This window comes from Erwinia sp. TECH1 (genome assembly GCF_054057575.1).
In genome coordinates this window covers 2,454,058-2,569,400 of the sequence record NZ_JBSRZK010000001.1, presented here as the reverse complement: position 1 = coordinate 2,569,400, position 115,343 = coordinate 2,454,058, and the positions used below count along the sequence as shown (strand labels likewise).

The 115,343-nt window shown below is 55.7% G+C and carries 92 protein-coding genes and 2 pseudogenes (2 of these 94 only partly in view); 49 read left to right on the top strand and 45 right to left on the bottom strand.

The features are described from left to right. The 3 genes from ACVWZ0_RS11955 to bglF form a co-directional block, all read right to left on the bottom strand. On the bottom strand, positions 1 to 133 hold the start of the coding sequence (locus ACVWZ0_RS11955; RefSeq protein WP_253460961.1) for a carbohydrate porin. 1,181 nt of this gene lie to the left of the window's left edge; only the first 133 of its 1,314 coding nucleotides appear in the window; it begins with the start codon at positions 131 to 133; its stop codon lies off the left edge, out of view. 158 nt (positions 134 to 291) lie between these two features. Continuing rightward, on the bottom strand, positions 292 to 1,686 hold the full coding sequence (gene ascB / locus ACVWZ0_RS11950) for a 6-phospho-beta-glucosidase (protein WP_253453925.1): 1,395 nt from the start codon (positions 1,684 to 1,686) through the stop codon (positions 292 to 294). Between the two features lie 17 nt (positions 1,687 to 1,703). Further along, positions 1,704 to 3,581, bottom strand: a complete 1,878-nt coding sequence (bglF, locus tag ACVWZ0_RS11945; RefSeq protein ID WP_253453927.1) for a PTS beta-glucoside transporter subunit IIABC — start codon at positions 3,579 to 3,581, stop codon at positions 1,704 to 1,706. A 320-nt stretch (positions 3,582 to 3,901) separates the two neighbouring features. On the opposite strand from bglF, the gene zntB reads away from it, so the two are divergent. The 4 genes from zntB (at position 3,902) to dbpA (ending at position 7,944) form a co-directional block, all read left to right on the top strand. Further along, entirely contained in the window at positions 3,902 to 4,885 is a 984-nt protein-coding gene (gene zntB / locus ACVWZ0_RS11940) for a zinc transporter ZntB (protein WP_253453929.1), read from the top strand. A gap of 278 nt (positions 4,886 to 5,163) precedes the next feature. Further along, a complete protein-coding gene (gene ynaL / locus ACVWZ0_RS11935) occupies positions 5,164 to 5,319 on the top strand; it encodes a proline-rich small protein YnaL (protein ID WP_253453930.1) in 156 nt (51 codons plus the stop codon). A gap of 156 nt (positions 5,320 to 5,475) precedes the next feature. Next, on the top strand, positions 5,476 to 6,369 hold the full coding sequence (gene ttcA / locus ACVWZ0_RS11930; protein WP_253453932.1) for a tRNA 2-thiocytidine(32) synthetase TtcA: 894 nt from the start codon (positions 5,476 to 5,478) through the stop codon (positions 6,367 to 6,369). Between the two features lie 195 nt (positions 6,370 to 6,564). Continuing rightward, the gene (dbpA, locus tag ACVWZ0_RS11925) at positions 6,565 to 7,944 is read left to right on the top strand and encodes an ATP-dependent RNA helicase DbpA (RefSeq protein ID WP_253453935.1); all 1,380 of its coding nucleotides are present in this window, start codon (positions 6,565 to 6,567) and stop codon (positions 7,942 to 7,944) included. A 44-nt stretch (positions 7,945 to 7,988) separates the two neighbouring features. Here dbpA and ACVWZ0_RS11920 read toward each other — a convergent pair whose 3' ends face one another. After that, positions 7,989 to 8,276, bottom strand: a complete 288-nt coding sequence (locus ACVWZ0_RS11920; protein WP_253453937.1) for a putative quinol monooxygenase — start codon at positions 8,274 to 8,276, stop codon at positions 7,989 to 7,991. A 395-nt stretch (positions 8,277 to 8,671) separates the two neighbouring features. Here ACVWZ0_RS11920 and ACVWZ0_RS11915 point away from each other — a divergent pair, with 395 nt between their 5' ends. Next, positions 8,672 to 8,935 (top strand): putative hemolysin, encoded by a 264-nt coding sequence (locus ACVWZ0_RS11915; RefSeq protein ID WP_125287660.1) that lies wholly within the window; start codon positions 8,672 to 8,674, stop codon positions 8,933 to 8,935. Between the two features lie 9 nt (positions 8,936 to 8,944). On the opposite strand, the gene ACVWZ0_RS11910 is transcribed toward ACVWZ0_RS11915, so the two are convergent. Next, on the bottom strand, positions 8,945 to 9,937 hold the full coding sequence (locus tag ACVWZ0_RS11910; RefSeq protein ID WP_253453939.1) for a 2-hydroxyacid dehydrogenase: 993 nt from the start codon (positions 9,935 to 9,937) through the stop codon (positions 8,945 to 8,947). Positions 9,938 to 10,114: 177 nt separating this feature from the next. On the opposite strand from ACVWZ0_RS11910, the gene ACVWZ0_RS11905 reads away from it, so the two are divergent. Together ACVWZ0_RS11905 and ACVWZ0_RS11900 are read left to right on the top strand one after the other, a co-directional pair. Next, complete coding sequence (locus tag ACVWZ0_RS11905) at positions 10,115 to 12,733, top strand: YdbH family protein (protein ID WP_253453941.1); 2,619 nt, start codon at positions 10,115 to 10,117, stop codon at positions 12,731 to 12,733. After that, the gene (locus tag ACVWZ0_RS11900; protein ID WP_253453943.1) at positions 12,730 to 12,921 is read left to right on the top strand and encodes a YnbE family lipoprotein; all 192 of its coding nucleotides are present in this window, start codon (positions 12,730 to 12,732) and stop codon (positions 12,919 to 12,921) included. Before ACVWZ0_RS11905 ends, ACVWZ0_RS11900 begins: the two co-directional genes overlap by 4 nt. A gap of 47 nt (positions 12,922 to 12,968) precedes the next feature. On the opposite strand, the gene ACVWZ0_RS11895 is transcribed toward ACVWZ0_RS11900, so the two are convergent. Next, positions 12,969 to 13,574, bottom strand: a complete 606-nt coding sequence (locus ACVWZ0_RS11895; RefSeq protein WP_253453945.1) for an FMN-dependent NADH-azoreductase — start codon at positions 13,572 to 13,574, stop codon at positions 12,969 to 12,971. 223 nt (positions 13,575 to 13,797) lie between these two features. On the opposite strand from ACVWZ0_RS11895, the gene hrpA reads away from it, so the two are divergent. Then, a complete protein-coding gene (gene hrpA, locus ACVWZ0_RS11890) occupies positions 13,798 to 17,694 on the top strand; it encodes an ATP-dependent RNA helicase HrpA (RefSeq protein WP_253453947.1) in 3,897 nt (1,298 codons plus the stop codon). Positions 17,695 to 17,902: 208 nt separating this feature from the next. On the opposite strand, the gene ACVWZ0_RS11885 is transcribed toward hrpA, so the two are convergent. From ACVWZ0_RS11885 to rstB, 5 genes are all read right to left on the bottom strand, one after another. Then, positions 17,903 to 18,703, bottom strand: a complete 801-nt coding sequence (locus ACVWZ0_RS11885) for a trypsin-like serine peptidase (RefSeq protein WP_253453949.1) — start codon at positions 18,701 to 18,703, stop codon at positions 17,903 to 17,905. Positions 18,704 to 18,803: 100 nt separating this feature from the next. Further along, positions 18,804 to 18,884 (bottom strand): small membrane protein YdgU, encoded by an 81-nt coding sequence (gene ydgU, locus ACVWZ0_RS11880; protein ID WP_456784750.1) that lies wholly within the window; start codon positions 18,882 to 18,884, stop codon positions 18,804 to 18,806. Between the two features lie 81 nt (positions 18,885 to 18,965). Continuing rightward, the gene (gene asr, locus ACVWZ0_RS11875; protein WP_253453951.1) at positions 18,966 to 19,481 is read right to left on the bottom strand and encodes an acid resistance repetitive basic protein Asr; all 516 of its coding nucleotides are present in this window, start codon (positions 19,479 to 19,481) and stop codon (positions 18,966 to 18,968) included. A 153-nt stretch (positions 19,482 to 19,634) separates the two neighbouring features. Further along, positions 19,635 to 21,116, bottom strand: coding sequence for a carboxypeptidase M32 (locus tag ACVWZ0_RS11870; RefSeq protein WP_253453953.1), 1,482 nt, complete (start codon positions 21,114 to 21,116; stop codon positions 19,635 to 19,637). A gap of 25 nt (positions 21,117 to 21,141) precedes the next feature. Further along, complete coding sequence (gene rstB / locus ACVWZ0_RS11865) at positions 21,142 to 22,443, bottom strand: two-component system sensor histidine kinase RstB (RefSeq protein WP_253453955.1); 1,302 nt, start codon at positions 22,441 to 22,443, stop codon at positions 21,142 to 21,144. 624 nt (positions 22,444 to 23,067) lie between these two features. Here rstB and ACVWZ0_RS11860 point away from each other — a divergent pair. Further along, positions 23,068 to 23,385 carry a hypothetical protein gene (locus tag ACVWZ0_RS11860; RefSeq protein ID WP_253453957.1) on the top strand — a complete coding sequence of 106 codons (318 nt, stop codon included), beginning with the start codon at positions 23,068 to 23,070 and terminating at the stop codon, positions 23,383 to 23,385. On the opposite strand, the gene ACVWZ0_RS11855 is transcribed toward ACVWZ0_RS11860, so the two are convergent. Continuing rightward, positions 23,382 to 24,176: a DUF4225 domain-containing protein gene (locus tag ACVWZ0_RS11855; protein ID WP_253453959.1), complete on the bottom strand. Its 795-nt coding sequence runs from the start codon at positions 24,174 to 24,176 to the stop codon at positions 23,382 to 23,384. The two genes, ACVWZ0_RS11860 and ACVWZ0_RS11855, sit on opposite strands and share 4 nt — an antisense overlap. Positions 24,177 to 25,200: 1,024 nt before the next feature. After that, positions 25,201 to 25,932, bottom strand: a complete 732-nt coding sequence (gene rstA / locus ACVWZ0_RS11850) for a two-component system response regulator RstA (RefSeq protein WP_253453961.1) — start codon at positions 25,930 to 25,932, stop codon at positions 25,201 to 25,203. A gap of 178 nt (positions 25,933 to 26,110) precedes the next feature. On the opposite strand from rstA, the gene ACVWZ0_RS11845 reads away from it, so the two are divergent. After that, complete coding sequence (locus ACVWZ0_RS11845; protein WP_125287647.1) at positions 26,111 to 26,524, top strand: hypothetical protein; 414 nt, start codon at positions 26,111 to 26,113, stop codon at positions 26,522 to 26,524. Here the strand turns inward: ACVWZ0_RS11845 and ACVWZ0_RS11840 are convergent. Both ACVWZ0_RS11840 and ydgH read right to left on the bottom strand, forming a co-directional pair. Next, entirely contained in the window at positions 26,521 to 27,912 is a 1,392-nt protein-coding gene (locus ACVWZ0_RS11840; protein WP_253453963.1) for an amino acid permease, read from the bottom strand. The two genes, ACVWZ0_RS11845 and ACVWZ0_RS11840, sit on opposite strands and share 4 nt — an antisense overlap. A gap of 265 nt (positions 27,913 to 28,177) precedes the next feature. Continuing rightward, positions 28,178 to 29,128, bottom strand: a complete 951-nt coding sequence (gene ydgH / locus ACVWZ0_RS11835; protein WP_253453965.1) for a DUF1471 family protein YdgH — start codon at positions 29,126 to 29,128, stop codon at positions 28,178 to 28,180. A gap of 516 nt (positions 29,129 to 29,644) precedes the next feature. Here ydgH and pntA point away from each other — a divergent pair. Next, positions 29,645 to 31,177, top strand: coding sequence for a Re/Si-specific NAD(P)(+) transhydrogenase subunit alpha (gene pntA / locus ACVWZ0_RS11830; RefSeq protein ID WP_253453967.1), 1,533 nt, complete (start codon positions 29,645 to 29,647; stop codon positions 31,175 to 31,177). Positions 31,178 to 31,187: 10 nt separating this feature from the next. Then, complete coding sequence (gene pntB / locus ACVWZ0_RS11825; RefSeq protein WP_253453969.1) at positions 31,188 to 32,576, top strand: Re/Si-specific NAD(P)(+) transhydrogenase subunit beta; 1,389 nt, start codon at positions 31,188 to 31,190, stop codon at positions 32,574 to 32,576. A 55-nt stretch (positions 32,577 to 32,631) separates the two neighbouring features. Here pntB and uspE read toward each other — a convergent pair whose 3' ends face one another. Next, a complete protein-coding gene (gene uspE / locus ACVWZ0_RS11820; protein ID WP_253453971.1) occupies positions 32,632 to 33,582 on the bottom strand; it encodes a universal stress protein UspE in 951 nt (316 codons plus the stop codon). Between the two features lie 237 nt (positions 33,583 to 33,819). Continuing rightward, positions 33,820 to 35,084: pseudogene (locus ACVWZ0_RS11815) on the bottom strand (Tn3 family transposase); the annotation flags it as partial. Positions 35,085 to 35,108: 24 nt separating this feature from the next. Here ACVWZ0_RS11815 and ACVWZ0_RS11810 point away from each other — a divergent pair. The 3 genes and pseudogenes from ACVWZ0_RS11810 to ACVWZ0_RS11800 form a co-directional block, all read left to right on the top strand. After that, a pseudogene (locus tag ACVWZ0_RS11810) lies at positions 35,109 to 35,351 on the top strand (helix-turn-helix domain-containing protein); the annotation flags it as partial. Positions 35,352 to 35,447: 96 nt separating this feature from the next. Further along, positions 35,448 to 37,688, top strand: coding sequence for a M23 family metallopeptidase (locus ACVWZ0_RS11805; RefSeq protein WP_253453973.1), 2,241 nt, complete (start codon positions 35,448 to 35,450; stop codon positions 37,686 to 37,688). Beyond that, positions 37,688 to 38,335 (top strand): hypothetical protein, encoded by a 648-nt coding sequence (locus tag ACVWZ0_RS11800; RefSeq protein WP_253453975.1) that lies wholly within the window; start codon positions 37,688 to 37,690, stop codon positions 38,333 to 38,335. Before ACVWZ0_RS11805 ends, ACVWZ0_RS11800 begins: the two co-directional genes overlap by 1 nt. Positions 38,336 to 38,779: 444 nt before the next feature. Here the strand turns inward: ACVWZ0_RS11800 and ACVWZ0_RS11795 are convergent, their stop codons facing one another. The 4 genes from ACVWZ0_RS11795 to dalD all read right to left on the bottom strand — a co-directional run bounded on the left by ACVWZ0_RS11795 (position 38,780) and on the right by dalD (position 43,905). Further along, entirely contained in the window at positions 38,780 to 39,535 is a 756-nt protein-coding gene (locus ACVWZ0_RS11795) for an FNR family transcription factor (protein ID WP_125287641.1), read from the bottom strand. Between the two features lie 147 nt (positions 39,536 to 39,682). Further along, entirely contained in the window at positions 39,683 to 40,975 is a 1,293-nt protein-coding gene (locus tag ACVWZ0_RS11790; protein WP_253453976.1) for an MFS transporter, read from the bottom strand. 55 nt (positions 40,976 to 41,030) lie between these two features. Further along, positions 41,031 to 42,500 (bottom strand): xylulokinase, encoded by a 1,470-nt coding sequence (gene xylB, locus ACVWZ0_RS11785; RefSeq protein ID WP_253453978.1) that lies wholly within the window; start codon positions 42,498 to 42,500, stop codon positions 41,031 to 41,033. Positions 42,501 to 42,510: 10 nt separating this feature from the next. Continuing rightward, positions 42,511 to 43,905 (bottom strand): D-arabinitol 4-dehydrogenase, encoded by a 1,395-nt coding sequence (gene dalD, locus ACVWZ0_RS11780; RefSeq protein WP_253453980.1) that lies wholly within the window; start codon positions 43,903 to 43,905, stop codon positions 42,511 to 42,513. A 166-nt stretch (positions 43,906 to 44,071) separates the two neighbouring features. Between dalD and ACVWZ0_RS11775 the strand changes: the two genes are divergently transcribed. Together ACVWZ0_RS11775 and smrA are read left to right on the top strand one after the other, a co-directional pair. Continuing rightward, entirely contained in the window at positions 44,072 to 45,025 is a 954-nt protein-coding gene (locus ACVWZ0_RS11775) for a sugar-binding transcriptional regulator (protein ID WP_253453982.1), read from the top strand. 72 nt (positions 45,026 to 45,097) lie between these two features. After that, positions 45,098 to 45,664, top strand: coding sequence for a DNA endonuclease SmrA (gene smrA / locus ACVWZ0_RS11770; RefSeq protein ID WP_253453983.1), 567 nt, complete (start codon positions 45,098 to 45,100; stop codon positions 45,662 to 45,664). On the opposite strand, the gene ACVWZ0_RS11765 is transcribed toward smrA, so the two are convergent. Then, positions 45,661 to 46,584 (bottom strand): LysR substrate-binding domain-containing protein, encoded by a 924-nt coding sequence (locus tag ACVWZ0_RS11765; protein WP_253453985.1) that lies wholly within the window; start codon positions 46,582 to 46,584, stop codon positions 45,661 to 45,663. The two genes, smrA and ACVWZ0_RS11765, sit on opposite strands and share 4 nt — an antisense overlap. Positions 46,585 to 46,893: 309 nt before the next feature. Here ACVWZ0_RS11765 and ACVWZ0_RS11760 point away from each other — a divergent pair, with 309 nt between their 5' ends. The 3 genes from ACVWZ0_RS11760 (at position 46,894) to ACVWZ0_RS11750 (ending at position 52,058) form a co-directional block, all read left to right on the top strand. Continuing rightward, positions 46,894 to 48,222 (top strand): MFS transporter, encoded by a 1,329-nt coding sequence (locus ACVWZ0_RS11760; protein WP_253453987.1) that lies wholly within the window; start codon positions 46,894 to 46,896, stop codon positions 48,220 to 48,222. A 440-nt stretch (positions 48,223 to 48,662) separates the two neighbouring features. Further along, positions 48,663 to 50,192 (top strand): carboxylesterase/lipase family protein, encoded by a 1,530-nt coding sequence (locus tag ACVWZ0_RS11755; RefSeq protein WP_253453989.1) that lies wholly within the window; start codon positions 48,663 to 48,665, stop codon positions 50,190 to 50,192. A gap of 207 nt (positions 50,193 to 50,399) precedes the next feature. Then, positions 50,400 to 52,058 carry a methyl-accepting chemotaxis protein gene (locus tag ACVWZ0_RS11750; RefSeq protein WP_253453991.1) on the top strand — a complete coding sequence of 553 codons (1,659 nt, stop codon included), beginning with the start codon at positions 50,400 to 50,402 and terminating at the stop codon, positions 52,056 to 52,058. A gap of 45 nt (positions 52,059 to 52,103) precedes the next feature. On the opposite strand, the gene pepT is transcribed toward ACVWZ0_RS11750, so the two are convergent. Beyond that, the gene (gene pepT, locus ACVWZ0_RS11745; protein WP_253453993.1) at positions 52,104 to 53,342 is read right to left on the bottom strand and encodes a peptidase T; all 1,239 of its coding nucleotides are present in this window, start codon (positions 53,340 to 53,342) and stop codon (positions 52,104 to 52,106) included. 48 nt (positions 53,343 to 53,390) lie between these two features. Then, complete coding sequence (locus ACVWZ0_RS11740; RefSeq protein WP_125287631.1) at positions 53,391 to 53,570, bottom strand: DUF2158 domain-containing protein; 180 nt, start codon at positions 53,568 to 53,570, stop codon at positions 53,391 to 53,393. A gap of 124 nt (positions 53,571 to 53,694) precedes the next feature. Here ACVWZ0_RS11740 and ACVWZ0_RS11735 point away from each other — a divergent pair, with 124 nt between their 5' ends. Then, positions 53,695 to 54,123, top strand: a complete 429-nt coding sequence (locus ACVWZ0_RS11735; RefSeq protein WP_125287630.1) for an OsmC family protein — start codon at positions 53,695 to 53,697, stop codon at positions 54,121 to 54,123. A gap of 418 nt (positions 54,124 to 54,541) precedes the next feature. Then, on the top strand, positions 54,542 to 56,098 hold the full coding sequence (locus tag ACVWZ0_RS11730) for an ABC transporter substrate-binding protein (RefSeq protein WP_437177807.1): 1,557 nt from the start codon (positions 54,542 to 54,544) through the stop codon (positions 56,096 to 56,098). A 31-nt stretch (positions 56,099 to 56,129) separates the two neighbouring features. Here the strand turns inward: ACVWZ0_RS11730 and ACVWZ0_RS11725 are convergent, their stop codons facing one another. After that, positions 56,130 to 57,038 (bottom strand): LysR family transcriptional regulator, encoded by a 909-nt coding sequence (locus ACVWZ0_RS11725; protein WP_253453997.1) that lies wholly within the window; start codon positions 57,036 to 57,038, stop codon positions 56,130 to 56,132. A gap of 151 nt (positions 57,039 to 57,189) precedes the next feature. On the opposite strand from ACVWZ0_RS11725, the gene ACVWZ0_RS11720 reads away from it, so the two are divergent. After that, entirely contained in the window at positions 57,190 to 58,620 is a 1,431-nt protein-coding gene (locus ACVWZ0_RS11720; protein WP_253453999.1) for a M20 family metallopeptidase, read from the top strand. Further along, positions 58,617 to 60,053: an MFS transporter gene (locus ACVWZ0_RS11715; RefSeq protein ID WP_456784093.1), complete on the top strand. Its 1,437-nt coding sequence runs from the start codon at positions 58,617 to 58,619 to the stop codon at positions 60,051 to 60,053. The genes ACVWZ0_RS11720 and ACVWZ0_RS11715 overlap by 4 nt, the downstream gene beginning before the upstream one ends. 140 nt (positions 60,054 to 60,193) lie before the next feature. On the opposite strand, the gene ACVWZ0_RS11710 is transcribed toward ACVWZ0_RS11715, so the two are convergent. The 3 genes from ACVWZ0_RS11710 to aldA form a co-directional block, all read right to left on the bottom strand. Further along, positions 60,194 to 61,561: an L-serine ammonia-lyase gene (locus ACVWZ0_RS11710; RefSeq protein ID WP_253454003.1), complete on the bottom strand. Its 1,368-nt coding sequence runs from the start codon at positions 61,559 to 61,561 to the stop codon at positions 60,194 to 60,196. Positions 61,562 to 61,595: 34 nt separating this feature from the next. Next, positions 61,596 to 62,873 carry an HAAAP family serine/threonine permease gene (locus tag ACVWZ0_RS11705; protein WP_253454005.1) on the bottom strand — a complete coding sequence of 426 codons (1,278 nt, stop codon included), beginning with the start codon at positions 62,871 to 62,873 and terminating at the stop codon, positions 61,596 to 61,598. 366 nt (positions 62,874 to 63,239) lie between these two features. After that, positions 63,240 to 64,676 (bottom strand): aldehyde dehydrogenase, encoded by a 1,437-nt coding sequence (aldA, locus tag ACVWZ0_RS11700; RefSeq protein WP_253454007.1) that lies wholly within the window; start codon positions 64,674 to 64,676, stop codon positions 63,240 to 63,242. A gap of 351 nt (positions 64,677 to 65,027) precedes the next feature. Between aldA and rhaT the strand changes: the two genes are divergently transcribed. After that, positions 65,028 to 66,062, top strand: coding sequence for an L-rhamnose/proton symporter RhaT (rhaT, locus tag ACVWZ0_RS11695; RefSeq protein WP_253454009.1), 1,035 nt, complete (start codon positions 65,028 to 65,030; stop codon positions 66,060 to 66,062). 25 nt (positions 66,063 to 66,087) lie between these two features. Here the strand turns inward: rhaT and rhaR are convergent, their stop codons facing one another. Together rhaR and rhaS are read right to left on the bottom strand one after the other, a co-directional pair. Beyond that, on the bottom strand, positions 66,088 to 66,939 hold the full coding sequence (gene rhaR, locus ACVWZ0_RS11690) for an HTH-type transcriptional activator RhaR (protein ID WP_253454011.1): 852 nt from the start codon (positions 66,937 to 66,939) through the stop codon (positions 66,088 to 66,090). Between the two features lie 8 nt (positions 66,940 to 66,947). Beyond that, on the bottom strand, positions 66,948 to 67,775 hold the full coding sequence (gene rhaS, locus ACVWZ0_RS11685) for an HTH-type transcriptional activator RhaS (protein WP_253454013.1): 828 nt from the start codon (positions 67,773 to 67,775) through the stop codon (positions 66,948 to 66,950). 300 nt (positions 67,776 to 68,075) lie between these two features. On the opposite strand from rhaS, the gene rhaB reads away from it, so the two are divergent. The 5 genes from rhaB to ACVWZ0_RS11660 all read left to right on the top strand — a co-directional run bounded on the left by rhaB (position 68,076) and on the right by ACVWZ0_RS11660 (position 73,753). Continuing rightward, a complete protein-coding gene (gene rhaB, locus ACVWZ0_RS11680) occupies positions 68,076 to 69,548 on the top strand; it encodes a rhamnulokinase (RefSeq protein WP_253454014.1) in 1,473 nt (490 codons plus the stop codon). After that, the gene (locus tag ACVWZ0_RS11675; protein ID WP_253454016.1) at positions 69,545 to 70,801 is read left to right on the top strand and encodes an L-rhamnose isomerase; all 1,257 of its coding nucleotides are present in this window, start codon (positions 69,545 to 69,547) and stop codon (positions 70,799 to 70,801) included. The genes rhaB and ACVWZ0_RS11675 overlap by 4 nt, the downstream gene beginning before the upstream one ends. A 9-nt stretch (positions 70,802 to 70,810) precedes the next feature. Beyond that, positions 70,811 to 71,653 (top strand): rhamnulose-1-phosphate aldolase, encoded by an 843-nt coding sequence (rhaD, locus tag ACVWZ0_RS11670; protein WP_125287617.1) that lies wholly within the window; start codon positions 70,811 to 70,813, stop codon positions 71,651 to 71,653. Further along, on the top strand, positions 71,643 to 71,957 hold the full coding sequence (gene rhaM / locus ACVWZ0_RS11665) for an L-rhamnose mutarotase (protein WP_253454018.1): 315 nt from the start codon (positions 71,643 to 71,645) through the stop codon (positions 71,955 to 71,957). The genes rhaD and rhaM overlap by 11 nt, the downstream gene beginning before the upstream one ends. Before the next feature lie 296 nt (positions 71,958 to 72,253). Continuing rightward, entirely contained in the window at positions 72,254 to 73,753 is a 1,500-nt protein-coding gene (locus ACVWZ0_RS11660; RefSeq protein WP_253454020.1) for a hypothetical protein, read from the top strand. 118 nt (positions 73,754 to 73,871) lie between these two features. On the opposite strand, the gene ACVWZ0_RS11655 is transcribed toward ACVWZ0_RS11660, so the two are convergent. Beyond that, positions 73,872 to 75,056: a sugar transporter gene (locus ACVWZ0_RS11655; protein ID WP_253454022.1), complete on the bottom strand. Its 1,185-nt coding sequence runs from the start codon at positions 75,054 to 75,056 to the stop codon at positions 73,872 to 73,874. A gap of 342 nt (positions 75,057 to 75,398) precedes the next feature. On the opposite strand from ACVWZ0_RS11655, the gene ACVWZ0_RS11650 reads away from it, so the two are divergent. The 6 genes from ACVWZ0_RS11650 (at position 75,399) to ACVWZ0_RS11625 (ending at position 83,310) form a co-directional block, all read left to right on the top strand. Further along, a complete protein-coding gene (locus tag ACVWZ0_RS11650; protein WP_253454023.1) occupies positions 75,399 to 76,268 on the top strand; it encodes an NAD(P)-dependent oxidoreductase in 870 nt (289 codons plus the stop codon). A gap of 203 nt (positions 76,269 to 76,471) precedes the next feature. Further along, entirely contained in the window at positions 76,472 to 76,954 is a 483-nt protein-coding gene (locus tag ACVWZ0_RS11645; RefSeq protein ID WP_253454025.1) for an RrF2 family transcriptional regulator, read from the top strand. A gap of 284 nt (positions 76,955 to 77,238) precedes the next feature. Next, a complete protein-coding gene (locus tag ACVWZ0_RS11640) occupies positions 77,239 to 77,574 on the top strand; it encodes a helix-turn-helix domain-containing protein (RefSeq protein WP_125287612.1) in 336 nt (111 codons plus the stop codon). A gap of 252 nt (positions 77,575 to 77,826) precedes the next feature. Then, entirely contained in the window at positions 77,827 to 78,846 is a 1,020-nt protein-coding gene (locus ACVWZ0_RS11635; protein ID WP_253454027.1) for an AI-2E family transporter, read from the top strand. Positions 78,847 to 78,964: 118 nt separating this feature from the next. Continuing rightward, positions 78,965 to 80,545: a methyl-accepting chemotaxis protein gene (locus tag ACVWZ0_RS11630; RefSeq protein ID WP_253454029.1), complete on the top strand. Its 1,581-nt coding sequence runs from the start codon at positions 78,965 to 78,967 to the stop codon at positions 80,543 to 80,545. Between the two features lie 425 nt (positions 80,546 to 80,970). Continuing rightward, positions 80,971 to 83,310: a putative mucin/carbohydrate-binding domain-containing protein gene (locus ACVWZ0_RS11625; RefSeq protein ID WP_253454031.1), complete on the top strand. Its 2,340-nt coding sequence runs from the start codon at positions 80,971 to 80,973 to the stop codon at positions 83,308 to 83,310. A 164-nt stretch (positions 83,311 to 83,474) separates the two neighbouring features. Here the strand turns inward: ACVWZ0_RS11625 and ACVWZ0_RS11620 are convergent, their stop codons facing one another. The 3 genes from ACVWZ0_RS11620 to ACVWZ0_RS11610 are packed head-to-tail and all read right to left on the bottom strand — an operon-like array spanning position 83,475 to position 90,339. After that, positions 83,475 to 85,856 (bottom strand): virulence factor SrfC family protein, encoded by a 2,382-nt coding sequence (locus tag ACVWZ0_RS11620; RefSeq protein WP_253454033.1) that lies wholly within the window; start codon positions 85,854 to 85,856, stop codon positions 83,475 to 83,477. Next, on the bottom strand, positions 85,853 to 88,834 hold the full coding sequence (locus ACVWZ0_RS11615) for a virulence factor SrfB (protein WP_253460964.1): 2,982 nt from the start codon (positions 88,832 to 88,834) through the stop codon (positions 85,853 to 85,855). The genes ACVWZ0_RS11620 and ACVWZ0_RS11615 overlap by 4 nt, the downstream gene beginning before the upstream one ends. 2 nt (positions 88,835 to 88,836) lie before the next feature. Next, a complete protein-coding gene (locus ACVWZ0_RS11610) occupies positions 88,837 to 90,339 on the bottom strand; it encodes an SrfA family protein (protein ID WP_253454036.1) in 1,503 nt (500 codons plus the stop codon). Positions 90,340 to 90,617: 278 nt separating this feature from the next. Here ACVWZ0_RS11610 and ACVWZ0_RS11605 point away from each other — a divergent pair, with 278 nt between their 5' ends. Together ACVWZ0_RS11605 and ahr are read left to right on the top strand one after the other, a co-directional pair. Further along, on the top strand, positions 90,618 to 91,934 hold the full coding sequence (locus ACVWZ0_RS11605; protein ID WP_253460967.1) for a methyl-accepting chemotaxis protein: 1,317 nt from the start codon (positions 90,618 to 90,620) through the stop codon (positions 91,932 to 91,934). Positions 91,935 to 92,099: 165 nt separating this feature from the next. Continuing rightward, entirely contained in the window at positions 92,100 to 93,116 is a 1,017-nt protein-coding gene (gene ahr / locus ACVWZ0_RS11600; protein WP_253454038.1) for an NADPH-dependent aldehyde reductase Ahr, read from the top strand. A gap of 92 nt (positions 93,117 to 93,208) precedes the next feature. Here ahr and ACVWZ0_RS11595 read toward each other — a convergent pair whose 3' ends face one another. Then, the gene (locus ACVWZ0_RS11595; RefSeq protein ID WP_253454040.1) at positions 93,209 to 93,664 is read right to left on the bottom strand and encodes a hypothetical protein; all 456 of its coding nucleotides are present in this window, start codon (positions 93,662 to 93,664) and stop codon (positions 93,209 to 93,211) included. 375 nt (positions 93,665 to 94,039) lie between these two features. After that, positions 94,040 to 95,227, bottom strand: a complete 1,188-nt coding sequence (locus ACVWZ0_RS11590; RefSeq protein WP_253454042.1) for a CynX/NimT family MFS transporter — start codon at positions 95,225 to 95,227, stop codon at positions 94,040 to 94,042. A 360-nt stretch (positions 95,228 to 95,587) separates the two neighbouring features. On the opposite strand from ACVWZ0_RS11590, the gene fhuE (ACVWZ0_RS11585) reads away from it, so the two are divergent. Both fhuE (ACVWZ0_RS11585) and ACVWZ0_RS11580 read left to right on the top strand, forming a co-directional pair. Then, positions 95,588 to 97,780: a ferric-rhodotorulic acid/ferric-coprogen receptor FhuE gene (gene fhuE / locus ACVWZ0_RS11585; protein WP_301289701.1), complete on the top strand. Its 2,193-nt coding sequence runs from the start codon at positions 95,588 to 95,590 to the stop codon at positions 97,778 to 97,780. A gap of 244 nt (positions 97,781 to 98,024) precedes the next feature. After that, complete coding sequence (locus tag ACVWZ0_RS11580; RefSeq protein WP_253454044.1) at positions 98,025 to 98,381, top strand: cyclophilin-like fold protein; 357 nt, start codon at positions 98,025 to 98,027, stop codon at positions 98,379 to 98,381. 72 nt (positions 98,382 to 98,453) lie between these two features. Here ACVWZ0_RS11580 and fhuE (ACVWZ0_RS11575) read toward each other — a convergent pair whose 3' ends face one another. Then, positions 98,454 to 100,595, bottom strand: coding sequence for a ferric-rhodotorulic acid/ferric-coprogen receptor FhuE (fhuE, locus tag ACVWZ0_RS11575; RefSeq protein ID WP_253454046.1), 2,142 nt, complete (start codon positions 100,593 to 100,595; stop codon positions 98,454 to 98,456). A gap of 306 nt (positions 100,596 to 100,901) precedes the next feature. Between fhuE (ACVWZ0_RS11575) and ACVWZ0_RS11570 the strand changes: the two genes are divergently transcribed. After that, positions 100,902 to 101,978 carry a YncE family protein gene (locus ACVWZ0_RS11570; RefSeq protein WP_253454048.1) on the top strand — a complete coding sequence of 359 codons (1,077 nt, stop codon included), beginning with the start codon at positions 100,902 to 100,904 and terminating at the stop codon, positions 101,976 to 101,978. A 30-nt stretch (positions 101,979 to 102,008) separates the two neighbouring features. On the opposite strand, the gene ACVWZ0_RS11565 is transcribed toward ACVWZ0_RS11570, so the two are convergent. Then, complete coding sequence (locus ACVWZ0_RS11565) at positions 102,009 to 102,755, bottom strand: SDR family oxidoreductase (RefSeq protein WP_253454050.1); 747 nt, start codon at positions 102,753 to 102,755, stop codon at positions 102,009 to 102,011. 134 nt (positions 102,756 to 102,889) lie between these two features. Between ACVWZ0_RS11565 and ACVWZ0_RS11560 the strand changes: the two genes are divergently transcribed. Further along, the gene (locus ACVWZ0_RS11560; RefSeq protein ID WP_253454052.1) at positions 102,890 to 103,804 is read left to right on the top strand and encodes a LysR family transcriptional regulator; all 915 of its coding nucleotides are present in this window, start codon (positions 102,890 to 102,892) and stop codon (positions 103,802 to 103,804) included. Between the two features lie 158 nt (positions 103,805 to 103,962). Here the strand turns inward: ACVWZ0_RS11560 and ACVWZ0_RS11555 are convergent, their stop codons facing one another. Then, complete coding sequence (locus ACVWZ0_RS11555; RefSeq protein ID WP_253454054.1) at positions 103,963 to 104,754, bottom strand: SDR family NAD(P)-dependent oxidoreductase; 792 nt, start codon at positions 104,752 to 104,754, stop codon at positions 103,963 to 103,965. A gap of 155 nt (positions 104,755 to 104,909) precedes the next feature. After that, the gene (locus ACVWZ0_RS11550) at positions 104,910 to 105,164 is read right to left on the bottom strand and encodes a DUF2534 family protein (RefSeq protein ID WP_253454056.1); all 255 of its coding nucleotides are present in this window, start codon (positions 105,162 to 105,164) and stop codon (positions 104,910 to 104,912) included. Positions 105,165 to 105,358: 194 nt separating this feature from the next. On the opposite strand from ACVWZ0_RS11550, the gene ACVWZ0_RS11545 reads away from it, so the two are divergent. Beyond that, positions 105,359 to 106,606, top strand: a complete 1,248-nt coding sequence (locus ACVWZ0_RS11545) for an aromatic amino acid transporter (protein WP_253454058.1) — start codon at positions 105,359 to 105,361, stop codon at positions 106,604 to 106,606. A gap of 36 nt (positions 106,607 to 106,642) precedes the next feature. On the opposite strand, the gene zinT is transcribed toward ACVWZ0_RS11545, so the two are convergent. The 5 genes from zinT to ACVWZ0_RS11520 form a co-directional block, all read right to left on the bottom strand. Next, entirely contained in the window at positions 106,643 to 107,296 is a 654-nt protein-coding gene (gene zinT / locus ACVWZ0_RS11540; RefSeq protein WP_370734059.1) for a metal-binding protein ZinT, read from the bottom strand. A gap of 97 nt (positions 107,297 to 107,393) precedes the next feature. Next, entirely contained in the window at positions 107,394 to 107,609 is a 216-nt protein-coding gene (locus ACVWZ0_RS11535; RefSeq protein ID WP_253454060.1) for a YdgH/BhsA/McbA family protein, read from the bottom strand. Positions 107,610 to 107,765: 156 nt separating this feature from the next. Next, positions 107,766 to 108,179, bottom strand: a complete 414-nt coding sequence (locus ACVWZ0_RS11530) for an MmyB family transcriptional regulator (protein WP_253454062.1) — start codon at positions 108,177 to 108,179, stop codon at positions 107,766 to 107,768. 283 nt (positions 108,180 to 108,462) lie between these two features. Then, the gene (locus ACVWZ0_RS11525) at positions 108,463 to 109,560 is read right to left on the bottom strand and encodes a hypothetical protein (RefSeq protein WP_253454064.1); all 1,098 of its coding nucleotides are present in this window, start codon (positions 109,558 to 109,560) and stop codon (positions 108,463 to 108,465) included. Then, complete coding sequence (locus tag ACVWZ0_RS11520; RefSeq protein ID WP_253454066.1) at positions 109,560 to 111,770, bottom strand: M23 family metallopeptidase; 2,211 nt, start codon at positions 111,768 to 111,770, stop codon at positions 109,560 to 109,562. The genes ACVWZ0_RS11525 and ACVWZ0_RS11520 overlap by 1 nt, the downstream gene beginning before the upstream one ends. 68 nt (positions 111,771 to 111,838) lie before the next feature. Here ACVWZ0_RS11520 and ACVWZ0_RS11515 point away from each other — a divergent pair, with 68 nt between their 5' ends. The 6 genes from ACVWZ0_RS11515 to ACVWZ0_RS11490 all read left to right on the top strand — a co-directional run. Beyond that, complete coding sequence (locus ACVWZ0_RS11515) at positions 111,839 to 112,663, top strand: YbfB/YjiJ family MFS transporter (protein WP_301289466.1); 825 nt, start codon at positions 111,839 to 111,841, stop codon at positions 112,661 to 112,663. 109 nt (positions 112,664 to 112,772) lie between these two features. After that, on the top strand, positions 112,773 to 113,141 hold the full coding sequence (locus ACVWZ0_RS11510) for an MmcQ/YjbR family DNA-binding protein (RefSeq protein WP_253454070.1): 369 nt from the start codon (positions 112,773 to 112,775) through the stop codon (positions 113,139 to 113,141). A 2-nt stretch (positions 113,142 to 113,143) separates the two neighbouring features. Then, a complete protein-coding gene (locus ACVWZ0_RS11505; protein WP_253454072.1) occupies positions 113,144 to 113,590 on the top strand; it encodes an NUDIX hydrolase in 447 nt (148 codons plus the stop codon). 54 nt (positions 113,591 to 113,644) lie between these two features. After that, positions 113,645 to 113,941, top strand: coding sequence for a hypothetical protein (locus ACVWZ0_RS11500; protein WP_253454074.1), 297 nt, complete (start codon positions 113,645 to 113,647; stop codon positions 113,939 to 113,941). 125 nt (positions 113,942 to 114,066) lie between these two features. Then, entirely contained in the window at positions 114,067 to 114,597 is a 531-nt protein-coding gene (locus ACVWZ0_RS11495; protein ID WP_253454075.1) for an SRPBCC family protein, read from the top strand. Further along, positions 114,598 to 115,343: the 5' portion of a zinc-dependent alcohol dehydrogenase gene (locus tag ACVWZ0_RS11490; protein WP_253454077.1), read on the top strand. It continues 421 nt past the right edge of the window; the window shows 746 of its 1,167 coding nt (coding positions 1-746); the start codon lies at positions 114,598 to 114,600; its stop codon lies off the right edge, out of view.

Genomic DNA, 115,343 nt, shown 5'->3' with positions numbered 1-115,343 from the left:
AATGGAAACCATCCGCCTCCAGAACCGGCCTTACCCCACCCATGTCGCCGAGCAGCCCTGGCGTGGAAGGAACAAAGCCCAGGGCCTCTCCCTGCCAGGCTTCGCTGGCGTAAGCGGGCGGGCCTGAAACCATCAGGCCAAAAACGATTGGCGTAATGAGCGTTCTGACTTTAAAGGTGTAAGCGATCTTTCTCATCCGTTATTCCTTTAACCGATTCAGGCAGGCTATTAACGACATTGCCGGAAGGCGTTAACTGCCCTCCGGATTGAGCATGTCCGGCCTGGATTTATTCACCGCTGGCTCAGAGAGGCACCCTGGGTTTTTATAACCTCGCGATACCACCAAAAACTCTTTTTGGGCCTGCGCGCCAGCGTACCGTTTCCCTGGTCGTCGCGATCGACATAGATAAAACCGTAGCGTTTGGAAAACTCGGCTTTCGAGGCGCTCACTAAATCAATTGGCCCCCAGCTGGTATAGCCCCAGACCTCCACGCCGTCTTTAATGGCTTCACGCACCTGCACCAGATGATCGTTCAGATAAGCGATGCGATAATCGTCGTTGATTGCGCCATCCGCTTCTGCCTTATCCCTGGCGCCCAGGCCGTTCTCCACGATAAACAGCGGCTTTTGATAGCGATCGGCAAGCATATTCAGCAGCAGCCGCAGTCCCTGCGGGTCGATCTGCCATCCCCATTCAGAGGCGGGAAGATGTGGGTTCGGCACCATATCCAGCACGTTGCCACGCGCCAGGGCCGCTGTTTTATCCGCCGTGGCGCAGCCGCTCATGTAATAACTGAAGGAGATAAAATCAACGGGTTCGCGCAGATCGATGTTGTCCTGCTCGCTGATAGCTATTTCGATACCTTGCTGTTTAAAAAAGCGTGCCATATAGGGTGGGTAAGCGCCGCGCGCCTGTACATCGCCAAAGAACAGCCATTCACGATTTTTTTGTAGCGCTTCGAGCATATCTTCAGGACGGCAGGTCAGAGGATAAAGCAGGCCGCCCAGCAGCATATTGCCGATTTTGCCTTCAGGCACAATTTGATGGCAGGCTTTTACTGCCCGTGCGCTTGCCACCAGCTGATGGTGAATGGCCTGGTATATCGCCTGTCTGCTGCTGTTTTCCGGCAGGCCTACGCCGGTGAAAGGCGCATGCAGTGACATATTGATCTCATTAAAGGTGAGCCAGTATTTTACTTTGTGCCTGTAGCGCTCAAATACCGTGCGGGCATAGCGTTCAAAAAAAACAATTGTTTGACGGTTGCCCCAGCCGCCGTAATTGCTGACCAGGCCGTAGGGCATTTCGTAATGCGAAAGCGTCACCATCGGCGCAATATTATATTTAGCCATCTCGTCAAACAGGCGATCGTAAAAAGCCAGTCCGGCCTCGCAGGGTTGCTCCTCGTCGCCCTGTGGGAAAATGCGTGTCCAGGCGATGGAGATGCGTAACACCGTGAAGCCCATTTCGGCGAACAGCCGGATATCTTCCGGATAGCGATGATAAAAATCGATGGCAATATCCTTGATGTTAAAATCGCCCGGCTGGCGCGCAACGCGTTCGCCAAAAATGCCGTGCGGTTGCAGATCGGAGGTCGACAGGCCTTTACCACCTTCCCGCCATGCTCCCTCAACCTGATTAGCGGCCATCGCGCCGCCCCAAAGAAAGTTTTGTGGAAATGTATGCATAATTGCTCCTTAAGCAGTTACATAATCAGCTTCAGCAACGCGCCGTTTTCCGCTACCTGTTCCCGATCGCTGGCGGGAAGCACGTCAAGATAGTCGTCGCTGTTGCTGATGATGACGGGCGTGGTCAGGTCATAACCGGCTTCACGCAGGGCCGGAAGATCGAACTCAATGAGCAGCTCCCCACGGCGCACTGGCTGATCCTGCGCCACGTGAACGGTGAAATAGTTGCCGTTCAGCTGTACCGTATCCAGCCCGACGTGGATCAGCAGCTCCACGCCGTTTTCGGCGATCAGGCCAATCGCGTGTCCGGTGCGAAACAGCGAAGCCACGCGACCGTCCAGTGGGGAAACGACACGACCGCAGTCGGGCACAATCCCTACGCCTTTCCCCAGCAGGCCGCTGGCAAAGGTTTCGTCGGCGATCTGTTCCAGCGGCACTACTTTGCCGCTTAGCGGGCTGGTCAGGGTAAAGGTGTGCGTCAGCTTTTCCGGGGGAGGCTCCGGCGTCGCATCGACGAGGGTTTCGGTTTCCTGCTGTGGAGCAAGACCGAAAAAGTAAGTGGCGACGGCCGCAAAAATCAGCGACAGCAGGGCCCCTGCCAGTACGGCATAAACGGTGATATCAATGCCCGTTTTAGGCACGCTCTGAAAAATCGTAAAGATGCTGGCCAGTCCAAACGAATAAACGCTGGCATGGTAAAAACCGATCAGCGCCGCGCCCAGCGCGCCGCCGATACAGCCAAAGATAAAGGGACGGCGGTTAGGCAGAGTGACGCCATAAACCGCCGGCTCGGTAATGCCAAAAATGGTGGCGCTGAAGGCGGAAGCGGCAATGCCTTTCAGCCTGCGATCGCGGGTTCGCAGCAGCACGCCCAGCGTCGCGCCGCTCTGGCCCATTACGGCGGCGAACAGCAGCGGCATCATAAAGTCCTGGCTATGCATGCTGAGGTTATTAATCATCAGCGGCACCAGCCCCCAGTGCAGGCCAAAAATAACCAGCACCTGCCAGAAACCGCCGAGGAAAAGCCCGGCGATCAGCGGACTCAGGGCGTAAATCCACAGATAGCCGTCAGCCAGCTGGTTACTGAGCCAGGTGGCGACCGGACCGATAACTAAAAAGCTCAGCGGTACCACCACCCCCAGACAAAGCAGCGGCGTAATAAAATTCCGGATGGCATCCGGCAGGCGCGAATTAACCATTTTCTCCAGCAGGCTGGCGACCCAGGCGGCGAGTAAAATGGGGATCACCGACGAGGCGTAATTGATAAGGATCAGAGGAACGCCGAAAAAGGAGAGCGGCGCTTCGCCGCTTTGCGCCTGATTAAAGGCTTCCAGCATTAAGGGATGCACCAGCGCAGCCCCAATCGCCATCGACGTAAAAGGGTTGCCGCCGAATTTTTTACCGGCACAGTAGCCGAGCACGAGGGGGAAAAAATAAAACAGCGCATCGCTGGCGACGAAAAGAACCCGATAGCTGCCGCTCTGCTCCTGCAGCAGCCCGATCGCCAGCGCCAGCGCCAGCAGGCCTTTCAGCACGCCGGAAGCGGCCATTACGCCAAGGAACGGGGTGAAAATGCCCGAAACGATATCGATAAAACGATTAAAGAGAGACAGTTTTACGGGCGCAGCGGCAGCCTGTTCGCCTTCACTTAAGCCGCCTTCGCTCAACAGCGCCTGATAGACGTCGCCGACATGATTGCCTATCACCACCTGATACTGACCGCCGCTCTCGACGATCGTAATAATTCCCGGATTGTTTTTTAGCGAGGCCGTATCGGCCAGCGCTACGGATTTAAGCCTGAAGCGCAGTCGGGTCGCGCAGTGTACCAGTGACGCTATGTTTTCCCGGCCGCCCACGCCTTGCAGAATTTGTTGGGCCAGCTGCTGATAGTTCATAAAACGCTCCCTGCACCTTCGCCTTAACTGAAAAAAACCAAAAAAAACCTGAACCGCTTATTTTCGTCACGGGCATGAAAATAAGCGGTTCAGGTTTTGCCTGCGTAGACAGTGACAACCCTGATTAGCATTCAGGATAGTTTCTTAAAGGCGAACAAATAACAAGCATCGGCGATGGGTTGATGACTGAATCGTGAGGCGGATCGAGTTTTATTTGCACACTGACACGCTTTTTAACCTGTGTGCTCAGAAAGGAGGTTTTGCATTGGCATTCGCGCAGGCTAGACTGTATCGCATTGATTATGCTGCGAGGAAAGGTTGTGGAAAGCATAGCAGGCAAGGCCTTACAGGTATCGGACGCCATTATTTCCTGCCAGCTGGACGGAAAGGGCGGACTGATCCCGATTGATGATAAAGACGTAATTCACTGTGACAAGCCCTGCTGGCTGCACCTGAATTACACCCACCGGGAAAGCGCAGAATGGCTGATGTCCACGCCGCTGCTCCCGGACGCCGTGCGGGACGCCCTGGGCGGCGACAGTATGCGCCCAAGAGTCAATCGACTGGGCGACGGAACGATGATTACGCTACGCAGCGTCAACCTGAACACCGAATCGCGTCCCGATCAGCTGGTGGTTGTGCGGGTATTTATTAATGACCGGCTCATTGTTTCTACCCGCCAGCGTAAGGTGTTCGCTATTGATGAAGTGCTGACCGATCTGCAAAACGGCAACGGCCCCACCAACGGCGGCGGCTGGCTGGTGGACGTTTGCGACGCCTTAACCGATCACACCAGCGAGTTTATTGAGGACCTACACGATAAAATTATCGAACTGGAAGATGCGGTAGTCGATCAGCAGGTGCCGCCCAGAGGCGAGCTGGCGCTGATCCGTAAACAGCTGATTATTATGCGGCGCTATATGGCGCCTCAGCGCGACGTATTTTCGCGTATCGCCAGTGAAAGGCTGCCGTGGATGAGCGATGACGATCGACGACGCATGCAGGATATCGCCGACAGGCTGGGTCGTGGGCTGGACGACCTGGATGCCAGCGTGGCGCGCACGGCAGTCTTGTCGGATGAAATCAGCACGGTGATGGCGGAAGCAATGAACCGTCGCACCTATACCATGTCGCTGCTGGCGATGGTCTTTTTACCGACAACCTTTCTCACCGGCCTGTTTGGCGTCAACCTTGGCGGCATCCCGGGCGGCGAGTGGCGCTTCGGCTTTGCCACCTTCTGCTTTTTGTTAGTGGCGCTGGTGCTTGGCGTTGCCTGGTGGTTACGTCGCCGTAAATGGCTGTAATTTACCGCCACTCTGCCGCGATAAAGCGCAAAAAGGGGCAATAAAGCTGATCGATATCAATAAAAGGAGCAGACGGCTGGGGCAAACTCTTTCTCGCAGGTGAATGCAACGTCAAGCGATGGGCGTTGCGCTCCATATTGTCTTACTTCCTTTTTTGAATTACTGCATAGCATTTTTAATTCATACAGGCCGGCGTAAGCCGGCTTTTTTTTGCCCGTTTGCCAGCGCTGGCGGTGGTGCCTATGCTTACAGTTCACCTTATGTTCGAGGAGGAAGATATGCTGTCCGACTACGTAATGGATACACCAAGAGCTTCCGATCCGGTGCCGACCGATCCCGTACCGATTCCCGATCCTATTCCAACACCGCAGCCGATGCCCGATCCGCCGCCTGATATGCCGGATCCCATCACCGATCCGCCGCCGCATATGTAGCACGGCCAGGCCGGTTAACATCGCCGGCCTTTTTTGCAGCTGACGGCCGCTTCCCGAATATTTCCACCTCTGTTAAAAACCCGTATAATCCGCGACAGTCCAACGCTCAACCAGGAAACCCGCCGCCGGTTTGTCCGCTCGGCGTAATAAGTATTTATGAATCAGACTGATACAAGAAAAGAGACGCTCGAATTCAACAAGTTGCAAAAGCGCCTCAGAAGAAACGTCGGCAACGCCATCATTGATTACAACATGATTGAAGAGAATGACGTGGTGATGGCCTGCATGAGCGGCGGTAAAGATTCCTTTGCCATGCTGGATATTTTGCTGGGTCTGCAAAAGGTTGCGCCCGTGAAGTTTGAGGTGGTCGCCGTGAATCTCGACCAGAAGCAGCCTGGTTTTCCCGAGCATATTTTGCCAGAGTACTTCGAGAGCCTGAATATCCCTTACTATATCGTGGATAAAGACACTTACTCTGTTGTAAAAGAGAAAATTCCCGAAGGCAAAACCACCTGTGGGCTTTGTTCAAGACTGCGCCGCGGCACGCTCTATTCTTTTGCAGAACGCATCGGCGCCACCAAAATCGCGCTGGGCCACCATCTTGATGATATTGTGGAAACCCTGTTTCTGAATATTTTTCACGGCGCGCGCATGAAGGCAATGCCGCCCAAGCTGCGTTCCGACGATGGCCGCAATGTGGTTATCCGGCCGCTGGCCTACTGCCGCGAAAAAGATCTGATCGCCTATGCTGAGCAGAAAGACTTCCCGATTATTCCCTGCAACCTTTGCGGATCGCAGGAAAACCTACAGCGTCAGGCGATTAAAGCAATGCTTGCCGAGTGGGATAAAAAAGAGCCTGGACGCGTGGAAAGCGTATTCAAATCGCTGCAAAACGTCAGTCCAAGCCAGCTGGCGGATCGCAATCTGTTCGATTTCGTCAATCTGCCGTTGGATCGCGAAGGCGAAAGAGAGGAGTACGCTTTTACCGAAGCGACGGTTTCCTCTACCAACATTGATAAAGCGATGTTTATCGACGTCACCAATATCTGAGTAAGCCGGGGAGGCCGCTCCCCGTCGTTAACCGTGCAGCGGAAGCCGCGCCTGCTTTTTTCAGCCGCTGCTTTTGCTGCCCGTGCATCCCTTCGTCGGCCCGGCACACAATTCCCTCCGCGGCAGTAACGTCCGCCAGCGCTTTTCTGCTACACTCAGCGGCAATTTCCCCTCCGGTTTTTCAGAGAGTAATTTGTGAGCGCTTTTTCAACCCTGACTTCCCTGCCAGCCAGCCAGATCGCCAATCTGAACGAGCTGGGCTACCACACCATGACCCCCATTCAGGCCGCATCGTTACCGGCGATCCTGGAAGGTCGCGACGTCCGCGCGCAGGCAAAAACGGGCAGCGGCAAAACGGCCGCTTTCGGCCTTGGCGTGATGCAGCGCATCGACGCCACGCAGTTTGTTACCCAATCGCTGGTGCTTTGCCCGACGCGCGAGCTGGCCGATCAGGTCACCAAAGAGCTGCGTCGCCTGGCGCGTTTTACCGCCAATATCAAAATCCTGACCCTGTGCGGCGGCCAGCCGATGGGCGCCCAGCGTGATTCGCTGGTGCATGCGCCGCATATTGTCGTCGGCACGCCGGGGCGTATTCTGGATCATCTGAAGCGTGAAACCTTGCAGCTGGGCCAGCTAAGTACGCTGGTGCTGGACGAAGCCGACCGCATGTTAGAGATGGGCTTCCGCGATGATATCGACGCCATTATCAGCCACACGCCGCCCGCGCGTCAGACGCTGCTGTTCTCCGCGACCTGGCCGCAGGATATCGCAAAGATTAGCCAGCGTGTTCAGCGCGATCCGCTGAGCGTGGAAACAGATGTGGTCAGCGATTTGCCAGCGGTTGAGCAAACTTTTTATGAAGCCGGCTCGCGAGAGAAACTGCCCGCGTTAATCGGCCTGCTTAGCGATAAGCAGCCGTCTTCCTGCGTGGTGTTCTGCAACACCCGACGCGAATGCGACGATATCGCCGCCGCGCTGGAAGGGCAGCAAATCAGCGCGCTGGCGCTGCATGGCGATTTGGAACAGCGCGACCGCGACCAGGTGCTGATCCGTTTTGCCAACGGCAGCTGTCGCGTGCTGGTGGCTACGGATGTCGCCGCGCGCGGACTGGATATTAAAGCGCTGGCAATGGTGGTCAACTATCAGCTTTCGTACGATCCGGAAGTGCACGTGCACCGCATTGGCCGTACGGCCCGCGCGGGTGCGGAAGGGTTGGCGATCAGTCTGGTTGCGCCGGACGAGATGATCCGCGCCCACGCGCTGGAAGACTTTTTACAGCAGAAGCTGAGCTGGCGCAGCGTGTCGGAGCTGAAAAGCGTGGCGCCTCGTCCGCTACCTGCGGAAATGGCGACGCTGAGCCTGGACGGCGGGCGTAAGGCAAAAATCCGCCCTGGCGATATTCTGGGCGCGTTAACCGGTGAGGCAGGGCTGAGCGGCGACGCTATCGGTAAAATCGATATTGGCCCAACGCAGGCGTATGTCGCTATCCGTCAGAGCAGCGCGCGCCAGGTGATGAAGCAGTTGCAGCAGGTGAAAATCAAAGGGAAAACCTGCCGCGCCCGACTTTTGAAGTAGCGGCGCCGGCAGGCCCGGAACACCCTGAACAGGGTGTTCTTGCTTCAGAACTTCAGCACTTCCGGCGGCTGCGCCACCAGAGGTTCGGCATCGGCCATCAGCGTTTTAAAGTGCGGCTGATTGCCATGCGTCTCTACAGCCTGCGCGTCCTGCCAGGTTTCGTGAAAAAGGAACACGTTGCCGTCTTCTACGCTGCGGTACAGGTCATAATGAATACAGCCTTCTTCCGCGCGTGCCGGCTTAACGCCCGCGTTTAGCACTTTCTTCAGTTCGTCTGCTTTACCTGCTCTGGCGGTAAACTTCGCCACGATACGCACATGTTTGTCGCTCATTTTATTCTCCTTAGATAAAACCCGGTGTAAGGCCGTTTCCGTTCGACAGGATTAGCTGCCGAAGAGAGAAAGCTATCATGCCATAAATTGCTTAAGCCTTCAGGTCGTTACGCTATTTATTCAGCCAGGCTTTAGTGTCAACGCACGTAATGCCAACAGCTAAAAGTCGACGAAGGTGACAACGTCACGCTTATGCTCAGCTTCAGGCGGGCGCCAGGTTCATCCTGGTGACACTGTCACTACTGTCTGCGTTGATGACCTTATTGGTAAAATCAGACCAGCGGCTATTGCCATTCATTATTTTTAATTTAGTAAATATTCGTGACTGCGCTCGACCCTGACGGCATCCTGACATATGCTGACCCACGCCCAAGTCCTTCTTCCGGAGTTTTCTGATGAGAGCAGCGATATTTCTGCTTGCTGGTTGCGTCCTGCTTACCGGCTGTAGCCACGATAACGAGCCGCCGCAGCAGGCTACCAGCGCCCACGTGCCGCCTAAAGTCGTGATGTCCGATCTGGCCGCCAGCGCCTGTTCAGACGCCGGGGGAACGCTGGCGCTTTCGCGCCAGCTGGATGGAAGTGCTGTAGGCATGTGCCAGCTGGCCAACGGGCGTCGCTGCGGCGAAAGCGCGCTGGCCAGCGGCAGCTGCGCCCGCTAAAAACCGGCGTTAGCCCGTCAGCTCATTATCGCAGAGATCGCCTTTTTCCAGCTGCTGCAGATTTTGCAAGGTGGTCTCGGCAATGCTGGTCAGGGCTTCTGCCGTCAGGAAAGCCTGATGGCCGGTAAACAGAACATTATGGCAGGCGGACAGGCGACGGAAGATATCGTCCTGAATAACGTCATTAGATTTATCTTCGAAAAAGAGATCGCGTTCGTTTTCGTAAACGTCCATACCCAGCGAGCCGATCTTCTGCATTTTTAGCGCGTCAATCGCCGCCTGAGAATCAATCAGGCCGCCACGGCTGGTATTAATAATCATCACGCCATCTTTCATCTGCTGGAAAGCCGCCATATTCAGCAGATGATTATTCTCGGGTGTTAGCGGACAGTGGAGCGAAATCACATCCGATTCCCTGAACAGCGTTTTGATATCGACGTAGGTGGCACCCAGTTCCAGCGCCTGGGGATTGGGATAAGGATCGAAAGCCAGCAGCCGCATACCAAATCCTTTCAAGATACGCAGCGTGGCAAGGCCGATTTTGCCCGTACCGATAATACCGGCGGTACGACCGTGCATATTGAAGCCGATCAGGCCTTCCAGCGAGAAGTTGGCGTCGCGGGTTCGCTGATAAGCCCGGTGAATACGGCGGTTCAGCGTCATCATCATACCAACGGCGTGTTCCGCTACGGCTTCAGGCGAATAGGCCGGCACGCGCACCACTTTCAATCCCAACGTTTTTGCCGCCTCCAGATCCACGTTATTGAATCCGGCGCAGCGCAGCGCGATATATTTGACGCCCAGCGACGCCAGCTCCTCCAGCACCTCGCGGCCGCCATCGTCGTTAACGAAAATGCAGACGCCGTCGCAGCCAGCCGCCGTCTTCGCGGTGCGCGCGGTCAGCAGAAAATCAAAATATTCCAGCTCAAATCCATAGCTTTCGTTAACCTGCTCAAGATATTTCCGGTCGTACTGTTTGGTACTGTATACCGCAAGTTTCATGCATGATCTCCTGTATCCGTCAGACAGCTCTCCCTTAACAATACTTCGCATTGGACGGCTAGTCAGCCAATGGCAGGCAATATTTGTTCGGCAGGTGAATAATTACCCGCTAAAATCTTCTCGCGGCGCGCAGGACGTGCCATGATTTACGCCTTAACATAAGGAATGGATTGAAGTATGGGCCGGGGCTGGAAGCTATTTATTATTGCCATCGCGGCCGCTGCGGTTTTAAGCGGCGCCGGACTGCTGACGCTGAGCTGGTGGCTGCCGCGGCTGGCGGGCTTCTGGCTGCCCGCTGCCACCACGGTCAGGCTGGATGGCAACCCCCGCTGGCGTTCAGGCGCCTTGTGGCTGCCCGGCCTTCGCTATCGCACAGGCGACTGCGAGCTGGCGAGGGCGAGCAATGTGACGCTGGGAAGCGCCGAAGGCCGCTGGAAGCTGGGTGCGACGCTACTTGAAGTCAACAGCGCCTGTTTCAGCAAGCTGTCGACAAGCAGCGATCAGCCTGCCGCGCCGCGTTCGCTGGCGGAGTGGCAGTCAATGCTGCCAAAAGCAGACGTTGCCATTGAGCGCGTCAGCCTGCTTCCCTGGCAAAGCTGGGCGGGAGCGCTACGGCTCAACCTCGATCCACAACGGCAGCTTATTCACTGGCAGGGCGAAAACCTTTCGTTACGGGCCGTGCTGGCGGGCCAACAGCTGGATGTACAGTCGCTGGCGCTTAGCGTAGCGGGCACGACCGATCCCATCACCATGAACGGTTTGCTGACGCTGCCGAAAATACCTGACCGGCTGCCGGATAGCGGCGAGCTGGCGGCCACGCTGAAAACGGCCAGCGTTCCACAGCCGCTGCGGGCCAGCCTCAACTGGCAGCAGAACAGCGGCACGCTGACCCTCAGGGCGCAGGATCTGGAGGAGCCGCTGCTGCTGCTGCCGTGGCGGGTTTCCGCGCAGCAAATTGCGATTAGCCAGGGCAAATGGCGCTGGCCCTGGGCCGCACAACCGGTGTCCGGCGGCGTGGCCCTGACGCTAAAAGACTGGCGGCAAGGGCTGCCGGGGATGGAAGTCACAGGGAGACTCAATGTGCTGACGCAGGGACGCGGCGGCAAAGGCAACGTCGTGCTGTCAGTCGGGCCGGGCCATCTGGACTGGACGCAGAGCGAGCTGCCGTTTCGCCTGACGGGCGAGAGCAAACTGGCGCAGCTGCTTTTTTTCGCCGGCATTCCCGGCAAGCTACAGGGCCCGCTGCTTGATCCCGTGCTGCGCCTTCAGCCCGGCGCGCTGTTGCGGATGCGCGGGCGTCTGCTCTCTACGCTGGAGGTGGACGAAGCGCGCTGGCCGCTTTCCGGCGTGGCGGTCTCTTCAGCGGGCATCGAGGGGCGGCTACAGGCCATTCTTAGCGCGCACGATAACCAGATGGGACGGTTCCGCCTGCATCTGGACGGTCGCGCCACGGGATTCTGGCCGGACAAAGGCCGCTGGCTGTGGCGCTATTGGGGCGACGGGCTGATGGCGCCGCTGGCGGCCAAATGGGATGTAAAAGGGCGTGGAAGCTGGCAGGATCGGCAGATTGAACTCGCTTCTTTGTCCACCGGATTCGATCAAATTCGCTACGGCGGGGTAACAATGGCCGCGCCCAGGCTAACGCTGGCCAGGCCGGTTCGCTGGCTACGCGACGAGAAAACCCCTGCTTTTAGCGCAAGCTTGCGGCTCAACGCGCAGCGCACCAGCCTCGACAGCGGCGGCTATCTGCCGCCCGCAGAGTTAATGCTTGACCTCAACGGTAGCGATCCCGCTCGTTTCCTCTATAAGGGCAAACTGACCGCCGATCCGGTCGGCCCGGTACGGATACAGGGCCGCTGGGACGGTACGCGGCTGCGTGGCCAGGCCTGGTGGCCGCAGCAGTCGCTAAGGGTTTTCCAGTCACTGTTGAACGACGATCTGAAAATGTCTGTTCGCGGCGGCACGCTGAAAGCTCAGGTCGCTTTTTCAGCGGCGGCGGATCAGGGTTTTGCCGCAGGCGGCCACTGGGTGGTCAGCGACGGCAGCGTGCGCACGCCGGATAACCAGTTTACCGGCATCGATTTCTCTTTGCCGTTCAGGCTGCAAGCGGGCCAGTGGTACTTTGGCGCCAAAGGCCCGGTTTCGCTGCGCATCAAGGCAATTAAAAACCAGTTTGCGCTAAAAAATATTCGCGCCGATCTTCAGGGCTGGTATCCGTGGAGCGCCGCCCGGCCGCTGCGCCTGAGCAACGTCGGGGTGGAGGTGCTGGGCGGCGAGCTGAGTTTGCTTAGCCTTCAGCTACCGCAAACCGAAGCGGCCACGCTACGGCTGAAAGCTATCAGCATGAGCGAGCTGGTAACGGCCATTCAGCCGAAAAAAATCGCCATGTCCGGCCGCGTTGACGGCGCGCTGCCGCTGTGGCTGCAAAACTCTGCCTGGCTGGTCAAAGAGGGCTGGATCACCAACAGCGGCCCGCTGACGCTGCGGCTGGATAAAGATTTCGCCGACGCGCTGGCTTCCGGTAATATTGCCACCGGCGCGGCGATGGACTGGCTACGCTATATGGAAATTTCCCGCAGTCGGGCCACGCTGAATATTGATAATAAAGGCGAGATGACCATGACGGCGCAGGTCAACGGCACCAGCCGCTTCAGCGATAAAAATCAGCACGTCTCGCTGCACTACACGCAGCAGGAAAATATTTTTCAGCTGTGGCGTAGCCTGCGCTTTGGTGACAATTTGCAATCCTGGACAGAGCAGCACGCCACGCTGTCAGCACAAGGAAAAACCGAATGAAAACAGCTCTGCCGATCCTCGCGGGGATGCTGCTCAGCGGCTGCGTGCCCCGTATTGAGGTCGCTGCCCCAAAAGAGCCGATTACCATCAATATGAACGTGAAAATCGAGCATGAAATCGTGATTAAAGCGGACAAAGACGTGCAGACGCTGCTGAAAAACGGCGAGGATGCGCCGCTGCGGCAATAAAAAAGCAGCCGGGCGGCTGCTTTTTCAGGCGAGATCTGAGGAAAAGATCAGGCGTTAACCAGCTGGTTCAGCGTGGCTTTCGCTTCTTCGCTGGCTTTGGTGGCCGCTTCCGGGCCGTATGCCATGCCTTCAGCGTAAACGAACTGTACGTCGCTCAGACCCAGGAAGCCCAGGAACAGCTTCAGGTAAGGCGTTTGCAGATCGGCTGGCGTATCTTTATGGATGCCGCCGCGGCTGGTGATCACAATCACTTTTTTACCGACGATCAGACCTTCCGGGCCTTTCTCGGTGTAGCGGAAAGTTACGCCGGCGCGGGCAATCAGGTCAAAGTAGTTTTTTAATTGCGTCGGGATGTTGAAATTGTACATCGGCGCCGTAATAACAACGGTATCCACAGACTGAATTTCAGCAATCAGCTCGTCGGAAAGCGCCAGGGCTTCCTGCTGACGCGGCGTCAGAGCAGCATCGGAAGGACGCAGCGCGCCGACCAGTTCGCCGTCCAGTACCGGAATCGGATTTGCAGCCAGATCGCGGATCACGATCTCATCGCCGCTGTGCGCCGCTTTCCACTCTGCAACAAAGTGATCGGCCAGCTGGTTGGACTGTGAGTAGCCTGCGAGAATGCTCGATTTCAGTACTAAAACTTTGCTCATAATGAATTTCCTTTGTTATGCGGATGTGTCCGCTCAATGACTTACACTCTATTGGCAAATCAGCCGTAGGGATAGTGCAATATTCTGAAGCCCGTGTTCGAATTTACTGAACAAGGTTAGCGCGCCGCAGCCGTAGCTAAGTGGTTGTCTGTGCTACAATACGCAAAATTTTTTATTCATACTTTATTGTTTGCCAGCCTGCTGGCGATTAGCGAGCTTTTTTATGTCTGATACTCCCCGTACGCCTTTAACGACGCTGGCGCCGCGCCTGGACGCGCTGATGCTCAGAGATCGTCAGCGGCTGCAAAAGCGCCTGCACGGCGCAAAAAAAGTGAAGAACCCTGCGGCTCAGCAGGCGATAGCCGATGAGCTGAGCGGCGAAATCGCCGCGGCGGAACAGCGCGTGGCGCTGCGGAAAGCGGCCACGCCGACCATCCGCTACCCGGAAAACCTGCCGGTCAGCCAGAAGAAACAGGAAATCGCCGAGGCTATTCGCGATCACCAGGTGGTGATTGTGGCAGGCGAAACCGGCTCGGGGAAAACCACCCAGCTGCCGAAGATTTGCATGGAGCTGGGCCGGGGCATCACGGGGCTGATTGGTCACACCCAGCCGCGTCGTCTGGCGGCGAGAACCGTGGCCGATCGCATTGCGGCCGAGCTGGAAACCTCGCTCGGCGGCTGCGTGGGCTACAAGGTGCGCTTCAACGATCAGGTCAGCGAAACGACCCAGATCAAGCTGATGACCGACGGTATCCTGCTGGCGGAAATCCAGCAGGATCGCCTGCTGATGCAGTACGACACCATCATTATTGATGAGGCGCACGAGCGCAGCCTGAATATCGACTTCCTGCTGGGCTATCTGCGCGAGCTGCTGCCGCGCCGTCCTGATTTAAAGATTATCATTACCTCGGCCACTATCGATCCACAGCGCTTTTCCCGGCACTTTCACCATGCGCCGGTGATTGAAGTCTCCGGCCGCACTTATCCGGTCGAAGTGCGTTACCGGCCGATTGTGGAAGAGGCGGACGACACCGAACGCGATCAGCTACAGGCGATTTTTGACGCGGTGGACGAGCTGGGTCAGGAAAGCCGTGGCGATATCCTGATCTTTATGAGCGGCGAAAGGGAAATTCGCGACACCGCCGATGCGCTGAACCGGCGCGATCTGCCGCATACGGAGATCCTGCCGCTCTATGCGCGCCTTTCCAACGCCGAGCAGAACCGCGTCTTCCAGTCGCACAGCGGCAGGCGCATCGTGCTGGCGACCAACGTGGCGGAAACGTCGCTGACCGTGCCCGGTATTAAGTACGTTATCGATCCCGGCACGGCGCGTATCAGCCGCTACAGCTTCCGCACCAAGGTTCAGCGTTTGCCGATTGAGCCGATTTCCCAGGCGTCGGCAAACCAGCGTAAAGGACGCTGCGGCCGCGTTTCCGAGGGCATCTGTATCCGCCTTTATTCGGAAGAGGATTTTTTAAGCCGTCCGGCCTTTACCGATCCGGAAATTTTGCGCACCAATCTGGCCTCGGTCATCTTGCAAATGACCGCGCTGGGGCTGGGCGATATCGGCGCGTTTCCTTTTGTGGAAGCGCCGGACAAACGCAATATTCAGGATGGCGTCAAGCTGCTGGAAGAGCTGGGCGCGATAACCCTGGACGACCAGCACTATAAGCTGACGCCTTCCGGCCGTTCGCTGGCGCAGCTGCCGGTCGATCCGCGCCTGGCGAAAATGGTGCTGGAGGCGCAAAAATACGCCTGTACCCGCGAAGTGATGATTATCACTGCCGCGCTTTCAATTCAGGATCCGCGCGAGCGCCCGGTAGAGAAACAGCAGGCATCCGACGAGAAACATCGCCGTTTTGCCGACAAAGAGTCCGATTTCCTCTCCTTCGTCAATCTGTGGAACTACCTTCAGGAGCAGCAGAAAGCGCTGTCGTCCAGCCAGTTCCGACGCCTGTGCAAAACGGACTACCTGAACTATCTGCGCGTGCGCGAATGGCAGGATATCTACACCCAGCTGCGGCAGGTGGTGCGCGAGCTGGGTATTCTGCTGAACAGCGAACCGGCGGATTTCCGGGGCGTGCATACTGCGCTGCTGACCGGGCTGCTTTCCCATATTGGTCAGAAAGACGTCGAGAAGCAGGAGTACTCCGGCGCGCGCAACGCCCGCTTCTCGATTTTCCCCGGCTCCGGCCTGTTTAAAAAGCCGCCGAAGTGGACGATGGTCGCTGAACTGGTGGAAACCAGCCGTCTCTGGGGCCGTATTGCCGCCCGTATCGAGCCGGAATGGATCGAGCCGCTGGCGCAGCATCTGATTAAACGCAGCTACAGCGAGCCGCACTGGGAGAAAGGCCAGGGCGCCGTGATGGCCAGTGAAAAAGTCACGCTGTACGGCCTGCCGATCGTAGCGGCGCGCAAGGTCAACTACGGCCCGATCGATCCGGTGCTGTCGCGCGAGCTGTTTATCCGCCACGCGCTGGTGGAAGGCGACTGGCAGACGCGTCACGCCTTCTTCCGCGCTAATCTTAAGCTGCGCGAAGAGGTGGAAGAGCTGGAGCATAAATCGCGCCGCCGCGATATCCTGGTGGATGACGAGACGCTGTTTACCTTTTATGACCAGCGTATTCCGCACGAGGTGATTTCCGCCCGCCATTTCGACAGCTGGTGGAAAAAGGCGAGCCGCGAGCAGCCCGAGCTGCTTAATTTTGCTAAAGAGATGCTGATCCGCGAAGGCGCTGAGAACATCAGCAAGCTGGATTACCCTAACTTTTGGCAGCAGGGCAACCTGAAGCTGAAGCTGAGCTACCAGTTCGAGCCGGGAACCGATGCGGATGGCGTTACGGTGCATATCCCGCTGCCGCTGCTGAATCAGGTTGAGGAAAAAGGCTTCGAGTGGCAGATCCCCGGCGTGCGGCGGGAGCTGGTTATCGCGCTGATTAAGTCGTTGCCAAAACCGTTACGCCGTAACTTTGTGCCCGCGCCGAATTACGCCGACGCTTTTCTGGCGCGCGCCACGCCGCTGGAGCTGCCGCTGGTGGACGCGCTGGAGCGCGAATTCCGTCGGATGAGCGGCGTCACTATCGACCGTGAGGCCTGGCAATGGGATCAGGTGCCCGATCATCTTAAAATGACTTTCCGCGTGGTGGACGAACATAACCGCAAGCTGGCGGAAGGACGCGATCTCGCCGCGCTGAAAGAGCAGCTGAAGGCCAAAGTGCAGGAAACGCTGTCGCTGGTGGCGGATGACGGGCTGGAGCAGAGCGGCCTGCATATCTGGAGCTTCGGCGATCTGCCAGACCATTTCGAGCAGAAGCGCGGCAGCTACAGCGTGAAGGCCTGGCCCGCGCTGGTGGATGAAAAAGAGAGCGTGGCGATCCGGCTGTTTGATTCCGAGCACGAGCAGAAAAAAGCGATGTGGCGCGGTCAGCGCAGGCTGCTGCTGCTCAATATCCCTTCGCCGATTAAATATCTGCATGAAAAGCTGCCGAACAAAGCCAAGCTGGGGCTTTACTTTAACCCTTATGGCAAAGTGCTGGATTTGATAGATGACTGCATCGCCTGCGGCGTGGACAAGCTGATTGCTGAATATGGCGGCCCGACCTGGCAGGAAGAGGGCTTCCGCCAGCTGCATGAAAAAGTGCGAGCGGAGCTGAACGAAACCGTGGTGGAAATAGCCAAAAAGGTCGAGCAGATCCTGACGGCGGTGTTTGCTATCAACAAGCGGCTGAAAGGGCGCGTGGATATGACGATGGCGCTGGCGCTTTCCGATATCAAAGCGCAGATGAACGGCCTGGTATATCGCGGTTTCGTTACCGGCAACGGCTGGAACAAGTTTGCCGACACCCTTCGCTATTTGCAGGCTATCGAGCGCCGTCTGGAAAAGCTGCCGGTCGATCCGCACAGCGACCGCGCCAGAATGGTCAAGATAGAGAAAGTTCAGCAGGCCTGGCAGGGGTGGTTTAACAAGCTGCCGCCGGTTTGCCGCGATGATGAGGATGTAAAAGAGATCCGCTGGATGATTGAAGAGCTGCGCGTCAGCTATTTCGCTCAGCAGCTGGGCACGCCTTATCCGGTTTCGGAAAAGCGTATTCAGCAGGCAATGGATGAGATAGTGCTCTGAGATTAACTCGTCCGCTGGCAATACAGGCCAGCGGACGCTCTTAAACTTAAATAGCTGTTGCTAAAAGAATTAGCAGTAAAAGCGCGTTAAGGATTGGTGAGCGGCTTTGCCTGCTGCATCCGGCTGGAGAAAAGGCAAAAAGGATATTCACTAGTACAGCTTAAAAACCTGCCTGAATGCCGCAAACCGACGGCATTCATTTATCCCTTTATTCCTGCGCCAGCGTTTCCAGGCCGTCCCGGAAGGCGGTGACGGCAATGGCGCGGTTATCCGCTTCGTAACGATCTTTTGCCGCCGGTGCAGAGCTTTGTACCGCAATCAGCTGCCAGCCGCTGTCGCTTTTTAGCAGGAGCGGCGAACCGCTGTCGCCAGGCAGGGTGTCGCACTGATGCGACAGCACATTTTTCTGCGCCCAGCCGGTAATCAGACAGTTGCTGTGTGAATAGAGCGTATCAAGATGATCTTCCGGGTAGCCCGCCTGAGTTACCCGACGCTGTTGCGTTTTCAGCGCGGCGGTCAGATCGCTGCGGCTGCCGTCAAACAGCGGCACGGGCGTTATGCCGGAAGGCGGGTTATGCAGTACGACCAGCCCGTAATCGTAAGGTGCGGCCGATGAAGGCACGATCCAGCCGTCGCCGTCGGCCTTAAGCTTTCTGCCTAAAGCGGGATCGACCCGGGTATCCACATCGTGAATTTCGTAGCGCCAGTCGCCATCATGCCCGATAAAACGCAGCGCAACGACTTTATCGATTTTGCCCGGCGGCGCCAGCAGACAGTGGCCGGCAGTCAGGGCTAAATGAGGCGAAATCAGGGTGGCGCTACACAGGTTGCCGCTGGCGGTTTCCAGCTGGCCTATTGCTTCCCACGGCTGGCTGGCGGTATCGCTGACAGGGTGGCGATCGTCTTTGCCGAAAAACAGCGTTCTGACATCCTGTGCGTCGTCGTCACCGGCGTGGCTACAAAATGAAAGGGCTAAACATCCCATTAAAAAAAAAGCTTTCAGGCGCATGTCTCTCTCTGAATGGAGATTAAAAACCGCAGGTGGTAATAACTATAGTCGGCTGGCGGTAAAAAGGAAGTTTAATTTATAAATCAGCAGGCTACGGGTATTAAAGATAGAAGCTAAAGGCGATAGCGCCGCAGATAATCATACAGGCCAGGATAATTTCGAATAAATAGCGGCGCACCATCATCCGATACTCCAGGAAAAAAACACCCGGCTGAACCGGGTGTTTAAGTGAACAGACTAAGTTGAAGGCTTGCTTCGGCAATTACGCTTTAGGCGCGGCGGCTTTCTTAGCGGTTTTCTTGTGGTGTACTTTCTTGGCGGCCTGAGCTTTCTGCGCTACTGGCTTAGCGGCTTTCTTGTGGTGTACTTTCTTGGCGGCCTGAGCTTTCTGCGCTACTGGCTTGGTTGCTTTTTTATGGTGCACTTTCTTGGCGGCCTGCGCTTTCTGCGCTACTGGTTTAGCCGCTTTTTTGTGGTGTACTTTCTTGGCAGCCTGCGCTTTCTGTGCAGCTGGCTTAACGGCTTTCTTGTGGGCCTTCTTGGCTGCCTGAGCTTTCTGGGCTACCGGCTGTTTAACGGCTTTCTTGTGTTTTTTAGCTGCCTGCGCTTTCTGCACGGCTTTCTTGTGCGCTTTGTGATGCTTAGCGGCATGAGCTGGCGCGGCGGTAGTAGAAGCAGCCGGTGCGGTAGTGGCTGGCGCGGCGGTGGTTTCAGCAGCAAAAGCAACTGAAGAGATACCCATAGCAGCGGCTACAACCAGAGCGAATAATTTTTTCATTGCACAACCCTCAAAGTGTTATTTCATTTTTCAGCCCACTGCGGGGCCGGTGAAGAGACTATAAGGGAAGGGCGGCGGGCTTTCCGTGAGTGATTGGTATCGGCGTGTTACCGATTGTACAAAGCCCGCCGGCGCGACGGGCTTGCGAACTGGTTACAGGTAGCGGTTTTCCAGATGCTGCCGGAAAAAGCGCGGATTAAGATCTTCGCCGGTGGCGTTTTCAATCAGCTGACGGGTGGTGAAACGACTGCCGTGCTGCCAGATATTCTGCTGTAGCCAGTCAAAGATCGGTTGCAGATTTCCTTCGCGGATATCGCTGTGCACCTGCGGCAGCGCCTTTTTCACGCTGTTGAAAAGCTGTGCCGCGTACATGGCACCCAGCGTGTAGGTAGGGAAATAGCCGAACGAGCCGTCCGTCCAGTGAATGTCCTGCATACAGCCGTCGCGATAGTTGCCGGTCGTGTCCAGCCCCAGCAGCGCCTGCATCTTCTCCTGCCACAGCGTCGGGATGTCGTCCACTTCAATCTCGCTTTCGATCAGCGCACGCTCGATCTCATAACGCAGAATGATATGCGCGGGATAGCTCACTTCATCCGCATCCACGCGGATCAAACCAGGCTTAACGCGCTGGTTAAGGGCGATAAAGTTAGCTTCTTCCAGCTCAGGACGGTCGCCCATCAGCGTTTTAACCTGCGGCAGCAGCAGGCTCAAAAACTCCGTGCTGCGGCCCAGCTGCTTTTCAAAGAAAAGGCTTTGCGACTCGTGAATCGCGGTGGAGCGGGCCAGTGCAACGGGCTGACCGGCCCACTGCTTCGGCAGATTCTGCTCGTAGCAGGCGTGGCCAGTTTCGTGGATCACGCCCATCATCGCGCTGATAAATTCGTTAGCGTTGTAGCGGGTAGTAATGCGTACATCTTCCGGAACGCCGCCGCAAAACGGATGCGCGCTGACGTCCAGTCGCCCGGCGTTAAAGTCAAAATTAAGCAGCTTCATCAGCGCGTTGCCCAGCAGCTGCTGCGACTCCACCGCGAAAGGGCCAACCGGTACGGCAACCGGCTGGCGTGACTGCTTCTCGACAATACGCGCCAGCAGCGAAGGCAGCCACTGCTTCAGCTCGCCGAAGGTGCTGTCCAGCTTGGCGGCGGTCATGCCAGGCTCATAAAGATCCAGTAACGCATCGTAACGGGAGCGGCCGTTCGCCTGCGCGCGCAGCTCGGCTTCCGCCCGGCTCAGCTTTACTACTTCCTTCAGATTAGCGGCAAAACCCTGCCAGTCATTGGCGGGGCGCTGCTGACGCCAGGCGTGTTCGCAGCGGGCGCCGACGAGAGATTTTTCCTCGACCAGCGCGGCAGGCAGCAGGGCGGCCTGATCGTAAGCGCGGCGCATCTCACGCAGGTTAGCGCGCTCCACGTCATTCAGGGTTTCATTGGCAGCCTGATCCAGCCATTGCGCCACGGCTTTATCGGTCAGGATTTCATGACGCAGCACGCTCAGTTCGGCCAGCGCCGCGCCGCGTGCGCTACTGCCGCCGGGCGGCATCATGGTCATCATATCCCAGCCGGCGATGGCTGACAGATGGCCGAAGCGGGAAAGACGGGTAAAGGTTCGGGTCAGATTTGCATAGGCGGATGACATAGATATCCTTTTAGTCATGGCGCTGTCAGACAGCGCGAGGAGGCGTTAAGGGTAAATCAACCGGCCAGCAAAAGCGAACGCTTGCGCCGCCAAGCGGGCTGGCGTCGATAGTCACGGTGCCGCCAAAGGCCTGCGCTACCGAGTGCACAATCGCCAGCCCAAGCCCGCAGCCGCCGGTCGCGCGGTCGCGGCTGGGGTCAAGACGCACGAAAGGCTCGAATACCCGTTCGCGCTCGGCCAGTGGAATGCCCGGCCCGTCATCCTCTACCTGCAAGCAGGCGGTATCGCCGTCGAACCACAGCCCGACGCGCAGGCGCTGCCGGGCATAGCGCAACGCGTTATTGACCAGGTTATCCAGCACTCGCTCCATCAGCCGCGTGTCCGCCACGCCCAGGTTCTGACGCTGCGGCGTATCCAGCTCCAGGGTAAATTCGGGATGCACCATGCGGATATCGTCCAGCCGTTCGCTCAGCCAGGCAGCCAGATCGAGCGACTGAAGATGCAGATCGACCTTTGGCCTGTCCAGGCGGGCGTAGGTCAGCAATTCTTCAATCAGCGACTCCAGCTGGCCGATATCGCGATTCAGCGCGGCGGCTTCGCTGGCGCTAAGATTATCGCTCATCTCCAGCCGGTAGCGCAGGCGCACCAGCGGCGTGCGTAGCTCATGGGCGATGCCGTCAATCAGCTGCTTTTTACTGACCACCAGCGTATTGATATTGTCCGCCATCTGATTAAAGGCCACGCCGAGCCGCAACAGGCTGGAGGCGTTATCAAAATGGATCCGCTCGTCCAGATGGCCCTGGCCGAAGCGCTGCGCCGCCGACTCCAGCCGCAGCATGTCTTTCCAGTGCGGCCGCATCCAGATAAACACCGGCAGCGCCAGCGAAATGCCGATAAAGGCCAGCAGCACGATATCCAGGATGCGCATTTCGTGCAGGAAAAAGAGGTAAGGGATCGGCCCCACGGCCAGCACATAATGGCTGCGCGGAATGTGCTGTAAAAAAGTGTATTCGTCATCAAGGGCGACGATCCCGCCCGCGCGCAGGCGGCGCATGGTAGGCGCATCCAGCTGATACTTGTTCATCGGCTCGATATGCAGCTTAAAAGAGAGGTTAAGATCCAGATTATCGATGGTTTTATTCCAGTCGCGGGGCGGGATTTCCCGCAGCTCGCTGCGCATCAGGTAGAGCGAGCTTTTCATCAGGTCATCCATTGACTCTCGCCCGGCACGCTCGGCGGTAAATTTATACACCAGCCCCACCAGCATCGCCATGACCAGAAAACAGACAAACAGCAGCAGATAAAACTGAATAAACAGCTTCTTCATTTTTTTTACCTAAAAAACATAAATTTAGCTATATCGCGATGGCTGAAAGGGCACTGTGGGGGCAGGACGTAATCCCCCTGTGCGCTGGTTCAACAGTTCGGCCCAGTGCATTTATTCACGGTGAGCAGACGGTGTAAACCATTTCTGCATCCTCCGATTAGCAATGAAAGCCGGGCCTGCGTCGGCAGATAGCCTCCAGCAGGTAAAATGTATGCCTTGACTGATATGGGCGGCGATAAAACCCTGCTCGCCTCACGGCTCTGTCCCGGATAGATGTTCCAGAGTCCCGATAGTGAGAGGCCTGGCTACCACGCTTCGATCCGGAGACGAACACAAAATAAAGCTTGTGTATCCTTGTGGTGCAAAATCCGCGCCGCTGAAGAGTCACGGAAATTTTTGGAAAATATCCCGTAAGCTTTTTCTGCTCCCTTAACGTATAAAACTCGGGGGGAGGTAATTTTATAGTATGAATACCGCCGCTATACATTCGGCGAACCCCTGTTTCAGCATGGACAGCTTATTGATAGTACAGTTATAGCCCCGGAAAAAATGGGGTTTTGTGTTGCCCTTTGCATCGAGCGCGTTATTATAACTGATGGGGATAACGTCAAGTAAGGATGACAGATGACAAATATTAAAATGGAAGAAAAACTTTCAGAGCAGGGGTTTAGTGCCAGGGAAATTGCTTTGCTCAAACATCGGGTTGAACAAGATACAACAACGTATCAGGCGCTGCTGATTGACTTAAGGAAAAGGTTTATTGGATGTGTAATATTTCTTTTAGTTGTGCTTTTTTATTTTGGAGGGGCTTATTTTATCAGAGGACAGTCCGATTTTTTATCAACCTTTTTAACATTAATTTTTACTTTGATTGTTTTCTGGTTTCTGGCACCGTTAAAGTTGGGTGCCAAGGCATATCTGTTTATCAGGAATAACAGCTAGTTATGATGTTCACCATGAATTGATTTAATTGTCATGGCATCACTTCCAATTTCAATCAGAAGGTCGGTTCGTGACATGTTCTTAATGTTCCGCACATAATCCGATCTCAGGTAGTGAAACAGCCTCCATGCTTCTGGTTTCATAATCAGTCGCGACATACCATAAGCTGATAAGAATAAATCCATATAGCTATATGCAAGCCTGCCGGTTCTGCTATCGAAGCCAGGGAGTTTCACCGCGTAGATATAACCTTGTTTTAAATCACCAATACGATCGTTTTTACCATCAAAAAAGTCAGAAATGCTTTCCTGAAATGCGTTAAGACCGTGTAAGGCGAGCATACCACCAAATGCAACTCCAATAATGTTGCCCGATCCAATCGAAGCCGCTAATATCCCACCACCCGCAACAATCTGAAACCCACTCAGTACTACGCCAACACCATTAATTACATAACCCCATATTCCATTTTCCTGCCTTAACTGAGCGGTCGCAACGATTTTAGCATTACCCATGCTTAGCTGGCGATCCTGACTTTCCAGAAACGCTCTTTCCTGCTTCAGATTATTGAGAGATTGCTGGCAGAGACGATCCTGCCGGGCGGTTCGGATAGTTTGTAACTGATGAACGATAAAATTTTGTATATTGTCTCTGAAATCCATTCTTACAGCTGTATTTCTGAGGTGGCGATCCGCCAGTTGGGCAGCAAGTCTTGAAAGTTGCCGTGCCTCAAGGTCTGCCATTGTAAGGAAGTAACGGGTGAAGGGGGCTCTCGCTAAGTAGTTATCCATAACTCATCCTTTTATCCATTGAAATAGCTTACCGGTAAGATAGTTAAAATAAGGCCGTTTCTGAAGGGGAATTAGATGAAAATACTATGTGTTTTTCTCTGGTGATTGTAAAGAGACATTCTTTAAAATCCCAACGAATTTCTCTCCAAAAACAGATTTACTTAATTATTAATATTGGAACTTATAGCTATTTTTATAGCGGTTATTTGATTTTTATTTTCAAAAAAGTTATTTAATTGGAATGTGTTAATGTGTCTTTGCATAAATCCTCTTTCACCCTATGGAGAAGTTGAAAAGGCTTATCTGTTTTCACGGTATCATCAACTTATAACGTCTGGTTTCAGAACAGGAAAGGAAGGATTTTGGCGCTAAAAAGTGATGCATGTCCTTGGGTGTTCGCTTTTGTGTCATGTTTTCTCATGCCAGAAAAAATTTTCTGTATTAAATTGATCCTGGGCATTAAATTTGAAGAATGCTGTAAAACTCCCTTTGCATTTAACGTTGGTATAAAATCCCAGCCATATTCTGAGCGGGTGCTACTTAACCGGAAAAGATTATGTTTGTAAAAAAAGTAATATCAGGTTTGCTCATAGTATTGGGAAGCGCAGCCCTGGCTGGCTGCGTAGTGGCTGACGGCACGCATCATCATTCCAGCCCATCATCAGACCGGCATCATCATGCTGGTGCGCCAGGGACAGCAGGCAGCGGCAGTCAACATATAGGGCCACCGCCGCTTCCACGGAGCGCGGCTCAGCATTTTGGCCCTCCGGGCCATACCGGATTTTACCACTGAAAATGCAAAGGCCCACTTCGGTGGGCCTTGTCACAGGTTTATTCGGTTTTATTAAAGTGCTGAGCCGCTGTTTCGGTTACATGTCCCGGCTGGTAATGTCGGAAACAGGACTACCTGCTGCGCGATTGTCCTTGAACGAATCGGCAGAACAAAAAGGCTGCCTGCTGCACAATCGTCCTGACACGGATCGGCAGAACAAAATTTTACCGACATCCGCCAGACGAACGATTTTTATTGCGTATCCCAGGCGTGTGGCGCAAACAGATAGCCTTTATTACGGATGGTTTTAATGCGATAAGGCTCGGTTGCGCTGTCCAGCAGCTTTTTACGCAGGCGTGAGATCGCCACGTCGATGCTGCGGTCCATGCCGTCGTAACTCACGCCGCGCAGCGTTTTCAACAGGGCATCGCGGTTAAGAATCGATCCGGCATGCGTCGCCAGCTCCCACAGCAGATCGAAGTCAGCGGTGGAAAGAGCGATGATTTCGCCGCCCAGCGTGACCTGGCGGTTAACGGCATCCACGGTCAACGTGCCGAAACGCAGGGTTTTCTGTGCGCTCATGGCCGGAGCAATCACCGCCTCGTCGCCGCTGTGCGTCGCGGCCTGACGCAGATGCAGCCGCAGGCGCGCCAGCAGCACCGCAGGCGGCGTGGTTTTAAGGATATAGTCGTTGGCGCCCATCTCCAACGATAAAATATGATTCATATCGCTGTCCAGCGAGGTCAGCAGCACAATCGGGCCGGACCATGTTTGGCTGGCGCGCAGATCGCGGCACAGCGTCATGCCGTCCTTGCCGGGCAGCATAATATCCAGCATCACCAGATCCGGCATGGCGGCCTCAATGGTGGCTTCGGCGCGGTCGCCACGGCTTTCTACGATCACTTCAATATCATGACGCTTCAGGTAGGCGGCGATAAGTTCGCCCACATCCCGATCGTCCTCAACGAATACTATTTTATTCATAGCGACATTTTTTTACCTGGGAGTAACAACATTACCCAATGTTTACGCTGACTACTATAAGTCAGGGCTAAATAACTCTCGATGTATAGTATAAATGGCGTAAAATATGTCATTATATTCGACAGGGTTGTTGCCTGACGACGCGGTGCGTTGATTAACGGAGAAAGGGGAGAAAAGGGTGTCTGATAAAGAGCTGGCTTCAACGGGACGGGATTGCCATATCTGCCTGAACTATATCGATTTTCTCGCGGCTTCCTGTAAAAAACGCTGGAGCTTTGTCGACGCTATTTACGGCGTCATGCCTATTTTCGGCATGGTGACCAAAAACTCGCCCGACCAGTCCTGTCCGCCATCGGAAAGGCTGAAAGCGCTGGCGCTGCAAATCATTTCTACCCAGGTAAGCGATGAGATAAATATCGCCCGATTGATAACCCTGGCTGAACAACAGCACATTGAACGCTTTGAAATCCTGCTGCCTTATCCGCTTTCTGAACAGCAGCTTGAGGCTATCCGCGAAGAGTACGTCAAGCCACTTTCGCTGGAACAGCATGACGATCGGTTAACGATCGCCATGCCCGCTTTTTCTCACTAACGCAGCAGCATCCACGTTGCCGGTGCAGCACCGGCAATCAGCACGCCCATCGCTATTTTTTCCAGTTTATTCAGATAGCCATTTCCCCGGCCGTTGCGGCGCGCCCAGATAAACAGCAGCATCCCGGGCGCATAAAGCACCACGGAAAGCAGCAGGTGCAGCGGCCCGGAGGCGTACAGTAGCCACAAACCGTAGGCGCTGGCACCCAACGCGACGATCAGCGCCGCCGTTTTCTGCTGCGCGCGAGCGACTTTAAACAGGTAGGCACCGACCAGAAGATAGGGCACCAGCACCATTTCGGAAGCGATGGTCAGCAGCGTGTTGTAATCGGAACCGGTCAGCCAAATCAGGATCAGGCAGCCCTGAACGCTCAGATTGGTCAGCCAAAGCGAGGCAGAGGGCGCGCCGCGCGCGTTCTGCTTCGCCAGCGAGCGCGGGAAGGTGCCGTTTCCGGCCGCCAGCATCGGCACTTCCGCCGCCATAATCGTCCAGCTGAGATAGGCGCCGCTAACCGAGACGATCAGCCCCAGCGCGATAACCATATCGCCCCATGAGCCAATCAGGCGGTTCAGCAGGCCCGCCATCGAAGGATTACGCATCTGGGCCAGTTCCGCTCGCGGCACAATGCCAAGAGAAAGCAGCGTAACCAACAGATAGACCACCAGCGCGGCAATTACCGCCAGCAGCGTGGCGCGTCCTACGTCTTTTTTGTTCCTCGCCCGTGCGGAAACCACTACCGCGCCTTCCACGCCGATAAACACCCACAGCGTGATCAGCATGGTGTTTTTGACCTGCTCCCAAACCGGCACGCCCAGCTCGATACCTGAAAAATCAAAGCGGAAACGATCGAGATTGAAGGCCGCTATCGCCAGCACCACAAACAGCCCCAGCGGCACCAGTTTGCCCAGGGTGGCGACAAGGTTAATACTCGCTGCCGTCTGCACGCCGCGCAGCACCAGCCAGTGCACCAGCCAGAGCAGCACCGAAGCGCCCAGCATGGCCTGCCAGGTATTGCCATCGCCAAACACCACGTGGCCCGGCGAGTCGGTAAAGAAGCTCAGGGCGGAGAACACAATCACCAGATATGAGACGTTAGCGATAACCGCGCACAGCCAGTAGCCCCAGGCCGAGCAGAAGCCGACCAGCTCGCCAAAACCGGCACGGGCATAGGTATAGATGCCGCCGTCCAGCTCGGGTTTAAGGCGGGTCAGCAGCAGCAGCGCCAGCGACAGCATAATAATGCCGACGCCGGTGATCGCCCAGCCCGTCAGCAGCGCCGCCGGGCCGGCCACTAACGCCATATTTTGCGGCAGACTAAAAACGCCGGCGCCCAGCATGGAACTCAGTACCAGCGCCGTCAGCGCGGTAAGACCTAATTTTTTGTCCAAAAAAGCATCCCAAAACCAGAATAAAAAACCATAACAGGATGAATGGCTCGCAATTTATACGCTTTGCACGGCTAAACCCGAAGAGATCCCCTGAAACCGGCGGCGATTTTACGGAGTGGCCCAGCGAGATGCAATGCGAAAGAGGGCGAAAAGTGATTGAGTATGCAAATTATGGCGGGAAGTTATGCAGCGGGGCGGCGGTGAGCGCTGTAGCGTTTTGCCTGAGAGAGGCGCGCCAGACGTACAGGCGCGCCTTTGCTGATGCTTACTTAAACAGGTCGGCAGAAACGGTCAGGTTGCCGCCGCTCTGGTTAGACCACTGGCGAGTAATATGATAATACTTGGCGCCTTTCTCAATCGCGGCCCGGCCCACGGCGTCGGAGATCTCCGTAGGCGTACCGAAGTGGCCGGTAAAGGTTACGCTGTCGAACGGCTGCATCTGCGCTGCGGTAATGGCGTTGACTTCCTGCACGCTTTTGCCCTGCGGCGTTCTCACGGTATAGCGTTCGCCGGTAGAGGACTGCGTTTCAAAGAAGCGGCCAACTTTATTGCTTGGCGTTTCGGAAGAGGCGACGCCGGGGATCTGCACAGCCTTCGCGGCAGTACCGCCTGCGGCGATGGCAGCTTTACCTGCCTGAGAATCGGCCGGGATCAGATCCGGAGACTGCACCTGGCGCGCTTTCGCATCGGCTTTGTAAACATAGGCGGTAATATACTGATTGCCGCCGCTGTTGGCGTCGATCTGACGGATAATAAAGAACGAAGCCGCGCCTTTCTCTTTCGCTTTTCGGGTAATAGCGTCGTTAACGTCCGGCTGGCTGTGGTAGAAGCCGCTGACGGAAACCGTATCAAAGGGTTCCAGCTTATAGGCTTCCGACTTGGTCAGCTCGCGCACGCCATTGATCACGCGATCCTGCGATTTCGGCGCCGGCTGCGCATCGTCGCGATAGATATCCGCCACCACGCGCCAGTTGCCGCCATTGTTGTTGCTGTCGTTAATACTTTGTACGTAAAAAGCTTTCGCGCCCAGCTCGTCGGCACGTTTTGAAATCGCCTCGTTGGCTTCGTTAATGGCATTAAAACGGCCGGTAATACTGATGCGATCGAAAGGCTTCAGCGCCGCCGCTTTTTCCGGCGTCAGTTCCTGGGCCGCATAAGCGGAAAGTGAGGTGAGCGACAACAGGGCTGATGCCAGAATAGTAATCTTCAGCTTCATAAAAATAATCCTTCGCCTTGCGCAAAAAAAATGAGTACGAAAACGTGCTGGACTCTTGATGTGTAACAGATTAGCTCTCGATTATTGCATGTAATAATGCGTCCTGTCTCAGCCATTTTGAGTCAGGCGGCACCGCGATAAGCGCAGCGGCGGCAGGTCATATTAAAAAAATGTTAAATAATACCTTTGCCAACGGCTTTACCACTTAAGCCACTAAATACTATCGTTATTACAGTTAATTGGCTGTTAAATATTACCTTTTGTCGCCGCTTCTTTACCGTTTTGTTACTTTTCCTTAGCAGATTATGCGAGGAATATCGCGAAATAAGCGCTGAAAATCGCGTTTTTGCCGCCTGCGCCGAATTTTTCAGATATAAAAAGGGCAAACGGTACGGCAACGGCTGGTATGACCGTGCCGTTTTCAGTAGTTTATAAGGTGTTCGCAGTAAAACAGGTGGCGCTTAAGCCGCGCCGCCGCAGTAAGAAATCGTCTTACCTCTGATGAAAGGGAATACTATGCTGATTGGAATTACCAAAGAGCGGTTGCCCAATGAAACGCGAGTCGCCGCCACGCCCAAAACGGTTGAGCAGCTGCTGGCGCTGGGCTTCAGCGTGGCGGTGGAGCGGGGCGCAGGCAGGTTAGCCAGCTTTGACGACGACGCTTATGCCGCAGCGGGCGCTACGCTGGTCGATACCGACGCCGTCTGGCAGGCGGATATCGTGCTCAAAGTCAACGCGCCCGGGGATGAAGAAATTACGCAAACCCGTGAGGGCAGTACGCTGGTCAGCTTTATCTGGCCCGCGCAAAATCCGGCGCTGCTGGAGAAGCTGGCGGCGCGCAACGTCACCGTGATGTCGATGGATGCGGTGCCGCGTATTTCCCGCGCGCAGTCGCTGGATGCGCTCAGCTCGATGGCTAACATCGCCGGCTATCGTGCGATCATCGAGGCCGCGCATGAGTTTGGCCGCTTCTTTACGGGCCAGATCACCGCCGCAGGCAAAGTGCCACCGGCTAAGGTGATGGTTATCGGCGCAGGCGTCGCCGGGCTGGCGGCCATCGGTGCGGCAGGCAGCCTTGGCGCTATCGTGCGTGCTTTTGATACCCGCCCGGAAGTGAAAGAGCAGGTGCAGAGCATGGGCGCGGAATTCCTTGAACTCGATTTCGAGGAAGAGGCGGGCAGCGGCGACGGCTATGCGAAAGTGATGTCAGAGGCCTTTATTAAAGCGGAAATGGCGCTGTTCGCCGCGCAGGCGAAGGAAGTGGATATCATTGTCACCACTGCGCTAATCCCCGGCAAACCTGCACCGAAACTGATCACCGCCGACATGGTGGCTGCCATGAAGCCAGGCAGCGTTATTGTCGATCTTGCGGCACAAACCGGCGGCAACTGTGAGCTGACCGTAGCGGACCAGGTCACCACAACTGAAAACGGCGTGAAAATTATCGGCTATACCGATCTGCCGGGCCGCCTGCCTGGTCAATCCTCACAGCTTTACGGCACCAACCTCGTCAACCTGCTTAAACTGCTTTGCAAGGAGAAGAATGGCGAGATTACTGTCGACTTCGACGATGTGGTCATCCGGGGCGTAACCGTGGTGCGCCAGGGCGAAATCACCTGGCCTGCGCCGCCGATTCAGGTTTCCGCCGCGCCGAAAGCGGCGCCTGCGGCCGCCAAAGCGCCAGAGAAACCAGAAGCGAAACCCGCTTCACCCTTCCGAAAATATGCGCTGTTTGCGCTGGCTATCGTGCTGTTCGGCTGGCTCGCTAACGTTGCGCCGCCCGCCTTCCTGACCCATTTTACCGTGTTCGCGCTCGCCTGCGTGGTGGGTTACTACGTGGTGTGGAACGTCAGCCACGCGCTGCATACGCCGCTGATGTCGGTCACTAACGCTATCTCCGGCATCATCGTGGTCGGCGCGGTACTGCAAATGGGGCACGGCGGCTGGGTCAGCTTCTTCTCCTTTATTGCCGTGCTGATTGCCAGCATCAATATCTTCGGTGGCTTCACCGTGACTCAGCGCATGCTGAAAATGTTTCGTAAGAACTAAGGGGTAATCAATGTCTGGCGGATTAGTGACTGCAGCATACATTGTTGCCGCAATTCTTTTTATTTGCAGCCTGGCCGGGCTGTCGAAGCATGAAACCGCTAAGCAGGGCAACCTGTTTGGCATCAGCGGCATGGCGATTGCGCTGCTGGCGACGCTGCTTGGCCCCGACAGCAGCAGCGTCGGCTGGGTGCTGTTGGCGATGGTGATCGGCGGCGCGATTGGCGTGCGGCTGGCAAAAAAGGTCGAAATGACCGAAATGCCGGAGCTGGTGGCGGTGCTGCACAGCTTCGTTGGCCTGGCTGCGGTGCTGGTGGGCTTTAACAGCTATCTCGATCACGCGCCCGGAATGGATGCGGTGATAGAGAACATTCATCTCACTGAGGTCTTTATCGGTATCTTTATCGGCGCGGTGACCTTCACCGGTTCGCTGGTCGCCTGGGGCAAGCTGTGCGGGAAACTCTCTTCCCGGCCGCTGGCGCTGCCGCACCGGCACCGGCTTAACCTGCTGGCGCTGGTGGTATCGCTTTGCCTGCTGATTATCTTTGTGCGCACCGACAGCACGGGATGGCAGGGCTTTGCGCTATTGCTGATGACCATCATTGCGCTGGCGTTCGGCTGGCATCTGGTGGCTTCCATCGGCGGCGCGGATATGCCGGTCGTGGTATCTATGCTCAACTCCTATTCGGGCTGGGCGGCGGCGGCGGCGGGCTTTATGCTCAGCAACGACCTGCTGATCGTGACCGGCGCGCTGGTCGGTTCAAGCGGCGCCATTCTCTCTTACATTATGTGTAAGGCGATGAACCGCTCCTTTATCAGCGTTATCGCAGGCGGTTTCGGCACCGACAGCAGCTCGACCGGCGAAGGCGAGGAAGCGGGCGAGTACCGCGAAATCGACGTGCAGGGAACGGCGGAACTGCTGAAGAACTCGCGCAGCGTGATCATTACCCCGGGCTACGGGATGGCGGTAGCGCAGGCGCAGTATCCCGTAGCGGAAATCACCGAGAAGCTGCGTGCGCAGGGCATTAAGGTGCGCTTTGGCATTCATCCGGTCGCCGGACGTCTGCCGGGCCATATGAACGTGCTGCTGGCCGAGGCGCGGGTGCCTTACGATATCGTGCTGGAAATGGATGAAATCAACGACGACTTCAGCGAAACGGATACCGTGCTGGTGATTGGCGCCAACGATACCGTCAACCCGGCGGCGCAGGAAGATCCGCGTAGCCCAATCGCGGGGATGCCGGTGCTGGAAGTGTGGAAAGCGCAGAACGTGGTGGTCTTTAAGCGTTCCATGAACACCGGCTATGCCGGCGTGCAGAACCCGCTGTTCTTTCGTGACAACACCCAGATGCTGTTTGGTGATGCGAAAGCCACGGTGGATGCCATTCTGAAAGCGCTGTAACAGGCGCTGAAGGTAAGAGGCCGGGGAGTTCCCCGGCCTTTTTTTTGACTAACGATCAGTCGTCTTCGTCATCATCCAGTTCGATCGGCGATACGAAGCCTTCCGGCTTGATCGCCAGCAGATCGCAACGCAGATGATCGATAACCTGCTCCGCCGTATTGCCCAGGAAAGCCGCTGACAGTCCGGTGCGGCCAATAGTGCCAAGCACCACCACGCCAGCGTCCAGCCGATCCGCCAGGTCCGGGATCACTTCTTCCGGCAGGCCTTTTGCTACATGAGTAAACTTTTCGTCGATGCTGAAGCTTTGCCGTAATGCCTTCATCGCCAGCAGGTGCTGACCACGGATCGCATCGTTGTAAACGCTGGGATCGAAGTCGGGCAGCTCAATGGCGATATTTACCGGGGTAACAGGATAGGCGCCAACCAGATGGACTTCGGTATGGTTGACCTGTTTCGCCAGCTCCAGCGTCTCTTTGACCAGTTGAGTATTCAACGGGTCGTGATGTGGCTCTTCGCTGGCGAGATTTACCGCCACTACCGCCTTGCCGCCTTCCGGCCAGGGCTGGTCTTTTACCATCCATACCGGGCAGGGACACTTGCGCAGCAGGTGCCAGTCGGTAGGCGTAAACACCACCGACTGAAGTCGGTCGTGCTGATGTGCCATCTTCAGCAGCAGATCGTAGCCGCCGTCCAGCACTTCCTGAATAATCGCCTCGTAGGGGCGGTTATGCCAGACCACCTTGATATCAATGTTCACGCCCGCGGCCAGATAGGCTTTTGCCTGCTCGCGGATCCATTCGGTGCGCTGGCTAATCACCCCTTTGCGCATGGTGACGCGCTCGTCGGGCGACAGCAGCGTCGTCATTTCGTAAGAAAAATCATAGATAGGCAGAAAAGCCGTGATCTGACCACCGAGGCGCTGATTAAGATAGACAGCACGGCGCAGCGCTGGCTGGTCGTCCTGTTGCGCGTCGATCGCCACGAGAATGTTTTGGTACTTAGCCATAACGGGTCCTCCATACGCTGGTTAGCTTAAAAGATAGCCCAATCAACGTCGGGAAAGAAAGAAAAAGTTATAGCCAGATCAATATTATAACAAAAGAATCGCTAAAAGCGGCTGGTACGGTCGTCTGCCTGCTTTTCCACTGCGCGAAAACGGCTAAACGGGGGCTATGACAGCATAGTGAAAGGCAAGAGGTAAGCCGGAAAATGGGTCTGACGCTCAGTGGAACGAAAACTCACATTAAACAATATTGTCTTCCTCTGACGCCTCTTTTAATGGCCGCAGATGCCCTTTTGTCACCAGTTTTGCCATAATGGCCGGGCATATTGATATGTCCGTGGCAAAGCAAAGCGGTGAGAGGCGTGCAATATCTTTATCATTCAGGGTTTTCCCCTGTGCCCGGAGATGATCCAGGGCTGCCTGCATATAAATAGTATTCCATAACACGACGGCGTTAGTGACTAGCCCCATGCTCCCAGTTGATCTTCCTGACCGTCGGTATATCACTTTCTTATCTCACCTTTCTGACCGTGACAGATAGCTCTGGCAACGGCATGGCGGCTTTCTCCACGGTTAAGTTGAGTCAGGATGCGCCTGCGATAATCTTCATCATCAATATAATTAAGCAGATACAGCGTTTTGTTAATGCGTCCCACTTCAATGATTGCCCGAGTTAGTCCGAAGGGGCGTCCACTTTTCAGTAATGAACGGACCAGCACCGAAGCCTGTACCTTGCCCAGTTTCAGAGAGCCTGCGGCCCGGATCATTTCGTCCCACTGAAGGACTATTTTTTAGGGATCTGACTGCCCTCTGGCAATATCATTCAGTACGCCATAATCGGCGTCATTGTCCATGCGCCAGAAAACCGAAGCACCGGCATCAGCCAGGCGCGGGGAAAACGGGTATCCCAGCAGCCAGAAAAGACCAAAGACGAGATCGCTGGCCCCTGCGGTATCGGTCATAATTTCGGTGGGATTCAGCCCTGTTTCCTGTTCCAGAAGGCCTTCCAGCACAAAGATCGAGTCCCTCAGCGTCCCCGGTATAACGATGCCATGAAAGCCGGAATACTGATCGGACATAAAGTTGTATCAGGTGATCCTCCTGTTATGGCCAAAGTATTTGCGGTTCGGTCCGGCATTGATTGTTTTGACCGGCGTAACAAAGTGCATTCCGCCTGCAGAGGCCACTTCGCCACCACCCCAGACCTGCGCCAGTGTTGCCTGAAAATCAACCAGCCTGGCATTCGCACTGGTGATAGTTTCAGCCCGAAGGTAGTTTGCTTTTTTCCAGTTCAGTCGGTGTTGGGTCAGGGCAGGATCATATGATCATATCAGGGGTTCCAGGAGGATATTGAAGGCCTCGGCCATTAGTACGGCGCTGTTGCTGACGGAGAGATCGTCAACTCTGACGCTGGCTTCACTGGCGTGGAAAAACTCATCAGCAAATCCGGTATGGGCGTTGATTTCGAGCAACAGCTCTGTCAAATCCACAGTCGGGAGTAGATCACTGACCTGTTTGCTCATTCGTTTCTGGGAAACATGGTAGTCACTATTCTGTCGGCTGTAGCCCAAGCCGAAAGGCAGAGAATTCTGGAACGTACAAACGAAGGCAGACAGGCGGCAAAGCTGAAAGCCATACGCTTTGGCCGCAAGCGAACACTCAACCCGGAACAGGTGCTGGCTCTACGGCAGGAAGGCTTGGATGCATCAGAAATAGCCCGCCGACTGAATATTGCCCGCTCAACAGTCTATAAAATTCTGAGCGAAGCATAATGATTTGCCGCTTTCCCTGTCCGTCATCAACGTTTGTATAAATAAAAGTGCGTTACCCTGCGACCTCTTAAATTTCAGACCCGACAGGGAGTCAGCATGATAATCAGTCCACCGTTTGTTCGCCCCCGGAACGCCGGAGAAAGCGATCCGTCATGGGTCAACAGAATGATGCCCGTGGATATAAACCGGGATTTCCCGCTCAACCGGCATGCGTCATGGCACGGTGGTGTGCATGTTCTCCACACCGACCGCCGCGAGGAAGGCTACGACCGCATTGAGTTCGTCCGCGCCATTGCGGACGGGGAGGTTGTTTCTTTTCGTTCTCCGTCTTCCACAGACAAACGCGATGCATTCCCGCTGAATTATGATGGCAGAACCAATGACGGGTACGTGCTGCTGAAGCATCAGACCGATATCGGTGAAAACTGTAGCGTCGTGTATTACTCCCTGTACATGCATCTCATGGACCGGCTGGACCCGTCAATCAGGGCCGGCGCAAGAGTCTGGCGCAAGGACCGCATCGGGCAGAGCGGTACGGTGGATAACGTGAATGCTTTTCACTTTGAGGTGTTCTGTGACAACGAAAACATGCTGAAGCTGACCGGGCGCACCACGCCCGAACTCGATATCACCCGTGACGGCAGAACCGACACGGTTTACGGCGATATCCATTTTTATTTACCGTCAGGCACACAGTTTTATGACCATGTGCCTGACGCAAGCTCACCGGTCACAGACCACCTTAATTTTGTCCATACCAGCACAGAACCGTTGTACGTCAGCATGACCTTCGAAAAAGGCGACTGTACGATGGTCACCCGCAGACAGAGCGCTACTGCGGCGGCACTTTTCGACTCTGTGGGGGAGCCATTGGTCAACACCGATGCCGTAGCTGATGATGAAATTCCGTATGAATACAGTCTGTACCGGACAGCCCGTAGACTGTACCCGCAGAATCCGTCTGCCGGGTTCGAACTGCTCCGTTTCGGGCGGGTCATCAGTACCGGACATGAAACCCTGACGCCCGCTGATGCCACGCTGTGGCGTACCGTCAGCTTCCCCGGCGGAACGGGCATGGTCAATCTGGCCTCCCCTGACATCAAAAAATTCAGCGATGCCGACTTCCCGCACTGGACGGGGTGGGGGATAGTGGACGATGACACGGACAACAACAGCCAGTGTAATTCCCCTCTTATCGCCGCATTACAGGAAAGCGGGCGCCTCAGCGACCCGAGCAGCCGTCTGGTCTGCCATTTTCCGGTGGAGTGGAATGCCGCCACCTTTGACCCGCGCTATGCCTGGCTCAGAACCGGCTCTGACGATGTTCCTGCCATGTCTGATGAGGACTATGCCCGGCTGAAAAGTCATGCCTCAGCGCTGTGCTTTGACACAGGAGAACTCGGTACTGGTCGGATGTGGCATTTTCATCCGACGGCTTTTATTGCCCATTTCCGCAAGTGCTGCTGGCTCAGCAAGTCAGAGCTGAAGCAGCTTGTTCCCCGGAACCTGTTAAGAATGGCCGGCCGGAATGATTATCGCTGGGAGGCCATCACCTACCGGGACGGCGCCGGCAGCGTCGCGGACAACATCCGCACGCACATAAACAGGGCAATGCAGAAATACCTGATAACCACCCCGCTGCGCATCGCCTGTTTCCTGGGAAACGGCATTCAGGAAACGGGCTGGCTGGGGTCGATGGAGGAAGGGTATCGCTATACGGAAACAGACCCGCGCACGCGTCAGGTCATTCGACGCTACAACATCTGGTACTACCCGTGGTACGGGCGCGGCCTGTTACAGCTGACTAATCCTGAAAACTACTTTAATTATTTCAGCTTCAGGGGGCGAACCTGCCCGGAAAATATCAGGAACACCCTGATAAATGAATACCGTCGTCTGTATGCCCACCGCCCACTTCGCTACACCGACAATCACCTGTCTGATACCGAAAACCACGTCCCGGAGAACATTATCCGGTGGCGGAATAACGTCAGCAGCGACCTCTATGAGGCGGCCAGCAGCGCCGGATTTTACTGGGTTTCAATGAGTATGGCCCCCTACGCTGATGCCGAACATGTGCTGGAGCGGTGCAGCGTCACTCCCCGGCGGAGCGGGATAAAGATTTACTATCGCAGCCAGGCCTTCTGGCAGGCCAGCGCCGCCGTTAACCTGCCGGGTCAGATCGATAACGAACACTATCAGGGGCTGAATGGCTTTGATACCCGCTGCTGCGTCTACGGCAGCGCGATAGCCGTCCTCACCGAGCAGAAATTTCCGGACAGCCATAACAACCCGGTCAACGAAAAACCCGAATCAGACCAGCTAAGGAAAGGCTGATGAAAAAATTATTACTGCTGATGGCAATCCCGTTTTTTTCCTCAGGAGAAATAACCCCCGAGATTACTACTCCAGACAAATTCAGTGCTCTGCCTTTTTACCAAAAAACATTACATCGATATGACTACCTGGCGGATACAGGCTGTGGAATTGTTTCATTAAAATTATTCTACCCAGCTGAGCATAATAAATATCCACCATCAGGTCCCAGCCCATGGCTTTGTCTGTATGCTGTAGATGTCATCAGCAACGGATACGGACCGGGACAGGTCCTGCCTGAAAGGATCTACCTTGATAAAAAAACAGGACAGTGGAAAAAGAAAAAGTACGCCCTGAGCAGGGAAAGTACACAACGTTCCCTTGAAGTTTATGGCATTAAAAGCCTGAGTGAGCTGCAGCCTCTGGATCTGTATAATATCCGGTCCGTCAATGCCCGTGGCTATGCGATAGTAAACCGCAATATTCCCCTGGAGGAAAAAAAGAAAGGGGTGAAGAAAAAAATGTCATTCTGCCTGATACAAAACCAGAGCTATTCTGCTTTCTGCGGTTCAAGATCGATGCTCAAACTCGTCGACGGGAAAGAAGTAGATTTCACCCCCTATATGCTTAAATCTCTTGAAACGGTCGAAATGGGTTTGTCGGAATAATAAAATAATTGACTGCGATTGAAATTCGTCATAAGCCCAATTCAGAGCCATATAAACAGCTAAGGTTCTCACAAGCAAAAGGATCTAATAAGGATCTTTTTGCTTATCCTGGCTTACCATAATCTCCTGGCTTGAGTTTTCGTTCCACGGAGCGTCAGACCCCGAAAGAAAGCGGCAGGATGGACAAAACTGCCAGGTCAGCGCACCGGGCCAGACAATGGAAAAACAGGCGGATTAACGCACCGGGCCAGAGAATGGAAAAACAGGCGGATTAACGTACCGGGCCAGAGAATGGAAAAACAGATGGATTAACGCACCAGGCCAGAGAATGAAAAACCGGCCGGATTAACGTACCGGGCCAGAGAATGGAAAAACAGATGGATTAACGCACCGGGTCACCAGGCGAAAAAAACAGCCGGACTGGCGAACCAGTCCGGCATAGCATCAGGCAATCGCGCGGCTTTGACCAGCCAGCTGCGACAGCACCTCATGATTTTCGATAGTGATGTATTTGCCTTTCACCGCCAGCATACCGCTTTTCTGAAAGCGGCCCAGCAGGCGGCTGATGGTTTCAACCGTCAGGCCGAGGTAGTTGCCGATATCGCCACGGGTCATGGTCAGACGGAATTCGCGCTGGGAGAAGCCGCGCTCGCCGAAGCGGCGGGAAAGGCCATAGATAAAGGCGGCAAGACGCTCTTCCGCATTTTTCTTCGACAGTAGCAGGATCATCTCCTGATCGCCCTTAATCTCGCCGCTCATCAGCCGCATCATCTGCTGACGCAGGCTGGGCATTTTGCCAGACAGATCGTCCAGGGTTTCAAAAGGAATTTCGCAGACCATAGCGGTTTCCAGCGCCTGAGAAAAGCTGGGGTGCTGACCGCCGCTGATGGCGTCGAAGCCTACCAGATCGCCCGCCAGGTGAAAGCCGGTGATCTGCTCGTCGCCCTGTTCGGTAATGGTATAGCTTTTGATGGTCCCGGAACGAATGGCGTACAGCGACTTCAGTTCGTCACCGGCTTTGAACAGCGTTTGCCCTTTCTGAATAGGCTTTTTGCGCTCGATGATGTTATCCAGCTGGTCGAGTTCGTGCTCGTTCAGCGTGAAAGGAATACAGAGCTGGCTGATGCTGCAATCCTGACAGTGAATCGCACAACCGCCAGACTGGATACGTCTGTTGATAACACGTTTTTCCGGGATCATAGTGTTGGCTCGAGTGATTATTGATTGAGGTCAATTTTAACATTTTTTGCTCAGCAAAGGGAACTCATCCAGGCCTTTTTAGCCACATAAAAAACAGGGACGTCACTTTTGGTGACGTCCCGTTTAAAAAAGTGCCAAAAGCCAAACCTACGTTTTATCGGGCGTCGCGGCCGTTGAACCGTAGTTATTAAGGTTGTTTTTAGCGCTTTTTCTGGAGGGTTGTTCTACCTGAATAATCAACGTCAGCACCCCGGCTAACAGGTAAAGCGCGGTGTAGGTCCAGACCACGCCCTTGATATCAAAAAAGGGCAGTACCAGCGAGGCGATGGCGGGCGCAAGAAAATTGCTTAGGCCAGCGGAGAGGTTGTAGATGGAGATCGCCGCACCTTTATGCTTCGGCTCCAGCACGGGAAATACCGCCGTCATCGGCACAAACGCCGCGACGGTAATGCCCAGCATGACGGCGGGCACCAGCGCCATCCAGAAGTTATGACCAAAGGTCACTGGCAGGTAATAGAAGGCCAGGCTGGAAATCGCGCAGCCCAGGCAGCCAAACCAGCGCACCTGACGGATCCAGCCGATATATTCGCCCAGCACACCCCACATAATATTGGTGAAGATGGTAACGAAAAAGAATACCGCCCAGATTTGCAGCCATTCCGACATGGTAAAGCCCAGGCGCCCGACGAACAGCATCGGCATAATCACTGCAAAGCCAAACAGCGACAGCGTATTGATAATGCGGATCAGGCAGGCCAGGAAGATGTTGCGGTTAGTGAAGAGAATGGTCACGGCCCGCGACAGCTCGGTCAGTTTTTCACGTGGGGAAAGATTGGCTTTCTCGCTCTCGCCGCCGACCTTGCGCAGCAGAGTCATCGCCATCAGCCCGCCAGCCGCTACCCAGGCTATAGCAAACCACAGGGTGCCGGTTTCACCGAGCCAGGGAATGGTAAAGCTGGGCAGATAGCTGCCGACGCAGCCGATGCCGATGGAATACATCGCCCAAAACCAGCCCATGGCGGAAGAGAGCTGGTGTTTAGGCACGTTCTGCACAATCAGCATCACAAACGAATAAATGAACAGCGGATAGGCAAGACCGCGAATGCCGTAGAACAGCAGCATCAGCGGATAGTTGCGCAGCCCCAGGCCCAGCGTCATAAACAGAATATGCATCACTACCCACAGCAGAAAACCGATACGCATTGCGCGCTGCGGCGTAATGATCTCCGCGACTACGCCGGAGCTCCAGGCCGCCAGCGCCGCTGCGCCGCCGTAAACCGTGAACACCAGCGCAGACTGCGCGGGCGAAAAGCCGAGATCGGTAATGTGCTTCGACAGGAAAGCCATTTCAAAGCCGTCCCCGCTCATAAAGACGGCGATGGCGATATAACCCCATATTAACGACAAGGGGAGGCCGAACCAGTTATTGGCTGATTTCATCATATTTCCTCTCAGGCGTGCAGGTGACGGACGCCTGAGGCGTCCGCATCAGTGTTCAGAAACCGGATGCGCGAGCATCGCGCTGCTGTTGGTAGAGCAGGCGGAAGTGGTCGAGCCGCCTTTGCAAATGATGATGACGAAGCGCATTGGGCAGATAGCGCCGCAGCACGGCAGGTTTACGGCAGACCTCGGCCGGATCGCCGCCGTCGGCCAGCCAGCCCAGACGCGCCGCGCCCAATGCGCCGCCCGCTTCGCCGCCCTGATGGGTAACTATCGGCAGATCCAGCGTATCCGCAATCAGCTGCGCCCAGAACCCGCTTCGCGCGCCGCCGCCGGTCAACGAACAGCTTTCCAGCTCGGTGCCCGCCGCCCGCAACGCCTGTAGGCCGTCGGCAATGCCGAAGGCGACGCCCTCCAGCACGCTATAGGCCAGCGCTGCACGGTTAGTGGCATGGGTCAGACCATGAAAAGCGCCGGTGGCCTGCGGATCGTTATGCGGCGTGCGTTCACCGGAAAGGTAGGGCAAAAAGAGCGGGGCGCTGCGCTGAACCGTCTCGCTTAGCGCCGCCACCTCGGCCAGCAGATCGGTTTCGGTGGCGTTCAGCAGATCGCACAGCCAGCGCAGGCTGGAGGCCGCCGTCAGCATGACGCTCATCTGGTGCCAGCGATCGGGCAAGGCATGGCAAAAAGCGTGTACGGCCGAGGCGGGCGCGGGACGAAAACGATCGTTGACCGCAAACAGCACGCCGGAGGTGCCAAGGGAAATAAAAGCGTCGCCGGGTTCGATCGCCCCCAGCCCGACCGCGCTGGCCGCGTTATCGCCACCGCCGCCCGCAATCACTATACCTTCCTGCAAGCCCCAGCGCCGCGCGACATCAGCCTGTAGCCTGCCGCCGGGCTGCGATCCCTCCGTCAGCCGCGGCATCTGGTCGCGGTTCAGCCCGCAGGCCGCCAGCAGGGCATCCGACCAGTCGCGCCTGGCGATATCCAGCCACAGCGTACCGGCGGCATCGGACATATCGCTGATCTTTTCACCGCACATCTGCCAGCGCAGATAGTCCTTAGGCAGCAGAACGCTGGCGATGCGAGAAAAAATCTCGGGTTCATGGCGGGCGACCCACAGCAGCTTCGGCGCGGTAAAACCGGGCATCGCTAAATTGCCCGCCACGCTGTGCAGGTCGGCAGCCCGTTGCGTCAGCTCCTCGCACTCGGCTGCGCTACGCGTGTCGTTCCATAATATGCACGGGCGCAATACCTGATTTTCCCTGTCCAGCAGCACCGCGCCATGCATCTGGCCGGAAAGCCCGATGGCGCGGATTTGCTGCCAGCGAGCACCAGCCTGCTGGCGCAGCTCGTCAATGGCCTGCTCCAGCGCCAGCCACCAGCTGTGCGGATCCTGCTCCGCGTAGTGGGGCTGCGGCCGCTGTACGTCCAGTTTTACACCGCTGGCGGCCACGATTTCGCCTGCGGCATCGATAACCAGCGTTTTGATTTCAGAGGTGCCAAGATCGATCCCGAGATACATTACCGACTCCTTACTCGTTCACCGGTTGAGGGACTTTGGCCCATTCATCGAGCGTGGCAACCGTCTCCGCCAGCAGCGTGGCAAAGGCGGTATCGTGGGCAAGCGGGCCAAACAGCGCCTCGTCGGCGGCAAAACGTGCGAGCGCGTCCGGGCTTGCCATGATGCGGTGCCAGCTTTCTGCTTCCAGCGCGCCATCCTGATAGACATAAGGAAGCTCGCCGCGATGCCAGCGCTGTAAAAACAGGAAGAAGAGCGCGGGCAGCACCGCCGTCGCGCGAGGCGTCTCGCCACGGGCGTAGCATTCCGTCAGGGTCGGCGTAATAAATCCCGGGATTTTTGACAGGCCGTCCGCCGCGACCCGCTGGTTGGTATCGCGGATATAAGGATTGGCAAAGCGGGCCAACACTACGTCGCGGTATGCTTCCAGCTCAAGCGGGCTGGGCGACAGCGAGGGAATAACGTCCTGGGTCACATACTCCCAGGCCATCTCTTTGATCGCCTGGGTCTGCGTGCTCTGGTGAATAAAGTCCTGTCCGACCAGCGTCCCTGCCCAGGCGATGCAGCTGTGGCTGGCGTTAAGAATGCGGATTTTTGCCTCTTCCCACGGCAGAACGGAGTCGACCAGGGTCACGCCGACCTTCTCCAGTGCAGGTCGTCCGGCGGCAAAGTTATCTTCAATCACCCATTGAATAAAGGCTTCGCCCATAACCGGTGCGCTGTCGGCAAAACCGGTCGCTTCCAGCACGCGCGGGGCGATATCCGCCGTCGGGCGCGGAGTGATGCGATCCACCATCGTATTGGGCGAGGTCGTCTGCTCCGTTACCCACGCCAGCAGCGCATCGTCGTGACATAAACGCAGAAAAGCGAGAAAGCCCTCACGGAAACGCTCGCCGTTATGCCGCAGATTATCGCAGTTTAACAGCGTAACCGGCTGACCGTGCGCCTGCATTCGCGCCTGCAAAACGCGGCGTAACGCGCCATAAAGCGTGCGCGCTTCGCCCTGCAAATCTGCGGTAATATCAGGGTGACGCGGATCGAGACGGTGGTCGCTGTCCAGGTAGTAGCCGCTCTCGGTGACGGTAAAGGCGATCACTTTCGTGGCGGCGTCTGCGCCTCGCGCAACCATAGCCGTTAGCCCGGCGTCCCACGGGACGATATGTTTGATTGAGGTAATTTTCTCATACTGACGTTCGCCTGTTGGGGTGACCGTTTCCAGCACGTATTCGCCGTTTTGCTGCGTCAGGGCATTCAGCAAGGGCACGGCATCATCGCGAATATTGCTGAGCGCGATTTCCCAGCGCGGGCCGTCCTGCTGCAACAGACGATGCAGATACCAGGCCTGATGGGCGCGATGAAAAGAACCGGCGCCGATATGTAACCAGACAGAGGGGGAAGCAGCGGTCATCATTCTCTCCTGTAAATGGGCTTTTGCTCTTGTGTTGAGCTTTTGCTTAGTTGCGTTACAGCCTGATGAATTTTTTACCAACGGTCTGCGGGAGCGATCACAAAATTTGCTTTTGCCCTTCAATCGGGCAATTATTCGGACTGGGCTTAAGGAGTGGGATATCACAATGAGCAAGCACGACAAAAAGCTGGATCTGGCGGCCAGAGCAGCCTGGATGTATTACGTGGCGGGAGAAACCCAGCAGGATATCGCTGAAAAACTTGGCGTATCGCGTCAGGTAGCGCAGCGGCTGGTGGCGCTGGCGTCAGAACAGGGGCTGGTGAGCGTCAGCGTCAATCATGCCGTGGCCGACTGCATGACGCTGGCGCAGCAGCTACAGGAAAAATTCAGCCTGGCGTTTTGTCAGGTAGTGCCGTCTGGCAATGTGGAAGGCGGCGGCTTACAGCAGATGATTGCCGTAGCGGGTGCGGAAGTGATGGCGCAAACGCTGAAAAGCGAGCGCCCGCAAATTGTCGCGGTAGGATCCGGAAGAACCCTGCGGGCCACTATCAACGAGCTGCCAGAGCTGGACAGGCCGCAGCACAGCTGCGTTTCGTTGATCGGCGCTATCGCCAGTGACGGCTCCTGCACCCGTTATGATGTGCCGCTGTGGATGGCGGAAAAAACGCAGGGACGCTATTTTATCCTGCCCGCGCCGCTGTATGCCGACAGCGTCGACGATCGCGATTTGTGGTGCAATCATCGCATCTACCGCACCGTTACGGAGAAGGCCGCCCAGGCGGATATTATGTTTGTCGGCATTGGTCAGGTTTCGCCGGGCTGCCCGCTGAACGCGGATGGCTTTATCAGCGACGATGAAGTGACCACGCTGTTGGCGGATCGGGTGGCCGCAGAGATGCTTGGCCATTTTATCGGTGAGGAAGGCGAAAGAGCGGCAACCGCTCTGGACAGCCGTTTGACCAGCGTGCGGCTGACGGCCCATACCCAACGCAATATCGTCGCCTTTGCGGGAGGCAGCGAAAAGCATCGGGCGATAGCCGCCGTGCTAAAGGGCGGTTGGATCAGCGGGCTGGTCACCGACGAGGCGAGCGCACGTTATGCGCTGGCGGCGTCCGCCTGAAGTTTTGCCAGAGCGGCCCGGTGAGGATACCATTACACTATCCTTAATCGTGGCCACCGGGGAACCTGTATCATGAGCTTTAATGATGAAGACCTGTTTAAAGACGCGATGGAAGACGTTACGCCGCTCAAGGATTGCAGCAACATTCTTTGGTTAAAATCCCCTTCGACGAAATCGCCTCGCCAGCGCCAGGAAGAGCAGCAGCTGGATAATCCGCTGACCAGCGGCTTTTTGACCGTTATCCCCCGGGAAACGCCGTTGGAATACAAAGCGGAGGGGATCCAGCAGGGCGTGCTGGATAAGCTGCGGTTGGGCAAATATCAGATCGATGCCAGTCTTAATCTGCTGCGTCAGCCGGTGGAAATCTGCCGTCAGTCACTTTACAGCTTTATGCTGCAGGCGGAGCGCGAAAATTACCGCAATCTGCTGATCGTGCATGGTAAAGGCAAAGAGGACGAATCGCACGCCAATATCGTCCGCAGCTATCTGGCGCGCTGGCTACAGCAGTTTGATCAGGTGCAGACGTTTTGCAGCGCTCAGCCGCAGCACGGCGGCAACGGCGCCTGCTATGTGGGGCTACGTAAAAGCGAGCAGGCGCGCCTGGACAACCGCGAACGGCACGCCAAGCGCAGCCGCTAGCCGGAGTGGGATTTACGAATGGTCGCCATCAGTACTTCGGCGCTGCGGCTAAGGGGCGCGCCGGTACGGGTAATAATGCCGACCGGTTCGCCCGGCCCATGTGAGGCGACGGGCAGCGCGGCCAGCGCATTATGCAGCAGGTCGTCCTTGATCGCGCCGGAAGGCACGAACCAGACATAGTTATAGCGAAGCGCCAGCTGACGGGCGAGCGAGGTCGCAGAGGTTTCCACTACCGCGTCCGGCAGGCGGCAGCCGTGATCTTTCAGCATCGCATCGGCGATACGGCGCGGCGCGGTGCCCTCCGGTGAAATCACTACGGGCCAGTTAAGCGCCCGCGACAGCGTGACGTTGTCACTTAATAGCGGGTGTTCGGGCCTTACCACCAGCCGCAAAGACTCCAGAAACAACAGCTCGTAGGTCAGCCCGGTCATCATCTCCGTTTCGGCCATGCGGCCAATACCAACTTCAAATTCGCCCGCTCTCAGTCCGGCAAGCAGCACGTTGTTGTGCAGCGTAGCGACCTGAACCAGCGTTCTGGGCTGCTGCTGGTGAAAGCGTTCCAGAATTGAAGGCAGCATCCCCAGCGCTACCGTGGTTAACACGCCGATGCGCAGCACGGCCGGATCGCGCGCGGCCACGGGGCTGAGCGACTGACCGGCATGGTTAAGCGCATCCAGAATCCGCACCGCATGGGTCAGAAACTGCTCGCCCGCCGTGGTCAGCTGCGCGCCAAGACGGCCTCGCTCAAACAGTCTGGCCCCGGCCATCTCTTCCAGCTCGTTCAGTGTCTTTGACAGCGCAGGCTGGCTAAGCGACAGCACCTCGGCGGCGCGCCCCAGCGTGCCTTGCTGCGCCACGGCGACAAAAGTATGCAGATGGCGCAGACGAATGCGCTGATTAAACAGGTAATTTTTTTCCATAACTGCAGCGTAGTCAGCAAGGTGGCGGGCAGGCAAGCGGCGCGTTGGAATACTGTTAACCTTATTGCAAAATTTCATTAACATAAGGGCGTTTTTCCATCACTTTTCGCCGCCCGGAGGCAATAGCCTCATCACCTTTACTGATAAAAGCCCTTTTTTTCCTTGCAGGTGCTTGCTTTTTCCGGGGAAATTGCTACGCAAACGGGTAATTCACCGGGTGAAATCGATAACAATCCGTTATGATAGCCAACACTTTTTTTCGGAACCGACGCCAGCCGCTTTGCACACCGCTGGCCATGGAGCGCTAACGTGGAGAGTATTGTTGCGACAGATGTCCGCACCCTGATCAACGAAGGCAGCGTCAGTCGCTATCAGCAGCGTATTATCGCTCTCTGTTTTGCGGTGGTGGCGATGGACGGCATGGATATCGCCCTGATGGGCTTTATCGCGCCGGCGCTTAAGGTTTCCTGGGGCGTCACCACGCAGCAGCTGGGCGCTATCATCAGCGCCGCGCTGATCGGTCTGGCGCTGGGCGCCCTGTTTGCCGGCCCGCTAGCCGATCGCTTTGGCCGTCGCGTCATCATCATCAGCAGCGTTTTTTTCTTTGGCCTGTGGACGCTGGCGACCGCCTTTTCGCATAACGCCGATCAGATGATGCTGTTCCGCTTTCTTACCGGCCTTGGGCTGGGCGCGGCCATGCCCAACGTGGGCACGCTGGTGGCGGAATACTCTCCCGAGCGCAAGCGCGCTTTCATTATTACCGTGGTGTTCTGCGGCTTTACCTTCGGCGCGGCGGGCGGCGGCTTTGCTGCGTCCTGGCTAATCCCTCATTACGGCTGGCACGCCGTGCTGATTCTGGGCGGGCTGCTGCCGCTGCTGATCGTGCCGCTGTTGCTGAAATGGTTACCGGAATCGGTGCGCTTTTTGCTGTCGCGGCAGGCGCCCGTAGAGCGCATCCGGCAGATAGTTGAAAAAATGGCGCCGGGCCAGGTACAGCAGGGAAGCCAGTTCGCCATGGCGGAAAAAGCGCAGCGCGAGGGCGCGGTGAAGCTGGTGCTGACGCGACCTTATCTCTCCGGCAGCGTGCTGCTGTGGGGCAGCTACTTTATGGGGCTGTTTCTGGTCTATCTGATCGGCAGCTGGCTACCTTCGCTGGTGAAAGATATGGGCATGACGGTTACGCAGGCCGCGCTGGTGACCGCCATGTATCAGGCCGGCGGCACCGTTGGCTCGCTGTTTGCCGGCTGGATGATGGATCGCTTTAACGCCAACCTGGCGCTGGCCGCCATCTACTTTACCGGCGCTATCGCGACGGTAGCGATTGGCTACGCGCCGGCAAATACGCTAATCCTGAGCCTGGTCGCTTTTTGCAGCGGTTTCTGCCTTAACGGGGCTAATACCGGCATGAACGCGCTGTCGGCCAGCTATTATCCTACCCACGCCCGCGCGACCGGCTCCAGCTGGATGCACGGCGTAGGGCGCATGGGCGCTATTCTCAGCGCCTTTGCCGGCGCGCAGATGCTGGCGATGGGCTGGCATATTACGGAAGTTTTCTCCAGCCTGGCTATTCCGGCTGTGCTGACCTCGCTGATGCTGCTGGCGAAATACCGCTTCGGCCACCAGCGTAGCGAAGAATAGTTTCCGGCCAGCAGTCGTCATTTCGTCGTCAAACGCATGCCTGAAACGGCGCGGTAATAGCTTTCAGCCAGCCAGCGTCATTTCGTTATCAAACCGTGTCGGAAACGATGCGGTAATAGCTTTCAGCCCGCCGTCGCCATTTCGTTATCAAAGCCGTGTCGGAAACGATGCGGCTTGAGCTGACTTTGGCTGTAAATATCCCCTTACGCCTTGCAAAAGAACGACGTTGATTTCCCGGTTCTGTTGATTAGCAGACTGCAAATTACAGCATGAACTGAACGGTTCGATAAATAATAATCATTTGATTAATAATCAGAAAAACTGGAAGAGCATGATGCAAATGTTAAGGAACCGTAAGCATTTTCTGTAAATGAGGTCACCTGTTGGACTTTGCCGTGGCGCTTGCAAATAATAGTCAGCAGATTACTCAGGACGCAGCAATGAAAAACGAACGCTTGATAAGGATAAGGACGGCAGAAGGGACCCTGTGCGGCAGTCTGGATAAGGACGTTTTTGTTTTCAGGGGCATACCTTATGCCGCGCCGCCTGTCGGCGAGTATCGCTGGCGATCGCCGAAGCCGGTAACGCCATGGCAGGGAGAGCGTGACGCCACGGCATGGGGGGCGGCCAGCTGGCAGAACCGGCAATATTGCACGGCGGTGGGCGGCGGCGATCCGGGCGCGTTCAGTGAGGATTGTCTCTATCTGAACGTCTGGACGCCGGAAACGGAGCCGGCGGGCCCAATGCCGGTCATGGTCTGGATCCACGGCGGCGGTTTTACCATTGGCGCGGCGGGCCTGGCGCCCTATATCGGCCAGCCGCTGGCCTCGCAGGGCGTGGTGGTGGTTACCCTTAACTATCGGCTGGGTCATCTGGGATTTTTTGCGCATCCGGCGCTGGATAAAGAGTATGCGCCGGGCGAAGTCGTCAATAATTTTGCGCTGCTGGATCAAATCGCTGCTTTGCAATGGATACAGCGTAATATCGCTGCCTTCGGCGGCAATCCGCATAACGTAACGATCTTCGGAGAATCATCCGGCGCGCGCAGCGTGCTTTCGCTTTTTTCCTCGCCGCTTTCGGTTGGATTGTTCCATAAAGGCATCGCGCAAAGCCCCTATGCGCTGCCCGATCTACCGCGCGAAAAGGCGTTGGCAAACGGCGAAAAGCTGGCCCGCCATTTTGATTTGCCGCACGCCACGGCGGAGCAGCTGCGCGCGCTGCCTGCCGACGCCTTCTGGCCGCTGGAGAGTTCGCTGGCTAACGGCCCGGTGGCGATAGCGGGCGATCGGGTTTTACCCGTACCCATGCTGAAAGTCTTTAACAACGCCGCCCAGCACAAACTGCCGTTAATGATCGGCAGCAACAGCGATGAGGCCAGCGTCCTCAGCTATTTTGGGGTCGATCCCGCGCTGATTATCCGGCAGCTGCGCGCCACGCAGCGCCTGGGATTGCGTATGAAAATGATCCGCCTGCTGTACGACGGCCTGTATGATGACGACAAGCTCGGCAGGCAGGTGGCGCGTGATATGACTTTTACCGCCATGGGCTATATCGCCGCGCTCTCCCACGCCCGCAAAGGTATCCCTGTCTGGCGCTACTACTTCGATTACGTATCAGAAAATTCGCGTGACCTTTATCCTGACGGAACCTGGCACGGCAATGAGATCCCCTATACGCTCAATACCCTCGACGAGCTGACCACGCAAATGGGCGATCGCCCCTTTACCGCAGGCGATCGCGAGTTTGCTAAAAAGGTTAGCGGTTACTGGCTGAATTTTGCCCGCCACGCCAGCCTCTTTTCTCACCGGCTCGAAGGCGAACCCAACTGGCCGGTTTGGCAGCCTGGCACAGACGTAATGATGCGCTTCGGCGAAACGGGCCCGACGCTCAGGCTGGAGAAAAACTTTATGCGCAGACGGATGCAGCTGTTTCGCCTGCTGATGAAAAATATTGTTAAACTCCGGGAATAATTTTTTAACATCGTCCCGCTGGATTTATAACGGATTAAAAAAACAAATAACAGGCGCAGCAAGGACTTAACGCTGCGTTATGGTCAGTAACGCCCTGAATAAGAAAGAAATAATTACTCATGATTTTGTTGGCGATGCCGATAACTCCTGTCAAGCGTCCACCACGCAGGACGAGCACTCGGGTTTTAACATCGTTACGGAGTAGTTATGAATTTGCTAAAAGATTTTACCATCCGCAGCGTAATGCTGTCGATCCTCGGGCTTTTCTGCCTGCTATGGACGGCGGTGGGCATTTACAGCGTCTGCGCGCTGAATTCGCTGGGCCAGGGCAACGAGGTTGACCGTGAGCTGGTGAACCAGATGACCACCCTGAGCAAGGGCAACGATCAATATTTTCGCTTTATTACTCGTCTGACGCGCGCAGTGGAATCCCGCCAGGCGGGAAGCCCAACGGCGGCTGCGGATATGGCCTCGGTACAAAAAGCGCTGGATAACATGACCACGCTGCTGGCCGATTTCAAAGCCGAAGCGCCAGGCCCACTGGCACCAGGCTACGCTGCTGCCGTCATCGCCAGCTGGCAGAAACTGCTGGACGAAGGGGTTCTGCCGCAGATGCAGCTGGCGCAGCAGGCGTCGCTGGACGATTTCCGTCGTCATGCCGCCAGCGTGACGCCGCCGCTGAGCCGCGCTTTTGGCGCCAGCGTGGATAAATTCAACCTTGCCGCTGGCGAAAAGCTGGACGTAACGCGGGTCACCGTCGATCACCTGACCGATATGACTAAAATGATCATTGTTATGGCGGTGATTGCCGGCCTGCTGATCCTGCTTTTTACCGACCGCTACCTGGTAAAAATGCTGGTGCGCCCGCTGGATGGAATGCGCGAGCACTTCCGCCGCATCGCCGAGGGCGATTTGAGCCATCCGCTGGAAGATATTGGCCGCAACTGCGTTGGCCGACTGATGCCGCTGCTGCGCGCCATGCAGGATAGCCTGCGTGAAGCCGTCAGCGCCATCCGCAGCGGCACGGATAATATCTACCGTGGCGCGGCGGAAATCTCTTCCGGTAACAACGATCTTTCCTCTCGCACCGAACAGCAGGCCGCCGCGCTGGAAGAAACCGCCGCGAGCATGGAGCAATTAACGGCCACCGTGAAATTCAACGCCGATAACGCGCGTCAGGCCAGCGAACTGGCGCAGAGCGCCTCAACCACCGCCAGCAAGGGCGGCAAGCTGGTAAAAGACGTGGTGGATACCATGCAGGGCATTTCCGGCAGTTCTCGCAAGATTGCGGAAATCACCAGCGTGATTAACAGCATCGCTTTCCAGACCAACATTCTGGCGCTGAACGCAGCGGTAGAGGCGGCGCGGGCAGGCGAGCAGGGCCGTGGTTTCGCCGTGGTAGCCAGCGAAGTGCGCAACCTTGCCCAGCGCAGCGCCGGGGCGGCTAAAGAGATTGAAACGCTGATTGCGGATTCCGTTACTCGCGTGAATCAGGGATCCCGACTGGTTGGCGAAGCCGGTAGCACGATGGACGACATGCTACAGGCGGTAGCGGAAGTTGTGGAGATCATGAAGCAGATCGCCTCCGCTTCGGAAGAGCAAAGCAAGGGCATTTCGCAGATTGGCACCGCCATTACCGAAATGGACAGCGTGACGCAGCAAAATGCCTCGCTGGTGGAAGAGGTTTCTACAGCGGCCAGCGCGCTGGAGCGCCAGACCGAAGAGCTGACGCTCTCCGTTTCTAAGTTCCGTCTTTCACCGGCTACAGCCGCCAGGCCGTCACCGACGCCTTACGTCAAGGCCGCGCCGATTAGCGCACGGCCAGCCGTGGCGAAAGCCAGCGCCGATGACTGGGTCTCTTTCTGATCCTCGTTATGCCTTAGCCTGAAGCGCCGTAACCCGGCGCTTTTTTTATGCCTGCCGCGCGGCCAGCAGGCAAAGCTGCTCTGCCACCTGATAAGACTTCACAAAGGAGGAGACCGGCAGGAATTCAAAGCGGGAATGGAAGTTGTGCGCGCCGGTAAAAAAGTTTGGCGTCAGCAGGCCCTTCGCCGACAGCGCCGCGCCGTCGGTTCCGCCGCGCATCGGCGTAACCTTCGCGGTAATGTTCAGCGTCTCCAGCGCGGCAAACAGCAGATCTATCGCTCGTCGATCTTCGCCGATAGCGTTGCTGATATTGCTGTAGATCTCGCTGATGCTGACCTCCACCTTGCCGGTCGGATACTGTCCGGCAATCAAGGCGGCGACCTCGTTGATTTGCTGCTTGCGTTGCGCAAAGCCCGTCAGCCCGAAATCACGGATAGAGGCTTTTAGTCTTGCCTCGCTCGCGTTTGCCGTCATCTCGTTAAACCAGATATAGCCTTCGCGTCCGGCCGTGTGCTCCGGCGTCTGGCGGCGGTCAAAATGGCTGATAAAATCCCAGGCCATCAGCAGGGGATTCACCAGTACGCCTTTGCCTGACATCGGATGCGCCGGCACGCCGGTGAAGCGGATATCCGCCGACGCCGCGTTGAAATTTTCATAGACCACTTCGCCCAGCTCGCAGCAGTCAATGGTATAAGCGAAATCGACGTTAAAGCGTTTCTCCAGATCCAGCGCTTTGGCACCGCGCAGGCCGATCTCTTCATCAGGCACAAAGGCGACCACGATATCGCCGTGCGTCGCTGCGTCGCGGAGGTTTTCCAGGAGCGTCATCACGACCGTAACGGCCGCCTTATTATCGGCGCCCAGCACGCTGGTGCCGTCGCTAAAGATAATTTCCTCATGCTGATAAGGGACGATCTCCGGGTGTTCAGCCACCCGCAGCCAGATCTCCTGTTCACTGTTGAGGCAGAGATCCTGGCCTTCAAAGCGCAAAATCTGCGGGTGAATATGGGGCGAGAGGCCGACATCGACGGTGTCGATATGGGTGATAAAACCGATACGCGGCGCGCCCGGCGCCTTGCCGGGCAGGACAGCGGTAACGGTCGCGCATTCATCGACCTGCACATTTTCCAGCCGCAGGGCGCGCAGCTCTTCCGCCAGCAGGTTAGCCAGCGTCTGCTGACCGGGCGTGCTGGGCAGGCTGGTCGCGGCGGCATCGCTCTGGCTGGTGACGGCAAGATAGCGGAAAAAACGGCTGGTTAACTGGCTGGCCAGTTGCTGAGACATAGACAATCCTGTGCTTAAGAGAAGAAAAGGGCCGGGCGGCCCTGCTTATCAGCAAACGCCAAAGTCGCCGTCTTCATGGTAAAGATTGACCGAGCTGGCAGGCACCTCGATCTCTTTTTTGTCGGCATCATCCACTCTGGCACAATAAAGCGTCTCGCCTTTAACCTGCAATACCACCATCTTTGGGCCGCCGGTTTTACTTTGCACAATATCATCAGTTTTAAACATGGTATTTCTCCTGTGGTCTCCTTCTATTAACGGTTAGTAAATGAGCATTTGCAAGTGCTTCGTCAGCAAACTGCTGAAAAGTCACTATACTTACCCTTCATGCAAAGCAAACGGGAGGATATTGATGACTATTCATAAGAAAGGTCAGGCACACTGGGAAGGCGATATCAAGAAAGGTAAGGGCACTATCAGCACCGAAAGCGGCGCGCTGAAAGAACAGCCTTACGGTTTCAACACCCGCTTTGAAGGCAAGCCGGGCACTAACCCGGAAGAGCTGATCGGCGCGGCACACGCTGCCTGCTTCTCGATGGCGCTCTCGCTGATGCTGGGTAACGAAGGTCTGGTGCCGGACAGCATTGACACCACGGCGGACGTCTCGCTGGATAAAGTTGGCGAAGGCTTTAAGATCACCAAAATCGCGCTGCAGAGCCAGATCGCTCTGCCGGGCGTCGACAGCGCTAAGTTTGATGAAATCATCAATCAGGCCAAAGCGGGCTGTCCGGTTTCCCAGTTGATGAATGCGGAAATTACGCTGGATTATAAGCTGAACTAATCGGGCCCCGATACCCTGCCGCCCGGCAGGGTATTATCTCTTCTTTCTACTGAAAATCTCTTTATAGCGCGCTGGCAATGTGTTGCTAATTACCCGTTAATTAAATCTCCTCGGTAAACATCCTCTAAATACCTGGCCGATCTTAACAGCAGGTCTGTTTAATCAGCGTTATCTCCAACGCGCTATTTTATTTCGCTTCTGCCGGGGCGCGCATTCAGGATTAACCGTAACATCAGTAAGTTGTATGGATAAATATCAAACCGAATTCCCTTTGCTATTTGGATAAAACAAGGTTAATAGTGGTTTGCGGCTTGATTCCGACTCAGGCTTCACGGCATTGATATCCGGCACTGACTTAATCTTTTAATCAGGGGAGAAGGGGATGAAGCAATCGGTATTGAAAGGAGTAACAGCCGCTATGCTACTGGCAGCGGCAACGGGCGCGGCGGCCAATACGCTGGTATTCTGCTCGGAGGGATCGCCAGAAAATTTTAATCCGCAGCTTTATACGTCAGGCACCAGCGTAGATGCCAGCGCCGCGACCGTTTATAACCGGCTGGTGGACTTTAAACCCGGCACCACTGAACTTATGCCAAGCCTGGCAGAAAGCTGGGATCTCAGTGCTGACGGCACCGTTTACACCTTTCATTTACGCAAAGGCGTAAAATTTCAAAGCAACCGCTATTTTCATCCCACGCGCGATTTTGGCGCAGACGACGTAATTTTTTCTTTTATGCGGCAGAAAGATCCGCAGCACCCTTATCACAACGTTTCCGGCGGCACCTACGCCAACTTTGAAAGCCTGGAGTTCGGCTCGCTGATTAAAAATATCGAGAAACTGGACGAGCACACCGTGCGCTTTACGCTGGCCCATGCCGAAGCGCCGTTTCTGGCCGATCTGGCCTGGTATTTTGCTTCTATTCTTTCGGCTGACTATGCCGATGCCATGCTGAAAGCGGGCACGCCGGAGAAGGTCGACAGCGATCCGCTCGGCACCGGGCCTTTTGTGCTCGCGCAGTATCAGAAAGATTCGCGCATTCTTTACCGCGCTTTCCCTGAATACTGGCAGGGGAAAGCGAAGCTGGACAGGCTGGTTTTCTCTATTACCCCGGATGCCTCGGTACGTCTCGCCAAGCTGACCAAAAATGAATGCCAGGTGATGCCGTTTCCCAACCCGGCCGATTTGCCCAAAATACGGGCGGACAGCAATCTGGTGGTGATGCAAAAACCCGGACTCAACACGGGCTTTCTGGCGTTTAACACGCAAAAAGCCCCGACGGATAACGTCCGGGTGCGCCAGGCGCTGGCGATGGCGATCAACAAACCTGCGATTATCGACGCTATTTTTCAGGGTACGGGCACGACGGCAAAAAATTTGCTGCCGCCTGACGTCTGGAGCGCCGCCAGCGATTTACAGGATTATCCTTACGATCCGCAGCGCGCTAAAGCGCTGTTAAAAGAGGCGGGCGTGGCGCCGGGCACCGCCATAGAGCTGTGGGCGATGCCGGTTCAGCGGCCTTACAACCCCAACGCGCGCCGTATGGCGGAGATGATCCAGGCCGACTGGCAAAAAGTGGGCATCAACGCCCATATCGTCACCTTTGAATGGGGCGAGTATCTGCAGCGCGTTAAAAACGGCGAGCATCAGGCGGCGCTGATGGGCTGGACCACCGCAACAGGCGATCCGGATAATTTCTTCGGGCCGCTGTTCAGCTGTACCGCGACGAAAGGCGGATCGAATTCGGCTAAGTGGTGTTACAAGCCGTTTGATGCGCTGATTACTGAGGCGCGCTCGGAACAGGATCATCAGAAGCGCGTGGTCCTTTACCGCCAGGCGCAGCAGATGATGCACGATCAAATGCCGGCGGTGATGATTGCCCATTCCACCATTTTTGAACCGGTACGCAAAGAGGTGACGGGCTATCAGGTTGATCCTTTTGGCAAACACCTTTTCTGGCAGGTCGATCTTAAATAGCCGCGGCTATTCGGCGCGGGAGCGGGCTGTTTCAGCGCCCGTTCCCGCTGTGCTTGCCTAATTCTTCGCAGGCATAGGCAAGGAACAGATTCAGCGCCGCTGAACGCTGACGGCCGGTCACGGTCTGAACCTGCAATGTACGCTGGGTCAGCTGATCGATCCCGAGAGAACGCAACGCCAGATCCAGTCCTGCGTGCTGGAATAGCACCGTGAATGGGCTGCATAGCGTGATCGCCAGCGGGTTTTGCTGTAAAAATGCATAGAGCGTACTGAAATTATTGCAGGTGAGTACCGGCTCGATAAAGGTGCCGTTCATCTGACAGGAGAGATCAAACAGCTGGCGCACCGTGGTGGCGCGATCGGGCAGCGCCATCGGCCAGGCGGATAAATCCTGCAGTCGGATCGACTTTTCCGCCAGCGGATGGTCTTTACGCATCACCATCAGCACCGGCGCGGGCCAGGAGCCCAGCACCTCGACGCCGCGCTCCGGATGCAGGCTGAACTGAAAAGCCACATCGCATTCGCCCTGGCGCAAAATATCCGCCACCTCCTCAACGCTTCCTACGGTCAGGTTAAAGCTGACCGCCGGATTGAGCTGACGGAACCGCGAACACAGCCCCGGCAGCAGGCTGAACGCCATGCCGTCGGTACAGGCGACGCGCAGCGCCGTGCGCCGTACCGCCTTCAGGCCTTTGATTTCCGCTTTTGCCTGCTCCATGCCCAGCAGGCTTCGCCTGACGTGACCCTCAAAAATTCTGCCCGCATCGTTAAGGATCATACCGCGCGCATGGCGCTCAAACAGCGGCGCGCCAATATCCGCCTCCAGACGCTGGATCTGACGACTGATAGCCGAAACGGCCACAAACAGCTGCTGGCTGGCGGCGCTAAGCGAACCTGTACTGGCGACGGCCAGAAAATAGCGGACTTCAGGACTAAGCATAAACCTGCCTCTTTATGGTGCATGCTGCCTGGTAGTGCAGCGAACCTTTGCTTTTGCAGCAAAGCTTGTTTGATATTTTTATAATTGTGGCAAAGCCAGATTTTAGCTTAGATGGAAGCCATAACACTATAAAAGCAAACACAGGTGACTTATGACCCTTGAGCAGCTTCTGACGCAGGCCATGGCATGGTTTGACCGCGGTGAGTTTAAACAGGTGCTGGCCAGACGCATCGCCATTCGTTCCGAAAGCCAGCGGGAGAACCGCGAGGCGGAGATCCAGCGCTACCTGCAGCAGGAAATCGCCCCGGCCATGCAGGCAATGGGCTTTGAGCTAATCGCAATCGATAATCCTCAGGCGCCGCGCTACCCGTTTCTGCTGGCCTCGCGTATTGAAGACGCCGCGCTGCCGACGCTGCTCTGCTACGGACACGGCGACGTAGTGTTCGGCGACGACGAAAACTGGCGCGAAGGGCTGGCTCCGTGGCGGCTGACGGAAGAGGGCGACCGCTGGTACGGGCGGGGCAGCGCGGACAACAAAGGCCAGCACTCGGTCAATATCGCCGCGCTCGAACAGATCTACGCGGCTCGCGGCGGCAGGCTGGGGTTTAACTGCAAATTTTTGTTCGAAATGGGCGAAGAGATCAGCTCGCCCGGCCTGGCGCAAATCTGTCGCGAAAACCCGGAACTGCTCGGCGCAGATATTTTTATCGCCTCTGACGGCCCCAGGCTGAGCGCCGAAAGGCCCACGCTGTTTCTTGGCTCGCGCGGGGCGGTAAACGTTCGGCTGAGCATCAACGCCCGCGATCGCGACTACCATTCCGGCAACTGGGGCGGCCTGCTCAGCAATCCTGGCACCCAGCTGGCGAACGCTTTTTCCTCTCTGGTGAACCAGCACGGCCAGCTTCAGGTTGCGTCGCTGAAGCCGCCGGCGCTGACGGAAGAGATCCGCGCGATCCTGAGCGACATTACCCTGCAACAGGATGTCAACGGCCCGCAGATCGATGCGCAATGGGGCGAAGCGGGGCTGACGCCCACTGAACGGCTCTATGGCTGGAACACTCTGGAGATGCTGTCCTTTCTGACGGGCAATCCGGCGCGGCCGATGAACGCTATTCCCGGCAGCGCAACGGCGGTCTGCCAGCTGCGTTTTGTGCCGGGCACCGACTGGGAAAACATTGAGCGTCACCTGCGTGAGCACCTGGCCGCAGCAGGATTCAGCCAGGTAGAAGTGAAGATGCTGCGCGGCTCGCCAGCAACCCGGCTCGATCCGCGCAATCCGCTGGTGGGCTGGGCGCTGGAGGCAATCCAGCAGGTCAGCGGCAAAAAGCCCGCGCTGCTGCCAAACCTGGGCGGTTCACTGCCGAATGACGTCTTCGCGCATATTCTGAACCTGCCCACGCTCTGGATCCCGCACTCCTATCCGGCCTGCGGCCAACACGCCGTGGATGAACACATGCTGCAATCTGTTGCGCGTGAGGGTTTGCAGATAATGACCCGGCTGCTGTGGGATCTGGGCGAGAAGGGCAGCGAACTGATTGCCAGCCACCAGCGGTTCAGGCAGCAGCAAGGAGGCGCGCAATGAGTACCTTAATCGACCAGCAGCGTTCTGTAGCGGCCACGCCCAACCTGTATAAAACGCTGTTCGCCACCTGTATCGGCAACGCGCTGGAGTGGTTCGATATTGCGATTTATGGCTTCTTCGCCAGCTATATCGCGCAGGCTTTTTTCCCCACGGCGGATCCGGCGGTGTCGCTGCTGCTGACCTTCGGCAGTTTTGGCGTTTCTTTTCTGATCCGCCCGCTTGGCGCGGTGGTGCTGGGCGCCTATGCCGATCGCGTCGGGCGCAAAAAAGCGCTGCTGATGTCCATTTCCCTGATGATGCTGGGCGGCGCTATCATTGTTCTTATGCCCGCTTACGCCACTATCGGCCTGGCCGCGCCGGTGTTGGTGCTGCTGGCTCGCCTGATCCAGGGTTTTTCCGCCGGCGGCGAATTCGGCAGCTCGACGGCTTTCCTGGTTGAGCACTTCCCGCAGCGCCGCGCTTTTATCGCCAGCTGGCAGTTCGCCACTCAGGGAGCCAGCACGCTGATGGCTTCGGCGTTTGGTCTTGGGCTGGCACACTCTCTGAGCGAGGCGCAGATGGAAAGCTGGGGCTGGCGCCTTCCTTTTGCCTTCGGCCTGCTGATTGGCCCGGTCGGGCTGTACATTCGTCGTCATTTGCACGAGCCGGAAAGCTTCAGCCGCCGCGAGAAAATTCGCTCGCCGCTTCGGCTGTTGGCAGGGCAGCAGAAAAGCCTGATGCTGCTGGCGATCGGCCTGATGATTATTTCAACCGGCATCAACTATATGCTTAACTACGTGCCGACCTACGCCACCAAAAGCCTGCATCTTTCTGCGACCACGGCCTTCAGCGCCACGCTGCTTGCGGGCATAATCCTGACGGTGGTCACGCCGCTGATGGGGCTGTGGGCGGAAAAAATCGGGCGCAGGCCGCTGATGTGGGGCTCGCTGTCGCTGCTGCTGGTAACTATTTATCCGGCTTTCGCACTGGTGGTGAACCAGCCGACGGCGGGCAGGCTGCTGTTGCTGGTCGGCTGGTTGGCGCTGCTGAAATCGGTCTACTTCTCAGTGGTGCCGTCAATGATGGCCGATCTCTTCCCGGTGACCACGCGCGCCAGCGGTATGGCGATTAGTTACAACGTTGCTGTGACCTTGTTCGGTGGTTTTGCGCCGCTGATCTGTACGTTACTGATTAGCGCGACCGGCACCAGCCTGGCACCGGGCTATTATCTGATGGCACTGACGCTGCTCAGCGGCTGGGCGCTACTGAAAAGTCAAACCAGGCCAGGAGAAGAACAAACGGGCGAGCGGGGTGGAAGCGCTGTAGAAGCAGCCCGAAACGAAAGGTTCATGCCTTTAGTAAAAACTCTGGCAACCGGCCAGGAACGAGCCTTTGTTAAAAACTCTGGCAACTGGCCAGGAACAAAAGATGCGTGCCTTATAAAACCAGCCTGAAACAACGGATATGCGCCTTTCAGGCTATGTGCAGCAACCAAACGCGACAGGCGCGCGCCTTTCTAAAGCGATAAAAAGCCCGCGTGGTTATGACGCGGGCCAAACAGGGCAACGATCGATACGGCTAAGCCAACCCTGGCTTAACTGGCGGTGACCACTTTAATTGCCAGGCCGCCACGAGAAGTCTCACGATATTTAGCATTCATATCTTTTCCCGTTTCATACATGGTTTCAATCACCTTATCCAGACAGACCCGAGGCTCGCTGACGCGATAAAGCGCCATCCGTGCCGCGTTAACCGCTTTGACGGCCGCGATGGCGTTGCGCTCAATGCAGGGTACCTGCACCTGGCCCGCCACCGGATCGCAGGTCAGCCCAAGGTTATGCTCCATGGCAATCTCCGCCGCGATGCAAACCTGGGCTGGGCTGCCGCCCAGCAGTTCGGCCAGCCCGGCGGCGGCCATGGAGCAGGCGACGCCCACTTCTCCCTGGCAGCCTACTTCCGCGCCCGAAATCGAGGCGTTCATCTTATACAGCGAGCCAATAGCGCTGGCGGCCAGGATAAAGCGAGCCAGCGAACCGGCGTTGACTTCACGAATAAACTTATCGTAATAGGCAAGCACCGCCGGGATAATACCGCAGGCGCCGTTGGTCGGTGCGGTTACCACGCGGCCGCCCGTGGCGTTTTCCTCGCTGACCGCCAACGCAAACATATTGATCCAGTCAACTACCGCCAGGGGATCGCTGGTGGTTTTATCGCTGCTGACCAGCGTGCGGCGCAGGGCTGCCGCACGACGCGGCACCCGCAAACGGCCTGGCATAATGCCTTCCGTAGTCATGCCGCGAGCAATGCCGTTGCTCATGACTTCCCACAACCGCAACAGGTAAGCATCCAACTCCTGCGGAGAATGTAAAGCCCGCTCGTTTTGCATCATCAGCCCGGAAAGCGACAGCCCGGTTTCGGCGCAGTGCTGGCGCAGGTCGGCGGAATTTTTATAGGGCCAGGGCACCGCAACGGCGCTTTGCCGTGGCTGATGAAAATGCGCTTCATCAACGATAAAGCCGCCGCCCACGGAATAGTAGACTCTGGTCAACAGGCGCCGGGAACCGGCAAAGGCGGTAATACGCATCCCGTTTTCATGAAGCGGCAAATTCACGCTGTGAAAAACCATGCACTGCTCAAGCGGAAAGGCGACTTCGTGTTTGCTTTCAGCCAGGGAAAGACGACCCGTAGCGGCCAGCTGCTGCATAAAAGGCGCAATGGCATCAATATTGACGCTTTCCGGCAGCCAGCCGGCCAGCCCCATAATAATAGCGGTGTCGGTATTGTGTCCTTTGCCCGTCGCCGCAAGCGAGCCGTATAAATCCACAACCAGCGAGGTGGCGTCAAGGAGCAGATGGTGGGCAATTAATTCATCAATAAAAGTTTTACCGGCCTTCATTGGCCCGACGGTATGCGAGCTGGAAGGCCCGATACCGATTTTAAACATGTCGAAAACGCTAATCATAAAAACTCCGCGCGAAAAGAGAAGGCCCGGCCGATTAATTCATCAGCGAGTAAACAATGCCCGAAATGGCGACCAGGCCTGCCAGCACCACGAAAAGGTTGCTGAGGTGGCCGCGATACTGCTGCATCGCCGGGATCCTGCGGATCGCATACATCGGCATCAGGAACAGGATCATGGCGATCACCGGGCCGCCGAGCGTTTCGATAATGCCCAGAATGCTGGGATTCAGCGTGGCGACAAGCCAGCAGGTCAGCAGCATAAACAGCGCCGTCAGGCGGTTAAGCTTTTTCGGCTCGATCTCTTTTCCGACGGAGCGCAACGATTTTGCTACGATGCCGTTAAAGCCCTCGCGCGCGCCTAAATAGTGTCCCAGGAAAGATTTTGTTATAGCGATCATGGCGATAATCGGCGCCATCCAGGCGATAACCGGGGCGTTAAAATGATTGGCCAGATAAGAAAGAATGGAGATATTTTGCGCTTTAGCCGCGGCCAGATCGGCCGGCGTCAGGCTGAGGACGCAGCTGAAAACAAAAAACATCACCGTCAGCACCATCATGCCGTGCGCGCGTGCCAGAATGCGGGAACATTTCGGCTCGGCGTCCGCGCCATACTCTTTGCGTTTGGCGACGGCAAAAGAAGAGATAATTGGCGAATGGTTAAAAGAAAATACCATCACCGGTATCGCCAGCCAGAGCGTCAACATCAGGCTGCCTGAGCTGGTCGTAGTAAAAGAAAGCGTATCCAGCGCGGCGCTGTTCCAGCGAGGGATCAGATAAACGGCCAGCACCATCAGCGCGGCGACAAATGGAAAAACCAGCACGCTCATCGCTTTTACGATCATCTGTTCGCCAAACCGCACGATAGCCATCATCGCCACGATCAACAGCAGCGACAGCACCATACGCGGTGGGCTGATCATACCCAGCTGATGCGTCAGAAAACTCTCTACCGTATTGGTTATCGCCACGCTGTAAACCAGCAGAATAGGATAGATAGCTAAAAAATAGAGCAGGGTTATCAGCTTGCCTGCGCCGCGACCAAAATGTTCTTCCACCACTTCCGTTATATCTTCGCCGGGATTTTTACCCGACAGCACAAAACGAGTCAGCCCGCGATGGGCGTAATAGGTCATAGGGAAGGCGAGAAGGGTCATAATAATCAGCGGAATTAACCCGCCAACGCCGGCATTGATCGGCAGGAAAAGCACCCCTGCGCCGATGGCGGTGCCGTATAGTCCCAGCATCCAGACGGTATCGGTTTTACGCCACGTCGTAGCGGCAAGCGGTTCTGCGGCTGCCTGAGGAATATGCATTGTACTCTCCGGTTAAAATAATAATCTAAAAAGCTGCCAAATTATCAAAATTTAGTATGGGTTATTCCGCTCGGAGCGCGATATTAAACTACTCAGGCGGCGGCAAGGAAACTAACCTGAACGCGCCGGATAAACAGTGATTCGGATCTCGCATCGGATATTAAAAAAGTCTTAACGCGCACTTTATTATTTTGCTGAGAAGGTTTGTTGAGTATTAATAATCAGGAGGGATAAAAATCAGGCTGGAAATAAAATATATTTTATATTTTAAAAAAATTAACTAAGCGGAGGTAACATGCATAATTATAAGCGCGTGGTAACTTTTGAGTGAGAAGAAAAAGGCCGACTACCATCGGCCCTGGTTATTCAGCGTGCCTGTAAATAAACGACGTGGGTCTGTAGATATTCTTCCAGGCCGTGGCGACCGTCGGCGCCGCCAATGCCGGATTTACGCCAGCCAGCATGGAAACCCTGCATCGCTTCAAAATTTTCGCGGTTAACGTAGGTTTCGCCAAACCGCAGCTTTTTCATCGCCTGCATCGCCGTATTCAGGTTTTCGGTAAAAATGGAGGAGGTCAGCCCATATTCGCTGTCGTTAGCCAGCGCGATCGCGTCATCCAGCGTTGCGAAGGGGATAACCGGCAACACCGGGCCAAAAGTCTCTTCCCGGACGATAGCCATGTCCTGGCGTACGTTGGTCAGCAGCGTTGGCTCAAAGAAGAACCCGCGATCGCCTTTGCGTTTGCCGCCAGCCACTACAGTCGCGCCCTGTTCCACAGCATGGGCCACTTTGTGCTCCAGCCGCGCCAGCGCGTCGGCAGAAATCAGCGGGCCCATATCCAGCGTGTCGTCCTGCGCGGGATCGCCGCAGCTGACCGCATTAAAAGCCGCCGTCAGGCGGCGCACCACCTCATCATAAACGCCTTCCTGGACATAAAGGCGCTCCGTACAGTTGCAGACCTGCCCGGTATTAATCATGCGCGAAGCCACGATGGCTTTTACCGCCAGATCCAGATCCGCATCGTTCATGACGATGGCGGGCGCTTTGCCGCCCAGCTCCAGCGCGACTTTGGTGACGTTTTTTGCCGCCGCCTCCAGCGTGGCGATCCCGGCGTTTACGCTACCGGTCAGGCTGACCATTCCCACTTCCGGGCTGGCGGCCAGAGCCTGTCCTACCTCCGGCCCATAGCCGGTTACCAGATTGAACACGCCCGGCGGCAGCCCAATCTCTTCAACGATTTCAGCAAATATTATCGCGTTGGCCGGCGTCAGCTCGCTGGGTTTGATCACAATGGTATTGCCGGTTATCAATGCCGGAGCGGCTTTGCGGGCAATCAGGAAAAAAGGGAAGTTCCACGGCAGGATCCCCGTGGTCACGCCAATCGCTTTTTTCAATATCAGGATGGTTTCGTCAGGGCGATCGCTTTGCACAATCTCTCCTTCATAACGGCGCGCCCATTCGGCCATATAGTCCAGATAGTCTGCGGTAAACAGCACTTCCGTCTGGGCCAGCTGCTGCGTTTTGCCGCCTTCCGCCACGATAGTGGCGGTCAGCTCCGCTTCACGACGACGAATGCCTGCCGCAATCTGGCGCAGCCAGCGTCCACGTTCAACGGCCGGTAACGCTTCCCAGGCGGGTTGGGCAGCTTTGGCCGCGCTGATGGCGCGATCGGCCTCTTCTTTATCGCTTTGCGGGATGCGGCACAGCAGCACTTCGGTAGCGGGGTTAATCACGTCAATCCAGCGATCGCTGCGATTCTCAACAAACTGGCCGTTAATAAAACAATGATGCAGGCGCGTCACAGGCGTCGTCTCCGTAAATGATATTTTGCGTTTTAGTTAATGTAATGTTGCAGTTATGCTGCCGCATTGAGAGGGTTAATGCCTTTCTCTGAGCGCCACGTCACGCGTGAAACTGGCAAAAAGACAAAGAGATTTGACTAAGAGTGCTGAATAAACAGCAGGTTAATGGAAATATTTGGATGTTTTTCAGAGCAAAGACAGATAACCTGTATCTGTGATCGCAGACGGGATAAGACGGTGGATTTTGCCATTTTCATGCCGGCGCAGGCAGCCAGCCAAAGGTGTGGAGAGAGGCAACCTTCGTAGACTCAGCCTACCGGGAATTTTACCCTCCTATGAAGGAAAAAAAGCATGAGCCACCTTATCTTTGCAGGTATTTTCTGGCATCTGGTGGGCGCGGCCAGCGCCGCCTGCTTCTATGCGCCATTTAAAAAAGTGCGTCACTGGTCCTGGGAAACCATGTGGTCCGTAGGCGGGATCATGTCATGGCTTATTCTGCCCTGGGCCGTCAGCGCCGCGCTGCTGCCTGATTTTTGGGAATTTTACGGCTCTTTTTCGCTCGCGCAGCTGCTGCCTGTTTTTCTGTTCGGCGCCATGTGGGGGATTGGCAATATTAACTATGGTTTAACCATGCGCTACCTGGGCATGTCGATGGGAATAGGGATCGCTATCGGCGTAACGCTGGTGGTCGGCACGCTGATGACGCCGCTGTTACAGGGGCGATTTGTCGAACTGTTCAGCTCCACGGGCGGCCGGCTGACGCTGCTGGGGGTACTGGTGGCGCTGTGCGGCGTGGCGATTGTTTCCCGCGCCGGGCTGCTGAAAGAGCGGGCAATGGGCATTACGGCGGAAGAGTTCAACCTTAAAAAAGGGCTGGTGCTGGCTGTGTTCTGCGGAATTTTCTCCGCCGGCATGTCGTTTGCGATGAACGCCGCCAAACCGATGCAAGACGCCGCCCTGGAGCTGGGCATCAATCCTTTATATGCCGCGCTGCCCAGCTATGTGGTGATTATGGGCGGCGGCGCGCTGGTTAACCTGGGCTACTGCTTTATCCGTCTGGCTACCCAGTCCAGCCTGTCGGTAAAGGCGGATTTCTCGGTAGCGAAACCGCTGCTGGTCAGCAATCTGCTGCTGTCGCTGCTGGGCGGCACCATGTGGTATCTGCAATTCTTCTTCTATGCCTGGGGCCACGCCCGCATTCCCGCGCAGTATGACTTTATCAGCTGGATGCTGCACATGAGTTTCTACGTGCTCTGCGGAGGGCTGGTCGGGCTGGTGCTGAAAGAGTGGAAGAACGTCGGCAAACGTCCGGTCAGCGTGCTGTGCGGCGGCTGTCTGGTTATTATTCTTGCCGCCAACATCGTTGGTCTGGGGATGATCTCCTGATCGGAACGCCACAGGGATGTGGCGCTTACCATGCGGCGGCTTTTTTCTGACGGTGCTGTTCGAACTGCTGGCGAAAGGCGCTGGGCGTCATGCCGGTTTCCCGGGTAAACACGACGGAAAAATAGTTGCTGTCCTCAAAGCCGCACAGCGCGGCCACGTCGCCAATCAGCGAAGGCGTGCTGCGCAGCAAAAATTTAGCCTTACACATGCGCAGCTGCCGCAGATACTGGCCTGGCGTCATGCCGGTCTGCTGACGAAACAGCTGCTTGAGCGCGCGCTCCGACAGCTGATGCTGAAGACAAAAATCGCTGAGATCGAAATGGGCCAGCTGGCCCTGAATGGCCGACATTAGCAGATCCAGCTGTTCGCCCTCAGGCAGCTGCCAGGCAACGTCCGCCGCGTAGCGGTGACGCTGTAGGATCAACACCAGCTGTAAAAACAGCGCCTCCGTCAGCTGACGCGACAGCCGATCGCTTTTGGCGCTCTCCTGCGCCAGCTGCTGGATCACGCTTCTCGCCAAAGCCATGCCGCGCGTCGTCAGCCGCCAGGCCTTTTTTTCCTGCGGCAGAAACTGCGACCAGTCCAGGCCAAGACGAAAGCGCTCCGGGCAGTAGATCACGTTGTCCAGCACCAGCTCGTTGACCGACTCATAGCTGTGGCAGTCTTCAGGACTGATGTAGAACAGATCGCCGCAGGTAATAAGCCAGGGGCGATCGTTCATCACGTGCAGCCCGTTGCCGCGCCAGACGATCACCAGCTCGCAGAACTCATGAATATGGGACGGGAAAGTTTGCTGGGGCGCGCGGTCGGCAATAGCGACCGGCATCAGCCCGGACGGAAAATAGTCGGCTTTCGCCAGACAAAGCGGCTTGCTCACGTGTCACCTCACAGGTCATTTTGCCTGATGGTACGCGGAGAAAAGCCAAATTCACGCTTAAAAAGGGTAGAAAAGTGATTGCTGTCACCAAATCCGCAGTGGTAGGCGATATCGGTAATACGCATTTCACTGTGGCGTAACAAATGCCGCGCCTGCAACAGACGCAGGCGGTTAAGGTAACGCTGGGGCGTGCTGCCCGTCTGTTGTTTCAGCTGGCGATGCAGCGTGCGCAGCGAAAGTGAAAACTTATCCGCCAGCGCGTCCCAGTCCACTTCCTCGCTGTAATGGTCGGCCAGCCAGTCCAGCAGACCGCGCATTCTCCCGCTCTGATCGTCACCGGGCTGCTCGCTGCATCCGCGCCGCAACAGCACCAGCAGCTGCATAAAGCGCAGCTCCTGCTCGGCCCTCGCTTCGGGCTGTTTCGGATCTACCGGCGCGCCCAGTTCTTTAATCAGCGTTTTCGCCTGTTCCATCACCCGGCCGCTGATACGCCAGTGCGAGGGGTAATGTCCTTCTTTTTCCTGAGGTAAAAGATGCTGGAAGTTGGTAATAAAGCGAAACGCCTCCGGCCCACGATAAAGCACGTTGGTCAGGATCAGACGATCCGTTTTTTCATAAAGATGGCGATCATGATCGCGCACAAAGCAAACGCATCCGCCGCAAAGCGTACGGGGTTCGCCGTTGAACACGTGCACGCCCGCACCCTGTTCAACCAGCACAATTTCGTGAAAATCCTCGTGGTGATGTTCAGGAAAGGCGCTCTGCGGCATACGAGGTTCAATGGCAACGGGCAGGCCGCCGCCGGGAAAAAAGTCCACGCTATGTAGTAGGGTCATGGTGCATCTCCTGGGTCGACTCTGGGGTCAGTTTACCGCCGCCGCCTGCGTTGCTGCCTTGATTTTTTGACCGGAAACATCGGCAAATCCGCTTGTTTTTCAAGAAAGTGCGCAGGCAAGTTGGGAAGTGCGCGTCGCGTCACACCGTTAATTTGCCGGTGCCTCAGCAGGAAATGTGAGCTGCTTCACGTTCACCTTTGCCCTGTTGCCAGCGAGGGATCACGCCTGGCACTGGCAGGAAGGTGCCAAAAGCAGCGGCTTTTAGACTAGGGGGCACTAAACAGACAGGAAGCCATCGCCATGAGCCTACAAAATTGTGTTGCCATCGACATGGGCGCCTCCAGCGGACGCGTGATGCTGGGCCGCTTTGATCTGCAAAGCGGCAAGCTGGCGCTGGAAGAGGTCGCCCGCTGCGTCAATAGCCTGGTCGTCAGGGAAGAGCGGCAATGCTGGGATGTGGATGCACTGGAAAAATTTATCCTTGCTTCGCTGGACAAGCTGATTCAGCAGGGCATTGCGCCGGACAGTATCGGTATTGATACCTGGGGCGTGGATTACGTGCTGCTGAATAAGCAGGGTGAGCGGATTGGGCTGCCGGTTTCCTATCGTGACGACCGGACCTGGGGCGTAATGCAGAAGGCCTGCGCCGATTTGGGTCGGGAAGCCATCTACCAGCGCACCGCAATCCAGTTCCTGCCTTTCAACACCCTTTATCAGCTGCGTGCGCTGTGCGAGAGCCAGCCGGAATGGCTCAATGACGTACGTCACGCTTTGCTGATCCCGGACTATTTCCACTATCGCCTGACCGGCAAGCTTAACTGGGAATACACCAACGCCACCACCACGCAGCTGCTGAATAGCCAGAGCGGCGAGTGGGATAATGCGCTGCTGGAATGGACGGGTGCCAATCCCGCCTGGTTCGGCAAGCCCACCGCGCCCGGCGTAAAAATTGGCGACTGGAAGGCCAGCACCGGCTTATCCGTCCCGGTCATCGCCGTCGCTACGCACGATACGGCCAGCGCCGTGCTGGCGGCGCCGCTCACCACGGACAACGTCGCCTGGCTCAGCTCCGGCACCTGGTCGCTGATGGGCTTTGAAAGCCTGCAACCTTATAACGATGCCGCCGCGCTGGCCGCCAACATTACCAACGAGGGCGGCGCGGAAGGGCGCTACCGCGTGCTGAAAAATATTATGGGCCTTTGGCTGCTGCAGCGCGTCTGCCGCGAACTGGCTATCGACGATCTGCCGGCGCTGGTGCGGGAAGCAGAAGCGCAGCCTGCCTGCCGGTCGCTTATTAACCCCAACGATGAACGCTTTATCAATCCGGTCAATATGGTGCGCGAAATTCAGGACGCCTGCGCCGGACAGGGGATGCCGACGCCTGCCACGGCCGCCGCGCTGGCTCGCTGTATTTTTGACAGTCTGGCGCTCTATTACCGCTTCGTGCTGGAAGAGCTTGCCGCTGTACGGGGCGCGCCTTTCAGCCAGCTGCACATCGTTGGCGGCGGCTGTCAGAATCCGCTGCTGAATCAGCTTTGTGCCAACGCCTGCGGTATTCCGGTGGTTGCCGGGCCGGTCGAAGCCTCCACGCTTGGCAATATCGGCAGCCAGCTGATCGCCCACGGCAGCGTCAGGGATGTCACCCATTTCCGCCAGCTGGTCACCCAAAATTTCCCGCTGAACACTTTTATTCCACAGGCCAGTGACGCTTACAGCCGCAGCTGGGCGCTTTTTCAGTCACTGACACATTCGGTTAAGGAGCTATGCGTATGACCCAAGCAATTGAGCAGGCGTTTGAACTGGCAAAATCACGCTTTGCCGAGCAAGGCGTGGACGTTGACGCCGCACTGAAGCAGCTGGATCAGCTGCCGATCTCAATGCACTGCTGGCAGGGCGATGACGTCCGCGGTTTTGAAAATCCTCAGGGCGCGTTGACCGGCGGCATCCAGGCGACCGGCAACTATCCGGGAAGAGCCAGAACGGCGGTCGAACTTCGCGCCGATCTGGAACAGGCGATGTCGCTGATCCCTGGCCCCAAAAGGCTGAACCTGCACGCCATTTATCTGGAAAGCGACAGCCGGGTCGAACGCAACGAAATCAAACCGCAGCACTTTGCCAACTGGGTGGAATGGGCAAAAACCAACGGCCTGGGTCTGGATTTCAACCCGTCCTGCTTTTCGCATCCGCTGAGCGAAAACGGCTTTACGCTGGCCAGCGCCAATAAAGAGATCCGTGAATTCTGGATCGAACATTGTAAAGCCAGCCGCAAAATTTCGGCCGCGTTTGGCGAACAGCTGGGCACGCCGTCGATTATGAATATCTGGATCCCGGACGGCATGAAAGATCTGCCCATCGATCGCTTTGCGCCGCGCGAACGCCTGGCGAACTCGCTTGACGAGATCATCAGCGAGAAGCTGGATCCGGCGCACCATATCGATGCGGTAGAGAGCAAACTTTTCGGCATCGGCGCGGAAAGCTATACCGTTGGCTCAAACGAATTCTGCCTGGGCTATGCCGCCAGCCGCCAGACGGCGCTGACGCTGGATGCCGGTCATTTTCATCCGACTGAAGTTATCTCCGACAAGATCTCAACTGCCATGCTCTACGTGCCGCGTCTGCTGCTGCACGTCAGCCGCCCGGTGCGCTGGGACAGCGATCACGTGGTGCTGCTGGATGACGAAACCCAGGCCATCGCGCATGAAATCGTGCGTCAGCGCCTGTTTGACAAGGTGCATATTGGTCTCGACTTCTTTGACGCCTCCATCAACCGTATCGCCGCCTGGGTTATCGGCACGCGCAACGCCAAAAAAGCGCTGCTGCGGGCGCTGCTGGAGCCGGTGGACAAACTGAAAAAGCTGGAGCTGGAAGGCGACTACACCGCGCGTCTGGCCCTGCTGGAAGAACAAAAATCGCTGCCGTGGCAGGCGGTGTGGGAAGCGTACTGCGTACGTCACGACGTCCCGGCGGGCGCAGGCTGGCTTGACAGCGTTCGCCATTATGAACAACAAACTCTCAGCAAACGTTAAGGATGCAACATGCAACACATTCTGACTTCATGGTTCGTCCAGGGAATGGTAAAAGCCACTACGGATATGTGGTTAAAAGGGTGGGATGAACGCAACGGCGGCAACGTCAGCTACCGCTTACTTGATGAAGAAGTCCGGCCGTTTGCTCAGGATTTCTACCGTGAGCCGCGCACGGTTGAACTGACGCAGCCCGTACCGGAACTGGCAAACTGCTGGTTTATCGTCACCGGCTCCGGCAAATTTTTCCGCAACGTGCAGCTGGATCCGGCGGACTGCCTGGTGCTGCTGCGCGTCAGCGAAGACGGCCGCGCCTACAGCATTTATTGGGGATTGAGCAACGGCGGCCTGCCCACTTCCGAGCTGGCCTCCCATTTCCAGTCGCACAGCGTGCGCATGAAAGTGACCAACGGCGCCGATCGCGTCATCATGCACTGCCATGCCACTAACTTTATGTCGCTGAGCTATGTGGTGGAGCTGGACTCCGCGCTGTTTACCCGCCTGCTGTGGGAAGGCAGCACCGAATGTCTGGTGGTGTTCCCGGACGGCGTGGGCATCGTGCCGTGGATGGTGCCGGGCACCGACGGCATCGGCGAAAAAACCGCGGAGCAGATGGCGTCGCACAGCCTGGTGATGTGGCCGTTCCACGGCATTTTCGGCGCAGGCCCGACGCTGGACGAAACCTTTGGCCTGATCGACACGGCGGAGAAATCTTCCGAGGTGGTGGTAAAAGTGCTGTCGATGGGCGGAATGCGCCAGAGCATTACCACGGAACAGCTGGTCGCGCTGGGTGAACGGTTCAATGTGCAGCCATGGCACGCCGCGCTGGAAGCAAGGCATCCGCATGTTGCGTAAGGCTTTTGTGATGCAGGTGCATCCTGATAAGCATCAGGAGTATGAGCAGCGGCATAATCCCATCTGGCCAGAACTGGCGCAGACGCTGAAAGCGCACGGCGCGCATCATTACAGCATCTTTCTGGACGAGTCGCGCCATCTGCTGTTTGCGGTGGTGGAGATCGAATCGGAAGCGCGCTGGAACGCGGTCGCCAGCACGGAAGTGTGCCAGCGCTGGTGGCGGTCGATGTGTGAACTGATGCCGTCAAACCCGGATTTCAGCCCGGTCAGCGAAGAGCTTAAGCCGGTATTCTACCTGGCATAAGCCCGGCTGACTTAACCGGTTAACGCTAAAAAAGCCTGATAATTATTATCAGGCTTTTTTTACGAGTTGGATGACACACTTAAAAGCCTGCGGCTATTCACCAGATTTATAGCGAACTGATGGCTGAGCATAGGTTTATCAACAGATTATTACGGGTTCTGAGAATATATTTTGCAACACAAAGATCCCATCATTTTTTAAGCACGCTCCGTTATTAATTGAAATTGTGAACTTTCAGGCATCGGCATACGATCGCGGCGTCCTTATTTCTGGCGTACTGATCAAAGAGGCTATGTATGAAACTTCACACGTTAACCGATCTTGAGGCTGCTCATGATATCGATGATGGATTAGAGTATGTTAAAAATAATCCTGTTTTATTAAATTATAACGTCGCTCAAGGCATTAGCGATACGCTATCCGCGGGGCTCTCGACGGGCGCGGTACTTGCCAACTTCCCGGCCTCTCAGCCTTCAAGAAATGTTGAGAAGATCAGAATTAAAAATAACTCTTTATGTATTCTCTGCCCGGAATTCGCCAGGGCAACGGCAAACCCTCAAGGCGAAGCACGTTTTAGTCGTACGCCTGGCGTACTTTTTCCTGGCGATGAAGGAGAGTTTGAGTTTAGCTACCGGCCTACGGCCTATGGGATCAATAATGGCAATGCCGTCTTCCACCTTAGCTTTCTGGTTATTAGCGCCGATGTGAATTTTACCGGTATGGATTCTTACCCCAGTACCGACGAAATCCCTATGTTAAGAATTAATTTTTATTCTCACAGGTTTAGCAAGTTATTCATCTGGGACGTCACCGTTAATAATGAAACGCTGGAACCTGTTTATGCTTCAGGCCTTGACCCCCGTGGCAACGATAACGTGATGACCTATATGACTTATCGGGGTACCGAGAACAGCAGAGAGCCTTCTTTCGGGATGGCCTATAACGATGTCAGAGCAGCGACAATTAACGAACGCAATGCGACCGGTTCGACCACGCTTGTCTTCACTCCCTCTGCAAAACGTTCTGGCGATCCTGTCAGACAGTTAGACAATCCCGGCACAGGCGTATGGAGTGAAGCGGCTATAAGAAACTTCCTTCGGGTATGCCTGCATAAGTACCGTGCCAAAACGCAGGTTCAGACGAAATCCTTTGCTGCTATAAGTTCTCTGATTGGCCTGTTGTCAACGGCTAAAGATATTTATTCCAGTATTTCTACCCGCACGGACAGCAGAACTTACCTTACGGTAAGTATGAAAAACCTGACCGGGAAAAATATGTTTATCCTGCGCAGGAAATACAGTAATTCGATGAGGATGGATAACGGGATTGTTCTTGATGGTGAAACAGCGGTAATCCCTCTGGCATTTAGCTCATTCCGACCTGCCGAACCCGAGCTGTTTATTCGCATTGTTGAAGGCAATGGTGAAGCTATTGATTTGGTACTTTATTTTTCAGATTATGGCGCTGGCAACTCCATCAAAGTCAGCCGTGTTATGCAATCCGGGCCTGGATTGATTCAGCGCGATCCCGTCTATAGCTCACCCGGCTCAGCCACAAACTGCGTCTACAGTTTTGTTTCTCCAACCAGAAAGCACAGAGTATTTATTCAGCCGACTATTGTGACCAGCCATGACAGTCCTACCCTGGATATTTCCCTTGTTATGGTGGAGAATCGCCCTGAATTTACCCCGCCTGGCGAGCAAATACCTGGCAATGAATTACCTCCCCCGGTAGAGGATGGAGGTGGCGCGCAGATCCCTGATCCCATTTTCCCGCTGCCACGCTTTGCGGACTGAAGCCATCCTGCTTCAGTCCACGGAAGGCGACGGTAAGATAATCCGCTTTCCTGGGCAAATCTGACGTTCAGGAAATGCACAGGCCAGGGAAACAGCTGACGGTTAATCGAAATGTTGATTAACCGTTAATCCGCAGCTGCGGATAGCGTTTCATACTCCAGGCGCACCAGGCCAGCGAAAAGAGACCGATTGCGCCGCCGGCATAGCCGATATGCGCCATGCCCAAATGCAGGCTCACCTGATTGCCCAGCAGCGCGCCGCCGCCAATGCCCAGATTATAGATGCCCGACATCAGCGACATCGCCACGTCGGTGGCGTCCGGCGCCAGCGTCAGAACTCTGACCTGAACCGCCAGGCCGATAATCATCATCGACAGCCCCCAGATAACACACAGCGTCGAGATCGCCACGGTATGCGTTGCCGCGATTAACAGCGCGAGCATACAGACCGACACCAGCGTAATCGCGCCCAGCAGAAACGCCGCCGGAAACTTGTTGCCCAACGCGCTGAACAGCACGCTACCGATAATGCCCGCCGCGCCGAAAATCAGCAGCAGGAAGGTGGTGAAATTACCGCCCATCTGCGCCACGGCCTGAATAAAGGGTTCGATATAGCTATAGGCCGTATAGTGCGCCGTAACAATCAGCACGATCAGCAGGTACAGCGAGACCAGGGCAGGGCGACGGAACAGCATCGGCACGCTTTTTAGCGAGCCGGTATGTTCGCTTGGTAGCTTCGGCAGCAGTTTCGCCAGGGTTAGCATAGTCATCAGCGCCACCACGCCGATTACGCCAAAAGTGATACGCCAGCCAAGATACTGTCCGATGACGCGGCCAATCGGCAGGCCCAGCACCATAGCCAGCGCCGTACCGGTCGCCAGCATACTCAGCGCCTGGGTTTTCTTGCCGGCTGGCGCCACGCGAATAGCCAGCGAGGCGGTAATTGACCAGAAAATAGCATGTGACAGCGCGATGCCAATGCGCGAAACCACCAGCACGTTGAAACTCCACGCGAACGCCGAAAGCGCATGGCTGGCGATAAAGAGCAGGAAGATGGCAATGAGCAGAAAACGCCGTTCGATTTGCCGCGTAAGCAGCATCATCGGCAGCGACATCAGCGCCACCACCCAGGCATAAATCGTCAGCATCAGGCCGACCTGGGCGGTCTGCATGGCGAAGCTGCTGGCGATATCGGAAAGCAGGCCAACCGGCGCGAACTCGGTGGTGTTAAAAATAAATGCGGCGATGGCCAGCATAATGACGCGTAGCCATGCGGTCTTGCGAGAAACGGTTATTGATTGCATCAGGTTTAACGACTTGTTGATAAGTGAGTTCCGCGTTACGCGAAAACAGAAAAGTGTCCATATTGTGTTTGATTTGTGCGACAGATGACATTGAAAAACGCCGTTTTTATGTAAATCAGCATAATCGGCGCGTGGCGAAGGTCATTCACCGCTTTTCACCCTTGTTTCTTGATTTAACGGCGAAAAATCTGTCGACCGGTGAGTATAGCCACAATTACGGGATGCGCCAGGCAGGGAACACCTTCTTACATAACCGCTGCGGGAAAATCAGCATTTCGCACGGGGTTGCGCTACCCTGGAAAGAGAATACCGTTATTTATCGCTTACGATAAGGAGTCTGTAATGAATCAACGTTCCGCTGTAGCCGTATTGGGATTGGGCGCGATGGGGCACGCTTTTGCCGCGAACCTGCTGAAAAACGGCTTTGTCACCAGCGGCTGGAACCGTACCAGCGCGCGCGGTGAAGATTTGCAAAGCGCCGGCCTGAGGCTGGCGGAAACGCCGGAACAGGCGGTGAAAGAGGCCGACGTGGTCATCAGCATGTTGGCGAATGCGGAAATCACCGAGGAAGTGCTGCAAAAAACGCTGTCGAGCCTGAAACAGGGCGCGATCCTGGTGCAAATGGGCACGATTGGCGTAGAGGCGACGGAAAAGCTGCTCGCAACCCTGCACGAGAAGCGTCCGGACGTGATTTTTCTGGATGCGCCCGTTTCGGGCACTAAAGCACCTGCAGAAAACGCGCAAATACTGGTGTTGGCCAGCGGCGACCGGGAGAAAGCGCAGGCCGTCGAGCCGGTTTTTGCCGCCATCTCAAAAGGCGTGAAGTGGTTGGGGGCGGCGGGCGCGGCGTCGCGCATGAAGCTGGTGGTCAACGCCTGGCTTATTTCTATGGTGCAGGGGCTGGCGGAAAGTACCCAAATGGCGGAAGAGTTTGGCTTTACACCGGATGAATTCTGGGACGTACTGGACGGCGGGCCGCTGGCGGTTCCCTATGCCAAAGCGAAACTGGGCATGATCAAAGAGGGCAGCTATGAACCGCAAATGCACCTGACCTGGGCGTTAAAAGATGCTCGCCTGGCGCTGGCGGCGGCAAAAGAAAGCCGTCTGCCGGGATTAACCACCATCGCCGAACTGTGGCAGCAGGCCGTGGATGCAGGCTATGGCGAAAAAGATCTGTCGGTCATCTATCGCTATTTGCAGGAAAACAGATAACTTTCTTGTCAAAACAGAGGGAATAATCCCTCTGTTATTCAGGGTTATAGCGTAAATAGCAGGAACTGCTTAACGGCTTTCTTCTAAAGTGCAACACTATTTGGTATATTAATTTACTATCATCTTTATTAGTTGATTGATTTTAATGCTTTTTTAGATCACCGCCGATACGGTGAGGCACAGCTAAAAGCAAGGATCTGAACATGCTTGATATTCGTTTTCCTACAGCTTTACAAATGGTGCTCTGCATAGCCCAGGCGGAGCGGGAAGGTAAACGCAGCACCAGCAAAATTCTGGCAATGGGCCTTGAGGCCAACCCCAGTTTTGTCCGTAAAATGATGGTGCCGCTGACCCGCGATGGCATTATCGTCTCTACGCTGGGCCGTACCGGAACTATCCGGCTGGGGCGTCCGGCGGAGGAGATTACGCTTTGCGATATCTATACTTCCGTGCTGGAGGATAAACCGCTGCTGGCAGGCCGCCCGGAAGTGCCGGCGCGTTGTCTGGTTAGCGCCAACACCTGCTGGTTCTTTAAAGAGCTGGCTCACGAGGCCGAGCAGGCGTCGCTCAACGTGCTGGCGAAGCGGACGGTTGCCGACGCGCTACGGGAAATCTATGAGCGCGACCGCCGCTATCCCGAAGGCAGCTGCGAGGCGATGAAAACCCGTGAAAATGCTGAAACCTGAAGGGCAAGATAACCCTGAATATGGCCGGGCACTGACAATGCCCGGCTTTTTTATTGTCTTAAATCCTGTCGGGCCGCCACGGCTGCCGTAATCTTTACGCACTACGCCGCTTGTTGTGCGCTCTCTTTTTGCCGCTTCGCGATCGCATTTAATGCAACAATTATACTTGCATTAAGCGCGCGTCTGTTTTACCGTTACTAAATGCACTAATGACAGTTACCTTTTACCCCGCCCGGCGGCGGAGGTCAACAGCAAAAACAGGTTATAATTCTAAGGGGAAGACAATGAGCCATGATGATTTTATCAGCGACCTGGTAATGTGGATCGACACGCATATTGAAGGCAAGATGGATTTGGATACCGTGGCCCGCCGGGCAGGGTACTCCAAATGGCATCTGCAGCGTATGTTTAAGCAGCATACCGGCCACGCTTTAGGCGAATATATCCGCGCGCGTCGTCTGAAAAAATCCGCCGAGCGCCTGGCTAAAGGCGGCGAGCCTATTCTGGACGTGGCGATTTCATTCGGTTTCGATTCCCAGCAATCTTTTAACCGCAGCTTCAAACGTCAGTTCGGCCAGTCGCCGGGCGCATGGCGTCGTCAGGTGCAGGTCAGCGCCTGATTGCTTTTCAATGGCGGGCGTAGCGGCCCGCTTTGACTTTTCCGTTCCGCCTCCGTTTCGTTCCTCGCCGCATCGCATAAATATCAGTTCGACCAGGGCAAAACTAACTTTTCCGTCCCGCCTCCGTTTCGTTCTCCTGCCGCAGTGCATAAATATAGGTTCGGCCAAATCAAAACAGGCCTGAAAAAACGCGGAGGATTGTATACTGTCTGAATTGTAATGCTTTTTGACTTCAGACAGACAGGAATCCCTATGGAGATACGGAACCTCACCAAACGCCAGCTTTGCGAAGCCGCCAGCTATCTGCTGGTCTTTATCGCGCTGCTGATGATTTTTCCTTTACGCCTGCTGCCGTGTTTTCTGGCCGGATTTATCGTTTACGAAACCATTCTGGCGCTGACGCCCTGGATAGAGAGGCTGGTCAAAGGGCCGCTGGCGCGTTGGATCACCATTTTCTTTCTTACCGTGGTGGTGCTGTTAGCGCTGGCGGGCGGTATCACCAAACTGATTGGCTTTCTGCTGCACGACTTCCACAGTCCGGCGGCCTTCCATGCCGCCGCCAGCAAGCTGCTTGAGGATGCGCAGGATACGCTGTCGCCGGTGGTCACGCGCTATCTGCCCGCAGATATCGATGAACTGCAGCATCAGGTTATGGCCTGGCTGCGCGAGCATCTGGTTGTGGTGCAAACGCTGGGCCGTACCGCCGCGCACACCTTTGCCACTATGCTTATCGGAATGCTGCTGGGCGCGATTATCTCGCTGCGCATCAGCGGCAGCGATACCAGCAACGCGCCGCTAACCCAGGCAATGCTAAAACGTCTGACGCTGCTTGCGGCTTCTTTTCACGATGTGGTTTTCGCACAAATCAAAGTCTCGCTGGTCAACACGCTGCTGACCTGTGGCTTTCTGTTCGGCGTGCTGCCGCTGTTCGGGCTGCACTTTCCGTTTGCCAAAACCGTTATCGTCCTGACCTTTATTGCCGGAATGCTGCCGGTGATCGGCAATCTGATCTCCAACACGGTTATTGTTTTGATTGGGCTTTCCATCTCTTTGCAGGCAGCGCTGATCGCGCTGATTTTCCTGATTCTGGTGCACAAGCTGGAATACTTCATCAATGCCCGTATCTTTGGCACCCGTATCAACGCCAAAACCTGGGAAATCCTGCTGGCGATGCTGGTGTTTGAATCCGCCTTTGGCCTGGCGGGCGTGGTTGCCGCGCCGGTGTTTTACGCCTATCTGAAAAGCGAACTGCGCCACGCCCGCCTGATTTAAGCTGCTTTACTGGCCCCGTTCGGGGCCAGTCTCCGCTATAAAGCTTCTTTATTCTTCTGCCGATAACTTCTCCTGAAGAACCGGAAAATTGCTTCCGCTTCATCTACCAGGGCATCAAATGAAACTCTCTAATTATAAGATCGGCGTGCGTTTAGGCCTGCTGGCCGCAGTATTGCTTTGCGCCACGCTATTTATCGGCCTGCGCGGCCTCGCTATCAACGAAAACGCGCTTGAGCAAAGCAGTCAGATCATGCAGCAGGAAATGCAGATTGAGCGGGTTATCGACACCGCGCGAAATGCACAAGTGCAGTTTAAGATTCAGGTACAGGAGTGGAAAAATACGCTGCTGCGCGGCGGCCAGAGTCCGGAGGCTTTTGCTAAGTACAGGACGGCTTTTATTGAACAGGGCGACAAGACTCAGCAGCTGCTTGCCACGCTGATCGAAACGATGCCGACGGTAGGCATGGATAACCGTGAAGCGCGGGAGACGCGTAAGCTTCATGGCGAGCTGCAAGAGCGCTATCTCAGCGCGCTACAGGCTTACCAGCAGGGTGATGCCGACAGCGCGCAGCGCGTCGATCGTCTGGTCACCGGCGTCGATCGTCTGCCGACGAAAATGATCGACGAAGTGGTAGCCAACGTGCTGACGCACACGCAAAGCCTACATAAGCAGATCGCCGCTGCTAATCAGCAAAGTTATCAGCACACCAGACTGATCCTGGCCTTGTCGATGCTGTTAGCGCTGTTGACCGGCTGCATCATTACCTGGTGGCTGGTACGCAGCATCACCCAGCCGCTGGCGCAGGCAGTAAAAATCGCCCAGACGGTGGCGGCCGGCGATCTGCAGACGCAAATCGTGGTGAAAGGCCGTGATGAAACGGCCTCGCTCATGGCCGCGCTGAAAGAGATGAACACCAATCTTACGCGTATCGTTTCCGACGTGCGTGACGGCACGGAAACTATCGCCTCGGCTTCGTCACAGATTGCCCTGGGCAGTCAGGATCTCTCCGGTCGTAATGAGGCACAGGCCAGCGCGCTGGAAGAAACGGCGGCCTCGATGGAGCAGTTAACATCCGTAGTCAGAAAAAATGCCGACAACGCACGTCATGCCAGTGATATCGCTCAGGATGCCACGTCAGCCGCGCAGCTGGGCGGCAGCGTGGTGAAGGAAGTAGTACATACGATGGGCGAGATTCAGCATTTTTCCAGCCAAATTAGCAATATTATCAGCCTGATTGATGGCATCGCCTTCCAGACCAATATTCTGGCGCTGAACGCCGCCGTTGAAGCCGCAAGGGCAGGAAGCGAAGGGCGGGGCTTTGCCGTGGTGGCCGCTGAAGTGCGGGCGCTGTCGCAACGTTCTGCCGCTGCCGCCAGGGATATTAAAACCTTAATTGACAGCTCGGTCAGCCGCATCAATACGGGTAACGCGCTGGTCGAACGCGCGGGTCAGGCGATGGAAAATATTGTGGAAAACGTGCACCGCGTCAGCTCGCTGGTGGCAGAGATCTCGCTGGCAAGTAATGAGCAAAGCGTCGGTATCGATCAGGTTAACCTCGCGGTAACGCAAATGGATGATGCCACTCAGCAGAACGCCTCATTGTCGCAGGAATCGACCGTAGCGGCGCAGTCCCTGCAGCAGCAGGCTGAAAATCTGCTGCGTAGCGTCAGCGTGTTTAAGCTTTCCGCTATTGTATAGGACACAGAAACGCGACGGCGGCCCGGCTGCTGTCGCATTCTCTCTTTACTAAATAAATAGGCGGAAGACCTGCCCAACGTACCTTTTCGTTCTGCTATTTTTGCCACAGAGTACACTGTTAAATAACCATCATTTCACTATTAAAAAAATAAATTATTTAGCGGCAGGGTTAAGAATGTGACATTTTACTGTTAAGCCAGCAGGGTAATTATATTTTGCTATTCTTTTTTTCATGGCGTTTATCCTTTCGTTAATTAAAGAGATAGCCACCTCCTTCATTTAATGCTGACCTGTTATCAATAATTGCCGCCTGGCGATAACGCTTGCCTGATATCTTTCTTTGGACATAAACCCTGAAGAGAAAATAATCATGGCAACCCAGAGTAAAGTAAAAACACATATATTCCCTGGAAAGGCCGGTATGGATGGATGCGGCCGGTCTGAGTAAGGGTATTAATCATGACCGTCAGCATCTGGGAATTATCCTGTCTGCAGGGCAGGCGATCAAAGTCCGCCAGCTATCGCCCAATAACGGCTCATTGACGCTGCGTTTACTGAATAATGATGATCAAACTGAAGCTTCTGTCAGCTTTGGCTCCGCCTGGGTGAAGTTAAGTGCCGGCGCGGCCTCTGTGCCTTTTATTGATACCCCTTACGATCTTTCCACTGCCGTTGTGGAATATGAATATGACGACAGGGCTAACACGCTGCCTGTCTATGAGCAAGGCGGCAGCGAAAGCGCTTTCTTTCAGCTGTGGGACAGCCAGAACGCTGAGTTTGCATTAATCAGCAGCGAGTTTGTGAATATTTTAATTCCGGCAGCCGATAAACAAAAACTGCGTACGCTCCACGCGCAAAATAGCATCGACCGTTTAATCGAAGGCTACAGCAATATCTTTAATTTTTATAACACGCTGCTTGGCCTTTCTTTCCAGACGCCTGTTATTACCGACAGGAATATCCGCAACCGCTACTTTATCAAGGCGGACAAAAGCGGCCCGGGCGCGGCTTATTACAGCGATCGCTGGACCGCCGAAACCAGCCCGACCGTTAGCGACTTCTGGCTGTTCAGCAAAGAGCCCGGCTGGGGCTGCCTGCACGAAATTGCCCATGGTTATGAAGGCAAATTCATGTCGGACAGATTTATCGACGTGCGCGAGGTCTGGAACAATATTCACTGTGCCTGCTACCAGCATCTTACAATGGGCGACAGGCAATATCAGGAAGGCTGGCTGTACGACTACGGCAGACAGGCTGCGGTGGAAAAAGTTATCAATGATTTTGTGCGTAACGGCACGCCAGTAAATCAGTGGGATCTGCGCTCGAAACTCTACTTTATGATGCAGATGGTCAACAAGGCGGGCATGGAAGCCTTTACCCACTTTAATCAGCAGTACCGTCTGCTCAGTAACCGCGACGGCTTTATTGCTGAAGAACATTCGCTGCTGGATATGCTTTCTGTCAGCTTTGCCGAAGCGGGCGCCAAAATTGACGTTACGCCTTTTATGCAGCTGGTTGGCGCGCCACTCACTCGCCAGCAGCGCGACAATAATCTGTTTTGCCAGGGTAAGGCGGTTTATCCGTTAAATCAGCTGGTAGAAGAGGGACGGCTGGCGGCGTTGCAGCAGCAGCTGAATTTGCGTAGTCCGCTGGCGCTGGTGGATGTTCAGCAACTGAAAATAACCGGTCTGACCGGCAGCGTCAGCCTGAAACTGGATATCGATGACTTCCGTCAGATTGAAAATGAAACCCTGACGCTGCTTGACGGCGCAACGGTCGTACGGCAGGTAAAAATTAACCGGCAGGAAGTGCTGCTTGAGGATCTGCCTGTTGGCGTTTACACGCTGCATTTACCCACCGGTAAAAGCCAAAAGTATGCTGTGCAGCCAGGCTATCTGAAAGTTAAAACCGGGCAGTCAGCGCAGGTTATTCATTACCAGCGTAAAATAGCCTCACCGTTACTTAATCAGGTATTTAACCTGCTGGGGCTGGGCGATGCCAGTTTTGCCAGCGTCGAGCTGGACCACAGCAAAGGCCTGCTCAGCATTAATGCGGGTGGAAACAGTCCGCACGTTTATTTCCCGGATCAAACCTATGCTCAGATTACGATCCGCGACGGCAGCAACAGAGAAATCTATAAAAGAACTTTTCTGGGCAACGATCGCCTTATTGCTCACGACGAAATCGCTTTCTCTTACGGGGATCGGATTGAAATCTACCATCGTGAACCTTCTCGTTTACGTTTGTCGCCCGCCGTATCCGGCATAATCGATGCTACTGGCGAAACCAATCATTTTGTTATTACGGCCAGCGGCCTGAAAAATGAAAAATTAAACAACAACCCAGAAACGGATCTGGCCGAGAGACTGGAAAGCGCTTCGCTGGCGATTGCCGCTAACCATGCGGTTGTGGGCGCGGATTATGCGGCGGCTAAAGACGATCTCTGGCTGGCCGTCATGGCTTTGAGCCGTCCGCTGCGTGATATCCTGTTTGCAAAATATTATATTTATCTTTCTATGCATAACGAGCTGACGGAGCATCCTGAAGTGCCTGAAGTGCCTGAAGTGCCTGAAGAACCGGTGGCGCCGGCTCCGCCGCTTTATCCGCTTTGGGAAGCCGGTCGCATATACGTCGGAGGCGACAGGGTGACGCACAAAGGACGAAACTATCTGGCTAAATGGTGGATTGGGCAGGGCACCGAACCCGGCCTGGAGAGCACGACCGGGGCGGCAGACGGCGACGGCCGTCCATGGACAGAGATCTAACCCAGGTCTGAGTCAGGCAGCCTGAAAAGTATTCATTTCGGGCTGCTGTTAAATGGCAACGCAGAGCACATGGGAAGGGTACTCTGCGTTTTTTACCTTTATTGAAAGTAACCAGCGGTTCAACTAAACCGCCGCCATCCTGCAACGGCTTTCTCCCGTGCCTGCTACTTACCTGTCTGCTTCAAAATCTCAGCCAGCTGCGCGCGGTGCTCGCCGTCAATCTCCCGAGCGGCGGAATAACCGGCGTTCAGCAGAATGGTTTCATTCAGCCCCACCAGCCAGTCATAGATATAGTAGGCGGCATGGTTATTAGGCTTCAGCGCCAGCTTTGTCAGCCGCTGGCCCGGCCCCAGGCTGGCGGCCTGGGTTTCCGGACGGGCGAAGATCTTCTGGCCACGATTGATTTTACTGTCGGGGCGCGCCGACTCTGGCAGATGCTGGAAGCCGAGCCAGGCGACGAAATCGCCCAGCACGCTCAGCGCGCGGGAGACCTGGCGATCGGCCAGCATCTCGGCCGGGGTATTCGCCGCATCTTTATCCGTCAGGATTTTCACCAGCGCGCCTTCAATATCCAGACGAATACTGGCCGTGGTCAGCTCTTCGGTCAGCATCTCCAGCGTGGGGCGCGTCACGCCCAGCAGCTCCAGCAGCGCGTCCTGTTCGGGCAGCTGTCCCAGCAGGTTGATCCAGTAACGGTAGACCTGTTGCGCAAAGCCATTTTCCGCTTCGCTCTCCTCGCCCGTTTGCTGCGCATCCAGCGGCAGCGGTAAAGGATCGTTGCTCAACAGATCGATACTCATTCCAATGCCGAAGGGATCCTCTTCCGTCAGGGCATACTCTTCGTTGCTGCGGCGCTCGGCGGGGTGTTGCTGCTGCATAAACAGGTGACGCAGCGTTTCGCGCGTCGGCAGCAGCCGCTCCAGCAGCTCGCCGTGCACGCCGGTTCTGGTTTGCAACGCCTTCAGCAGCGATTCGGCAACGCGCAGGCGGGCCTCCGGCTCCTCTTTTTCCGCCGCCAGATACCAGCGGCCCAGCAGGTTATCGCTCAGCTCGCGACGGATCTCGCTGAGCTGTTCCTGCAAGCGCGTCATTTTGTTTTCGCGGCTGACTTCGCTGGTCAGCCAGCCCGCCATCCGCTTCACGCCCTTATCGTCCATCGTCAGCATGGTGCCCCAGGCATCGCCGGGATTGCCCACGTAGCGCTGTACGGCGGCGTCGTGGTTCTGACCGTGCGTAATACGCTGGTCAAAAGGCGTCAGCGCCCAGATTAGCGCAGGTTTGCGGCCGCTGTGCGGCTGGCCCTGGGTCTGCTTCACCCAGTTGTCCAGCACACGGCCCACGATGCGGGTATCCGCGCGCTGGCTGGAAGCGTTACAGACCATCAGCAAGTCGACATCCTGCCGTTCTGCGGCGCGGGTTAACAGGAAAGGACGCTTGGCGGTGGTAAAGGCCAGCGCCAGTTCGTGCGCGCTGTCATCCGGCAGAACTGACGGTTCTTCAAAACCGGGAAAGTCCAGCAGATCGACCTGTTCAAACAGGTTTTCACGCGGCGCGCTGTAGAACGGCAGCAGCACTTCGCGGCTCAGCAGGTTCAGCTCGCCCAGCGCCAGGTTAACCGGCCTCAGGCTGCGGCCGTTATGCTGCGGCACTACCTGAATAACGCGATCCGATGAGGCGTTAAAATAGCGCAGGCCGCTGCTGTTTAATACGCTCAGGCCGGGATCGTCCACCGTGCTGATGGGCGCCAGCACGCGTCGCGCGCCGGAAAGATGATGCAGCACGTGCGCCAGCTGGCGATAAAGCGCGGAAAGATCGCGGTCTTCATTCCACAGCAGGGAAAAGAGGCGGGCGCGATCGTCCACGCCCAGCATCGGCGCCAGCTCCACGGCCTGCGGCCAGAAATGACTTTCCAGCGCCTTGCTGCGGCAAATCTGGGCGGCGTTCAGACGGTGCCACAGCGCCACCACGTTATTGCTGCTCATGCCTTCCACGCTCTGCGCCTGGCGATAAACGGCGACGCTTTTCATGCGCTCGGCAATCTGTTGCTCATCCAGCGCGATGGTTTCGCTGCCGCTGCGTTTGGCCCAGATTTGCGCCAGCACGCCGGCGATCTCTTCTTCGCTCATCAGCGACAGCTGCACCGGCCATTCGTTATCGGTGCTGGTCTGCCGGCCGCTGAAGCGCATCACCATGGTGGCGCTCTGCTGCTGCGGATTAAGCTGCGCATAGTCAAAGGTGGTATTGCCCAGCGCCAGCTCCATCCGGCCTTTTTCACTGGCGGCCAGCGCGGCGATCAGCCAGGCTTTGCCCGCCTGCGCCAGGCCGAAAAAGCCGACCGCGCACTCATTGCTCGCGGCCTCATTCAACCGGGTTGCCTTGTTATGCTGATGCCGCAGCCGGACGCCAAGGCGATCCGCTTCCATATTAAGACGTGGGGCGGTGGTACGGGCGCTTTCCAGCCAAATCAGCGCGCGATCGATACCCTTGGTCACGTTTTCCAGTTTTTTGCCGAACTGCCCCGATGGCTTAGGCGTCAACGCTTTCATTTTTTATATACGCTCCCACTGTCAATCCAGTAATGGGTTAATCCTGAGCCGCTGCTGGCCAGCGTATTCAGCCTGAGCCGCAGATGTTCCAGCGGCACGCGGCTGCCGTCGTCCAGCGTTGCCTCGGCAATAGCAAATCTTTCCGGGCCGAATTCGCCTTTGGTTTCCGCCACCGCCAGCTTGATCTTCAGCACCTTGTCGCCTGCCACGCTGCGGGCCAGCTGCGGATCGGCGATCGACAGGGTGTAAAGCGGCGAAGCGGGCCAGCGATCGTTATCCAGCTGCCGGAATCCCAGCGTCAGCGCGCCGCGAACCTGAAAACGCTCGCGTGGGTCGAGCCGGAAATTATCGTCATCCAGATCGATATCGGCATACCAGACGTTCTCGGCGCTCAGGCTGCCGTTACCGTCCAGCATGCCCAGATAGCGAATAGTGGAGTACGGCTGAAAATCACCTGCCTTAAACCAGAAGTTCGCCAGCCTTAAATCCAGCGACAGCAGGCACAGCATAGCGCCGACCGCCGCCGTGGATTTCGGGTTCTCAATCCGGCCCTGTTTGTTAAAGGGATACCAGTCGTTGGTGTGGTAGCCGTCCAGCGACAGAATACGGCTGACCGGCAGCGGCTGGAGATGGCGGAACAGCGCCTGCACGCCAGGGAAGCGCGAAGGGCGACCCGTCAGCAGCAGCACATCGCAGTCATACACGGCGACCACTTCCGACATCGAGCGCAGGCTCTGGGTAATATTCATACGCGGCGACAGGAACTCCGCATGAAGCTTGCTCAGCCTGACCACCAGCGGGACACGCAGCAGATCGAAAGCTTCCGCCTCGTTCGGCAGCTCGCGCTGGATCTCGCGGTTGATATAGTCGAGCAGCTTTTGCGTCGGCGCCTGGGCCAGCAGCTCGCCAAAGCGGGCATCCAGCTCGGCGTTCAGCTCCAGCGGATCGAATTTTTCATAGGCTTCCAGAATCGCCTGGCCTACCGGAATGAAAATTTGCAGCGTAACCTGCTGACGCAGCGTGGAATGTCCGTCCAGACGACCTTCATGGCCGAAAAGCCGCGTCATTACGCCTTCCGGGTTCACCATACCGGCTTCTTTGAACGCGTGCTGCAAGGCGGGCAGCACGTAAAGCTGGATCACATCCAGCAGAATGTCGTCGCCGGCCTGCTTAAAGCCTTCGCGGAACAGCAGGCGCGGCATAATCTTCACGTTGTTACCGACGCCGTCATCCAGGCGATACTGGGTGATCGCCAGATCGGTGGTGCCGCCGCCGATATCAATGGAGGCGATACGCAGCGTTTTGCCCACCGGCTCGTCGGGCGCGCGAACGCGATCGGGGCGCGCCATGCTGACAAAGAACGCCTCGGCGCGACCGCCGAAGTTCACCTGCGTTTCGTTATAGAGATAAACCATCTGGCCGCAGGTCGCTTCGTCCCATTCCATCTGGACTTCCGGTACCGGCACGCTGCTTTTTGCCTTGTCTTTGGCGCTGGTAAAGTCGTCATCCGCCGGATGCCAGCCCATCGCTTTCCAGATCAGCGCGATCGCTTCCTGCATCCGACGACGGAAAATCTCGCGCTCCGGTTTAGGCATAGCGGAAGGCAGCGTCAGGATAATATTACGCAGCTGGCGCGGCGCGCTGCTGTGCAGCATCTTCTGGCGCTGCAGCGCGCTGTTCATTTGCAGCAGCGCCTGCGCCAGCAGTTCGCCAAGCATAAACGTCATTACGGAACTACGGCTGTACTGCGGCGTAAAGACCGGCAGGCGCTCCTCCAGCGGCTGGCTGAACAGCGGCTCGCCTTCGTCATTAACCAGATTAGTCAGCGGCGCGGCGGTTGCCAGCGGCTCCAGCGCGGCGTTGCCCGGCGTGCGGCTGAAGCGCCAGCCTGGCGTGTAGGCATCCTCATCCCAAAGATAGCGGCGCGGGCTGGAAATGCCGGTTGCGCCTTCCGTGCCTAAACGCTGCAGCGCCAGGTTGCTCGCCTCGCGGCCTACGCGGGTAATCGAAGGCCAGATAAAGGCGTCATCGCGTCCGCTTTCCATCGAGAAGTTCTGCTTGCCAAAGCTGGCCTGGGCAAATTCAACGCGGCTCTCGAACAGCTCGTTATAGACGCGGTGCGGCGTGCCCAGATCCCGCAGATGCAGCTCATAGGTGTGCTTGAGGCCGTGATGATCGTCAACGTGATCTTCCACCATAATGCCGCAGGTATGCGAGTTGCCAACGTCCAGGATCAAATCGACCGGGATGGCCGGCTCCTGTAGCGTGGCGGCGCTGATCTTCAGCTCCGGCATCGCCAGCTGGTGGCCGAGCATATGCAGAATATTCAGGTAATGGGCCTGGTATTCGAATTCGCGCAGCGCTGTGCGGATATTAACCTGCGGACGCTGCTCGACGGCGGCGGCCTGCTGGCTGAAGACCTCGCGCAGCCAGCCGTCGATCCAGGTATGATCCAGAAACTCGCCCAGCTCGTTGCTGCGATAAGCCAGCGCGAAGCTGACGCCGTTTTTGACGTCGCTCTCCACCAGCGCCAGCGACTCGTCTTCGCCTTCCTGCCAGGTGCGGGTTTCGAAAGCCAGGCAAATGCGATGCGTCTTGCCGTTTTGATCGGGCTTATCCAGCGCGACAATCTGCACGCGCGCCCAGTTATCAGGCCCGCCGATAAAAGTGCGGGGCGGATTAAAGCGAAAGAAGGGCAGCGGCAGCCACACGCCGTCCAGCAGCGCCAGCGACTGCGCCAGCGGAAAACTGAACTCGGGCTTCACCACTTCCGGCATGCCGCCCACCGCGATCGGCAGCAAATATTTGCCGCTCTGCGCGTTAAAGTTCAGACGCAGCAGCGGGCCGTTGGCCGTCTGGCGGACAAATTTGCCCGGCAAATCGTTTTCCGGATCCGGCGTCAGGGCAAAATCCAGGAACTGGATGCCGCTGTTCTGAATCAGCGTCATGTTCGGTTTAAAATCTGCGGTCGCCAGCATCATTATTTACTCTCGCGCTTCATCGTCATCGGTAATACGGTATCGGCATCATATTGGCCGCTACAGGCGGCGGCGGTGCCTTCGGCGCCCTGTACACAGGTCAGCTCGGGCATGTGGTAGCGCGAACCGTCGCTGCATTTTGCTCGGGTGCGGCTATTAATTACCAGGTTGCCGGATTTCATCACGCCCGCGTAGACCTCCACGCGACAAACCGTGCCGTCGCCCTGGGTCATCTGCGCCTGGCCTTTGCCGTTGCGCAGCTGATAGCGCAGCACGGGCGGCTTGCCGGTGAGCGGGGTTTTAATGCCGACAATCACGCGCCAGTTGCCGTTAAGGAAACGGGTAGAGCCTAGCTTGACCGCGTCCGCAGGCAGCACTAAATCATCTTTACCCGCAGGCACGGCAGGCGGCTGTTCAACCGGGGCTGGCGTGGTCTCAGCAGCGGACTGCGCCGGCGTCACCGTAACGGCCGCGACGCTGGCGGGTGCTACCGGCAGCGCAACGGCAGACTGCTTAACCGCATCAGCAGCAGGCTGCGTTTCGGCAGGTTGTTTAGCCGCATCGGCAGCCGGCTTCGTCTCAGCGGTTTGTTTAGCCGGTTCGGCAGCAGATTGCTTGATATCAGCAGCGGTTTTCTCGGGCGCAACCGCAGGTTTCGGCTCATTTACGTTCGCGGCTTGTGACGCTGTCACTTCCTGACGCATGGCGGAAAAATAGTTTTTCATCTGCACGCCAAACACAACCAGCAGCGCGGCAGCAGGCAGTATCCAGCCATAGCGCAGCAGGTTTTGCTTAGCCGTATTTTTCACAGGCTCGGGTTTAACGGGCGCTGATGCAGCGGGCGGCGGCTCAGGCGCATTTTCCGGCTCGGCGGAGGTCTGATAAGCCGCAATGGCAGGTGTAACGACAGGCGTAACGACAGGCGCGACGGCGGCAGCGACAGGCGGCGCGCTTACCGCAGGCGCGACGGCAACCACCGGCGCGGCCGCCGTCATTTTCGACAGCGTCAACGGCACTTCTTCTTCGACGGCGCGCAGACAATCCAGCGGATCCAGCTGGCCTTTTTTCTCAAGGCTGACAAATCCCCAGAAGGTCAGAACGGGTTTGCCGCCGACCAGATAGACAAAGTTTTGATCGGGAAACTGAATCGCTTTAGCCAGCAGCGCGCCAAAAAGTTTCTGACTGTTATTATCCGACTGCAGCGCACGCTGGCACAGGTCGGCCACCGTTTGCTGACAGGCAACCAGCTGATTTAACGCGTGCGCGCGTGCGCTGTCGCTGGCCGCAGCCCAGGAGATAACTTTGCCGGAAATGGGCGAATACCAGTCCAGACGGTCACCGGCATCGTTGGGTTGAGGGATAGCCAGGCAGTCAGCTATCTGCTGCTGTTTCCGCAGGCGCAGCGTCTCGCGCAGCTGCAGGGCTGATAAATAAACGGGCTGACCGTTTTCGCCAAGAGGCAGAACCGCGTCCAGGCTTCCGCTGCGTAAAAATAGTTTAGCCACGCAAAGACCTTTTTTAGTCAGGATTCAATAAGTTTTAATCCAAATTTCTATTTACTGTAGTCGAGTGGACTTAAATCAAATGCAGAAATAAGAGGGTAAAGCGTGTTTTACTCAGCTCATGACGCAAAAAAAAGTCAGGAACAGGTTAATTTTTAAGGAAAATAGCTGGAAAAAGCAGCGCCTATCGCAATAACAGGCGCGGCCGAGGTTAATTTTTTACCCAAAGTGCCGATAACGATTTTGTGACGAATACCATAAATATGACAAAAGGTTACAACATGATCGGCTCTACCAAATCGGGGATATTATCCTGGCTGAAATCCAACGCCAGCCATTTACGCGCAACGCTCAGCTCGCTGAACAACGCCATCGCCATGATCGAATTTACGCCACAGGGTCATATCCTGACGGCAAATGCACTTTTTTTAGAGACAATGGGCTACAAACTGAGCGAAATCGTTGGCAAGCATCATCGGCTTTTCTGTACCGACGAGCTGATTCACTCGCCGGAATATGGTCAGTTCTGGCAGCGCCTTGCGCGTGGCGAAAGTTTCAGCGATAAGTTCCTGCGGCTGGCAAAAAATCAGCGCCCGATCTGGCTTGAAGCTAACTATGTGCCGGTACAGGATCGCCACGGCCGGGTGATTAAAATCGTTAAGCTAGCCTCCGATATTACTAGCCATATTCAGGATGCGCAGGAGCAGCGGGCGATGACGACTGCTATCAGCCGCTCAATGGCGGTGATTGCTTTTAACCTGAAGGGTGAAGTATTACGCGCCAACCAGAACTTTTTAAAAACCACCGGCTATAGCCATGAGCAAATTATCGGGCGTCATCACCGCATGTTTTGCGCGCCGGAAGTGTATAACAGCCGTGAATACAGCGAGTTCTGGCACAAGCTGCAAAAGGGCGACTTTGTCGCCGGGCAATTCCCCCGCGTTAACAGCAAGGGCGAAACGATTTGGCTACGCGCCACCTATAACCCGATTTTCGATGCTAACAACGAGCTTTATGAGGTTGTCAAATTCGCTACCGACGTAACGGCACAGGTAGAGAAAAACCAGCAGGAGCGCGAAGCGGTCGATCACGCGTATAAAGCGGCGGTGGAAACCAGTCAAAACACGCGGCTCGGCGTCAGCGTGATTGAAAACAGCGTGGCGCGCATGAACGAAGTCGCCAGCGAGATGCATAAAGTCTCAGGAGACATCAACGGCCTTAGCTCCCAGTCCGCGCAAATTGGCGAGATAGTGGAAACAATCCGTTCTATCGCCAATCAGACCAACTTGCTGGCGTTAAACGCCGCCGTTGAAGCGGCCAGAGCGGGCACGCATGGACGCAGCTTTGCGGTCGTGGCTAACGAGGTGCGCAGCCTGGCGGCCAATATCAATAGCGCCAGCCAGGAGATCGCGAGCGTGGTCGATCGTAACCAGCAGCTGGCACAGCTGGCGCAAAAAAATATTACCGCAAACCTGGCGCGGGCCGACAGCGGCGTGGCGCTGGTAAAAGAAGCGGGCGACGTTATCGTAAATATTCAGAACAACTCCGAGCAGGTGGTTGACGCCATCGGCAACGTGACGCAGCATCTGACCAAATAGCGGCTTCATCTTCCGGCGGGCTGCCGCAATAGTGGACATATTGCGGCGCAGATCGTCAATTTTTACATCCTGATACACTCCCTGCCGCTAATGACTCGTTTCGCTCCCTGACCATCCGGCGAGCTTTGCTAAACTCAGTCCGTTAACGAAACAGAGGAAGAGAGCATGAAAATCAAAAGCTATGCAGCGATGGAAGCCGGTAAGGCCCTGGAGCTGTATGAGTATGATGCGCCTGAGCTGAGCGCCGAGGAAGTGGAAGTCGAAGTGGAATATTGCGGCGTCTGCCATTCCGATCTCTCAATGATCGATAACGAGTGGGGCATCTCACGCTATCCGACTATTGCCGGCCATGAAGTGATTGGTCGCGTGTCCGCCATGGGCGAAGCAGCGAAGTCCAAAGGGCTTTCCGTTGGCCAGCGCGTGGGCATTGGCTGGACGGCGAAAAGCTGTCAGCACTGCGACGCCTGTATCAATGGCGAGCAGGTTAACTGCGAGCAGGGTTCAATCCCTACCATTCTGAACAACGGCGGCTTTGCCGAGAAGCTTCGCGCCGACTGGCAATGGGTTATTCCGCTGCCGGAAAACCTGGACGCGGCGACCGCTGGCCCGCTGCTGTGCGGCGGCATCACCGTCTTTAAACCGCTGCTGATGAGCAACGTCACGGCGACCAGCCGCGTGGGCGTCATCGGCATTGGTGGCCTGGGCCATATCGCTATCAAGATCCTTCGCGCGATGGGCGCGGAAGTGGTGGCGTTCAGCTCCACGCCGGATAAAAAGCAGTCCATCCTGGAAATGGGCGCGGACGAGGTCATCAACAGCCGCGATCCGGAAGCGCTGAAAAGCCAGGCGGGCCGTTTCGATCTGATTATCAGCACTGTAGCAGTGGATCTGGACTGGAAACCTTACTTCGACGCGCTGGCGCCGCAGGGCAAATTCCACACCGTGGGCGCCGTGCTGAAACCGTTTGAAGTCTCCGCTTTCCAGCTAATTATGGGCGATAAAGCGTTGACCGGCTCGTCTACCGGTTCTCCGGGCCAGCTGCGCTCGCTGCTGAAGCTGGCGTCACGCCGCGATATCGCGCCGCGCGTGGAGTATTTCCCGATGTCAAAAATCAATGAAGCGCTGGATCACGTGCGCGCCGGTAAGGCGAACTATCGTGTGGTGCTGAAAGCGGATTTCTGATGCGGTCTTTTAGCTGCTGATATGCTGAACGGCGACCCTGCGGTCGCCGTTTTTTTTAGCCTGCCCTGGCCGGATACAACCATGATGTGTACTTAGCCCTGGCCTGCGTCCGTTTCAGTAAAAGCAGGGGTCTTCAGGCCGGTGGAGTAGGCTACCTTTTTTACTTTTTCCGGCGTGGTGGTCACTTTTACCGCCGGGATAGTGACACGCCCAAAGCCGAGCAGGGTAGGGACATAGCCGCCAACCTGGTGCTCGCCTGCGGGCAAATGCAGTTGCAGGCTCTGACCGCGGATCAGCGCGCCGGCATCTTTACCGTCCACTGTGACATAAACGGCAGAGCCGTCATCGGTGCGGCTGGTGACGTGGGAAACGTCAACCTGAGTTGGCCCCGTGGAGAAATCTTCGGCCGAAACCACGGCCGGGCCTTTAAAGAAATCTTTAGCCGATGCCGTTATCGATGTTGTGGCCGGTTCATCTTTCTTGTGGCTGGTGCAGCCGGTCAGGGTTATGGCGGCCATCGCTACGGCCAGGGTGAAACGACAGATCATTATACCTCACTATCCTCTACGGCTTTTAAGGCGCTATTTTAGCGCCTGGCCGCGTCTGAAAACAGTCAGGTCTCTTCTTAAAATGTGCCTTATCGCATTTTTTAACCGGCGCAGACAAAGACCTGACGCGCCTGAGCAGGCAAGATCTCAGTTTTCCGATAATCGTGATGGATAAAAACCGGCTAACGGGAGTCATGATCGCACTTTAGTTACATCATACTAAAGGTACTGATAATAATTCCATACCTAAACTCCAGAGATAACACGCATTCATACAGGCTAAAACGCAGCTAAATCAGATACAGACTATCAGTAAGAAAGGCATTTTTTGCGGGTAAAGTGCCGCTTCGAATCAGGAACGAAGCGGCAAATGGCTTAACCTATCACCTTATTTCTTCCCGCCAGCGGCGCAATCGCCACCTGTAACAGGCTTAACGCAATCATAAACAGCAGCGGGGCCGACCAGCTGTCAAAATGCTCGTGCAGCACGCCGAAAACCAGCGGGCCCAGCGCGGCCAGACCGTAACCTACGCATTGTGCCATGCCTGATAAGCGCGAAGCCTGATGATGATCGCCCGAACGCAGACCAAACAGAGAAAGGCTTATCACCAAAGAGGCGCCCGCGCCCAGTCCGGCAATAATCAACCAAAACACGGCCAGGGCAGGGAACAGATAAAGGCCGCACAGCCCGGTAAAAATTGCCAGCGAAGCCAGCAGGGCGATAGCGCGCTGATCGGCCAGGCGTTTCAGCGCCCGCATACAGGCAAGATTGGCGACGATTGCCACAATCTGATAGAGAAACAGCAGCCAGCCGGCGGCAAACTGGCTGAATCCTTGCGCCTCAGCCCAGGGCGTAAACCACGCAATCAGCGTGTAAAAGGCCAGCGACTGCAATCCCATAAACAGCGAAACCTGCCAGCCTAATGCGGCACGCCACGGCGAGCGCAGCGTAGAAACCGCCAGCGGTGTGCGCGTCGTTTGTCGTTGCCGGGCGCGTTTCAGCAGCGGTAGCCAGGCCGCCAGCGCGATGGCCGCCGGGATCAGCCAGACGGCCAGCGAAAAAAACCAGCCCGCATTCGTTAACGATGCCAGCGGCACCGCGATACCGGAAGCCAGGCTGGCGGTAATCGACATGACACAGGCATAAAGACCGATATAGCGGGCGGAATGCCGGGCGAAATCACGCTTAATCAGCGGCGGCAGCAGCACGTTGGCGGCGGCAATACCACCGCTCAGGATCGCCGTGCCCAGCCATAGCGCAGCGCTGCTGCCGGCAATGCGCAGAGCGGAACCGGATAAGATCAGCCAGACCGCGAGCCACAGCGTTTTCTCCAGTCCAAAGCGATTGCCTGACCACGCTGCAGGTGGCGCGAGCAGGGCAAACATCATCAGCGGAATAAAATTAAGCAGGCCAGCGTCGGTAGCCGTCAGGCTAAAGGTCAGGCGAATATCTTCCAGCACCGGGCCAATCGACGTCAGGGGGGCGCGCAAACAGGCTGCGGTAAGCAGTAAAACAGTAAGGAAAAAACCGGAACGGGTAAAAATTGGGGACATTATCGACATCGCAAAAAGAGCAGGCGCGGCCCGCTGATTATGCGTTGGTTGACGTTAACGCTTACGCAACCGAGCTGGCCCGGCTGTCTGGGCGCTATGTTAACGGCTAAAAAGCGCCGTTGTAAACCTTTTCAGAATGCCCTTATGTAGCCGGTTTACCCGTCATGGCTTACGTCTTACAAAATCCTGAAAAGTTCATTAATAGTCTTTTACATAAGAAATAAAAAAAATTATAGTTCTCATTCGCATTTGTAGATGACCGTATCATTCGGCGATCGCCGGGGTAGCAGCGTCGGTAAAAGCGTTCCATAAAACAAAAATCACAGTGGCTAAACGGCTCAGGCCGTTAATGACAAGATCGAGGTAGTGATGTTTTTTGCTCAGCACATTAACAGGGAAATCCGCCGGCACGGCGGCGTAGCCACTTCTTACTCCATCGTCGCCGCGCTGGTCGCCGTGGCGTTACAGATGCCTCAGGCAGCAGCGGCGGAAACCGCAGAACAAACGCTTACGGTGAGCGCCGCGTCAGATAATGTCACCGATACCTCCGCTACCGATTACAGCATTCCCGTCACCTCTTCGGGCACCAAAATGCCGATGATTGCGCGCGATATTCCCCAGTCAGTCAGTATTATCAGCAAGCAGCGCATGGAAGATCAGCAGCTGCAATCGCTGGGCGATGTGTTGAACAATACAACGGGCGTGATGCAGTCCGTAGCGGATATGGATCGCCGCACCTATTACTCGCGTGGCTTCCTGATCGACAACTATATGGTCGATGGCATCCCGACCGTATTTGAAGAACGCTGGAATCTGGGGGACGCCCAGTCTGATACGGCACTGTACGAGCGTATCGAAGTCGTACGTGGCGCAACCGGCCTGATGACCGGCGCGGGCAACCCTTCCGCCGCGGTCAATATGGTGCGCAAACATGCGGACAGCAAAACCGCGACGGGCGAGCTTTCCGCCACTTACGGCAGCTGGGACAAGCAGCGTTACGTAGCCGATCTCTCTTCGCCGCTGAGCGAATCCGGCAACGTACGAGGCCGTGTAGTTGCCGGTTATCAGGACAACAACAGCTTCGTTGAGCGCTACGGCGCCGAAAAGAAATTTATCTACGGCGTGGTGGATGCCGATCTGACCGATTACACCACGCTTTCCGTTGGCTATGAATACCAGCAAACCAACGCGGACAGCCCAACCTGGAGCGGCGTGCCTCGCTGGCATAGCGATGGATCGCCCACCGACTATCGTCGCGGCTATAACACGGCGCCAGAGTGGGCCTATAACGATAAAGAAAGCAAAAAGGTTTTTGTTAACCTGAAGCAGCGTTTTGACAATGGCTGGATGCTGACGCTAAACGGCACCCATAACGAAACCTTCCTTGACAGCCGTCAGCTCTATATCGACGGTTTCTTCGATAAGAACACCGGCGCGGGCGTCTCTTCCTATGCGGATTACCCGATCGTAGGCGGCACCGGTTATAACACCGGTAAACGCAAGGTCGACTCGGTCGATACCTTCGCCAGCGGCCCTTATGAGCTGTTTGGTCGCCAGCACGAGCTGATGGCGGGCGTCAGCTACAGCAAGCAGAAGAACACTTATTACAGCGCTTTTGACAACATTTCCTCAGAGATGCTGGGCGATTTCAACAGTTATAACGGCCAATACCCGGAAACAGAATGGAGCGAGCGAACGCTCGCGCAGGAAGACGTGACGCGTCAGAAATCCGCCTATATGGCAACCCGTATTACCCTGGCCGATCCGCTGCATTTGATCCTCGGCGCGCGCTATACGCGCTGGAGCACCAATACGCTGACCCAGGATATGGAGAAAAACAATATCACGCCGTACGGCGGCCTGGTGTATGACATCAACGAAAACTGGTCAGCCTACGGCAGCTATACCTCGGTATTCCAGCCGCAGACCTATCGTGATATCAACGGCAGCTACCTGTCGCCGGTGGTTGGTAAAAACTACGAGGCAGGCCTGAAGTCTGACTGGATGAACAGCCGCCTCACGACCTCGCTGTCGGTGTTCCGCATCGAACAGGACAACGTAGCCCAGAGCACCGGACAGATCATTGCCGGATCGACCGATACCGCCTACGTAGGCAAATCGGGCACCGTGAGCCGCGGGATTGAATTTGAAGTGAACGGCGCGCTGACCGATAATTGGCAAATGACCGTGGGCGGTACCCGTTATGTAGCGGAAGACAGCGAAGACGAAGCGGTTAACCCTCAGCTGCCGCGCACGTCGCTGAAGCTGTTCACCAGCTATCGTCTGCCGTCGCTCCAGGCGCTGACGGTCGGCGGCGGCGTAAACTGGCAGACGCACGTCTGGAAGGATGTGCCCGCGCCGGAAGGCAACGGCACCTGGCACGCGGAGCAGGGCAGCTATGCGCTGGTGAACCTGTTCAGCCGCTATGAGGTGACTAAGCAGCTGACGCTACAGGCCAATATCAATAACCTGTTTGATAAAGAATATGACACCAGCGTGAACCAATATATCGTTTACGGCGAACCGCGTAATTTCTCATTAACGGCCAGCTATAAGTTCTGATGCGGCACAGATAAAGATAGCTCCTGCGGGAGCTATTTTTTTGCCGGTAAATCAATGCGGGGATCTTTCTCTTTATACTCGGCGGTCATTAATGAACGATCCTCATTACTGCATGCTTAAAACAGTCATTCAACCTTCCTGGCGCCTCTGCTAAAACTAGTTCCCTTTAAAAACCGCTACACGTTAGTCGGGAACGGCTGATCCTTCGCTATCTGAGGCTGCGTGCGCGCTCAGGGAGAAAAACATGAAAATAAATATGGTTATTGATAACGTTATTCTGTTGGCCTCGCTGAATGACAGCGAGGCGGCCAGGGATTTTGCGGCTATGCTGCCGCTAACGCTGGAATTAAACGACTACGCAGCGACTGAAAAAATCAGCGATCTTCCTGCAAAACTCTCAGTAGAGGGATCGCCTGAGGGCACCCGTGCCTTAAAAGGCGATATCGCTTTTTATGCGCCCTGGGGCAATCTGGCTATCTTCTACAAGGATTCTGGCTATGCCGCCGGGCTTGTGACGCTGGGACAGTTGGACAGCATTGAGAAGCTGCCGCTAAACAGATCCTCCTTTACGGCCACCTTTGAGCTGGTCGAAAAAGGGTGAGGGCCGGACAGCGCCACAATTTGTGGGGCATATTATGAAAACCCGGCTTCGCGCCGGGTATATGCCAAAAAATCAGAACGTATAAGAGAGATTAACCTCATAGTTGCGCGGCTGGCCGTAAACGGCGGAGTCGCTTAGCCAGGTATACTCGGTGCGATCAAACAGATTATTGACGTTGGCCTGCACGGCCAGCTGCTTCGTTACCTGGTAGCGGGCAAACAGGTTAGCCAGCGGATAGCTGCCCTGATAAAGCCGTTTGGTTTCGCCGTCCGGGCCGGTTGCGTCCTGGAAAGTGCGGTTCTGCCAGTTTACGCCGCCGCCGACGGTCAGCTGCTGCAGCATCGGCAAACGGTAGCGGGTAAACAGCTTCAGCTGGGTTTGCGGCATCTGGCTGTTGTAGCGCCCGGTGGAGTCCGTCGCGACAAAGCGCGTCGCGCCGAACGTCATTTGCAGATTATCCGTTACCGCGCCGTTCAGCTCGAATTCCGCGCCTCTGCTCACTGCGCCTTTGGTCGCAACATAAGCCTGTTCGCTGGAGCCGTTCACATAATTGTCGCCATCCGCTTCGGCAGCGTTCTCCTGTTCAATACGGAACAGGGCAAAAGTGGCGGTCAGGCGACCATCGTCCCAGGCGGATTTCAGGCCCGCTTCGTAATTTTTACCGGTCACAGGCGAAAGATAGCCGCCGTCTTTGCTGCGATACGTTTGCGGCTGGAAGATCGAGGTATAGCTGGCATAGGCTGACCAGGTATCATTAATGTCATACACCAGCCCGCCGTACGGCGTGATGTTGTTCTTTTTCACATCGCCGCTGCTGCCGGTGGTGCTCCACTGGGTATAGCGCGCGCCGACAATCAGCGACAGCGGATCGGCCAGCGAGAAGCGGGCGGCGCTGTACAGCGCTTTCTGCCTGACCATATCGTCCGCGTTCTGATACCAGTCGCCCCAGGCAGGCTCGTCCGCATCGCCGTTCCAGCCGTCGTGGAAGCTGCCGATCTGGCCTTCGTCGTAAGGGCCGTCGGCGCTGTAGGTCGCATTATGCTGACGGCTGTAGCTTCCGCCCACCACCAGCTCGTGCTGGCGGCCAAACAGCCTGAACGGGCCGCTGGCATAGGTATCGAAAGCATCCAGCTTGCGCTTGCCTCTGTCCTTGCTGCCGAAGCCAGTCGTGCCTTCGCCCGTTTGTTCATCCGGCCACTGCTGCAAATAAAGCAGCTTGTCGTTAAAGGTTTCTTCCGCATGGGTGCCGTCGGCGCGGAAGATCCAGCCGTTGTCGAACTGATGGCTGAGATTAGCGAACACTTTGCGCGAGTCTACGCTATAGCGCGTCCAGTCCGCCGCCGTACTGGTGCTGCGATCGTAATGCGTGCGCGTGCCGTTGCTGTACCAGGTCGGCAGGCCGCCCCAGGTTGGATTGCCGGTATGGGTCTGCTGATAGTCATAGCCGAGCGAAACCGTGGTGCTGTCGGTCACATCGGCATCGATAACCCCGTAGATAAATTTTTTAGTTTTATGGTAGCGATCCAGCCAGCTGTCGCCATCCTGATAGCCCGCCACCACGCGGCCGCGCACGTTGCCGGACTCGCTCAGCGGGCCGGAAGCGTCAACCACGTAGCGCTGCTTGTTCCAGCTGCCGTAGCTGGCCGACACGTTGCCGGTAAAGGTTTTGCTGTCGGCATGTTTGCGCACCATATTAACCGAAGCGGCAGGGCTGCCTGCGCCGGTCATCAGGCCAGTCGCGCCGCGCACCACTTCAATACGCTCATAGATGGCGGTATCTTCCGCCGCATCGCCAAAGTTCCAGGTATCGCTGACGGAGGTCGGAATATCGTCGTAGGTAAAATTAGTAATCTGGAAGCCGCGTGAAAAATAAGCGGAGCGTTCGCTGTCGATAACCTCGCTGGCGATGCCGGTGGTGTTATCCAGTACGTCGCCGACCGACTGCAAATTTTGATCCGCCATACGCTGCTTCGTTACCACGCTGAGCGACTGCGGCACGTCGCGCGGCGTCATCAGCATTTTTGTGCCGGCGCGCGTGGTTTTAACGCTGTAATCCTGCTGTTCGCTGGCGCTGCCGTCGTCAGAAGCCGCGTTAACGACCATAGCAGACTCTTCGGCCAGGGCCGGAGTGAGCAGGGCGTGGATAGCCAGCGCCAGCAACGAGACGGTAAATACCGGCGCTCGCGCACCGTTTCCCCTGAGGTTTAAAAACATAAAATTCTCACAATAGGCCACTGCTTTTTATTGTCCGGTGGGACGTGCGTTCACGGCGCTCCGGCTGCGCCACGCAGCGGGGAGATCGCAGTGAGAATGTTAATGATAAGTATTTGCTTTTAAGTAGTCTCTAAACAACCTGTCGGCAAAGTGTAACAACTTGTTATTTTTACAGGGGAAACTCATTAGCCGTGCCGCTTCATCCCGTCTGACGCATGGCGCAGATTTACATCTCCTTTGCTAATGCGTATGCTTCTCATTCTTTTTATCGGCTATCAGGCCGTTTATCCATTGATGGAGTCCTGCATGAAATCTTTTAGCCCGCGTAAAGCAGCCCTTGCGGTCGTTGCTGCATTCAGTCTGGCCGCCTGTCAGACCCCGGCAAAAAAACCAGAAGCGCCCGTTAATTCTGCCGCGACGGCCAAAGCGCAAGCGCAGCCTGCCGAGCGCGCGCTGGGCGATGGACTGTATGAAATGGCCTGGACGCCGAAAGCGCTTTACGTCGCCAGCGCGCAATCTTTTAAAAACGTTAACGGCGGCATTCTGTATCGTCTGGATCCCGCCACGCTGGCAACCACCGGTGAAACCCACACCGATCTGAAAAACTTTGGTATGGCGGTCGAGCCGGACGGCAGCGTGTTCTACACCACTAACTCGCTCGACGGTACTATTTCTAAGGTAGATGCAGAGAGCGGCAAAGTGCTGAAACGTCTGGCATTCAGCGAGAAGGGCAAAGACGGCTCGCCTTACGGTGCGCGTGAAATTTTCTGGCACGAAGGGAAGCTTTACGTGGGCGGCGTGGGCGATCCGGGCGTCATTTGGGTGGTGGATGCCAAAACGCTGAAGCTAAGCAAGACCATCAGGAACGCCGGCAAGTGGGTAACGGGCATTATTTATTCGCCGGTGACCGATCGTCTTTATGCGGCTAACGGCGGCGGCGAAGTGCTGGTGATCAACCCGCGCACGCAGAAAATTGAAAAACGCTGGACGGCGGGCGATGGCAAAGCTTATCTGCTGCTGAACCTGGCGGAAGATCCGGCCACCGGCCGCCTGTTCGTCACCGACAACTCAAAGGCGAAAACCACGCTGGTGTTCGACGAGCGCAGCGGCAAAGTGATCAAACGCATCGAAGGCGACGCGCTGGGCATCAAGTTCAACGCGAAGCGCAACGAGCTATATATCAGCCAGCGCGAATCCAGAAAGGTGTTGCAGCTGGACGCCACCAGCTATGCGGTGAAAAACAGCTGGTCGTTCGACAGCAGCCCGAACAGCCTGCTGGTTTCGCCGGACGGGCAGACGCTTTACGTCACGCTCAAGCAGGATTTCAACAAAGATGATTCGACTAAAGGCAAGGACAGCGTAGTGCGTATCGCGTTGAAATAAGAAAGAGGCGGCCTGCGGGCTGCCTGATTATCACACCTGCGCCATACCGCCATCGACAAACAGTTCGCTCGCGTTGATAAAGCTGGCCGCATCGGAAGCCAGAAAAGCGACCGCTTTAGCAATCTCTTCCGCTTCGCCCAGACGCCCCAGCGGCACCTGAGCCGCCAGATAATCAAACAATCCCTGGCGCACCTCTTCACTGACTAATCCACCCAGGCCAGGCGTTTTTACCGGGCCGGGGCTGATGGCGTTAACCCGAATACCGCGTTCTTTCAGATCCAGCGACCAGGATCGTGCAAAGTTGCGTACCGCCGCTTTGCTGGCGCTGTAGACGCTGAAGCCGGCCGTCCCCTGAACGGAAGTGGTGGAGGCGGTCAGGATCACCGAAGCGCCATCGCTCAGCAGCGGCAGCGCTTTTTGCACGGTAAACAGCACGCCGCGCACGTTGGTGCCAAATATCCGATCAAAATGCGCCTCGGTGATGGCGCCCAGCGGCAGCATATCGCCGCCGCCCGCATTGGCGAACAGAATATCCAGACGGCCCGCTTTTTCCGCGATAGTGGCGTAAACCCTATCCAGATCGGCCAGCACGGCGGCATCGGCGCGAATGCCCGTTGCCGCCGTACCGATGGCGGCGACGGCCGCGTCCAGCTCGGGTTGACGCCTTCCGGTAATAAACACGCGTGCACCCTGAGCTGCCAGTTCATGCGCGGCCGCCAGGCCAATTCCCGATGTGCCGCCGGTAACTAATGCGATCTTGCCATTCAGTGCATTCATCTTCTTCTCCGCTGTGGACAGATAATGGCCCGGCTTGTCCGGGTGAGAAGGCACTGTAGCCTTCCGCCTTTTGTTGATAAATCCTGTAAAATGAAAATAACTATCCCTGTACGGAAATAATCAGGACAAAAGAGATGGATCAGCTTATGGCGATACGGGCTTTTGCCCGCGTAGTGGAAACGGGAAATTTTACCCGCGCGGCGGATTCGCTTTCGATGCCCAACGCGACGCTAAGTAAACTGGTGCAGCAGCTGGAGGCGCATCTGGGTATCAGGCTGTTACAGCGCACCACCCGTCGCGTTACCGTCACGCCCGAAGGACGCGAGTATTATGAAAAAACCGCCCGGATCCTGAAGGATTTGGAAGATATTGACGGCGCTTTTACCGCTATTCGCGGCCAGCCGCACGGGCAGTTGCGTATTGATATTGGCGGCTCTACGGCCCGTGACGTGCTGATCCCGGCGTTGCCTGAATTTATGGCCCGCTATCCGGATATCCGTATCGATCTGGGGGTATCGGATCGCGCAGTCGATCTCATCGGCGACAGCGTGGACTGCGTTATTCGCGGCGGCCCGCTTGCGGATTCATCGCTGGTTGCCAGGCAGATTGGTTTTGCCACGCTGATTACCTGCGCCACGCCGGGCTATCTGAAGCGCTACGGTGTGCCTGCCAGCCCGCAGGAGCTGAACAATGGCCATCGGCTGGTTAGCTATCTCTCGTCGGACAGCGGCAGGGCTTTTCCGTTTCGCTTCGCACGGCAGGGAGAAAAAATGGAAATCAAAGCGTCGTACCGGCTCGGCGTAAACGAAAGCAACGCGCATCTGGCGGCAGCGCTGGCCGGCTTGGGTATCGTACAGACGTTTACCTACGCGGCCTGCGAAGCGTTGAGAACCGGCCAGCTCCAGGAAATCCTGCAGGCGTGGCGGCCAGCGCCTTATCCTTTTCATGTAGTTTACCCGCAAAATCGCCACGTCACGCACCGCCTGCGCGTTTTTATCGACTGGTTAACAGAGACGTTTCCGGCTCGTATCAATGTGGGAAGTGAATGAAATACTGATGTTGAGACGGATTAAACGATAAAGCCCCGGGTCAGAAAATTACCGGGGATATATAACGGCAAAATTTAATTTTACTCAACAAAGACAAAGATATAGCTTATTAAATAAGCATCGCCTGCCGATTTTACCGGCAGGCAGAAGGAGAAGGATTAGCGTGACGCCGAATCCGGCTCTGAAATAATGCGGTGGCGCTGCGCCTTTTGCGATTCGCTCTGAATGCGGTTCAGCACGTCGCCCTCATGTTCCGCCTCATCGCTGCCGTAAACATACTCATGACCGCTCATCAATGCATACCAGGCGCGTTCGGCCACTTCCGCCGGTTTGGTCGGCTGACTGGCACCAACTTTGGTATTGGCCTGGCCTGCGTTCTTAAAGAAGTTGGTTTCCGTCGCGCCGGGCATCAGTAGCGTCATATTCAGGCCCGAGCCTTTCAGCTCGTTGCGAATGGCCCAGAAGAAGGAATTGACGAAGGCTTTGCTCGCGCCATAAATCGCCTCGAAAGGGATGGGCGAGGTGCCGGAGATGGAAGAGGTCATCAGGACGTGGCCGCTTTGACGTTCGATCATCGCAGGCAGGAAAATTTTAGCCATATGAACGTAAGAATCGACGTTAAGGCGGATTAGCTGTAGCTCTTTTTCCAGCGCCGTGCCGCCAATAAAGCGGCCGCCCAGCCCCTGACCGGCATTGATAACCAGCGCATCCAGCGCCAGCCCGTCGTTATCGATGCGCTGCTTCAGCTTTTCGATCTCATCATAGCGGCTTAAATCCACGCTTAGTGCGTGGATCTTTGTGCCGTAGCCGCGCAGATCCTCGCAGGCCTTGTGCAGTTTTTCCTCATTGCGCGCTACGGCCACAATGTCATAACCATTTTTCGCAAAAATTCTGGCCAGTTCCAGCCCGATCCCGTTGGAAGCCCCGGTAATCAATGCAATTTTATTCATGCCCGATCCTCTTTTTATATTCTGCGTTAGCGGTCTTTTAACCGTAGCAGCAAAAAAGCGGGACGCGGGCAGCCTGCGCACGTTCAATGGCGCGTTGTCGCTGGCTTCTCAAATAAACTATTTTAAATCAATATCTTATTTTCGTTGAATGCGATTCAATGATGCGTTGAGTCAACATTTTCGCCCAAAAACCAGTACCAGAGCGGAATAGCCAGCAGGCCGGTAAAGACCAGCGAATAGACGGCGATCATAAACAGCTGTGGCGCCAGCATGCCCGCTGACCAGTCGTGTAAAGGAATATGGTATTCGTCAATCGCGCCGCCGATCATTACTTTCGACATCACGGTAAGTGCGATAACCAGCACAACAGCCAGCGCGGCGATAAACCGCTTTGTTTCTTTCCGTTTCATAACCCGTTTCCACAAGCAAATAGTGCGCCGCAGTATAACAACTCCCTTTGCAAAACGTTCCTGAAACTCGGCAAAATCGTCCCCTCAATTCAGCCGCGTGCGGTTTTTCGCCGTCGGGCGGAATTATGTACAGTTATAGCGGGGCATTTGCAGTAGAATTGCGGGCTTAACGTCATTTATTTAGCAGGAAACTTATGAGGGAGAGTTCGTTAGCCCGCCATCGGCCTTCGGTATGGTGGGGCGCGATGATCATCTGCGGAACCGTGGTTGGCGCCGGTATGTTTACGCTTCCCGTGGTCATGGCCGGCGCCTGGTACGGCTGGTCATTGCTGATCCTGATGGTCAGCTGGGTCTGCATGTTGTTGACAGGATTACTGTTTGTGCAGGCCAGCCAGCATTATCCGCTGGGCGCCGGTTTCGATACCATCACGCGCGACTTGCTCGGACGCGGCTGGGCGGCCGTAAACGGGCTGAGCATTCTGTTTGTGCTGGGCATTCTTACCTATGCCTATATCTCCGCCAGCGGGCCGGTCTACCAGAGCTCTTTAAATCGCGCGGGTCTGCATCTTTCCGTGGCGGACGCCAAAATCATGCTCACGCTGTGCGTGGCGGCAGTGGTCTGGCTGGGCACCAAAGGCGTCAGCCGACTGATGACCTTTTGCGTGCTGGCGAAAATCCTGCTGCTGGTGACGCTGTTTGGCGGGCTGTTGACGCAGCTGGATATTGCCACGCTGGCTAACAGCGGCGCCTCCGGGCAGGCCTACTGGCCTTATACGCTGGCGGTGCTGCCGTTCTGCCTTGCCTCCTTCGGCTATCACGGCAATATCAGCGGCCTGATCGGCTACTATGCGGGTGATAAAAAACAGGTAAATCGAGCGCTGATGCTGGGGACTTTTATGTCGCTGGTGATCTATCTGTTCTGGCTGACCGGCACGATGGGCAATCTTCCGCGCGCCTCTTTCCCTGCCATTATCGATGCGGGCGGGGATATCGAGGCGCTGATGGCGGCCTTACGGCGCTATCTGCACGTCAGCGCGCTGGCACTGCTGATGGATGTCTTCTCACACTTCGCGGTGATCTGCTCGTTTCTTGGCGTGACGGCAGGGCTGTTTGATTTTATTGCCGACCGATTGCAGATGGCGGATACGCGGCTGGGCCGATTAAAAACGGCCTGTCTGACGTTTTTACCGGCGCTGTGCGCTTCCCTGTGGTTTCCGAACGGCTTTATCGCCGCGATTGGCTTTGCCGGTCTGTTCGCCACGCTGTGGGCGGTGATTGTGCCTGCGCTGCTGGCGCGTAAAGCGCAGCAGAAGTTTCCGGAAGCGACCACGCACGCCGGCAGGCAAAATGTAGCCATTGTCGTTGTAATGCTGTTTGGCGGGCTGAACGTGCTGGCGTGGACACTGAGCTGGCTTGGCTGGCTGCCTGTTTTTCGCGGCTAACTATTTATCCGGCCCGGTATTAACCGGGCCGTTTTTTTAGTGATGCAGCATCTCATCAACCACCTGAGCGTTGGTCAGCTGCCACGGATAAAAAGTAGGCCAGTTGTCCATTTCCTTCAGCAACGCTTCCTGAGAGGTGTTGCCCATAAAAATATGGAAGTGAGCCGATTGGCGGGGCGCAATGGTGTGATCGCTGAACTGCACGTATTTTGGTGCCTTGCTGTTGGCGTCGCGGCATTCAAACAGATAGCGAACGCCTTTTTTTCCCGAAGCATACGTCAGGATCTGATGACCCTTGTAGTGATAGTGACAGCTGCTGGCCTGGTCGCCGCGACGAAACTCGATAACATCGTTTTCAATCGCCAGCGTATCGATATCGGTGGCATAGCCCTTGCGGTAATACGCTTTAAGCTGCTCAACGGTTTTGCTTTTATCTTTTTCGGCTTTCTTTTGCAGCACGGGATCAAGCTCGCCGCTGTCCAGCAGAGGGTAGACCGACTGCCAGACGCCGTCCCAGTCCGTCAGGCTTCTTTCCTTAACGTCCTGGTTATTAAAAACGCCTTCCGCCGCTTTCTGTTCGGTTTCGCTCAATGGCTTACCGTGCGAGTGGGCACCATGTGCAAAAACCTGTCCGCACATCAGCAGGGCGCCTAGCGCCAGGCCCACGTTTTTTACTTTTGCCGCCAACATACCATCCTCCGTCCCGTAATTTTTAAATGTTATAACATAACATTTGGGCGGACAGCAATGAAGTTGCGCCGCCAGTAACGGAGGCCATAGCTGGCTATTACTCTTTAGCAGAAAGAACCGCGGTCATATGAACGCCGTTGTTATAATTGGCTTCGGTAATGCGGTAAGAGGCGTTGGCCGCTTTTGCCTGAGCTGAAATCTGCGCTTCGGCGGCGTCCAGGGTGGAAGCACAGGCGGTGACGCTTTGGGCGAAGCTCACGGAAGAGATCAGTGAAAGGGCGGTAAAAACAACTAATTTTTTGATGGCTTTCATGGAAGGTTCCTTACTTTAATTATCAGATTTAAAGGCATGTCGCCTTGATGTAAGGAATGATAAGCGCGTTGGTGCGGGTTTGAAAGCCGATAGTTTTGCCATTCTTAATCAATAAAACTGAAAAAGAAGAGGGCGCGTACGCCCTGTAAATAAGGGTTATGGCTGTTCTGAAGCGCGGCAAAGATAAAAGATAAGAAAGATACCCGGCGCGCTTTCCACTTCCAGCGCGCTATAGGTGTAATGACTGATTTTTCCCTGGCTATCGATAATAGCCTTGTTGCCCGTGCCGAACTTGCTGACGTCCTGACGATGCCACATCTCCCGGAACGCCTCGCTGCGGGCGGTAAGATCGTCAATCACCCGCCCGAAATCTTCTGCATAGTTGCTGGCAGCGTAATAGGTGCGAAAGGCGGCAATAGTATGCTGCGCGGCCAGCTCCCAGTGATGGATTTTTTGCTTATAGTCGTCGCTGATAAACATCAGCTTCAGCGAGTTACGATCGTCTTCGGGGATAGTCGACCAGTCAAAAATCTGGCTTCTGGCCGCTTCGTTCCAGTAGAGAATATCCATATTGGGGTCTGACGCTCAATGGAACGAAAACTCACGCTAAGAGATTATGGTAAGCCAAGGCAAGCAAAAAGATCCTTATTAGATCCTTTTGCTTGCGAGAACCTTAGCTGTTTAGGGATTTGAGGTCCAATGGAAAGGAAATGTACGGTAAGACGATAATTCATTGTTTATATTTATTTTAAATTTGGCCAGCGGGCCTCCATCAACGCCGCAGTATCTTACTACTGTCGCTGACAGAGGATGTTATGCTCAGCCGGTTCCTCTGAATCTTCAAAAGTTCCGATTATAAGGGAATGTTTTCCTCTCTGGATTTCCATCCACTTTTTATTGATTTTATATGGCGTAACCCCGTAATCGAGTAAGTGCCAATGATATTCAAATCTTTCGGTGAACTAATAGTCATTAGCTCACCACGACCAAAATAGCTTTCAACAGAACCGATGAAACACGTCCCGTGCAACCAAACAGGGATAACTGCGACAGGTTGAGTGACATAACTTCCAGCAATTTCAGTCCTATAATTCGCTGCATCTTCAGATGATGTACCTGCTGGGATTGGGCAAATAGTCTCTTGTTCTTCTTTTTGCTTATTGAAATAATACTTCTTAGTATTGAGTGATTTAATTAACTGATTTTTGTCGTGATCGTTTAATGCTGGATTTAACTGCTTTCCTTCGTCTTGCGGTTCAATCGAGGAGTTATCGTATTCGTACTGATAATAAATGGTTATACTTGGAATTTTATTGTCTGTATTAAATGGCCGCAATAAATAAAAGGTGTCTTCATCATATTCACCATTAAACCAAAGTGCATAGACTCGGTCATTAATGCGAACCCACTGACCCCACTGATTGGCTCCGCGCCCATTTTCTGAATATAGAGCACCTGTTATAACCTGAGTGTCATTTTCAGCATTGTTATTTATATCGACGAATTTATTACCAACCCGTTTTAGAACCCCTGTGTAACTAAATAACCCAGTCCCTCCTGAGTAGTTACTAATAATGAGATCTCGCTCTCCATCACCATCAAGATCAACAAGTTTGCAATTAACCTCTCCATTTTCCGAGTCAGCACTGAAAGTTGTGTTGATAAAAGCCTGCCATTCATCATTACTAATCTTAGTGGAGGGCTTTTTGATTGTTTTTATTGATGCTTCAGTGTTGATTGTAAATTCAGTGTGGTTTGTTAATGGAAATTTATCTGCTATTTTTTCCAGCCCTTGTCTTGGTTCGTTTTGAAGCATCTCTGCCATGGTATTATGAAGTAATGTTAATGCAGAATTGTCAGGCTCTACATCATGCTGGCTGCGTAGTTGAGCAGCGAAAAGTGGAGATGCGATAAAGAAAATTAAAATTGGAAATAATAGAACTCTGTTCATCACCCTCTCCTTAACTGGTTTGATTCAGGTTTTTCGACTATTGCATTGCCATTGTTGTCTGGGAATTTTTGCTCAGTGAGTACTGAAATAGCACTGCCGTATACGCAGCAGCGATCATTGAATCCATTGAGGGCTGTTGAGTATAGAGTGTTTATTCTTCCAGGTAGATTAACTGAAGCACTGGCCTTCCAGAAGGCAGGACTACGGTAGTATATTTTTAGTCTGGAGTTTGTATTTAAGCTACATCTTTCAAGCTCATGCTCTGCATCTGAATGATAAGCCATATAAGCCGAAACCCAATAAAAACCAGCACTGCCAACGACGTCATAATCGTTACTACTGACGTTATTTCTCCACGTAATAACATTATGAGGAATATCATTTTCTGTATCTGACAGATGATTGTCTGTTTGTCTGATATTTCTGTTTGCATACAGACGATTGTATTCTGTAGATAATCTACTTTTTATATCATTAGTGTATATGAGGACACGAAAACTAAAGTAGTCAAAGTAGTTACTTGGGCTGGTTAGTTGCAATAACCCTCGCCCATGCCATGGATAATACCAAATTTGTCGGCTTCTAGCCTCTTCTCTTTGGGTTAACCACTGCGTTTCCTGTATAGCATTCCCAAGGAAGCAGGCAATACGCAGAGGTGTATTGATCAGATATTTTTGCATTCCCTTATTCAGGTGAATACGAATACTATCAGCCATACTTCCAGTCGCATCTCTATAGACTATTGGTTCCCAGAGATAACTATTACGACGAGCCATTCTTATCACGTTCAGGGGGATAAGTTGTTTTAGCTCCTGCTTACTTATCCAACAGCACTTGCGGAAATGGGCAATAAAAGCCGTCGGATGAAAATGCCACATCCTGCTTGTACCGAGTTCGCCCGTGTCAAAACACAGCGCCGAAGCATGACTTTTCAGCCGGTCAAAGTCTTCTTCTGACATGGCAGGGGTATCGTCAGCCCCCATTTTCAACCAAACATAGCGCGGGTCAAAGGTGGCGGCATTCCACTCCAGCGGAAAACGGCAGACCAGATGGCTACTCAGGTCACTGAAATGCCCGCTGTCCTGTAATCCGGCGATAAGGGGAGAATTACACTGGCTGTTGTTGTCCGTGTCATCGTCCACCATCCGCCACCCCATCCAGTGCGGGAAGTCGGCATCGCTGAATTTTTTGATGTCAGGGGAGGCCAGATTGACTATGCCCGTTCCGCCGGGGAAGCTGACGGTACGCCACAGCGGGGCATCAGCGGGCGTCAGGGTTTCATGTTCAGTACTGATGACCCGCCCGAAACGAAGCAATTCAAACCCAGCTGATGGGTTCTGGGGGTACAGACGTTTAGCCGTATTGTACAGGTTGTACTCATACTTCAGCACAGTAACCTGGCCATTATCAAGCTGGTCAGCATCGGCATTCACCAGCGGCTCCCCCACCATGTCGAAACGTGCCTCGGTGGTGGTGTTCTGCCTGCGGGTAATCATCGAGCAGTCGCCTTTTCCGAAAGTCATGCTGACGAAGAGTGGTTCCGTGGTGGTATGAACTGTATTCAGGCGGTTCGTGTCCGGTGAGGCCGCGTCAGACACCGATTCATAAAAGTGTGTACCGGGTGGCAGATAAAAATGGATATCGCCGTATAGGGTATCGGTTCTGCCGTCACGGGTGATATCGAGTTCAGGCATGGTGCGCCCGGTCAGTTTCAGCATGTTTTCGTTGTCACAGAACACCTCAAAGTGAAAAGCATTCACGTTATCCACCGTACCGCTCTGCCCGATGCGGTCCTTGCGCCAGACTCTTGCGCCGGCCCTGATTGACGGGTCCAGCCGGTCCATGAGATGCATGTACAGGGAGTAATACACGACGCTACAGTTTTCACCGATATCGGTCTGATGCTTCAGCAGCACGTACCCGTCATTGGTTCTGCCATCATAATTCAGCGGGAATGCATCGCGTTTGTCTGTGGAAGACGGAGAACGAAAAGAAACAACCTCCCCGTCCGCAATGGCGCGGACGAACTCAATGCGGTCGTAGCCTTCCTCGCGGCGGTCGGTGTGGAGAACATGCACACCACCGTGCCATGACGCATGCCGGTTGAGCGGGAAATCCCGGTTTATATCCACGGGCATCATTCTGTTGACCCATGACGGATCGCTTTCTCCGGCGTTCCGGGGACGGACAAACGGTGGACTGATTATCATGCTGACTCCCTGTCTGATTTGTAGAATTCATAAAAGCGCAGAATAGCGCAATTTTATTTAAATAAGCATTGTCCACTGGCAAAGAAAATACGGAATACTTACGCCTCCTTAAGGGGATCATTACCCTTGTCGCCGTGATGGGCATTGGCCGTTTTTCTTTAACGCCACAAATCCCTTTAATGATTGAGGATGGCTTTCTTACGCTTTCCAGCGCGGGGATCCTGGCGGCGATGAACTACATCGGCTATTTGCTGGGCGCCATCCACGTCAGTAAATTAAAACGCCATCATACCTTTTATTTAAAAACGGGCCTGATGGCGACGGTGCTGGTTACGCTGCTCTCCGCCGCTACCTCCAGCTTTATGCTGCAATGCCTGTTCCGCTTTGTTTCTGGCGTGGGCGGCGCGTGGGCGCTGATTATCGTGACCTCCTGGACACAGCTGGTGCTGGCGGGCAACCAGGCCGCCTTTTTCTGGCCGCTGTTTGGGCTGGCGGCGGTAGCGGGCGTGCTGCTGGTTATTGCCTTTGCCGCGCGTATCCGTACGCAGCCTGCGCTGGCTACGGCCATGATAGTGCAGGGCGCGGGCGTCGCCAGCGTGGTTTTTTTCCATGATGCGAAGGGGCTGCTTATCGCCACGCTGTTAACCGGGCTGGGTTTTCTTTCCATCATGCAGCTTTCGATGCGGCTGGCGCGTGAAGTTACGCAGGGTGCCGTGGCGCGGACGGTAGCGGTACTGACTTCCGGTTACGCAACGGGGCAGCTGATTGGCCCGCTGATGTCGTCGTTAAGCGTGACGCTGTTTCATTCGTTGGAACCGGCACTGCTGCTGGCGGCGGCAGGGCTTGTTGCCGGCGGCATTCTGGTGCTGCTCGGCATTAAAAATACCGCGTAAATCAGTGGCAAGGTCGTGTCGAACACGGCCTTTTTTATGGCAAATTTCTTCGCCATTCCGCCGCAGCAGGGGCATAATCCCGGGACGATTTTTTGTGGCAGGAGACGTCATGGAAAGAGAGACATTATTCAGCTACGTTCGGGAAAACTTTAAGTCAGAACCGGAATACCTTTGGCGCAGCCAGCCGGGTTATGCCGTACTTCGTCATGCCAATGGCAAGAAATGGTTCGCTATCGTCATGAACGTGCCCGGTACAAAACTGGGGCTGAAGCATGAAGAGAGGGTAGATATCCTTAACGTAAAAGTCAGGCCGGAGCACATCGGTTCGCTGCGTCTGAAAGAGGGCATTCTGCCCGCTTATCATATGAATAAAGGACACTGGATCAGCGTGATCCTTGCCGGCCCTTTATCATCATCAGAAATCTTTGAATTACTTGCGGACAGCCACGGCCTGACTTACCAATCTGAAAGGAAATAAAAATGCGTGTTCGTCCGGCAGCCCGGCTTTTGATCCTTAATGAAGGCCAGCGGATATTGCTGTTCAGATATCGCCACACAACGGATGCGCTGGCGGGACAGACCTATTGGGCAACGCCCGGCGGCGGCGTTGAGCAGGGCGAATCTTTTGCTCAGGCTGCCATCAGAGAGCTGCGTGAAGAAACCGGGATTGTTTGTGCCGATATGGGCAGCAGCATCGCGCAACAAAGTTTTGTCATGACGCTGCCGGATGGCGAGAAGGTCAGGGCGCTGGAAAAATTTTACGTGGTGCGGGTACAAAGCCACGCCATCAGCACTCACGGCTGGAGTCGTAATGAAAAGCGTGTTATCAGCGACCACCGCTGGTGGCACATGGCTGAGTTACAGACCACCGCTGAGATTATCTATCCTCAGGGCCTGGCCACCATCCTCGCTTCGCTATCCGCCTGACAGCACCTGAATCTTTAGACTACCCTTACTTTTCAATTACAGAGGAGAAGCAAGATGGCTGATTCAGTTCTGATCGACACGCTACAGTTTGGCCCGGAAGACGCGCCGGTGCAGAAATATGAAATTTATGGCGATGACGAGAGCACGCCAACCCATGCGGTAATTTACCGCAAAGACGACGGCGGCTGGCAAAAGCTGGATGAGACGCTCAGCTTTGCCGCAGAGGATGAACAGAAAGAAGCCACCGAAGCGATGGGTTACGGCTCCGGCGACAGCCTGCCGGACCTGCGCGATCTGCCTGCCGAAGCCAGGGAGCACTGCGAGCAGCACTGGCAAAATAGCCAGCAATAAATCCTGCCGGGGATAGCCCGGCGCCTGTTGCGTCTGCACAGCGCAATTTCGCTCGCAGTATTCGCCTTTCTGAACTTAACTCAACTACATCGAACACCGCTTTTTGTACCTTACAGGGGGAACATTTGGCCAGAAAACTGCTACCTGAATCCGCTAAAGAACTGACGCTCCGCCGCTGGATATCCATAGGACTTCCCGCCACCGATCTTTTTGCTCTCTGGCTGGCGCCGGATACCTTGCCGCGCATTATGAGCCATTTCGCAAAGGTCACGCCGATCAATAAAAGCGATGCGCACTGGCAGATCGATGGCCCGCTCGGGAAAAAATATGCCTGGGAAAGCCGTATCGTAGAGGCGCAGCCGGGTGAGATTATTGCCTGGCAGTCGCTGGAAGGCGCTGATATCCCTAACGAGGGCAAGCTGGTGCTGACGCCGGCGCCCGGCGAATGGGGAACCGAGCTGGCATTAACCCTGACTTTCACGCCGCCTGGCGGCACCCTGGGTAAAAAAGTGACCACCTTTTTCGATCTGCTGCCTAAAGAGATTGCCAGCATCGCGCTGCATCGCTTTAAAAGCCTCGCCGAAACCGGAGAGATCCCTACGATTAACGGTCAGCCCGCTGGCCGCCATGCCGAACGTCAGGATAAGGAGAAATAAATGCGCGCACTCTGCTGGAATGGCGTTAACGATCTCAGCGTTGAAACAGTGGCGGATCCCGGTCTGCTTAATCCTCACGATGCCATTATTCGCGTTATCCTGACCACCACCTGCGGCTCCGATTTGCATGTTATCGACGGGCTGATCCCCAGCATGCGCGAGGGCGATATCCTTGGTCATGAATTTATGGGCGAGGTGGTTGAAGTAGGCAGCGCGGTGAAAAATATCCGCCGTGGCGATCGGGTGGTGGTTCCTTCCTTTATTTCCTGCGGTTCCTGCTGGTATTGCCAGCATGAGCTGCCTTCCTGCTGCGATAACACCCATCCCCAATGGGAAAAAGGCGAGACGGTGCTGGGCCATCCGACCGGTGGCATTTATGCCTACAGCCACGCTTTTGGCGGCTACGCAGGTTCCCATGCCGAATACGTTCGCGTACCTTTTGCTGATAACGACTGCTTTGTGATCCCGGATGGCGTAACCGATGAGCAGGCGCTGTTTCTGTCCGACGCCGCGCCCACGGGCTATATGGGCGCGGATTTCTGCAATATCCATCCTGGCGACACCGTGGTGGTCTGGGGCTGTGGCGGCGTTGGCCTGATGGCGCAGCAGAGCGCATGGCTGATGGGTGCGCATCAGGTTATCGGCATCGATCGCTATCCGGAGCGGCTGGCGATGGCGCGCGACTATGCCGGCAGCATCACGCTGGATTATACCCAGGTGGATATCAACGAGGCGCTGCTGGAACT

Excerpts from the sequence above, each read along its gene's own strand:
- ascB (WP_253453925.1), bottom strand. The coding sequence starts at position 1,686 with ATGCATACATTTCCACAAAACTTTCTTTGGGGCGGCGCGATGGCCGCT.
- bglF (WP_253453927.1), bottom strand. The coding sequence starts at position 3,581 with ATGAACTATCAGCAGCTGGCCCAACAAATTCTGCAAGGCGTGGGCGGC.
- ynaL (WP_253453930.1), top strand. The coding sequence starts at position 5,164 with ATGCTGTCCGACTACGTAATGGATACACCAAGAGCTTCCGATCCGGTG.
- ttcA (WP_253453932.1), top strand. The coding sequence starts at position 5,476 with ATGAATCAGACTGATACAAGAAAAGAGACGCTCGAATTCAACAAGTTG.
- ACVWZ0_RS11920 (WP_253453937.1), bottom strand. The coding sequence starts at position 8,276 with ATGAGCGACAAACATGTGCGTATCGTGGCGAAGTTTACCGCCAGAGCA.
- ACVWZ0_RS11915 (WP_125287660.1), top strand. The coding sequence starts at position 8,672 with ATGAGAGCAGCGATATTTCTGCTTGCTGGTTGCGTCCTGCTTACCGGC.
- ACVWZ0_RS11910 (WP_253453939.1), bottom strand. The coding sequence starts at position 9,937 with ATGAAACTTGCGGTATACAGTACCAAACAGTACGACCGGAAATATCTT.
- ACVWZ0_RS11905 (WP_253453941.1), top strand. The coding sequence starts at position 10,115 with ATGGGCCGGGGCTGGAAGCTATTTATTATTGCCATCGCGGCCGCTGCG.
- ACVWZ0_RS11900 (WP_253453943.1), top strand. The coding sequence starts at position 12,730 with ATGAAAACAGCTCTGCCGATCCTCGCGGGGATGCTGCTCAGCGGCTGC.
- ACVWZ0_RS11895 (WP_253453945.1), bottom strand. The coding sequence starts at position 13,574 with ATGAGCAAAGTTTTAGTACTGAAATCGAGCATTCTCGCAGGCTACTCA.
- hrpA (WP_253453947.1), top strand. The coding sequence starts at position 13,798 with ATGTCTGATACTCCCCGTACGCCTTTAACGACGCTGGCGCCGCGCCTG.
- ACVWZ0_RS11885 (WP_253453949.1), bottom strand. The coding sequence starts at position 18,703 with ATGCGCCTGAAAGCTTTTTTTTTAATGGGATGTTTAGCCCTTTCATTT.
- ydgU (WP_456784750.1), bottom strand. The coding sequence starts at position 18,884 with ATGGTGCGCCGCTATTTATTCGAAATTATCCTGGCCTGTATGATTATC.
- asr (WP_253453951.1), bottom strand. The coding sequence starts at position 19,481 with ATGAAAAAATTATTCGCTCTGGTTGTAGCCGCTGCTATGGGTATCTCT.
- ACVWZ0_RS11870 (WP_253453953.1), bottom strand. The coding sequence starts at position 21,116 with ATGTCATCCGCCTATGCAAATCTGACCCGAACCTTTACCCGTCTTTCC.
- rstB (WP_253453955.1), bottom strand. The coding sequence starts at position 22,443 with ATGAAGAAGCTGTTTATTCAGTTTTATCTGCTGCTGTTTGTCTGTTTT.
- ACVWZ0_RS11860 (WP_253453957.1), top strand. The coding sequence starts at position 23,068 with ATGACAAATATTAAAATGGAAGAAAAACTTTCAGAGCAGGGGTTTAGT.
- ACVWZ0_RS11855 (WP_253453959.1), bottom strand. The coding sequence starts at position 24,176 with ATGGATAACTACTTAGCGAGAGCCCCCTTCACCCGTTACTTCCTTACA.
- rstA (WP_253453961.1), bottom strand. The coding sequence starts at position 25,932 with ATGAATAAAATAGTATTCGTTGAGGACGATCGGGATGTGGGCGAACTT.
- ydgH (WP_253453965.1), bottom strand. The coding sequence starts at position 29,128 with ATGAAGCTGAAGATTACTATTCTGGCATCAGCCCTGTTGTCGCTCACC.
- pntA (WP_253453967.1), top strand. The coding sequence starts at position 29,645 with ATGCTGATTGGAATTACCAAAGAGCGGTTGCCCAATGAAACGCGAGTC.
- pntB (WP_253453969.1), top strand. The coding sequence starts at position 31,188 with ATGTCTGGCGGATTAGTGACTGCAGCATACATTGTTGCCGCAATTCTT.
- uspE (WP_253453971.1), bottom strand. The coding sequence starts at position 33,582 with ATGGCTAAGTACCAAAACATTCTCGTGGCGATCGACGCGCAACAGGAC.
- ACVWZ0_RS11805 (WP_253453973.1), top strand. The coding sequence starts at position 35,448 with ATGATAATCAGTCCACCGTTTGTTCGCCCCCGGAACGCCGGAGAAAGC.
- ACVWZ0_RS11800 (WP_253453975.1), top strand. The coding sequence starts at position 37,688 with ATGAAAAAATTATTACTGCTGATGGCAATCCCGTTTTTTTCCTCAGGA.
- ACVWZ0_RS11795 (WP_125287641.1), bottom strand. The coding sequence starts at position 39,535 with ATGATCCCGGAAAAACGTGTTATCAACAGACGTATCCAGTCTGGCGGT.
- ACVWZ0_RS11790 (WP_253453976.1), bottom strand. The coding sequence starts at position 40,975 with ATGAAATCAGCCAATAACTGGTTCGGCCTCCCCTTGTCGTTAATATGG.
- xylB (WP_253453978.1), bottom strand. The coding sequence starts at position 42,500 with ATGTATCTCGGGATCGATCTTGGCACCTCTGAAATCAAAACGCTGGTT.
- dalD (WP_253453980.1), bottom strand. The coding sequence starts at position 43,905 with ATGACCGCTGCTTCCCCCTCTGTCTGGTTACATATCGGCGCCGGTTCT.
- ACVWZ0_RS11775 (WP_253453982.1), top strand. The coding sequence starts at position 44,072 with ATGAGCAAGCACGACAAAAAGCTGGATCTGGCGGCCAGAGCAGCCTGG.
- smrA (WP_253453983.1), top strand. The coding sequence starts at position 45,098 with ATGAGCTTTAATGATGAAGACCTGTTTAAAGACGCGATGGAAGACGTT.
- ACVWZ0_RS11765 (WP_253453985.1), bottom strand. The coding sequence starts at position 46,584 with ATGGAAAAAAATTACCTGTTTAATCAGCGCATTCGTCTGCGCCATCTG.
- ACVWZ0_RS11755 (WP_253453989.1), top strand. The coding sequence starts at position 48,663 with ATGAAAAACGAACGCTTGATAAGGATAAGGACGGCAGAAGGGACCCTG.
- ACVWZ0_RS11750 (WP_253453991.1), top strand. The coding sequence starts at position 50,400 with ATGAATTTGCTAAAAGATTTTACCATCCGCAGCGTAATGCTGTCGATC.
- pepT (WP_253453993.1), bottom strand. The coding sequence starts at position 53,342 with ATGTCTCAGCAACTGGCCAGCCAGTTAACCAGCCGTTTTTTCCGCTAT.
- ACVWZ0_RS11740 (WP_125287631.1), bottom strand. The coding sequence starts at position 53,570 with ATGTTTAAAACTGATGATATTGTGCAAAGTAAAACCGGCGGCCCAAAG.
- ACVWZ0_RS11735 (WP_125287630.1), top strand. The coding sequence starts at position 53,695 with ATGACTATTCATAAGAAAGGTCAGGCACACTGGGAAGGCGATATCAAG.
- ACVWZ0_RS11730 (WP_437177807.1), top strand. The coding sequence starts at position 54,542 with ATGCTACTGGCAGCGGCAACGGGCGCGGCGGCCAATACGCTGGTATTC.
- ACVWZ0_RS11725 (WP_253453997.1), bottom strand. The coding sequence starts at position 57,038 with ATGCTTAGTCCTGAAGTCCGCTATTTTCTGGCCGTCGCCAGTACAGGT.
- ACVWZ0_RS11720 (WP_253453999.1), top strand. The coding sequence starts at position 57,190 with ATGACCCTTGAGCAGCTTCTGACGCAGGCCATGGCATGGTTTGACCGC.
- ACVWZ0_RS11715 (WP_456784093.1), top strand. The coding sequence starts at position 58,617 with ATGAGTACCTTAATCGACCAGCAGCGTTCTGTAGCGGCCACGCCCAAC.
- ACVWZ0_RS11710 (WP_253454003.1), bottom strand. The coding sequence starts at position 61,561 with ATGATTAGCGTTTTCGACATGTTTAAAATCGGTATCGGGCCTTCCAGC.
- ACVWZ0_RS11705 (WP_253454005.1), bottom strand. The coding sequence starts at position 62,873 with ATGCATATTCCTCAGGCAGCCGCAGAACCGCTTGCCGCTACGACGTGG.
- rhaT (WP_253454009.1), top strand. The coding sequence starts at position 65,028 with ATGAGCCACCTTATCTTTGCAGGTATTTTCTGGCATCTGGTGGGCGCG.
- rhaS (WP_253454013.1), bottom strand. The coding sequence starts at position 67,775 with ATGACCCTACTACATAGCGTGGACTTTTTTCCCGGCGGCGGCCTGCCC.
- rhaB (WP_253454014.1), top strand. The coding sequence starts at position 68,076 with ATGAGCCTACAAAATTGTGTTGCCATCGACATGGGCGCCTCCAGCGGA.
- ACVWZ0_RS11675 (WP_253454016.1), top strand. The coding sequence starts at position 69,545 with ATGACCCAAGCAATTGAGCAGGCGTTTGAACTGGCAAAATCACGCTTT.
- rhaD (WP_125287617.1), top strand. The coding sequence starts at position 70,811 with ATGCAACACATTCTGACTTCATGGTTCGTCCAGGGAATGGTAAAAGCC.
- rhaM (WP_253454018.1), top strand. The coding sequence starts at position 71,643 with ATGTTGCGTAAGGCTTTTGTGATGCAGGTGCATCCTGATAAGCATCAG.
- ACVWZ0_RS11660 (WP_253454020.1), top strand. The coding sequence starts at position 72,254 with ATGAAACTTCACACGTTAACCGATCTTGAGGCTGCTCATGATATCGAT.
- ACVWZ0_RS11655 (WP_253454022.1), bottom strand. The coding sequence starts at position 75,056 with ATGCAATCAATAACCGTTTCTCGCAAGACCGCATGGCTACGCGTCATT.
- ACVWZ0_RS11650 (WP_253454023.1), top strand. The coding sequence starts at position 75,399 with ATGAATCAACGTTCCGCTGTAGCCGTATTGGGATTGGGCGCGATGGGG.
- ACVWZ0_RS11645 (WP_253454025.1), top strand. The coding sequence starts at position 76,472 with ATGCTTGATATTCGTTTTCCTACAGCTTTACAAATGGTGCTCTGCATA.
- ACVWZ0_RS11640 (WP_125287612.1), top strand. The coding sequence starts at position 77,239 with ATGAGCCATGATGATTTTATCAGCGACCTGGTAATGTGGATCGACACG.
- ACVWZ0_RS11635 (WP_253454027.1), top strand. The coding sequence starts at position 77,827 with ATGGAGATACGGAACCTCACCAAACGCCAGCTTTGCGAAGCCGCCAGC.
- ACVWZ0_RS11630 (WP_253454029.1), top strand. The coding sequence starts at position 78,965 with ATGAAACTCTCTAATTATAAGATCGGCGTGCGTTTAGGCCTGCTGGCC.
- ACVWZ0_RS11625 (WP_253454031.1), top strand. The coding sequence starts at position 80,971 with ATGGATGCGGCCGGTCTGAGTAAGGGTATTAATCATGACCGTCAGCAT.
- ACVWZ0_RS11620 (WP_253454033.1), bottom strand. The coding sequence starts at position 85,856 with ATGAAAGCGTTGACGCCTAAGCCATCGGGGCAGTTCGGCAAAAAACTG.
- ACVWZ0_RS11615 (WP_253460964.1), bottom strand. The coding sequence starts at position 88,834 with ATGCTGGCGACCGCAGATTTTAAACCGAACATGACGCTGATTCAGAAC.
- ACVWZ0_RS11605 (WP_253460967.1), top strand. The coding sequence starts at position 90,618 with ATGATCGGCTCTACCAAATCGGGGATATTATCCTGGCTGAAATCCAAC.
- ahr (WP_253454038.1), top strand. The coding sequence starts at position 92,100 with ATGAAAATCAAAAGCTATGCAGCGATGGAAGCCGGTAAGGCCCTGGAG.
- ACVWZ0_RS11595 (WP_253454040.1), bottom strand. The coding sequence starts at position 93,664 with ATGATCTGTCGTTTCACCCTGGCCGTAGCGATGGCCGCCATAACCCTG.
- ACVWZ0_RS11590 (WP_253454042.1), bottom strand. The coding sequence starts at position 95,227 with ATGTCGATAATGTCCCCAATTTTTACCCGTTCCGGTTTTTTCCTTACT.
- fhuE (WP_301289701.1), top strand. The coding sequence starts at position 95,588 with ATGTTTTTTGCTCAGCACATTAACAGGGAAATCCGCCGGCACGGCGGC.
- ACVWZ0_RS11580 (WP_253454044.1), top strand. The coding sequence starts at position 98,025 with ATGAAAATAAATATGGTTATTGATAACGTTATTCTGTTGGCCTCGCTG.
- fhuE (WP_253454046.1), bottom strand. The coding sequence starts at position 100,595 with ATGTTTTTAAACCTCAGGGGAAACGGTGCGCGAGCGCCGGTATTTACC.
- ACVWZ0_RS11570 (WP_253454048.1), top strand. The coding sequence starts at position 100,902 with ATGAAATCTTTTAGCCCGCGTAAAGCAGCCCTTGCGGTCGTTGCTGCA.
- ACVWZ0_RS11565 (WP_253454050.1), bottom strand. The coding sequence starts at position 102,755 with ATGAATGCACTGAATGGCAAGATCGCATTAGTTACCGGCGGCACATCG.
- ACVWZ0_RS11560 (WP_253454052.1), top strand. The coding sequence starts at position 102,890 with ATGGATCAGCTTATGGCGATACGGGCTTTTGCCCGCGTAGTGGAAACG.
- ACVWZ0_RS11555 (WP_253454054.1), bottom strand. The coding sequence starts at position 104,754 with ATGAATAAAATTGCATTGATTACCGGGGCTTCCAACGGGATCGGGCTG.
- ACVWZ0_RS11550 (WP_253454056.1), bottom strand. The coding sequence starts at position 105,164 with ATGAAACGGAAAGAAACAAAGCGGTTTATCGCCGCGCTGGCTGTTGTG.
- ACVWZ0_RS11545 (WP_253454058.1), top strand. The coding sequence starts at position 105,359 with ATGAGGGAGAGTTCGTTAGCCCGCCATCGGCCTTCGGTATGGTGGGGC.
- zinT (WP_370734059.1), bottom strand. The coding sequence starts at position 107,296 with ATGTTGGCGGCAAAAGTAAAAAACGTGGGCCTGGCGCTAGGCGCCCTG.
- ACVWZ0_RS11535 (WP_253454060.1), bottom strand. The coding sequence starts at position 107,609 with ATGAAAGCCATCAAAAAATTAGTTGTTTTTACCGCCCTTTCACTGATC.
- ACVWZ0_RS11530 (WP_253454062.1), bottom strand. The coding sequence starts at position 108,179 with ATGGATATTCTCTACTGGAACGAAGCGGCCAGAAGCCAGATTTTTGAC.
- ACVWZ0_RS11525 (WP_253454064.1), bottom strand. The coding sequence starts at position 109,560 with ATGAACAGAGTTCTATTATTTCCAATTTTAATTTTCTTTATCGCATCT.
- ACVWZ0_RS11520 (WP_253454066.1), bottom strand. The coding sequence starts at position 111,770 with ATGATAATCAGTCCACCGTTTGTCCGTCCCCGGAACGCCGGAGAAAGC.
- ACVWZ0_RS11510 (WP_253454070.1), top strand. The coding sequence starts at position 112,773 with ATGGAAAGAGAGACATTATTCAGCTACGTTCGGGAAAACTTTAAGTCA.
- ACVWZ0_RS11505 (WP_253454072.1), top strand. The coding sequence starts at position 113,144 with ATGCGTGTTCGTCCGGCAGCCCGGCTTTTGATCCTTAATGAAGGCCAG.
- ACVWZ0_RS11500 (WP_253454074.1), top strand. The coding sequence starts at position 113,645 with ATGGCTGATTCAGTTCTGATCGACACGCTACAGTTTGGCCCGGAAGAC.